This is a genomic window from Acinetobacter sp. ANC 3832, assembly GCF_002135415.1.
Classification (GTDB): Bacteria; Pseudomonadota; Gammaproteobacteria; order Pseudomonadales; family Moraxellaceae; genus Acinetobacter.
Genome location: NZ_NEGJ01000013.1, coordinates 1 through 86,003 on the forward strand (window position 1 = coordinate 1; position 86,003 = coordinate 86,003).

Sequence of the window (86,003 nt, forward strand, 5' to 3'; positions counted from 1 at the left end):
TGATGTTCTTCGGTCCATCTACACCTAAATTAGGTAGCTCTAATGACCATGTTTTATCTGGGCTAACCGTTGCTGTCCCGACTTCTTTACCATCAACATAAACATGAACCACTGAACCTGGTTGAGCAGTACCACTAATGGTTGGTGTCTTGTCATCTGTCACACCATTTTTTTGGATTGGACCTTGTACACTACCAAAATCATCTGCAACGGTTTGAATCGTCGGTGCTGGTGGTGCATCGCCGACCACATTAAATCCAATAGGAGCTGTAGGCTTACCTTCATTCCCCGCTTGATCTACAGGTGTTGCCGTAAGACTGTGTGCACCACCAGATAAAGGAGTCTCAGGAGTAAATGTCCATGTACCGTCAGCCTTAACAGTTGCAGTACCAATTAACTGACCGTTGTCATAAATATTAACATGTTCAACTTCTGGTGTTGCCTTTCCTGAAAATTCTGGGCGAGTATCATCTGTTTGAGTCCCGTTTTTAATTTCCCCAACTACAGGCCCCACATCATCAGTCAAATGAAGATCACTTAAACTCCCCTCAACAGGTGCTTGTGTATCAATAACAACCTTCTGTTCTGTAACTGAACCAACGTTACCACTTGCATCAATTGTACGAACTTGAACAGTATAAGTTCCATCCGCCAACGGCGTTTTAGTATTGTCATAGCTCCATGAGCCATTACCACGATCAACAACAGCATCAACCCAAGTTTTACCCCCATCTAGACTAACTTGGATTTTTTCATCCGCAGCCAAAGGACCAGTAATTTTCCCATTAAAAACTAAGGTATTATCTTGTGTTATAAAATCATGTAGGTTAACACCTGTATCTTCAGTCACCCCTGTAAGTACAGCTTTTGCCGTTGGAGAAGTTGTATCTGCGCCATCCCCTTTATCATGACGATGTGCCCACCACAATATTCCCCCTGCTGTAACAACAGGGAATAACCATGGGATCAATCCAGCATTACCATCCGAATAAATCAGTGGTTCAACACTCTCTAATCCTGCATAATTGACACCTTTACCTGCAGCATCAAATTCAACTAAAGCAAAACCTTTATCTTGCTCTGGAAATACGAGGGAGTTATCGGCGTTATTGGCATCATTGAAGAAATTTTCAATGACAATTTTTTCACCATCTTTTAATGTGATAACAACAGAGTTACCTTCCCGAAGAATAGACTCTACATGTTCTTTGGTTACACCAACTTGTACGACCGATGCTTGATTTAAAACTACATCACTCGCTTGAGTATCTTGTAATAAATCACCGCCATTTTTAGCTACGACTACGATTCTTGTCATTATGTTGCCTCATTTTTATAAAATATTAAAAATATTATCCCCTTAATAATAATGTGACTTCGATCACAAAACAAACACTTTATACTAATTAGAACATATATTATTGTAAACATGTGATTAGATTGATTTTTATTATTAAGATGTGTCATTTTTTATCTTTCGCTTAGTGAATAAGCCATTTAATTTTCACTCATAATTCAAACGCTTATTCGACACTTATTCATTCATACAATCATTTATTTTATATATCGCTATTCTTCACAATAAAAACTCACATTAATCAGGCTTTAGAGCAGTACGCTCCTTCTGTATACTCATGTCTTTTAAATGATAAGAAATGTGCACAATGACAACACTTACTTGTTTTAAGGCCTACGATATTCGCGGTAAACTTGGTTCTGAACTCAATGAAGAGATCGCCTATAAAATTGGACGTGCCTATGGACAAATTCATCAACCCAAAACCGTTGTTGTTGGGTGTGATATTCGTTTAAGCAGTGAAGGTTTAAAACAAGCAACCATTAAAGGTTTAAATGATGCAGGTGTGAATGTTCTTGACCTTGGTATGACAGGTACGGAAGAAGTTTATTTCGGTGCATTCCATTTAGATGTACAGGGTGGTATTGAAATCACCGCAAGTCATAATCCGATGGATTATAATGGCTTAAAATTGGTCCGAGAAAATGCTCGCCCGATTAGTGCGAATACAGGTCTAAAAGAAATTCAAGCTTTGGCTGAAAGTAATGCATTTATTGACGTCGAAAAAAAAGGCAATACAGAAAAATATAATATTCTGCCTGAGTTTATCGATCATTTGATGACATACATTGATCCTAGAAAAATTCGTCCCTTAAAATTGGTAATGAATGCAGGAAATGGTGCAGCAGGTCATGTCGTCGATGCCATTGAAGAAAAATTCAAACAACTCAATATTCCGATTGAGTTTATTAAGATTCATAATGAAGCTGATGGCACTTTTCCAAATGGTATTCCTAATCCAATCTTAATTGAAAACCGTGATAGCACGCGTAATGCAGTATTAATACATCATGCAGATATGGGAATTGCTTGGGATGGTGATTTTGATCGTTGTTTCCTTTTTGATGAAAAAGGTCAATTTATTGAAGGCTACTACATTGTTGGTTTATTGGCTCAGGCATTTTTACTCAAACAATCCGGTGAGAAAATTGTCCATGATCCACGTTTAGTTTGGAATACTTTAGCCATTGTCGATGAGTATAATGGTGTTGCGGTTCAATCTAAATCTGGACATGCTTTTATTAAAGATGTCATGCGTGAACACAATGCGGTCTATGGTGGTGAAATGAGTGCACATCATTACTTCCGTGATTTTTCTTATTGTGACAGTGGCATGATTCCTTGGTTGCTTGCTGTGGTTGTACTTTCTGAAACCAAACAATCATTATCTAGTCTCGTTGAAGATATGATTACTAAATTTCCATGCAGCGGTGAAATCAATTTTAAGGTTCAAGATACTCAAGAAACTATTCAAAAGATTTTTGATCATTTTGCAGAACAGAAACCAACGATTGATCAAACAGATGGAGTTAGTTTAGATTTTGGCACATGGCGTTTAAACGTGCGTGCATCAAATACTGAACCTTTATTGCGTTTAAATATTGAAAGTCGCTTGGATCGTAATCCAGAACCAATGCAAGCTTATGTGGATGAGTTAACACAGCTTATTCAAGGCTAAAGGCTTATTTATAAAACAGGAGTCAATTGACTCCTGTTTTATTTTAAAAACAACTTAACTTTTGTAACCTTGTGGATTCTGCTTTTGCCAATTCCAACTATCTGAAAGCATATCTTCTAATTGATACTGTGGCTTCCAAGCTAATTCTGTAACTGCTCGAGTATTATCTGCAAAAGAGGTTGCAACATCACCTTCTCGACGTGGTGCAAATTCAAATGCAACGGGAACACCATTCACTTTTTCAAAAGTATTTTTGACTTCTAATACGGATGAACCATTCCCAGTCCCAATATTCCAAGCACGACAACCTTTTGCATTTAAACGATTATTTAAGGCACATAAATGTGCGTTTGCTAAATCAACCACATGAATATAATCACGAACACCAGTGCCATCAACGGTTTCGTAATCATTACCATAAATCGACAGCTTTTCACGACGACCTATCGCAACCTGAGTCACATAAGGCATTAAATTATTGGGAATACCTTGTGGATCTTCACCAATACGACCACTTTTATGTGCACCCACTGGGTTAAAATAGCGCAGTAATGCAATAGACCATTGCTCATTTGCAATTGATAATTTTTCTAATAATTGTTCAACAATTAACTTTGTATAACCGTAGTTATTACTTGGCATACCTGTAGGCATACTTTCATTTAAAGGCGAAGTATTTGCTTCATCGTAAACGGTTGCTGAAGAACTAAAAACTAAATTATAAACTCCAGCACGCTCCATTGCTTGAACAAGGCTAATTGAACCTGCAATGTTATTATCAAAATAAGTTAATGGAATCTGCTGACTTTCTCCTACGGCCTTTAAGCCTGCAAAATGAATGACAGCATCAATTTTATGTCGACCAAATAATTGATCCAAAGCTTTTGCATCACGAATATCACCTTCAATAAAAGTGAGTTTTTTATTCGCTAGCTCTTGTACACGATTTAATGATTCTTCTGAACTATTTGATAAATTATCTAATACAACAACATCATGACCTGCAAGTAATAGTTCAACACATGTATGTGAACCGATATAACCTGCACCACCTGTCACTAAAATATTTGCCACTGCGTAACCTCTTATTGTCCTAACAAGATTTTAATTAAACCCTGCGTAGATGCATCTAACAGGGATAAATCTTTTTCTGAGCCATTTAAAATAGGTAAAAGCTGATTGGCAATTTCCTTGCCTTTTTCAACCCCCCATTGATCGAATGGATTAATATTCCATATTACAGACTGCACAAAAACTTTATGTTCATAAAGTGCAATTAGCATACCTAAACTATATGGATTCAATTCTTTTAAAAGTATGGTTGTACTAGGTTGATTGCCTGCATATTGCTGATAAATCGGTAAATCTGACAACTCATCTTGCTTCAGCGCCTGATTACCAAAAGCCAATAAACGCGACTGCGCTAAACAATTGGATAATGCCAAATGATGTTGTTCAATTAATGCTTCCGCATTTTCGGCATAGGTAAATTGATTCGCATTATAACGATGGATGGGTGCAATAAAATCACAATTGACTGAATGAGTACCTTGATGTAAGAGCTGATAAAATGCGTGTTGTGCATTCGGACCAACTTCTCCCCAAACAATTGGGCAGGTATCTAACTCAACAGGTTTTTCATTTCGTTGTGTCGACTTACCATTCGACTCCATTTCCAATTGCTGTAAATAAGCTGCAAAATATTTTAATCGCCCATCATAAGGCAACACAGCATGGGTTTGAATATTAAGAAAATTATTATTCCAAACACCAAGCAAGCCCATAAGTACTGGGATATTTTGTGTAAAAGGGGCTGACTGAAAATGTTCATCCACAGCATAAGCACCTGCAAGAAGTTGCTTAAAGCCTTCCACACCAACCATTAAAGCAATCGGTAAACCAATACATGACCATAATGAATAACGACCACCCACCCAATCCCATAATAGAAACTGATGATCAGGAGCAATCCCCCATTCCGTCATTTTTTCAGGTTTTGTCGAAACACCAATAAAATGATTTTTTAAAACACAGTCACGAACACCTAATGATTTTTCCAACCATTGTCGCGCAGTTTGTGCATTAGATAAGGTATCAATGGTTCCAAATGATTTTGAAGAAATAATAAATAGTGTCGTTTCAGGTCTAAATTGGTGCAATAACTCAGAAAGCTGACTACCATCGATGGTCGATACAAAATGAACATCTAACTGTTTTTCAGTATGCACTTTAAAATCGGATAGCGCATGGCAGACCATCAACGGACCAAGATCCGATCCTCCTACACCAATATTTACGACATTTTGAATCACTTCGCCAGTACAACCACGATATTGTCCTGCATGAATTTTATCCACAAGACGATACATTCTTTGTAATTGAGCATGCACTTGTTCATTGATAACAGGAAACTTTTGATTTTCTATAGGTAAACGCAATGCCCAATGCATAGCAGCGCGTTGTTCTGTGTAATTAATTTTTTCTTCTGAAAAAAATCTTTTGATCCAGTTTTCTAAATTTTTAGATTCAGCAAAATCGACCAAAGTATCAATAACAGGCGCATTTATTCTCTGCTTACTACAATCAAAAACCAATTGATCACATTGCACTGAATACCGATCAAAACGATTTTCTTCTTCAGCAAACAAGTCATTGAGATGCATTTTTTTTTGAATAACAGCTAGGTTCTCTAATTCTTCTTTTAGATTTACACCCTGCATTGTGTTCAGTTCCGCCGATTGATTCATGAACGACCCACCCCTTGATATGTAAACCCTTGTTTTTTTACATAGCTCGGATCATAAATATTTCGACCATCCAAAATAAATGGATACGCCATTTTTTGAGATAAAACGTTAAAATCTGGACTTAAATATTGTTTCCAAGCTGTCATTAAACAAAGCGCATGTGCATTTTCTATTGCGAGATACTGATCTTCGCATAGTATTAAATCATCTCGATGCCCATATACTTTATGCACTGCATCCAATGCCTGAGGATCATGCAATTGAACTTTTACACCTTGTGCCCAAAGTGCTGCTAACATAACGTGGATAGGTGCATTATCAATACTTGAAGTATTTTCTTTAAAAGAAGCACCCCAAATTGCCACGACTTTGCCTGCTAAATTGCCATGGTAATAATTCCATAATTTTCGGAATAAAATCTCTTTCTGCTGTTCGTTAATCGTCCAAACTTGATCTAATAGCTGACTTTTATCGCCTGTTTTTGAAACAGTACTCGATAAAGTCAAAATATCCTGTGAAAAATTTTCACCACCAAAGCCCGTACCTGGTGATAAATATGCAGCACCAATACGACTATCCGCAGCCAGACCTTGCTGAACATTAACAATATCAATCCCTAATTTTTCAGTCACTAAAGCTAAATCATTCATATAACTGATACGTGTAGCCAACATTCCAGAAATACTTAATTTGGTAAATTCTGCATCGAGAATAGGCATAAATAAGTATTGATGTTTAAATTGAAAAAAAGGTCTCAGCAACTCTTTAATTAGATTTTCTGTTTTTTTATTATCAACACCAACAATGACTTGTTTTACAGAGACCAAACTCTTAACAGCATTACCTTCCTGAATCACATCAGGTAAATATGCCCAAGAATCTTGTGGTAATAACTGTCTTAATTGTTCAGTCCCTTGCAAACCAAAAGTTGAGCCATTAATCATTAATTTAGGATGGATAATCGGTAGCATACTTATTTTTTTTATCAGCGCTTTTGTTCGTTCTAATTCTGAGGTACCAAAACCATAAAAATAAACTTCACTATCTAATGGTAATTGCTCAGACACAACGCGCTGTAAAAAACCATTAGCGATCTGTTGTTTAATTAATCGATTAACAAAATCATCTTGATAATGAATCACAAGAGGGTCAAATGAATTATTTAACTCATTTGCACACCAAAAGACCTGATGTCCGTGTTCAGCAAGCAACCCTGCCAATACACCTGCTTGCAAAGTTGCACCAAAAACACTAATTTTCATTTTATACCAACAAATTTATTATAAATTTAACTCTTTAATGAGTTGCTTAAATTGACCGCCCAACTGTGGGTGCTGAATACCATAATGTAGAACAGCTTTTAAATAGCCAATTTTACTCCCACAATCAAAAGTCTGACCTTTCATTCTATAAGCCTCAACTTTTTCAGACTTTTGTAATGTCGCAATCGCATCAGTCAGCTGGATTTCATTACCTGCTCCTCTTGGTGTTTCTTCCAATAGTTGCATAATTTTTGCAGGTAGAATATAGCGCCCTACGACAGATAAATTAGATGGTGCAGTGCCAATCACAGGTTTTTCTACTATACCGCGCATCACTACACTTTCTCCCTCAGAAGGAGATTGTGCAACATCAACAATACCATACTGATCAACTAAATGATCAGGCACAGCTTCAACCATAATTTGTGAAGCTTGCGTTTGATTATAATGATCAATCATCAATGCTAAATCACTTTCTTGATCATTATTTTTAACAAGTACATCTGGCAAGAGTACAGCAAAAGGCTCATCACCGATTACGGCTTTAGCACATAAAACTGCATGGCCTAAACCTAAGGGTTGAGGCTGACGTACACTCACTACACTGACATGTTTAGGAAGAATTTCCGTAATTTCTGTGAGTAAATCAAATTTTTTCTTATTTTCTAATATGGTTTCAAGTTCAAAATTACGATCAAAATAATTTTCAATTGAGGCTTTTGAAGAGTGTGTAACAAGTATAATTTGTTCAATTCCAGCCGCAACAGCTTCTTTTACGACATATTCAATGGCTGGGCGATCTACAACTGTTACCATTTCCTTAGGAATTGACTTACTTGCTGGTAGAAAGCGTGTACCTAAACCAGCAACAGGAAAAATGGCTTTTTTGATCATAACTCACTTCAATTCAATATTAGTGATGTGATGATTTAGAATTAGAGGAATTTGATCCTGAAAATCGAGTAGCTCCAACCGATTCATCGGGCGAATCAATTCCTTCTTTTTTCATCATCACTTCAACAGTTTTAAACATAATTTTAAAGTCGAAGATTATAGATCGCTTTTCAACATATTGAACATCTAAATCAAACTTATCTTCCCAAGATAAATTGTTTCGACCACTGACTTGTGCAAGACCTGTCATACCAGGTTTCACTTCATGCCTTCTCATCTGGTGGGGTGTATAATGCTCTACAAATTCTGGAAGTTGAGGACGTGGGCCTACGACACTCATATTACCTTTCAAAACATTAATCAATTGAGGCATTTCATCTAAACTTGTAGATCGTAATTTTTGTCCAAACGGTGTAATTCTCTTTTCATCTGGTAACGCAATTCCATTTTCATCAAATGCATTTCGCATTGAACGAAACTTCATCATTTTAAATAGTTTTCCATTCTTACCTGGTCGCTCTTGATAAAAAAAGACAGGAGAACCTAAATTTTTACGCACTTTATATGCAACAAAAATAAATATTGGTGAAAGTAAAAAAAGTGCTATTGAAGCAATAATTATATCAACTAGTCTTTTCATTTAGATCTTTTAAACCCATGATCTCAATTAATTTAGAATTCACTTTTTCAGCATCAAATTTTTCTTGAGCTATCTTATAACTCTCCAACCCCATAATATTTACTTGCTCTGGGTTTTCAATAAAATAACACATTTTTTCTGCTAATGCTTCCGGATTCCATCGGGGAACAAGAAAACCATTCACACCATTCACAACAGTCTCACGACAACCTGGAACATCTGTAGTAATTACAGGACGGCCAATTGCCATTGCTTCTTGTGTACTACGGGGGACACCTTCACGATATGATGGCAGAATAAAGACGCTCGAATCTGTTATCCATTGATTTACATTGGCAACATGACCAGGATATTCAAATATTTTATTATCAAGTAATTGATCTAATTCTTCTTGCTTCAGTGCCCCCATATTTTGATGATCAATTGCTCCTAAAATCGTAAAATGTGCTTGTGGGTATTTTTGTTTTACAATACGAATCGCTTGAATTAACTCAAATACTCCTTTTTCTTTGAGTAAACGTCCTATAAATAAGAATTTAATAGGAGATGTTTTGGCTTCTACAAAAGGGTAATCTGTTAAATTTAGCCCGATGCCACCTAAAATATGCACTTCAGGCACTCGTAAACCGTAGCGTTTAACTAAGTCATTTTGATCATCTGGGTTTAAAAAGATCATTTTATCCAAGCATGGAAAAGCCATTTTATACAGCAGTACTTGAATGCTACGAATGAGTTTCGTTTTAGTACTTTGTCCTTCAGGTTGGTCAGTAAAGGTATATCCTAACCCTTCCAACATGCCGATCACTGTGGGTACTTTTGCGGCTTTCGCTGCAATGCTCCCATAAATGACTGGCTTAGCAAAATAAGAAAATGCAATATCTGGCTGAATTTTTTTTAATATACATTTTAATTGTAAGTAGGATGCAATATCAGCAAATGGGTTTAATCCACCACGAATCAATTTATATACAACTGGCTCAGCGCCAAGCTGTCTTATTTTTTCTAAACATTGGTCTGTATATTCTGAGGTTAAAGCATAGACTAAACACCCATCCAGAACCAATTGCTTAATTAAATCTGCACGAAAGCCATAAAAACTAGCACCAGTCGTACCAATTAAAGCTATCTTTTTCTTATGACTCATATATTTCAATCCACCGCCCTACAATTCTGTCTAATGCAAAGGTATTTTTTACATATTGCAATGCATTAGCATTATTATCGCCTTTTTCACCTGAACTTAACAATAAGGCCTGATGAATACCATCAGCAAGTAATTGTGGATCACTTTTAGGAACTAAGGTGCCAAACCCACCCATAACCTCTTTTACACCACCACAGTCTGTGGCTACAACATAAGTTTCACATGCCATTGCTTCTGCAACAACTAAACCAAATCCCTCAAAGGATGAGGATAAAATAAATACATCAGCCGCAGACATTAATTCTGGAATATCATTTCTCCGCCCCAACAAATGTATTCTCTCTTTTAACTTTTTATCTGTAATCAACTTTTCAAACTCTGATTTTAAATTACCATCTCCCACAACAAATAAATGAATATATTTGGATTCGCTATGTTCTTTGAATAATATTTCAATCGCATTAAATAAATTCGGATAATCCTTTGCTTCATGTAAGCGACCTACAGCAAGCAACATTATGTCAGTAGTAGATAATCCTATTTCCTCTCTCAGACTTTCATTTGTATTTAAGCGATGAAAACGATCTAATTTTATCCCATTATAAACTGTTGTTATTCCATTGGTTGGAACAGCACCTAGTCTTACAAAATTTTCCGATGCAGATTGGCTTACATTCGTTGTTAGGTCTGATAAATGATGTGTCACTCTATAAGCTAACATTCGAGCCTTTCCACCCTCAATATTACTATGAGCTGTGCAAACCAATTTCGGGATAGGAGAAAAGAAACGTGAAATACGTGCAAAAATATTTGCATGAACCATATGCGCATGTACAACATCTGGTTTAAAGTCCAGTAATAATTTTTTGTACCTCTGGTAAGATTTTTTTGAATTTTTAATAGACTCCAAGCCCAGATAAATTAACTCAATTTCAACATTTTCAGGACGAATTACTACATTACCTTTCAAATAAGCAATTTTGACTTGATGACCATATTCTGACATTTTATCTGCCAAATCCACGACAACTTTTTCAGCACCGCCACCACCAAGACCTGTAATAAGATAAATAATATTCATAACTTCATCCAAATTAAAATATAGGATTAGAAAAAACAAAGCCCGTATATTATTCAAATGGGACTATTGATAATATAATTAAGAGTAGACTGTATTTTTAAATATTAAAAAAAGCATAAGTTTTTTATAAAAGCATATTCATTTATCAAATAACCGTTGAAGTAACGTCTTAGCTAACAATTTTAACTTACTTCCTCCATACGTTAAAGGTGTAAATAAAACAATTAGCAACCTTGATAAAAAAGAAGAACTATCACAATAATTTAAATAAGCTTTAAATACGTTATCAACATTTGAGTCAACATCATATTTATACAATTCATGAAAACTTTTTTTAACCAAATAATGTTCTTTAGAAACGACAAAACCCACATTTTTAAATATTCTTTTATACTTTGACCTTGTAAAATCTTTATTCCCAGTAACAGCATTTTCATGCTGTCTATAGAGCATTAACTGTTTAGGTAAAAAATACACATCACCAAAGGAATAGGCAAATAAAGTAACTATATCATCATGATGATATATATATCCTTTATAATTATTAACCATATCAATTAATTTTCTATTGATTAACATTGAACAACCTTGGTAACCAGAATTATAAATTATAAAATCTTGTATACTATTAGCATGTGTATTAGAGATACTCTCTTGATGAATCACACCAAACTCATCTAAGGCATACCCATCACAATAAACCAAAATAGGGATATCACTTTTGTCAGAAACTGACATTAACCCCATTAATTCTTTCAATTTATTTTCCAACCAAATATCATCTTGATCACAAAATATTACATACTCAGAAGTGGAATATTGTAAAGTATGCAAAAAATTTTTTCCTGATTTCAACCCCTTTTTATTATCTTGAATCAAACTTATTCTTTTATCTTGCTTAATATATTTATCAACAATCTCAATCGTACTATCTACTGACCCATCATCATGAATTATTAGTTTCCAATCTTTATAGGTCTGTTGCAATAACGAAAGTATCTGGTTCTCTAAGAATTTAGAGCCATTATAAGTAGCCATAACTATATCAATCATTCTAAATCACCCAAAGTACAGTTCAAAATTCAAATTACTAAGAATTGCGCTGTAATAATAATAACTACAAATAAATAAAACAATCAAAACCCCAATAGACTTAGGATAAAAAAATCTCAACACCATTGGAATGATAAAAATTAATAATGTCGAAAAATATTCAAAAACCCTTAAGGAAAATACTGAGTTAAATGACAGCACAAAGTATAATGATAAGTTCAACATCATAATTTTTAAATTTATAATATCAATATTTGTAAACTGGTTTTTAAACCGACTGTAAAGATAAAGATATATAAAAAGAATTATCATATAAAATAATTGAAAAGCTCCAAATTTAGCGACTGCACCAAATTCAGAGCTATCATAATATGCTTCTATCTTACTTGCAATAAACCCAAAACCAATCTTAGAAAAAAAGGTTAACAGTAGTATTTTCAATAGCCCACTAAAAAAAATAGAAAATACAAAACTAACCATCATAATAATAAAGCAATATTTCAATTTAATTTTATTAAAAACAAAAATACTAAAAATCAAAACTGCTTGATAATGAAAGAAAATAGAAAATAAACTCATCATTAAGTATTTTTTATAGTTTCCCATACAAAAAAAAGCATATGCCAATAATAGAAATGCTGTCGACACTCCAACTCTAATTTGAGTAACATCTTGAATAAAATAAAATAATAATAAATAAATAAATAACGATAATAATTTATTTACGGAAAATCTATAAATACAATACAACTTAATACTGATACTTAAAGTTGCATAAAACAAAAACAAATAAAAAATATCACCATCTAAATAGTTATTAATAAATTTTGACACAATTATAAAACTATATTCTCTGGAAATTTCAGAAAACTGTATATTCCTCATATCAAATAAATAAGAGTATGAATCTTTATCAAAACCCAATGGTTTAAGTGAGGAAAATAACACCAACACAACTGAAACAGTAGCAAAAAAAATCCCTAAAATTAAATTAAAAATTTTATCACTTTCTCTCATCTCAATTACGTCTTTCTTCATTACAACCTCTCACCATAAATATTCAAAAAATAATAAAAATATACATAAAGACCATAACAAGCTAAATTATATTATTTTTTTGCAAATTTATTATTTTTCTCTTAAAGTCATAATTATTATTCTCAAATATATTTTTACTAACTTCAATATTTTTTAAACTTTTCTTTATTTCCAAATTATCGTGCAACTGATTTATAGAAATATACTCATAACCTAGATCTTCAAAATCGCCTATTTTAGGAGATAAAACAATTGGAATAATTCCAAATGATAAATATTCAATTATTTTGGTAGGACATGCAACAGTATTAACTAAAATATCATCTCTCAAAATAAATCCATAATTACTTTTTTTGTAATATCCCGCCAACTCATTTGGTTTAACTGATCTCATAGTAATTGAATCTTTATCTATCTGATATTTTTCTAATAATTTAGTAAAATTTTCCAATTCACCTGTTAAAATTGTAAAATTTATTTTCCTACCTAAGTTTAATTTTATAGCATCCAGCATTAAATCAATATTCTGCCAACTTTGCATATTTCCACTATATATAATTTCAACGCTTTCATTTTCATTAAAATCATAATGAATATTCTTCAAATGGCTCGGTAATATAGCATAAACAATATAAAAACAATTGCTATTCGAATACTTCAATTCATAATGCTTAACCATTTTATTTGTTACTGCAACACAAACATTCACTTTTTTAAAAAGAATTTTTTCTATCTTTGAAAAAATAAATGTATGTAATTTTTTATTTTGCATTTCCAATTCTTCAGGAACTACACCATGTAAATCTAAGACATAATATTTTTTAAAAATGCAAATAAAAAAAATAGCATATAAAGCATTATAAATAGATTGTATATACACTAATGATGCTTTATTAAATAAACTTATAATCAAAAAAAAATGCATAAAAAAATTACATGATATCTCAACTCTTAGTCCATTTTTACTAATTTTCTTTTTCCAGTTTTTAAATGGGCTTATACATAAATATACACGCTCATCATCTAAAAAAAATTGATCAATACTAGCAACACGTTGAAAAAAGCCATCCCTAAACTCTGTATCAGTTTGAGGATATCTGCTTAAAAAGAGAATCATAAAAACACCTAATTTTAATTACTATTTAAAAGAATATTCACAATTTTTGAGCACGCATATCCATCACCATATGGGTTATGAGACTTAGCCATTCTTTCATATTCCTCAGGATTGGTAATTAAATTCTGTGCCTCCGTAAACAAAATATTTCTATCACAGCCTACTAGTTTTACTGTTCCTGCAACTACCGCTTCAGGTCTTTCTGTTGTATCTCTCATCACCAAAACAGGCTTACCTAAAGATGGTGCTTCTTCTTGTATGCCACCACTATCAGTAATAATGAAATATGCTTGGCTCATTAGATAAATAAATTCTTCATACTGTAATGGATCTATCAAATAGATATTTTCAATGCCTGAAAGAATATCGTTTACAGGTTTTTGTACATTTGGATTTAAGTGAACAGGATATACGATATCAATATTTGGGTTATTAATTGCTATTTGCTTTAACCCTTCACAAATATTAATAAAACCTTCTCCAAAATTTTCTCTGCGATGTCCAGTTACAAGAATAAATCTCCTTAAATCATCCAATTTATATTGCTTTTTTACTTCATTTTCAATTTTATGCTTTAATTCTATATTATTTTCAATACGTTTTATTACATATAATAATGCATCAATTACTGTATTTCCCGTCACAAAAATATCATTCTGACATTTACCTTCTTTCAACAAATTTTGTTCACTAATTTCAGTCGGTGCAAAGTGATAATTTGCTAAAATTCCTGTAATTTGGCGATTCCCTTCCTCTGGCCAAGGAGAATAAATATCATTTGTTCTTAGCCCGGCTTCAATATGACCAACTTTTATTTTTGCATAAAAAGTGGCAAGACTCGCCGACAATGTAGTAGTAGTATCTCCATGTACTAAGACAATATCTGGTTTAAAGTCAGCTAGGACAGATTTCATTCCTAGTAATACATTTGCAGTAATATCATACAAGTCTTGACCAGCTTTCATAATATTTAAATCATAGTCTGGAGTAATTTCAAATATTTCAAGCACTTGATCTAACATTTGACGATGTTGAGCAGTAACACAGACTCGTGTTTCAAAGTTTTTATGATTTTTTTTAAATTCTTTTACTAAAGGCGCCATTTTAATTGCTTCAGGACGCGTACCAAAAACAATGAGAATTTTTTTCATAATTTAAACCTAAAAATAAGTGCTAACATGCAAATCGTTAGAAGTATTTCACCAGAGATCATTGAAATTAATATCCCATTAATCAACAAGTGTGGAATCAGCACCAAATTCAATAGTACTGTTACCAAACCAGCAACCAAAAAAGAAGCTGTATAAAATTTGTCTTTTCTAGAAGCTGATAAATATTGTATGCCAATAATGTTATTTATCACACCAAAGAATAGCCAAATCATCATAACAGCTAAAATATAACTATATGATTGAAATGCTACCCCATAAACAAACGTAATAATTTTTTCTGAGAGTAAGGCAACTATTAAACTCACAAACATAGCCATACCACCAATCACGATACCCACCCTTTTGATATAAGATTGGGCCGTTATTTGCTGAGCGAGTTTTCTACAACTTATAGGATAAAGCGCCTGTGTTATTGGTGTAAATAAGCCAACAATTGCTCTAAATAGTTTCTCAGCTGCTGAATAATAACCTACAACTGTACTCGTTGATACAAAAGTTAAGATGACTGTTCCTGAAGATGTTAATAAATTTCCCAAGGCTGAAGTTAAAAATAAATTTGAACCACCTTTCAAATAACTAACTACAACATTTATTTCTTGAAGCTTAAAGCTTATATTAAAACTTTTATGAATCAAAAATAATGAATATAAACCTGCAAATATTGCACCTAATGATGTTAATAATGGAACTAGTAGATAGTCCGAACTATGTTTAACCATTAAAAAAATAGCAATTGTAAAAAATGTCTTAGCAATAATATTTATAATCGTTATATAACGCATTTGTTCTACACCCTGAAAAAACCATACAGGGAATAGAATTTGCCCAAAAACCGTTCCAAAAGTTAAATAATACAACCATGGATCTGCATTAAACTTATTAAAACAAATAATTAAAACAGTCAGTATTAATAATGAAATGGTACAAAGTACAAATTTTATGATCATCACTGAACTAAATATTTCGTTCAATTTTTCATTATTATCACGGTGCAAAGATACATCCCTTGTGGCTGTAAAATTAAAACCATAATCCGTTAAAACAATGAAGTAACCGATAATTGCTGTAGCAAATGCCAATAATCCAAATTTTTCTACACCTAAAACTCGGACAAGATAGGGTAACGTCAACAAAGGCAATATATAATTAAGACCTTGTAACGTCGCTAGGGAGAAAAAATTTCCTAAGAATTTTCTTTTTTCTTCGTTCTCGAGTAATTTATTAAGTTTATCTAGCAATTTTGCGACTCTTTATCAACCACCTTTCTACATATTCTGAATGCTACAAAAGTGGGTCCGAATTAACATTAAATATTTTAGCTTCATCAAGTTTGGGTGCTAAAATATCTTTATCACTGACTAATACTTTTTCAATACCATCTAAAGGCCACTCAATGGCAATGGTTGGATCATTCCAAATAATTGCACCTTCACTCTCCTTATTATAGTAATTTGTTGCTTTATACAAAAATTGAGTATTGTCTTCCAAAGCAACAAATCCATGAGCAAAGCCTTCTGGAATCCAAAACTGCTTATGATTTTCTCCACTAAGCTCAACGCCAACCCACTGTCCATAAGTCGATGAATCTTTTCGAATATCGACAGCGACATCCCAAGCACGGCCTTGTACCACACGTACAAGTTTACCTTGTGCAAATGGGGCTAATTGATAATGCAATCCACGTAAAACATCTTTTTGGGAATAAGAATGATTATCTTGGACAAAATTTGGCACTTCTAATCCGCGTTCAAGTAAAGCTTGTTCAAAGTTCTTTTGACTAAAACTTTCCATAAACCAACCACGATCATCGCCAAAAACTTTGGGTTCAAGTATCAAAAGGCCTTTTATCTTCGTTTCAATAACATTCATTCTTTATTCTCAATATACAAAGTAATATTACACTTACATCAGTATTATTTATAAAATCCTTAAAACATCATAAGCTTTTAATTTTATTATTATATTCCGCATGCAATTTCAACAAATACTGACCATAACCTGTCTTTTTAAAGAAATTTGCGCGCTCTAATAATTGTTGACCATCAATCCAACCATTATTAAATGCAATTTCTTCTAAACATGCGACTTTTAAACCTTGGCGATGCTCCACGGTTTGAACGAATTGACTTGCTTCGAGTAGTGAATCATGTGTTCCTGTATCTAACCATGCAAAACCACGACCTAATAATTCAACATTCAGTTGCTTTTGCTCTAAATAAATATTATTTACATCTGTAATTTCTAACTCACCACGATGTGATGGTTTAATATTTTTTGCAATCTCTACAACACTGTTATCATAGAAATATAAACCTGTTACAGCATAATTTGACTTAGGTTGCTCTGGTTTCTCTTCAATACTTAATGCCTGACCATTCGCATTAAAGTCTACAACACCAAAACGTTCAGGATCATTGACATAATAACCAAAAACGGTCGCACCTTGAACTTGATCAGCAGCACGTTTTAATTGGTGGCCAAAACTTTGCCCATAGAAAATATTATCCCCTAGAACTAAACAAACACTATCCTGACCAATAAACTCTTCACCAAGAATAAATGCTTGTGCCAACCCATCTGGCGATGGTTGCACTTTATAAGAAAGCTTTAGCCCGATCTCTTCGCCACTACCTAGTAATTTTTGAAAATTCGGTAAATCTTCAGGGGTTGATATAATAAGAACTTCATGAATACCAGCCAACATCAATACTGACAACGGATAGTAAATCATTGGCTTATCATAAATAGGGAGCAGTTGTTTCGATGTACCCATGGTGATCGGATACAAACGTGTTCCTGAACCACCCGCAAGAATAATTCCTTTTCGTTTTATTTGACTCATTAAATAATTTCTCCTAATACTTGTTCAACACCTTGCTTCCAATTGGGTAGGTGTATTTTAAAATTATGCTGTAGTTTCGCTGTATTTAAACGAGAGTTTAACGGACGTTTTGCTTGTGTTGGATACGCTGTCGTCTGAATTGGACTTACAGTTTTTATTGTTAAATTTTGCCCGTATGCTTTTGCTGTACTAAAGATAAATTGAGCATAATCAAACCAAGAGCACTCACCTGCCGCTGCAAGATGATAATGCCCAAGTAATGCTGTTTTATCTTTATCCTGTGCTAAATCATAAAAACGAATCACTTGCGCGGTTACATCCGCAATCAAAGCAGCTCCCGTCGGAGCACCCATTTGATCATTAATAATATTCAATTCATCTTTCATTTGAGCAAGCTTAAGCATGGTTTTTATAAAGTTATTTCCATGTGTGCCATAAACCCAACATGTACGTAAATTAATAAAATCAACTTTACTCGTCTCTAAAGCAATCTCACCATTCCGCTTGGTTTGACCATACATATTCACAGGTGATGTCGCATCTTGCTCAGTCCATGCGGTATCACCATCTCCATTAAAGACATAGTCAGTCGAATAATGAATTAATAATGCATTTTGCTTTTTACATTGTTCTGCTAAATACTTAACAGCAAGATGATTAGTATGATTTGCTTGCTCAATTTCACTTTCTGCCTTATCCACCGCTGTATAAGCCGTAGCATTCACAACAACATCAGGCTTCACTTGGCCAATAACATGGGTAATCGCATTAAAATCACCAATATCTCCACATAAACCTCCTGAATTCACATGGCGATCTAAAGCAACAACCTCACCTAATGGCTGTAAAGCGCGTTGAAGCTCCCAACCCACTTGACCATTTTTTCCAAGCAATAATATTTTCATTGGTATTCCTAGTATTGCTTAGTTAGCCATGTTTGATATTCACCACTTTTTACATGCTCAACCCATGTCGTGTTACTCAAATACCATTCAACTGTTTTACGAATACCTGTTTCAAAGGTCTCTTCTGGTTTCCAGCCGAGTTCTTTAGCAATTTTTGATGCATCAATTGCATAACGCAAATCATGTCCTGGGCGATCTTTTACAAATACAATTAATGATTCATAAGGCTGATTGTTTGCTTGTGGTTTTAATTCATCCAAAATTGAACAAATTGTTTTTACCACATCAATATTTTGTTTTTCATTATGCCCGCCTATATTATAGGTTTCTCCCACAACGCCCTCTGTTACAACTTTGTATAAAGCTTTCGCATGATCTTCAACATATAACCAATCACGAATTTGATTACCTTTTCCATAAATCGGTAATGGCTTCCCATCCAAGGCATTGAGAATCACCAATGGAATGAGTTTTTCTGGAAAATGATAAGGGCCATAATTATTCGAACAGTTCGTAACAATTGTCGGTAAACCATAGGTTCTTTGCCATGCACGGACTAGATGATCCGAACTCGCTTTACTTGCAGAATATGGTGAACTTGGAGCGTAGGAGGTTGTTTCTAGAAAGAGATCATTTGTTCCCTCTAAATCACCATAGACTTCATCTGTCGAAATATGATGAAAACGGAATGCTTCTTTTTTATTATTGTCTAAACCATTCCAATAATGACGAGCCGCCTCTAATAAATGATACGTACCCATAATGTTGGTTTCAACAAATGCAGCAGAACCGGTAATTGAACGATCTACATGAGATTCAGCAGCAAGATGCATCACCAAATCAGGTTGAAAATCTAAAAACAAACGATTCAGACCTTCGCGATCACAAATATCAGTTTGTGAAAATTGATAATTTGGACTTTGATCTATCGCTTCCAAAGACTCCAAATTACCTGCATACGTTAACTTATCAATATTTAAAACACTATCCTGAGTATTTTTTATTATATGTCTAACAACAGCAGAACCAATAAATCCTGCGCCTCCAGTCACTAGTATTTTCATAATTCATCCACAATCATCTTTCTGTTTTTAAAAGTTATAACCTAATATCACTATCTTCTTTATCAAGAACATATTTTAAATCATATAAAACGTACTTATCTTTACCTAGTTTTTTAAAAGCTTCTACAGACATTTGTTTAAACTGGTCATGTGCAACTGCGATGACAATTGCATCATATTGACCAAACTCTAACTTAGGAACTGGAGCAAGACCATATTCACGTTCCGCTTCCGTAGAATCCACCCATGGGTCATAAATATCCAAACCTAAATCATATTCTTTTAAAGCCTGTACCATATCTACAATTTTAGTATTGCGAATATCAGGACAATTTTCTTTAAAACTTAAACCTAAAATGAGTATGCGCGCGCCAACAACCTGAATACGCTGTTTGACCATTTCTTTAATCAATTGTGTTGCAACATACTCACCCATGCGGTCATTTAAGCGACGAGCGGCAAGGATGATTTCAGGATGCAAACCAATAGATTGTGCTTTATGGGTTAAATAATATGGATCGACACCGATACAGTGTCCACCCACCAATCCTGGTCTAAAATTAAGAAAATTCCACTTTGTTCCTGCGGCTTTTAATACTTCTTCTGTATCAATATTCATTTTGTTAAAAATCAATGCAAGCTCATTAATTAATGCAATGTTGACATCTCGTTGAGTATTTTCAATCACTTTTGCAGCTTCAGCAACCTTAATACTCGGTGCTTTATAAGTACCTGCTTTTATAATTAGGTTGTAAATCTGGTCGACATAATCAGCAACTTGAGGTGTCGATCCAGATGTGATTTTTAAAATATTGGTTACACGGCGTTGTTTATCCCCAGGATTAATACGCTCTGGACTATAACCCACGAAAAAGTCTTGATTATATTTTAATCCGGATTTTTTTTCTAAAACAGGAATACATACTTCTTCTGTAGCACCTGGATAGACTGTAGACTCATAAACAACGATATCTCCTTTTTTTAACACTGTCGCAATGCTTTCTGAAGCTTTTACCAATGGTGTTAAATCAGGTTGTTTAAAATCATCTATTGGTGTCGGTACTGTCACAATATAAAAATTACTTTCATCTAATTTTTTAATATCAGAAGCATAATTTAAAAGTTGACTCTGCTTTAACTCTTGTTCTGAGACTTCGAGCGTATGGTCAAAACCTCTTTTTAACTCATCAATACGAAATTGATTAATATCAAAACCATAGGTCGGAACATGCTTACCAAACTCGACAGCCAATGGCAAACCCACATAGCCTAGACCAATAATTGCTATTTTAAGCTGTTCAAAATCAAACATATTTAAACCTAAGGAAGAATTTTGTCATTCTACGAAAGTAATCTGGTATTAATTTTACATGAAATAACTTAGATTTTACATGGCAATTGCCTTATTAATACAATAGATAATACACATTAAAGATATTCAATGCTTATATTATAGAATACAATCCAGTTTCTGGATAAATTCTAAGTAACATTGTAAGTAATACAAAATAAGGGTCTTGAATGTGAAGTATCAGCGCACATTGTTTTTTTTAGCACTAGCATCATCTATTTCTGGCTGTGCATTCACTTCTGGTTTCCAGACGTATGATTTACCTGAACAAGGTCAATATAAAACAGATCAAGGTGCTGAGTTATCCGTCGTTCAACTCACCCAAGAGAATATTCCTAATATTCCATCTGCTTTAAATCAAAATACAAACTCTATAATCGGTTTATTTAGTAATCATCAAAATATTTATCGTTTAAGCGCTGGTGATGTACTTTCGATTCAGCTTTGGGCTTACCCTGAAATTACACCACCGATTCAAGATGCAACAAATATTAAAGCAGTAGGTTATCCAATTGATCCCAATGGAAATGTTCAATTACCACTCGTTGGGCAAGTTCATATTGCAGGAAAAACCCTCGCTGAAACCAATCGATTTTTACGTAGTCAATTTGCTAAATATTTAAAACATCCTGATGTTGTTGTACGTGTTCTTTCTTATGAAGGTCGCCGTTACTTTGTTAATGGCCAAGTGATGAAAAGTGGTCAATATAATTTAAATGATCAGCCAATTAGTATTTATACAGCTTTAGGACAAGCTGGGGGTATTAATACTGAAACGGGTGATAATACCAATATTCAACTCATTCGAAATGGTCAAACATATAACCTGAATGCTATTGCGTTAGAGAAAAAGGGTTTATCTCTACATAATTTACTCATCCAAGCCAATGACACTATTTTTGTCAATGCCAAACTAAATCAGAAACTCTATGTCATGGGAGAGTCTAGTAAAAGCCAAGCTGTTACTTTACGTGATCAAGGCATGACCCTCAGTGATGTATTAGGTGAAAGCGAGGGTATTAGTCCTTATTCAGCAAGTGCTGCGCGAATTTATGTGATGCGTACAAATTTACAAACACATAGCTCTACTATTTATCATTTAAACTTAAGTAGTTTAGGTAATTTAGCTTTATCAAATCAATTCGAAATGCAAAAAAATGACATTGTCTATATTGATGCGACGGGTTTAACACGCTGGCAGCGTATTATGAATCAAATTGTACCTTTCTCTAGTGCTTTGTATAGTTTTGATCAATTGGGTAAAAACTAAAATGCAAATTAAAAATATACTGGTAGTTTGCGTTGGAAATATTTGCCGAAGTCCGATGGCTGAATATTTTTTAAAAGAAGCACATCCTGACTTACATATCGAATCTGCTGGTCTTTCCGCCATGATCGGACATGCTGCGGATGATAAAGCAATCGATTGTATGAATGCTAAAAATATTGATATGCGTATTCACATTGCCAAGCAAATTAATGCTGAGCTGATAAAACAGTCTGATTTAATACTTGTCATGAGCCACAATCAACAAAAACATATTGAACAAACTTGGCCTTTTGCTAAAGGTAAGGTTTTTCGTTTAGGGCATTGGCAAGGTCAAAATGTTGCAGATCCATATAAACACGATCAGGCATTTTTTAATGAAACATGTAGTAATATCCAAAGCTATGTTTCTGACTGGCAATCACATTTTTAATTTTTAAATTAGTTGTTAACCTATGAACCAAAATTCAAAAACTAACGATGATACTATTGACTTAAAAGAGTTATTTTTCTCTCTAATTGCTCAATGGAAAGTGATTGCGCTTTGTGTCATTTTAAGTTTGATTTGTGCACTTTTATATTTACGTATTACACCTGAAACTTATTCAACAGATGCAATGATCTTAGTTGAAGATGGTAAAAGTGCTGCTTCAGCTGCGCTTCTTGGCCAATTAGGCTCTTTAGCAGGTAGTGCTGGACAGAAATCCCCAGCCGATGCTGAAATTGAAATTTTAAATTCAAGATTAATCTTAGGTCAAGTGATTAAAAGTTTGAACTTAAACATTAATATTAAAGATAATCAAGATGGTTTATTTCATCGTTTAATTTCACAAGATAAAACCAAACTTATTTATAATACTAACTCTGTTACATTCGAAAAAAATCAAACTTCTTTTTCCATTAAACAATTTGAAATTCCTGAATATTATTTAGATAAACCATTAACTTTAAGCTTTATTAATCAAAATCAATTTAGCTTAAGTTATAAAGACAATATTATCTTTCAAGGATCTTTAAATCAGTTAAATATAAAATCTGATACAAAAGGTTTATGGAAAATTAAGATTTCAAGTCAAAGTTCATTTAAACAAAGCTTTACTCTAACTAAACTTGCATTACCCACAGCAGTCAAAGCTTTTCAAGCAAATTATGCGATTGGCGAAAGAGGGAAAATGACAGGTGTCATTGGCTTAAGCTACTCAGGTCATGATAAAGAGCAAATTACTCAAGTGCTGAATAATGTTTTAGCTGTTTATCATGCACAAAATATTGAACGAAAATCATTAGAATCAAAGCAAACTTTGGGGTTCTTAGACAAGCAACTACCTGAACTTAAACAGCAACTTGAAGAGTCAGAAATTAAGTTTAATAAATTCCGTGAGCAATATAATACTGTTGATGTTACTCAGGAATCTGAACTCATGCTCAAGCAAAATATTGAGCTTGAAAAAATGAAAATTGAGCTTAAACAAAAACAAGCTGAGTTTTCTGCAAAATATACGCCTGACCATCCATTGATGGCTGAGATTAATGCTCAGCTTAGTTCGCTTGATAAAAAATCCAATGAACTTAGTCAAGCCATTAAACGCTTACCAGAAACACAACGTTTATATTTACAATTGTATCGTGACGTGAAAGTAAATACTGAACTGTATACGTCTTTATTAAACAGCTATCAACAGCTTAAAATTTCTAAAGCGGGTGAAATTGGTAATGTTCGTATCATTGATACCGCTGTAGAGCCTGTTAAACCAATTAAACCTAGAAAACTGATTGTACTGATATTATCGATATTTGTAGGTGGCTTTATTGGAGTATTCATTGCACTATTACGCAATATACTTAGAACAGGGATTAAAGATTCTGCACAAATTGAAAATGAATTAGATCTACCAGTCTATGCAACTGTACCCCGCTCTCCAATTCAAGAAAGTCGTGTGCAACTGTTAAAGAAAAAGAAATCTATTCCTATTTTAGCAGTTAAAAACAGTGAAGATGTTGCGATTGAAAGCTTACGTAGCATTCGAACCACCATTCATTTTGCTTTAGCCAATGCAAAAAATAATATCATTACCATTTCAGGACCAGCGCCTGAAATTGGTAAATCTTTCATTTCCACTAATCTTGCTGCAATTTTTGCACAAGGTAATAAGCGTGTCTTATTGATTGATGCAGATTTACGTCGTGGTTATTTACATAAATATTTTGACCGAGAAGTATCTCCTGGGTTAACAGAATTGCTCAGTTCAAAAAATAGCTTAGAGCAAGTGATTACCAAAACTGAAGTTACGAATCTTGACTTCATGGCTCGTGGAAAAAATCTGGGTAATCCATCCGAAATGCTCAGTTCTAAAGCTTTTAGTGATTTACTTGAACAATTATCTCAGCAATACGATCATATTATTATGGATACACCACCCGTACTTGCTGTGACTGATGGAATCATCATCTCGCAATTTGCAGGTGTAAATTTAATTGTTGCACGCTATGCCAAGACTCAAATTAAAGAATTAGAATTAACGATTGCTCGATTTGAACAAGCAGGGACCAAAGTGAATGGTGTAATTCTGAATGACATTCAATCCATTGCTGGAAGTACCAATTATAACTACGCTTATGCTTATACTTCTCATAAAGATGACTAAGCTTCTTTAAGATTCAATAAAAAAGCCAGATATCTAATCTGGCTTTTTTATGTGCTTGTATATTTTTAGTTGATTTCATTCAAAAAAGATATCGTTTCTTATATAGACGTTATATGCTTCTGTAGTTAAGCTATGACTATTAAATTAGCTCTTTGAAAGATTAAAAAATTGGGAAATCTTATGAGTAAAGCCTTACCCATCGCTATTGCTGTTCTTCTAGGCGGTGCTGCACTTATTCCTGTTTACTATGCAACACAACACCCTGCTGATGCTACAAGCAGTACAATGACTAAAAATGCAAAACCTGTAGAAAAAATCAGCTATGCTTTAGGTTATGAAGTTGCAAGTCAAACACCTCCAGAAGTGGATGTGAATACTTTCATCACTGGTATTCGTGATGGGCATGCTAAAAAAGCACGTGTTTATACAGATGAAGAATTACAAACAGCCTATGTTGAATTCCAAAAAGAAATGCAACAAAAGCAAGTGACTCAAGCACAAAAAATCGAGTCTAAAAATGGCGATTTCTTAGCTGAAAATGCAAAAAAATCAGGTGTAATTACCACAACATCTGGATTGCAATATAAAGTCACTAAAGAAGGTACAGGTAAACAACCTGCTGCTGATTCGATGGTCACTGTTCACTATAAAGGGCAGTTACAAGATGGCAAAGTATTTGATAGCTCTTATGACCGTGGTCAACCGATTGAGTTTCCATTGAATCAGGTTATTCCTGGTTGGACTGAAGGCTTACAGTTGATGAAAGAAGGCGGAAAAGCAACGCTTTATATTCCTGCTAAATTGGCATATGGCGAACAAGGCGTTCCTGGGACGATTCCTCCAAATAGTACTTTAATTTTTGATGTTGAACTAATTAAAGTGAAATAAAATACTTTAAAGGAGAGCCTATGCTCTCCTTTTTTTGGATCTACATTATGAAAAAAACGTTTCTTTTTACATCACTACTTATTTTAAGTTCAAGTAATTTTGCTGCAACCATTAATAATAAAAGTCCACAGCAAGATCAGCTTGGCTATAGCTATGGTTATGTCATGGGACGAAGTAATGCTGAGACCTTAAAAGACATTAATCTCGATGCATTTATCCAAGGATTAAAGCAAGGTTCGTCAGGTCAAAAAGCAACATTAACCGATGAAGAAATGGCAAAAGCGTTGACTCAATACAAACAAAAAAGTGAAGCGAAACAGCTTGATGAGTTTAAACAAACAGCCATCGAAAATGCCAAAGTAGGTGATGCTTTCTTAGCTGAAAATACTAAAAAAGCAGGGATTGTTACTACAAAATCAGGACTGCAATATCAAGTATTACAAACAGGTCAAGGCAAAACACCAAAATTGACCTCTAAGGTCAAAGTAAATTATGAAGGTCGTTTGTTAAATGGCACCATTTTCGATAGCTCTATCGCACGTAATCAACCGATAGATTTTCAAGTCAATCAAGTGATTCAAGGCTGGACTGAAGGCTTACAGTTAATGCAAGAAGGTGCTAAATATCGCTTCTTTATTCCTGCTAAACTTGCTTATGGTGAAATTGGTTCTGGTGATACTATTGAGCCCAACAGCACGCTTATTTTTGATGTTGAACTGCTTCAAGTTCTGCCATAATTTTTAAAGCTACATAAAAAACATCGCATTTGCGATGTTTTTTATTGGTCAAATTAAATATCAATTCAACTCATTTAATGTTTTAACTGGCGTGGTCTAAAGCCTGATACAAATAAACCCATAACATAGGCAACAACCCCGACAATACACAGCCCTGCCACTTCTAAAATACGAAGCCATTGCGATACTGAACCATCGTACCAAGTTAAAGCATACCAAAGCGCTGCAATCATCGTTAAGTTAGCAATTGCAAATTGTATAAACAATTTTTTCCAATGTGCTCCAAAACGAAAAATATCACGCTTATGCAAGTAGTAATACAACATGCCTGCATTCACTAAAGCCGAACCAGAAGAAGCAATAGCGAGTGCCATATGCTCTGCATGCCAATCAATCAGTTTAAATATGCCAATAAAAATGACGTTTAAAATCGCATTTGCTGCAACAGCCATCAGCCCAACGCGTACAGGTGTTTTGGTATCTTGCATGGCATAAAAACCGGGTGCAAATACTTTAATCAGCATAAATGCTAACACCCCTGCACTCATACACTGTAGAGCCATTGCTGTCATTTCAGTATCACGAACATCAAACTCTCCTCGTTGAAAGAGCGCTTGAATAATTGGCGTTGAAAGCATAAACAAAGCAATACTTGCAGGTACACCCACCAATACGATGACACGCGCTGCCCAATCTAGCATTGCACGAAACTTAATTTGATCATGTTCAGCTTTACGAGCTGATAGCGATGGTAAAATAACGGTACCTATCGCGACACCAATTAAACCCAATGGAAGTTCCGTCATACGTTCAGCACTGTATAACCACGATACTGAACCATCCTGCATGAATGAAGCCCAAATGGTATTTAATAATAAATTGATTTGCGTTACTGAAACACCAAATAAAGCAGGCAGCATCAGTTTTAAAATACGCTCTACACCTTCATGTTTAAAATCAACTTTAGGTGGAATCAGTAATTTTTTACGCCATAGCTCTGGAATTTGAATAGCAAGTTGTAAGACACCCGCAATTACGACCGCCCATCCCAAAGCCATAATCGGTTGAGCCATATGCGGCGCTAACCACCAAGCCCCTGCAATCATCGCTACGTTGAGCAGTACTGGTGCAAAAGCAGGGGTCGAAAATGAACCATAGCTATTTAAAATACTACTGGCAAAAGCAGTCAGTGACATAAACATCAGATATGGAATCGTTAAACGAAACATATCTACAGCAAGGTCATATTTAGCAGGATCAGTATGAAAGCCGGGTGCATAGGCATAAATAATGACTGGGGCTGCAACCATTGCAAATAAAGTCAAGACAGACATGATTGTCAATAAACAACCAAAAACACGGCTAATTAAGATTTGCACTTCATCATGTAATTTTGTGGTTTTGTATTCCGTTAAAATCGGAATAAAGGCTTGAGAAAAAGCCCCTTCTGCAAATAAACGCCGAAAAAAATTGGGAATACGAAATGCGACCACAAACGTATCAAAGTCCTTTCCTGCACCAAAGACATTGAGTAACACCATATCGCGAACAAGACCCAATACACGTGACAACATGGTCATTGCACTGACAATAAAGGTGGATCGCCAAAGCGCCATCGTATTCACCTAGTTTAAATAAAGTCGTTATTGTAATGAAACTTACTTAAAAATTCGTTGTTAAATCATAAATAGATCGTGATTATTTATGCCAGTCCATATTTTGCTTTTTTTGTACCAATAAATCTCTGAAATAAACCCATTGGAAATGTGGTCCCGGATCCGTTTTACGCATTGGTGCAATATCAGAATGCCCTGCTAAATGCGATTCTGTTTTTGGATAAGCCTGTTGCAATGTTGCAACAACCTCAGTTAACACTGAATATTGAACTTCTTCAAAATCAGTATCATCACTGCCTTCAAGTTCTATGCCAATTGAATAATCATTGCATTCATTCTTGGCTAAATAGCTTGATCGCCCTGCATGCCAAGCACGCTGATTAAAATTAACGAATTGCAAAACCTCACCTGTTCGCAAAATCAATAAATGCGTCGAAACTTGCATGCCTTCTATAGTTTGAAAATAAGGATGTACGGACCAATCCAATTGATTTTGAAAAAATTTCTCAATATATCCACCACCAAATTGAGAGGGTGGCAAACTAATATTATGAATCACAATCAGCTGTATTTCTGTATTTTCAGGACGTTGATTATAATTGGGGGATGGAATTTGCCGAGCACCAATGAGCTGTCCATCTAAAACTTGAAACGGTGCTGCTGTATACATATCCAATATCCTAAACTTTTATCTTGTTAGAGCCGAACCCAAATTTCGGAGTGATTGAGTTTACTCCGATCAATGCAAAATAAAAACTTCTCAAAACATTCAGTGACAATGCTAATATAACGCTCAATTTTTAAGGATAAACACGACAGGGATATCCATGAGCATACCTGAATCTTTGCTTGCACAATCTATTCAAATTAATATTCAACAAGCACTACAAGAAGATATCGGCGATGCAGATATCACTGCGTTACTTACGCCTGAAGATGAGCAAGCCACGGCAACCATTATCACTCGCGAAGATATGGTGCTTGCAGGACGACCGTGGGTTGATGCACTCATTACAGCCTATGATCCAACAGTACAAATTACATGGCTTAAAAATGATGGAGATTTTTTACAAGCCAATGAGGTTATTTTCAAACTTGCAGGTTCAGCACGCAGTTTACTCACAGTTGAACGCCCTGCTTTGAATTTTGTACAAACACTCTCTGCGGTTGCCACTAAAACTTCTGAATACGTGAAGCATTTGGATGGTTTAAATACCAAGCTGTTAGATACGCGTAAAACATTGCCTGGATTACGCATTGCGCAAAAATATGCAGTCGCTATTGGTGGTGGACAAAACCATCGCCTTGGTCTATTTGATGCCTTTTTGATTAAAGAAAATCATATTATGGCGGCTGGTGGTATTACTCAAGCTATTGCCAAAGCACATCAAATTGCACCGAATAAGCCTGTAGAAGTTGAAGTTGAAACTTGGGATGAACTGAATCAAGCATTAGAAGCAAAAGCTGATATCGTGATGTTAGATAATTTTAGTCAGCAACAAATGATTGATGCTGTTCAACATGTTGCAGGACGATGCAAACTTGAAGCTTCAGGCAATATTACTTTGGATAATCTGCGTGAAGTTGCAACAACAGGGGTCGATTACATTTCGATGGGTGTTCTGACCAAAGATGTGAAAGCTGTCGATTTATCAATGCGATTTAATGCATAACATAAGACCAAGTAATATTTTGTATGCGTGTTTATAGACTTTTTATTTTTATCCTTGAAGAAAAAAATAAAAGATACGCTGCAAAAGTTATAAGTGAACATAATAAAAATGGCGGAATATTGATTCTGTCTTTTTTATGTCTGACTTTTAAAATGATCATCTGAAATTACATAAACACACTTTTACAAAGCTGACGACATTCGCCTGATCTTTTATACTTTAGGAATTCAAATGATAATAAAGAGAATTCAACAATGAAAAAAATAATATGGCTTGGGACTGCTTTAAGCTTATCCATTTCATCACTGAGTTTTGCTGCACCTTTAGATATTCACGTTTTAAGTGCAACAGTAAAAGATCAGAACATTGCCAATGCGGAAGTAATTTTACAAAAAAATGGTGAAAGATCGGCATCAAATACAACCAATGCACAAGGTCGAACAACAGTAGAAAGTAATGCGAATGATAGTGCTGAAAACTTACTGATCATCAAAAAAGCAGGTTATTCAACCTTGGTGGCAAAATGTCCATGTGATGGAATGACCTATGCACTTAGCCCTGTACTTAAAAATTTAAATAGTATGCGAATTGTACTCAATTGGGGGAAAAATCCTTCAGACCTAGACTCGCATTTAAGTTATAAAAATCAGCATATTTATTGGGATAAAAAACAAGGTTTAAGTGCCAACTTAGATGTCGATGATACTGACTCATATGGTCCTGAAACTGTAACCATCGAAAAGCGTTTAGAAAATCAATATTACGTTTATTCTGTGCATGATTTTTCTGACCGCGAATCACCCGATACAAGAAATTTAGCCAATAGTCAGGCTAAAGTCATGGTTTATGCAGGCGAGTCGTTAATTCGCTCTTATTATGTACCGACTGGGAAAGCAGGAAATTTATGGACAGTGTTCCGTATTTCTCCTGAAGGTGAAATCCAAGATATTAATCAAATTTCAGGTACTCGAGCAGGCGCAGATCGTATTGGTTCAACTGTTTCGACCTACCAAAATCAAGCGACCCGAGTCAATCAAGTTGCCGTTTCAGCAAGTGACCAAGCCCGTGCTAAAACATTAAACCTAAAAGCAGATCAAGCCTATAAAAACAATCAGTTTGAACAAGCCGCAATACTGTATCAGCAATCCATTGATTACAACCCGAATGTCGGACAAACCTATAGTAATTTAGCGGTGAGTTATCAAAAGCTCAATCGTTCTTCTGAAGCGTTATGGGCAAATCAAAAAGCAATTGCTTTAGCAACCAACAACAATACCAAAGCTTATTCTTATTATAATATCGGACGCATTTATGAGAATAATCAAGACTACGCAGAAGCTTTGCGCCATTATCAACAAGCCAACCAATTTAAGCCAAGCCCTGCTTATGATGAAGCGATCCGTCGTGTAACACGCTAAATAAATTACTTGTATAAAGCTCTTAAATTTCCCTTTAAAGAGAAAAAAGTCGTTGTGAATGTTGAGGTAAAATATCCAATACCATCAAAGAGGAATAATTAACATTCCTCTTTAATCAAATATTCTGTGTTTGTTATTCCATATCAAATGTGAGATGCAACATAATAAAAATAAAAGATTTACTTAGATGGAGCATTACCTCTACCAAAGTAAAATTGAATGATTTTTAATCAAATTTCACTTTTAAAAAATACAAAATAAGCCTATAATTTTGCCCCATCCCAAATCATCCTGAATGAAATAAATGAAGACTTTGAAACAACAAGTATTGTTCTTGCTTGTGGCGTTTTTATCTGTATTCGCTTTTTTTCTGTATCAGGAAGATATTACTAAATTTTTTCAGTTAAAAGACATCTACCTAAAACCTCGTTTATATAAGTATGGTTTTTCTGTACTGTTAAACTATGCATTGATTAGCTTATTTTATCTAATTTTAAGAAAAACCTTCGCAACTATTTTATTCAGTCAATTTTTTGTGTTTTTACTGACTTTTATTAACATTCAAAAAGAACAATATCTCTCTGCTAGCTTAGTTCCAAGTGATTTTTTATTGGTGAAAGAAACATTTATTGCTTCCCCTATTTTATTAAAAATCGCTGTTTTTGTTGCGATTACATTATTTATTGCCTTATTTATTTTTATTTATAAGAAAGAAAAATTCGGCCAAAATAAGCTTCTCTTTATAAATGGCTTACTTTCCGTCTCGATTCTCTCATTTTTCGTGACTGCAAATTTTAAAAATAATTTTAGCGAATATTGCTCAACTGCAAGTAAAACCTCAGTATGTCGATATACACAATATTTACCCAATACCCGTGGTGATTGGGTCGGTGACCATCTCACCATTCGAAATCTCGGTTTTTCAACTTTCTTCTTTTCTAAAGCCGTTGATAGTGTAAATACTAAAATTTTTCAAACTGAAAATATTTCTGAAGAAAAAATTCAAACTTTATTTTCAGAAGAAAATGCACCTCTAGCGACTACCTCAAATGATAGTGAAAAAGTAAAAGAGCTTCCTAATATTATTTTTGTGATGAGTGAATCACATTGGGATGCTTCCCAACTTGATAAAAGTATTCCTAAAAATATTACGCCAACCATTAACAATAACCAAGTATCCACTCTACTTTCACCTAGTTTCGGTGGTGGAACAGCCAATGTTGAATTTGAAGTGCTCACTAGTTTAAATACTTTTTTAAATCACAATGAATTGGCTTATGTATCTAAACTGAAAAGACCAACGTACTCATTACCTATGTATTTGAATACTCTGGGTTATGACACCACTGCAATGCATAATAATGGTAAATATTTTTATAATCGTAGTGCAGTCTATCAAAATTTTGGATTCAATCGTTTCACATCCATTGAAAATATGGTGAGTGCAGCTGATCGTAAAAAATTTATTAATCAAGCGGGCTGGGCAAATGATGATTTAATATATAACAGCATTCGTGATCAGCTTAAAAATGTAGATCAACCGCAATTTATTTACGCAATTAGTGTCGAAAATCATCCGATGTATAATGATGATCGCTTTGGTGCAAATAATTTTAAAATTACCAAAGATGGTATTTCTGATACCAGTAAACGTGCTTTAAATACCTATCTGTCTGGTATGCAACGTGCTGATGATAAATTCAAAAACTTAATTGCAGATGTTAAACAACTTAAAAGACCAACAATTATTATTTTCTTTGGTGATCATTTACCTAACTTGCAAAAAGTTTATGATGAATATGGATTTTATGCATCTGAACAAGAAAAAACTGAGAAGAAGGATGTAAAATTCTTTGAAACACCCTTGGCTGTTTGGAGCAATTTCCCATTAGACAAGAAGAATCTGAATGGTCCGTTTATTTCAGCCCACTTCCTTGCTCCAAAAATTCTAGAAGCAGCCCATGTTCCTCTATCGCCTTATTATTCCTTCATCAACAAAGTAAACTCTTGTTATAGTGCTATACATCAGACAGGTATTCATACTCAAAAGAATTGTGCATTTGATCAAGCTCAAATACTAAAACAATATCAAGATATGAATATGGATGTGTTGAATGGAAAAAACTTTAGCTATGCGTTATTGCAAAAACAACGTGAAAGCTAATTAAATATTCAAGAGGATTCGTCTAAATCCTCTTGCTCTTTTTCTTCTTGTTTTTTCACACTTTCCTTATTTTGATCTGGCTTTAATGTTGTGTCTCTTGTTTCTAAATCATCCCGACGTGGATCACTACTCATCAAAATAAATGTAATCATTGCAAATAGAAAAATCAGTATTTTCATTCTTATGCTCAATACTTTAAAATTTTAACCATCCTAAACTGTCGAATTAAGATTTTTTTGAAGATGCTGTATAAAAACGGAGTCTGATTCAGCTTATTTCTGTATCTTCTGAGCTCTTTAGTTAACTTGAAACTTAAGAAAGATCTCACTTGGGCAAAAATTTTGATATACAGTTTTTTATAAGATTTCTAACCACTCCTCAATAAAAATAAGGTGCCTAAGCACCTTATATCGCTTTATATTCAAATTTAAGACTCAATAAACCCCATATATGGATCCGAAATAGAATCCTCATTGGTTTCAATCCGTCCTGCAAAACGACGATTAAAAGTCGGATCATCTGCCATGGTGACTGTAAAATCATACCATCCACCAAACTGAGACATATCCCAACTCAGTTCTTTTTCATTTGTTGCTGTTTCAATATTCCAAGTCTGATTCGGTAAATAAGCATTGGCTTTAACCACTAGCTTTGCTGTTTTCGTTGCATCATTACGGACTTTTAAATAGATCTTTGGATCACAATCTTCGACACAAATCCGAACTTCAGGCAAACTCGCAAGCTGTGCCGATTCGGTTAAATCACCAACAAAACCACGGTGAAATCCATTCGGCCCTAAAACCCATAAATCATACTGTGCATTTTTCGTTGTCCAAATATCATCTAACTGCTTACCTACTTCAACCATATAACGACGTGGCATAGCATCTAAATTTAAGCGGTCATACACATGAAAAACAGCGGCTTGTGTCCCTGTATTTGAAAACATGAGTTTGACAGTTTGAGTTGCAATATCCACTTTAGCACTGGTGTGTAGGATATAAGGCAATGCTCTAGAAGGTCGAATTCCTTGCTCTTGCACAGGAAACTGTTGGCTTAAAGGACGCGAAACTTGTGGCATTGCTGCCTGAGAAACACGAATTGCATCTGCTTGCTCTTTGCTTTTTCGCCCATCTAAACTGGGGAATGCTAATAAGTTTGGAGTTTTAAAATCAAAAGCTGAGGTTAAATCTCCACAAACAGCACGGCGGTACGGACTAATATTGGGTTCTTGAATGCCAAAACGCTGTTCAAGGAAACGAATCACAGAAGTATGATCAAAGACTTGTGAATTGACCCATCCACCACGACTCCATGGTGAAATCACGTACATTGGTACACGAACACCGGGTCCATAGACTCGACCATCAGGTTTAGGCTGAGATTTAGAAGCATCAATGGCTTTATGATCAAAATACTCATAGGAAATTTGAGTATTGGTCAGAGTTGTTTTGCCTTGTAAGCGTCCCGCTGTATCTCGAGATGGAGCACTTGGTGACGGAATATGATCAAAAAACCCATCATTTTCATCAAAATTAACCAAGAAAACAGTTTGGCTCCATAACTCAGGATTATCAGTCAATGCATTTAGAACTTCCTGAATGTACCAAGCACCTTGTACAGGGCTTGATGGTCCCGGATGTTCGCTATACGTTGCAGGAGCGACAATCCAACTTACCTCTGGTAATTTACCCTGTGCAATATCACTTTTAAGTGTTCCTAAAAAACCACCATCAGGCATCGTATTGGCAATACCTTTATACAAAGGTTGAGTTGCATCAATTTTTTCATCATAAGCAGGACAAACGATTGCATTGTTACTCACAGGTTGTCCAGATAGCTCATTGGCACGTCGATATTGCTTAAAGCCAGCAAGTGGATTGTCTGTAAAATTATCAGGCATGCTTTGGTACACTTTCCATGTCACACCTGCTTGTTGCAGTCTTTCAGGATAAGTCATCCAATCATAGCCTGCCGAAGAAGGACCAATATCATCAAATTCATTCACTACACTTGCAACGCCTGCACCTGTTGGTCCATTGGTTCCCGTCCAAATAAAGGTTCGATTCGGATTAGTACCTGCATGCATCGCGCAGTGGTAGGCATCACAAATGGTAAAGGCATTGGCTAAAGCGAACTGAAATTCAACTTCTTGTTTTTTATAATAACCCATCGATTGTGGCTGTTTATATTTAACCCAGCTCCCCATTCGACCTGCATCCCATGCAGATTGACCATCTGACCATGAATGTGGTGTACCACTCACACGTTGCGCATTTCCAAGCGTACTGTCTAAATGATAGGGCAAAACTTTATTATTATTTGCATCATATTGCTCCCAAACTTTACGCCCATTGGCTAAGGGAATAGTAAAGCGATCACCGAAACCACGTACACCTTTTAAAGTACCAAAATAGTTATCAAAAGATCGATTTTCTTGCGTCAAAATCACAACATGTTTCACATCTTTAATCGTACCTGTATCCATTTTGGCATTTATCGCAAGAGCTTTTTGAATACTTAAAGGAAAACTGGCTAAAGCTGCTGTTCCAAACATCGTTTTTGTTGAGTTGAGTAAAAATTCACGACGGTTCATTGTTCTCTCCTTTTTATTTTTATTTATGGCGCGCAATGTATTTTGCAGTTTGATGTTGGCGGATTTGGGGTTGCACTATTATTGTCATCATTATTGTTGTCATTACATGCGCTAAGTAACAAGCCACTGCTGATTATGAAACTAAGTAATAAAAGTCGCATCGTCCGATCCATGAATTAAAGAAGCTCATAGTCAATACAATTCCAATGACACTTTAGTGATCATTTAATTTCAATTTCATTACTTTGTTGAATTAGGCATAAAAAACGCATCCGAAGATGCGCTTTAAAAACAGAGAATGGTTTAGATGATTACCAACCCAAAGCTTCTTGCTGTTTTTTCACTAATTCTTGAATGCCTTTTTCAGCAAGTTCAAGCATTTCATTGCATTGTGCACGAGTAAATGGTTTGTCTTCCGCAGTTCCTTGAATTTCGATAAATTCGCCTGCTTGCGTCATCACTACATTCAAATCTGTTTGGCAGTTTGAATCTTCTTCATAGCATAGATCAAGTAATGCTTCATCTTGATACATGCCCACAGAAACTGCAGCAACGAGACCTTTAAGTGGGTCTTGTTTAATTTTTTTCTGCTCAAGAAGAACATTCATTGCATCAATTAATGCAACTGCTGCACCTGTAATGGCTGCAGTACGTGTACCACCATCTGCTTGAATGACATCACAGTCGATATTGATGGTATTTTCACCCAATTTTTTCAAATCTACCATAGCACGTAAACTACGGCCAATTAAACGTTGGATTTCTTGAGTACGACCACTTTGTTTACCACGAGCAGCTTCACGATCACTACGGGTATGTGTAGAACGTGGCAACATACCATATTCAGCAGTCACCCAGCCTTGACCTTTGCCTTTCAAAAAGCGTGGTACAGAATTGTCGATACTTGCAGTACAAAGGACTTTAGTATGACCAAATTCAACCAATACTGAACCTTCCGCATAACGCGTATAGTTACGGGTAATTTTAACATCACGTAATTGATCTAATGTTCGTTGGTCGATACGCATAGTTCATCCTTAGAATGGCTTAAATTGATTGCGCATGATTATAGCAGAAGCAAGTGAGATGGTTTAGTTACAACTTGGTGGTTTTTCAAGCTGACTGATAAATACTCTATTTTTACTTTGGATCTTTAGTAAAAGATTTGATTATGATGACTTTCTTTGATTTAAATATCTTTATTCGAGAAAAATTAATACTAAAAAGAAATATAGTTTTTGCAAAACCTCCAATCTTATTTACATCAATAGATGATACAAAAATGGATACATTTTTAAAAAATTTAAATTATGGATGTATATATCAAATATAAAATGGATCTTTGATATTTCATGGTTGGTTGTTGGAGGAATATCCTTTTATTTTAAATAGTCATTAACATCGCCTACGATATACGAAATGTTCTTCATAAATATCAATAAAGTGTGAGTATATAAAAACCTAATTTAAAAAACTAGGCTTTTTATAAATTCTATACATGCCATACTTAATTTTTAAGCATATTCACCAACTAAAACAAATCATACCTTTAACGATTATCTATGCAAAAATTCCTTTCACTTTCTGTAAAGACTTCGTCAGTGTATGTGCCATATTATTTGGTAAAGAGCATTTTGCTAAACGTACCCACACACTTCCGAACTGCTCTAAGAAATTCGCTTCATTGTAATTAATACCATACTCAGCACATAACGCTTTAATCTTCGGTGCAACTTCTGAATAACGATTTGCTGGCATATCTGGGAATAAATGATGCTCAATTTGATGGCTCAAATTACCACTTAAAATATGCAACCAATCTGTTCCAGTAAAATTACTCGATCCGCGAATTTGACGTAAATACCACTCTGCACGCGTTTCATTTTCAACATTATCTGCTTCAAAAGTTTCAGCATCTTCAGTGAAGTGACCATTAAAAATCACAGCAGAAGACCATAAGCTCCGAATAACATTGGCAATCGCATTTCCTGCAAAAACAGGTAAAGCATTTGGCCCAGAAATTACTGGAAAGAAAACATAATCTTTCAAAATTTGACGGCGCGCTTTTTTACGGAATTTCGTTGCATCTGCCCACACTTGCTTCCACGTTTTAGTTTTATAAATCAGCGCATCTTCTAAATGCAAATTTTGCAGACCCACATACCATTCAAAAAATACCATCAATTGAATCGCTAAAGGAATATTGAATAAAAAGCGTGGTTCCCATTTTTGTGATTCACTGACACGTAATAAGCCATAACCAACATCATGATCTTTACCGACAATATTGGTATACGTGTGATGCACATAGTTATGCGTATATTTCCAGTCATCCCCTGTTGACATGGTATCCCAATCGTAATTTGCACCATTCAAACTGGGATCATTCAACCAATCAAACTGACCATGCATCACGTTGTGACCAAGTTCCATATTTTCCACGATTTTGGAAATCCCCAGTAGGCCTGTACCGACGACCCATACAGGTGGAATCCAACCACCGAACATCAACATGCCACGAGATGCAATTTCGCTATAACGAACAAAATTTCGAATTTTATAAATGTATTTTGCATCTTGTTCGCCCAAACTCTCCATCACTTCACGACGGATTTCTTCTACACGGCGACCAAACTCAGCCGTTTGTTCAGGGTTTAAATGTTTTGATTTACTATTTACTGGGAAATTAACGGTCATGTTCATTGTTTTTCTCCTCAACGATTCATCTGTATGTGTGAATCATTTTCCGAATTTGGTGTGCACGATTCCTGAGTCTGATTGTGGGAAAAGACCAAAAAAACGTGTATTCATAAAGTGTCAGGTTATTTATAAATTAATAACTACAGGGCTAATGGCTTGGCTGATACATAACTTAATCTGAGTATTGGCATCGTGATTAATTTCACCTGTCAGTATGTTCTTGGTTGAGCCACTCACCTTGGTACACGTACAGGTATTACACATTCCCATACGGCAACCATGTGTTGGCCTTAAACCTACCTGCTCTGCGCTTTCCAGTAAGTTAGTTTTGGCTTCAAATTCCTGTTGTGAACGTAGAAAGGTAACGGGTTGAGCTTCCAAACTTTCATCCACAACCACTTGGAAATATTCCTGTTTTAACTTTGCAGTGATGTCTAAATCTGTATACAGTTGATTCAAACTTTGCATCATGCTGCTTGCACCACAGGCATAGCTTTGGCGTTGCTGAAAATCTGGAACCAAGTGCGCTAACAACTCAGTGGTCAAATGCTGTTTCTGTTGGGTAGTATTGATATGGTGATACTGAAATTGTGGATATTGCTGTGCCAATAATTCAATATCAGTATGAAAAGCATCATCTCGAGTGAAATAGATTAAATCAATATTTTGACTACTTTGTGACAACGATCCATCAGCCAAAGCTTGTTGTAATAAAGCATAAATTGCTGTGATACCACTACCAGAAGCAATCAATAGCATTGGCTCTTTTGCATTGACTAAAACAAACTCCCCTTGAGTTTGTGATAGTTCAACAATACGACCAAACGCCATCTGCGTAATGACATTGGATACCTTACCTTGTTGTTTCACAGCAATAATAATGTCGCCATTGCTTAATAATTTCACAATGGAATAACTACGTTGCTGACGTACACCTTCAACATCGACAGTAACCAGAATACTCTGCCCTGCTTGAAACTGTTGATGGTTAAAATTACGATTTGGTCGTAATTGAATTTGATAGAAGTCTGAACTCAAAGCTCTGGTCTTCACCACAGAGGCTTTTACTTTTTTCCAAGCCCAAATCGGATTGATTTTCTCAGCGATAAAATCGACAAAATCTTCACGTACCCATTCTGGCTGATACTGCATATAGCTACTCATGTTGCGTTCCTCTTTGTGCTTGCTATTTATTGAGTGAACATATGTTCTTTTAGTGAACACTTGTACACTATACGCATTTTTTATACTCAGTCAACAACCGTTCACTGACATTCGTCGTTTAATTTTGAGTGTTTTTTGATAGACTCATCACAACTCATTTAACTTAGGTAACAGAATGTCGATTCGTGATGAACGTAAACAACAAAGTCGCCAAGCATTATTGGATGCTGCTTTACGTTTAAGTACGTCTGGTCGTTCTTTTTCCAGTATCAGCCTGCGTGAAATTGCACGTGAGGTCGGTTTAGTACCCACTGCCTTCTATCGCCATTTTCAAGATATGGATGAATTAGGCAGAGAGTTGGTTGATCAAGTGGCTTTGCATCTTAAAAATATTTTGCATCAATTGGGGCAAAGATATTTAAGCCACCCCAATACTTCAACCAAAACCAGTATCGATTTATTCTTTGCTTCAGTGGATCAAAACTCTGAACCGTGGATTTTTATGATTGCAGAGCGTTGGGGTGGAGCTGAAGTTGTACGCCAAGCCATCTCTAGAGAAATAGAATATCTGAATGAAGACTTGGTGAATGATTTAGAAAAGCTCGAAAGTGTGCAACATTTCCAAGATCAAAGTGATTTAAAAGTGCTGTCTAATATTTTAATTAATCTGTCTTTGACTTGGGCAATGTCTTGGATTAGCTTATTACGCCAACCGCCAAGTATTGAGCTCGAACTTGAAAAAATGGTTCTCAAAAACCAAACCGTAACTCAAGTTCAATTAATTTTTAGAGGAATTTCAAACTGGGAAAGACCTCAAACCGAAGCCAATTAAAAATAAATATTTAGCCTAAATGATTCATAAACTCGTTATGTAAGAAGCCTAATCATAAGATTAAAAAAACCCGCAATTGCGGGGTTTTTTAATCACAGCAGATTATTTACCTGTACGTTCTTTATTAATTAGGTAATCAACCACTTGAGTCACTTTACCATCTTCACCTTGCACTACATATTTACCATTCACGACAACAGCAGGAACGCCTGTTAATTGGTATTGTTGAGCCAATTTATTTGATTCTGCAACTTTCGCAGTAATGGCAAATGAATTATATAAGCTATTAAATTTCGCTTCAGGTACACCATACTTAGTAAAGAATTTTGCTTGAGATGCTTGGTCAAAAATTTGTTGACCACTTTGCACAGCATGGAATAAAGGAATATGCGTTTTCTTACGTACGCCTAATGCTTCAGAAATATAATAGCCACGTGCATTTTGTTCCCACATTTTGTTCATTGCTGCTGGAGTACGAACAAAGCGAACATCACTTGGAATTTTCTTCAACCAAGTTTGCATATAAGGTTCTAATTTAAAGCAGTGTGGGCAGCCATACCAAAAGAACTCACGTACTTCTATCTTGCCTGGTACTTCAACTTTCCCTGGGTTTTGAACAACGGTATAGTCTTTTCCTGCAACAAAATCTGCAGCCATTGCATGTGCTGAAAATGCCATAACCATTGCAGTCATGCCACCCAAAATAAATTTTTTCATTGCGTTTTTTGTCCTCTCAGTCATTTTGTATAGCTTATTCACTAACTATAAAACAAATATGGGAAAATCGTTTTCCTTCTGTGAACTTTTTTACACGTTTTATCGCTTTTTTCAGAATTATGGTTACACTAACATAGCAAGACTTAATTTTTGATTAAAACAAATGATTCAGAGGTGGCACCATGTCGCAACTTAATGTTGACCCACAAGAAATTGCAAAATTCGAAGCACTTGCAGCCTTATGGTGGGATCAGCACTCTGAATTTCGCCCACTTCATCAAATTAATCCATTGCGTTTAAACTGGATAGATGAACATTCGGGTGGCTTATCAGGTAAAAAAATTCTAGATGTCGGCTGTGGTGGCGGTATTTTGTCTGAAAGTATGGCACGCCGTGGTGCAGACGTTTTAGGCATCGATATGGGTGCAGCGCCTTTAAATGTTGCTCGTTTACATGCAGAACAAGAAAATGTGAGCAATATTGAGTATCGTCAAATACCTGTAGAACAGCTTGCAGAAGAACAAGCGGGACAATACGACATCGTGACCTGCATGGAAATGCTGGAACATGTACCAGATCCAGCTTCAATTATTCAAGCTTGCCAAAAATTAGTGAAACCAGGTGGTCAGGTCTTCTTCTCGACCATTAACCGCAATCCTAAAGCCTATTTATTTGCGATTATTGGTGCAGAATATGTGCTTCGCTTATTAAAAAAAGGCACACATGATTATCATAAATTTATTAAACCTTCTGAACTTGCACATGATATTCGCAGTGCAGGTCTAAAAATGAAAGATATGACTGGCTTACATTATAATCCACTGACTAAACATTACTGGCTTGCACCGAATGTTGATGTCAATTACATGGTTTATACCGTAAATGAAGGTGTGTAATGAAAGCGGTATTGTTTGATCTTGATGGTACTTTAATTGATACAGCAGCCGATTTTATTCGCATTATTCAAGAGATGTGTCGTGAAGAAGGTCGTGCAATTGTGGATGCGGATTTAATTCGTACACAAGTATCAGAAGGTGCACGTGCAATGGTGAAACTGGTCTATCCTGAATTGGATGTTGAAGACCCTGTTTTCCTTGCACATCGTCAGCGTTTTTTAGATATCTATGGTGCTGATATTGCTGTAGATACAGATCTTTTTGCAGGCATGTATCCGCTACTTGAAGATTTAGAAGCGCATGCTATTCCATGGGGAATTGTCACCAATAAACCACGTTGGCTCAGTGAGTCTTTACTGAAAGCATTGAATTTGACTGAACGTTGTGCGGTTTTAGTATGCCCAGAAGATGTCAGTAAAACCAAGCCTGACCCTGAACCAATGTATCTCGCAGCAAAGCAGATTCACATTCAGCCTGAACAATGCATCTATGTCGGTGATCATCCCCGAGATATCGATGCAGGTCGTTATGCCAATATGTATAGCATCCTTGCAGCTTACGGTTATTTACCATTGCAACACAAAGATGACTTAAACGCATGGCAAGCAGACTGTATAGTAAACAATGTCGTTGAATTACATCAGGTCATTAATAAATTGGTTCATATTCAACAAGCCACCATTTGAAGATAGATTATTTAAAAATCATAACAATTATAGGAGGTCTTCCATGAAATATTCAGAATATCAACCTCGTCCAGATTTACTTAAAGATAAAATTATCTTAATCACAGGTGCAGGTGATGGCATTGGTCGAGCAGCTGCTCTAAGTTATGCACTGCATGGTGCAACGGTCGTATTGCATGGTCGTACTTTAAATAAACTTGAAGTCATTTATGATGAAATTGAGGGACTTGGCGCACCTCAACCTGCCATTTTGCCTTTACAGCTTTCAACAGCAACTTCACACGATTATGAATTGTTAGTCGATACCCTAGAACAGCAATTTGGACGTTTAGATGGCATTCTGCATAATGCTGGCATTTTAGGTGAACGTGTAGAACTTGCTCACTATCCTGAAGATGTTTGGGATGATGTGATGGCCGTTAATTTACGTGCTCCTTTTGTTTTAACGCAGGAATTACTGCCTTTATTGCAAAAATCAGACAACGCCTCTGTGGTTTTTGCAAGTTCTGGCGTAGGACGTGAAGCGCGTGCTTTATGGGGTGCTTATTCTGTGTCTAAAATTGCCATTGAAGCAGTAAGCAGTATTTTTGCCAAAGAAAATACTTATCCTAATATTCGCTATAACTGTATTAATCCGGGTGCTACACGTACGGCAATGCGTGCTAAAGCCTACCCAGAAGAAGATCCAAAAGTTTTGCCAACACCTGAAGCCATCATGCCTGCTTACCTCTATTTAATGGGTGAAGACAGTATCCATATGAATGGTCAAAGTATTGATGCACAAGATTAAGTTTATGTAGTCAGAATTAGGGAGCCAATGTGCTCCCTTTTCTATGTCGATGCTTTTGTATTAACAACTTAAAATGATTTGAATATCAATGAAAATCTCTATTTTCAGCTTATTTCTGAATTTCTAATTGTTTTTAATTCACATTTACTCATACTTAGACTTTTCGTTATTTCGCAATTTGAGCTTTCTATGTCTGACTTTAATAATATCTCCGTGATCACAAATGATGATGCAAGCGTTTCTCTGCTGATTGACGGACAACCTATTTCAGAAAAATATGGGATGAAGTTTGAAGCAACAATTGTTGATGAGTTAAAAGCATTGGAAGACAGCAAAAGTCTTAAATTATTCGATCAATTTATCTTTTCTCATACAGATTTGAATTTTGGGCATTCATATAGTTATGTCACCTGTATTATCAGAACTGAAACTCACTATCAAGTTGCAAATAATTTTGTCTACACCATTACAGCAGAAGGTCAACAACCTTTTGAACATGTGGTGAGTAAACAAGGCGAACCTATGACGGCGGATGATGTTCGTGAATTTATCCAAACGCATATTCAAAAATCATTGAATGACTATACTGACCTTAAATATGCTTATTGATTGAATTTAAAAGCTTTATAAATATCCAAAAGGCATTTCACGTCTTTTGGATCATCTTGAATATCATAAATCGTATTTTTAAATCAAAATAACAATATTATTCGTTTTTACAAGTTAAAAGTGATCGACTAAGCTCCTCCTCACTAAGATCTAATTTGAGTTGAGGATGTAAACATGACCGATCAAAAATATAAATTAGAAATGATCCGTTCAATTGAAAATTTACAACTATCTGAAACATGGATCCATGTTTTAGATGATGCAGAGCACGCTTTAGACGTTATTAAAGCAATTGATATTTTGAAGGATTTTGCAGAACAGTGGAGTTAAAATCCGACTGAACAGCAATGTTTTTATGCGTATATGCAGATCTTCCGTACACAAACAGCTTAAAATTATATTTTTTTACAATTTTATTTGAACTGCATCACAAATCAATAAATTCTCTGAACGCCTTTTAAACAGATGCTTTCGACTTTTATCTTTTAACTTGATCTGAAATATGTTCTTATTATCTCTGCATTTTTAAATGAATTAGTGCCATTTCTTCACAGTTTCTCTGCAATTTCGCAGTACATTAGGCACGTGAAAAACAAAAGATATCAACGAGGACTCAACATGAAAAAGATTTTGACTGCTTTAGCATTATCTTTCAGTGCTTTGATGGTGAGCAGCATAGCGAATGCTGGTCCTCAAAATGACGATCGCGGTTATGATCGCCCTCATGATAAAAAAGGATATCGTAACTTCAAACAAGAGGATGACGATATTCAAGAACAACGTCGTGAACGTGAAGAACGTGGTGTGCGCCGCCTACAACAACATCGCTGGCAGCCTGGCTATGTCATGCCTCAGCATTATCGTGGTGATGGCTATAAGGTCGATTACCGAGAAAGTAACTTGCCGAAGCCTTCTCGAAATCAGCAATGGTATAAGATTAATAACGATTTTATTTTAGTGGATTCTGACAGCAATAATATTGTGAGAATACAAGGTATGTAAGACCGATTGAATACAAAAAGCTCAAACATTGTTTGGGCTTTTTTATGCCTAAAATCTTTGTCGTGCCTCTATCAATAGATCATCACTTACATCCTGCATTATTTATGGATAAACTCTCAAACAAGTACACATTTAAACTATTTATCTCCATTTTTAATCTTAGATTTTCAACTAATTTATAGCTATCGCAAGACAAATTGAATCACGCTAAGGTGAATTGAAATGAAAAAGATTTTAACAGTCATCACATTATCTATTAGTGCTTTGGTCACCACATCAGCAATGGCAGATTGGAATCAAAATCAAGCACACCGTGCGCAAGTACAACATCAAATTGCACAACAAGAATGGCGCGAAGGAGCGCGTTTCTCTGATCGTTACAAGGCATCGAACTATCATGTCAAAGATTATCGAAGCTATAAGAACCTACATAAACCAGCCCGATATGAACGTTGGTATAAAGTGGATGGCAGATATGTCTTAGTGAATGAGCGTAATCATCACATTGTTCATATTGTCCGATAAAATATTCAAAATAGATCAATACTTGATATGGTTTAAGAGACATATTGCATCAAGTTTTCGCTGAGTTTTTTATGCGTATGATTTAAGCCCTGCCTCCATATAATCTCACTATTTTTAAATGCCCAAACTGCGAAGTCTGGGCATTTTTTAATTCATATGTAAAGTTTTCGGTTAATTTCAATACGACTCTTCATGAAGTCTTCATACATTTCACAATTCAACTAAATCTCCCTCACTGTTTATCTCAAATGATTGGTTAACTTAGTCTCATCAAAGGATATAAGTTAAATTTAAGGTGAAGCAGATGAATAAAGTTTTAACGACAATCGCACTCTCTTTAAGCGCAATGATTGCAACAACAGCTATGGCTGGTTCGCAAGACCTACAAGATCGACGCTATTACCCACAGCAAAATCATTATGATAATCGCTATGATCATAATGACCGTTATAACCATGGCAATAAATATGACCGTTACGACCGCTACAACAAAGTGAATCCGAGCCGTGAATGGCTTTCAGGTCAATATTTACCCAATCAATTCCAGTCATCACGTTATGCTGTGAATTATCAAAATTTCAGACATTTACCTAAACCTGGTCGTAATCAACAATGGTTAAAAATTAATGGTGATTATGTATTAGTGAATGAACGTAATAACCGTATTATTCGTATTGTTGGCTAAGGCTGAGCAAATATTGAATTGGAATACAATTAAATATACTCCAAGTCTTATAAACATGAGGCTTGAGACAAGAAGCCTGACATTGAAACCCAGACATTGTTTGGGTTTTTTATTTTCAGGAAAGATAGCTTCTTAATCTATTCATGATTCAAAGATAAATGACACAATTCACATATTTTAAATTCATGATCTCTCTATCTTTTAGGCTTAAATTAAAAATATCAAAACACAACATTCAAATTTAAGGTGAATACAATGAAAAAAATACTATCTGCAATCGCAATTTCTATCAGTACAATCATCGCGGCTTCGAGTGCTTTTGCTGCACCTGAACATATGGATAATCATCAACAATCAGCTCAAAAAAATCAAAATCAAGCACATCAAAATCAGCAGCACATGCAAAGCCATAGCAATGCTCAAAAAACTCAAGCAAAACAAAACTGGAAAGTGGGTAATCAATATCCAAACCAATACCGTAGCTCAGGCTATAAAGTAGATTACCGCCAACACAAAAAATTGGCTAAACCTGCACATAATCAACAATGGTATAAAGTAAATAATCACTACATTTTAGAAAATACAGTCAACCACGCTATTTTGAAAATTATTGCAGGCTAAGCCCTTCTGGTTTGCTTTCTTCAATAAGACATCTTGCATCAATAGTCACAAGTTTTTATTTTTCTCCTCTAAGGCAAAATAAAGTGGCTGAATGCAAAAAGTCGATAAAAACACTCAAACTGAATAAGTTTGAGTGTTTTTTTATACCTAGTATTCCATAACGCTTTTTTTGTTTAGAATCGAAAGTATCAACATGTTTTTTGCTTGGGTAGAAAGGTATGCAAATGGATTCATTAGAAACAACTCAAAGCACAACACAGCAATATGTGCATTGGTTTCGCCATTCTGCACCTTATATCAATGCACACCGTGGTAAAACCTTTGTACTCATGTTTGGTGGTGAAGCCGTTCAACATGAGAATTTCCATCATATTATTCATGACATTGCCCTGCTTCATTCCTTGGGTATTCGTCTGATCTTGGTTCATGGTGCACGTCCACAAATCAATGCAAATTTAAAAGAAAAACATATTCAAAGCCCGATTCATATTAACCGTCGTATCACAACACGTGAGTCTTTGCCTTGTGTGATGAATGCTGTTGGCTCCATTCGTTTGCAAATTGAAGCTTTATTGTCTATGGGCCTTGCCAACTCACCCATGTTTGGCGCACGAATTGATGTAGTATCAGGTAATTTTGTCACGGCAAAACCTTATGGTATTCGGGATGGTGTCGATTTTCAGCTAACAGGTGAAGTACGTACAATTGATACTGAAGCCATTCAACGTCATTTAGACAATCATAATATTGTAGTACTTGGTCCGACGGGCTATTCCACTACTGGCGAAGTTTTTAATTTATTAGCAGAAGATGTTGCTACGAAAACTGCGATTCACATCAAAGCAGATAAACTGATTTTTCTCGGCAATCAACAAGGGCTTTTGGATGAGCATGGACATTTACTGCGTGAAATTACTCCACATCAATTAGATCGTCATATTGCTAAATACCAAGATTCAAATTTTGAAATCGCACTACATTTGCAGAATGCCAAAGAAGCATCCTTGAAAGGTGTGAATCGAGTACATCTACTGTCTTATGCTTATGATGGCGCATTAATCGAAGAGCTTTTCACTCGAGATGGTCATGGCACAATGATTACCGATGCGCATTATGAAGAAGTGCGTATGGCAAATATCGGGGATGTCGGTGGTTTGATTAATCTACTTCGCCCACTCGAAGATGAAGGTATTTTGGTTTACCGTTCTCGTGAGCGTTTAGAAAATGAAATTGGGAAATTTGCAGTGATTGAACGTGATGGTACAATTCTAGCCTGCGCTGCGTTATATCCACTTCCACATATCGACAACGAACTAAAATCGGCAGAAATTGCCTGTGTTGCAGTACATCCAAGCTACCGTAAGTCGAATCGTGGTAGCCAAATTCTGCACTTTTTAGAAGAAAAAGCCCAACAGATGGGGATTCAACAACTTTTCGTTCTGACAACACGAACGGCGCATTGGTTCTTAGAACATGGCTTCGCTACAGCAAGTGTAGATGATCTACCCGAAGCACGTCAGGCACTCTATAACTATCAACGTAATTCTTTAGTCTTTAAGAAACTAATCAGCTAAAACCACGTGATTGATTAGCATAATTTTTGCTATTCATATTCTTAAAATTGAACTTCGTACGGTCTATGGTCTTTATCATTGGCTGTGCTAAGCTTATTCTTATTTCAAATAAATAAAATTATCATTAAAATTCAAATCATTAATCAATAATAGAACAAAAAATCGTGGTTTTAGAATTGCAGATTTTAAGATAAGGTTTGCACTTTTATTTTTATCTTTTTTTCTCATTAGTAAAGCCTGAAAACTTATTTTTTTAGCAATAAAAAGCCGATTAGCGTATGTGTTTATTCTTAATCCTTCTTTAGAGGAAAATCACATGATCAGCAAAAATCCAAAACTTTTGACAAAACTCACTGTACTTAGTTTCGGTATTGCTAGTGTGATGATGCTTTCAGCGTGTTCAAAAAAACAAGAAACAACCACTTTAAATATTGGTTATCAGAAATATGGTTTATTACCAATTATTAAAGCACGTGGTGATTTAGACAAAGCGCTAAAAGCAAAAGGCGTCAACATTAAATGGGTAGAATTCCCTGCTGGACCGCAACTGCTTGAAGGTCTAAATGTGGGAAGCGTAGCCTTTGGTGAAGCAGGCGAAGCACCACCTATTTTTGCGCAAGCAGCCAATTCAAATTTAGTCTATGTCGCCAACCAACCTGCTGCACCTTTAGCAGAAGCATTAATTGTACCTAAAGATTCACCCATCAAAACAATTCAAGACTTAAAAGGCAAACGTATCGTTCTGAATAAAGGTTCAAACGTACATTACCTCCTTCTTAAAATTTTAGAAGCCAATCATTTAAAACTTGAAGATATTCAAGTGGTCTATCTTCCACCTGCAGATGCGCGTGCTGCCTTTGAAAAAGGTGCTGTAGATGCATGGGTGATTTGGGATCCATTCTTTGCTGCTGCTGAAAAACAACTTGGCGCAAAAGTAATTTCTACAGGTCAAAATCTGGTGAGTAATCATCAATTTTATCTGGCTGATCGTAAATTTGCAGAAACACATCCTGAAATTTTAAAAGACGTCGTGAATGAACTGAATACAACCACACAATGGGTGTCTCAGCATCAAAGCGATGCAGCCAAACTCTTAGAAAAACCAACAGGCTTGCCTTTAGATGTATTGAATACATCCATTTCTCGTATGGGCTTTGGAGTAAAACCTATCTCAAATGAAGTTGCAAAAGAACAGCAATTTGTTGCTGATGCCTTTTATCAACAAAAACTGATTCCAAACAAAATCAATATTCAAGCCGCCATTTTGGCGCATTAAACATTCATATATTTATAAATGAGGATCAACGTATGACCCAATATCTTGCACAGCAAAATACATCAACATGGTTAACACACTCAGGTCATGGTATGACTACCATGTTGATTGCCTGTGCAATGTTAGGCTCTACCGCCGCATGGTCAATTGATCCAAATGTAAAACAATTACGCATTGGCTTTCAAAAAAGTTCGATTAATTTTGCTGTTGCCAAACAGCAAAAGTTATATGAGAAAGAGTTTCCAAATGCAAAAATTACTTGGAATGAATTTCCCGCAGGACCGCAAATTTTAGAGGCACTTGCTGTCGGTTCTTTGGATATTGGCGTTACAGGTGACACACCGCCTGTTTATGCGCAAGCCGCTAATAAACCCCTGTATTACATTGCTTATGAAGCAGCGAAACCTTTGGCTTCTGCGATTTTAGTCTCTAAAAATTCGCAACTCACTCAACTGAATCAGCTCAAAGGCAAACGTATTGCCTTACAAAAAGGCTCAAGTGCGCATTATTTATTGGTGCAAGCCGTACGTAAAGCAGGTCTGCAATGGACAGATATACAACCGATTTGGCTTAGCCCTGCCGATGCACGTGCGGCATTTCAAAAAGGCGCTGTTGATGCTTGGGCAATTTGGGATCCTTATTTCGCCTCTGCACAAATTGAAGATCAAGCCAAAATTTTAGCTTCGGGTAAAGGACTGAGCCCTAACTACACGTTTTACTTAGCGTCACCTGATTTTGTGAAACAGCACCCTCAAGCAGTGAAAGGCATTATTCAACAAATTAATATCGCCGATCAATGGGTGCAAAAACATAAAACTGAAACGGCTCAATTAATTGCTGAAAGTACAGGCTTAAAACCCCAAGTCGCTCAAACCTTTATTGAGCGACGCCCTCAACCCTCTTATGCAGCACCTTTAACCGCCAAAGTGATTGCCGACCAGCAACAACTCGCCAATCGTTTTAGCGAACTTAAAATTATTCCGAGCACCATCAATATCAAGCAAGCCGTTTGGGCGAGCAAATAGTTCTAAAACATATTAATTTCGCAGGATGAAATGCATGAAAATTTTCTGGTTTATTCCCACTCACGGTGACAGTCGTTATTTAGGTACCAGTAAAGGCGCACGTCAGGTCGATCATGCTTACATGAAACAAATTGCTGTAGCCGTTGATAATTTAGGCTACGAAGGCGTGCTGATTCCAACAGGACGTTCTTGTGAAGATCCATGGATTACTGCTGCCAGCTTAATTGATGCGACAAAAAATTTAAAATTCCTTGTGGCACTTCGCCCTGGTGTCACTACACCTGCATTGGCTGCCCGTATGGCTGCAACTTTTGATCGTCTCTCGAATGGGCGTGTTTTACTGAATCTGGTGACAGGTGGCGATGAGCAAGAATTAAAAGGTGATGGTGTATATGAAGACCATGCCACTCGTTATAAAACGGCTGCAGAATATGTCAAAATTTGGCGTGAAATTTTAACGCGCTCGCATACAGGCGAATCTTTTACCTTCCACGGCGAACGCTTACAAGTCGATGATGCAAAACTCCTTTACCCACCAGTACAAGCACCTTATCCACCGCTTTGGTTTGGTGGCTCTTCAGATGATGCTGTGGACTTAGCAACCGACCAAGTGGATACTTATTTAACTTGGGGTGAACCGCCAGCGGCTGTAAAAGAAAAAATTGAGAATGTAAAAATTAAAGCAGAAGCCAAAGGTCGTACACTCAATTATGGTATTCGTTTACATGTCATCGTGCGTGAAACCAATGAACAGGCTTGGGCTGCTGCCGAAGAACTCATTCAATATGTAGATGATGCAACTATTGCCGCAGCACAGAAAAAATTCAAACAAATGGATTCAGTCGGTCAACGTCGCATGGCTGAACTGCATAATGGCGATCGCTCCAAACTTGAAGTATCTCCGAACTTATGGGCAGGTGTCGGCTTAGTTCGTGGTGGTGCAGGTACAGCCTTAGTCGGTGATCCTCAAACTGTTGCAGATCGTATTCAAGAATATGCTGACTTGGGTATTGATACCTTTATTTTCTCTGGTTACCCACATTTAGAAGAATCCATTCGTTTTGCTGAATTGGTCTTCCCTTTATTGCCTTTGGAAACACGTCAAAAATTAGCTCAACCGAATCTGACAGGACCTTTTGGTGAAATTGTGGCAAATAATTATGTGCCTGATGAAACCAATAAAGATGCTGAAAAGAAAAAACAATTTAAGGAGTCTGCATGAATGCCTTAAGTAAAAATAAACCCTCGTTCGTTTCACGTGGAACAGCACAACTTGGGCAGCGTTTGCTGCCTTGGATTGTGCCGATATTGTTGGTTTTAATTTGGCAAGTCGCATCAAAATCCGGGCTATTGGAAAGTCGAATTTTACCTGCACCATCAGCTGTTGTTTCAGCTTTTTGGACACTTTTGGTCAGTGGTGAATTGTGGCAACACGTGAAAGTCAGTGCTGGTCGCGCTCTATTGGGTTTATTGGTAGGTGGTGGATTAGGTCTAGCTCTTGGATTGTTAAATGGTTCATCCAAAATTGCCTCTAATCTGCTTGATACCACCTTACAAATGATTCGCAACATTCCTGCTTTAGCATTGATTCCATTGGTAATTTTATGGTTTGGCATTGATGAATCCGCTAAATTATTCTTAGTAGCAATTGGTGTGTTTTTTCCTATTTATATTAATACTTATCATGGGATTCGTTCTGTTGATCCACAATTGATTGAGATGGGGAAAAGCTACGGTCTTACTCGGTGGCAACTGTATAAAGAAATCATCTTACCAGGTGCAATGCCTTCTATTTTAGTGGGTCTACGTTTTGCCCTTGGACTGGTTTGGGTCTTGCTGATTGTTGCGGAAACCATCTCTGCACAGTCAGGTATTGGTTATATGACCATGAATGCTCGTGAGTTTTTACAAACAGATATCGTTCTTGTCGGTATTCTTCTATATGCACTGTTAGGCAAATTGGCAGATGTTTTGGCTCAGTTTTTAGAAAAATATTTATTGCGTTGGCACGCAGGCTATCAAAAATAGGAGATGGCAATGACTGATTTAAGTGTAAGCCAATATGGTGATCATCTGCTTGCGTCAACCGAAAAAAACCAAGTAGAAGAGCAAAGAATCGGGGCAGAAATTCACATTGAACAACTGCATAAATTTTATGGTGATGTCAAAGTCTTAGAAGATTTAGACCTCGATATTCAAGCAGGTGAATTTGTTGCGATTGTCGGTCGCAGTGGTTGTGGTAAAAGTACCCTACTCCGTTTAATTGCAGATTTAGAACAACCAAGCTACGGCGAAATTAAATTTAAATCTTTAAGAAATTTTCGTGAAGGCATTACAGCAGATGATATTCGCGTCATGTTTCAAGATCCTCGCCTACTGCCATGGAAAAGTATTCTTAAAAATGTACAGTTGGGTTTAGCTAAACCACAGCATCCTAAAGCTGAGCAACTTTTGGAAAAAGTCGGTTTAAAAGAAAAAGCTGAATTATGGCCATCTCAACTTTCAGGTGGGCAACGTCAACGAACAGCTTTGGCTCGCGCACTGTCGCATACGCCACGGGTTTTACTACTCGATGAACCACTGGGTGCTTTAGATGCATTAACACGTTTAGAAATGCAAAGCCTAATCGAGAAATTATGGTTGGAACAAGGCTTTACCACGATTTTAGTCACCCATGATGTCAGTGAAGCAGTGCAACTGGCTGATCGAATTATTTTGCTTGATAAAGGACATATTGCTCAACAATTTAATGTGGATTTAGCCCGTCCACGGCAAAAAGGAGTTCAGTTTGCACAACTTGAACAGCAAGTTTTACAAGCTGTACTTGCCACATAAAATGAATCATATTATTTTAGGGGACGCAAAATTAGAATACGCTTCTAAGCATCCCCTCATTTAAAATTTTAATAAATGTCTAATATGATGATAGACATCTGCATAAGTATGAAAAACTACTTTATTTTACGATGAGAACAAAATGAAAGATTTTATAGAAAATATCTAATATGGTTTTTTATTGCTTAAAATAAATGAAAAATAGAAAAATAATGACAGTTTCATTAAATATGATTCAACTTAAGAAAAAATATTAAAACTCTAAATATTGAATTTTGCTCTAGTTTAGTGCAATTTCTGTAAATAAATCTCATAATATGATTAAACATTTAGCCTTCACAATAAATCGTCAGAATAATTTCAAAATAATGAGTTCGCTTGTGCACAAATCAAACATTTTACCGTACAATTTATGAATCCTTTTTAATACATATTGATGAGATGGAACAAAAAAAGAGTGCCCAAAAAAGACAGCAACTTCTAGCTGCCGCATTAGACGTATTTTCACTATACGGTTTTAATGGTGCGAGCTTAGATGAAATTGCTCAACTTGCGGATATGCATAAATCTAATATTTTCTATTATTATGAAAATAAAGAAGCCTTGTATGTCGAAGTTCTCACAACCGTCATGCAAAAATGGTTAGCGCCTTTGCAAATGCTAGAGGCAGATTTAGAACCAACCGAAGCATTAAGTCATTATTTAATGACCAAAATTGAAATTTCTCGTACCCAGCCAAAAGCGTCTAAACTTTTTGCGCTCGAGATTATTCAAGGTGCACCTCATATTTTACCGATCCTTAAAGGACCTTTGAAAAAGCTCTTCAAACGCAAAGCAAAAGTCATTTCAAATTGGCAAGAGCAAGGTAAAATTTCTGACAAAATTGATGCTGAATTATTGATTATTAATATTTGGGGACTAACTCAGAATTATGCAGATTTCAGTACGCAGATGGAAATGGTGACAGGTAAAACTTTGCGCAATAAAAGTATGGCTCAACGTGCAGTAGAACATACGATACATACCATTTTATATGGCGTATTACCTCGGACTTAATCTATTAACTCATAGTAATAAATGATCGTCCGCGATACTTTATTTTGGCATACGACCATAGACAACTATGGTCGCCGAAGCTTTAAACACCACACCAATAATGAATTTAATACTCAGATACTTGCATATAAACTTTGATACAGTACTAATAACTTCTGAGCACCTAATAATAAATTTTCTTCCCAATCTAAATGTGCCGTGTCATTTGCACCATCGGTAATATATTTCACCGAAATGAAACGAACACCGAGTTTTTTGCAGACTTTAGCAATCGCATAACCTTCCATATCTACAAGATTACAATCGACCTTCGGTTTTCCTGTTTCAAAACTATCTCCTGTTCCACAAATCCCACGAGGTAGATGAGCAAAATAAGGCTCCAAATCAATGGCACTTGGATATTCTTCATCCATCGGTGTTACACCCACCGCAAAACCCAAGGGTGAAACATCCATATCACGTTGTACAAATTGCGTGACTTCAACCAAGTCATGCGCATTAAAGAATGAACTGCCCGCCGTACCCAAATTTAATAAGGTTTTACAGCCTGTTTTATGAATCACATCAAATGCTTTAAATGCGGCATTCACTTTACCAATTCCACTGTAGTGAACTGCAATATCCTTTTGCTCAAATAAACCTTTTGATTCATTTGGTAGCGCCATCATTAAAGCTAAATCATGTTTCATATTTGGAATATCTCGAAAACCTAACAATATTAGAATCTAAAAAATAAAACTGCGCAAATTGAGAAGATAAAAAATCCTTCATTGTAGGAGGATATAAAACGAAGAGGCATCATTGAATAATATTTATGCAAGAAGCTTATTGTTTCTCTAAGAATGTTTTTAAACACGGAGAAAAAAATAAATTCCCTTGATACATTCCTTTTAAAGTTTTCACCATCACCATGACCCAAAGCATCATTAAAATCGTTGCGAAAGCTAAGCCAACATCTTGTAAAAATTGAGTGTTCATCTGCTGTGCAAGATTTAAAATTGCCAGGGTAAATACACCCAATGGGAAAGTCAGTCCCCACCATCCTAAATTAAAGGGTAAGCTTTTTTTGGCATGGCTGAGTGTAATTAAAACAGCAATGGCAAACCACCAAATTCCAAAGCCAAGCAAAATAAAACTACAAACAATACCTGCATGTTGAAAAAATACGCCTAAACTTTCTAAATTAAAGATTTGTAAAATATGTGGTGCTTGTGCACCTAAGACTAATAAAGCCAATGCACCTGTACCAATTGGGCCCAATGCCAACCAACCTGTAATGGCTAATTCTTTACTGGGTAATTGATGTAAAGCCAAACGCAGCATTAAGATGGTTAAAATGGCAAAGGCTGGAAGAACTGACATTCCCCACAACATATAACTACCCAATAAAATACCCAAGGCTTCTTGGTTTACAGGAAGGTGCGCCAATAATAATCCACCTGAAGTTGCAGCAACCTCACAAGCGACAATCGGTAAAAGCCACACTGCTGTCATGGTTTGTAATTGATGCTCCTGACGGCTGAACATGCAAAATGGCACCAATAAGCCCACGCCTACGGCTAAAGCAACATCTATATACCAAAGCACTTGTGCAATATGTATCGCGATATCACCATATAAAGGGATGCCAAATTTCAAAAAGCCATTAATGATGGTTGCTAAGCCCATTGGGATTGCACCCAAAAACAACCCCATACTCGCGTGGGAAAAAATCTGCTTGGCTTCTTGAGGATAGATCAACCAACGCAGTAGATACAACACAGCAAATGCCGTAAATAAAAGCGTATTGAATTGCCATAACCATGTTGCAATCTGCATGAGAAATACATGAGCGAATGGAAACTCAGGTAAAATAAGTGCAACAACACCCGTACCCATGGTCACAGTAAACCAGTTTGGGGTAAACTGACGAATGACATCTCGGGTCTGGGCTAATTCATAGAATGGCTTTTTCATTGCTTTAATCCTCATTTCAGCAGATAAAATGATTATAGAAGTCATTACTAATAAATAAAATTGATTAATAATTATTAAATGAATCAGTTTTTTTGATATTAAAATTTATCCTCATAATTTTTTTGGGCAAAAACACAACAACAAGACGAAATTGTGAGATTATGGCAATATATCCTTTCAAATTTTAAGCTTATTTTGAAATCATGAAGCTGTTACGTCTAAATGCTTTAGCGCCTAATGTACAATTGCCAAAAACTGCGGTGACGATTGGCAATTTTGATGGTGTCCATTTGGGACATCAAGCCATGATTTCGCAATTAAAAGGCATTGCCCAAACTCAAGGTTTAAAAACGGTGGTCATCATATTTGAACCACAACCTTTGGAGTTTTTTAAAGGATACGATGCACCTCCGCGGATTAGCTCGCTTCGAGAAAAAGTAGAATATCTGTCTGAATTGGGCGTGGATTATATTGCGATTGCAAAATTTGATAATGAATTCCGCAGTTTAAGTGCTGAAGCTTTCGCAGAGATACTCAAGAATAAACTCAATACGCAAAGTTTAGTTTTAGGCGATGACTTTCATTTTGGTAAAGACCGCCAAGGCAACAGTGAGTTTTTAAAACAATACGGCTTTGAAGTCACCAATTTAAATACTGTGGAATTTGATGGCGAACGTGTCAGCTCGACCCGTATTCGTCAAGTTTTACAAGCGGGTGACTTAGCACTTGCAGCCAAACTACTGGGGCGTCCCTATAGCATGATTGGTCGCGTACAATACGGCGATCAGATTGGACGCACCCTGAATTTCCCAACAATTAATGTTCGTTTAGGGCGTCATAAACCGTGTTTAAACGGTATTTATGCCACTGAAGTGATTTGTGAAAGTACCTCTCTCACAGCAAAAGTAAAAAGTAATGATCCCACTCAATCAGGTGTGGCAGGTTATCAAGCTGATGCACTATTTGGTGCAGGTCATGTCGGAACACGTCCAGCAATCAAACAGGAACATCCAGAGTGGAGATTAGAAGTTCATTTTCCTGCTGTTTCTGCTAATCTGTATGGTCTATTAATGCGGGTGACGTTCTTGCACTATTTACATGGTGAAAAGAACTATCCTTCGCTAGAAGCACTTCAAGCTGGAATTGATGATGATGTTGTGAAACTCCTTGAGTTTCGCAAAAACACCCCCAAATTTCCTTTTTAATTCTTATTTTTATTGTAAAACGCGTCAGCAATCGTGCTGATAATATTGGATGACAACTTGCATGAGCGATAAGCAAACTTCTGAAAATGCAGTGGACTATAAAGCCACGCTAAACCTCCCAGGTACCGAATTTGCCATGAAAGCAAATCTCGCAGTACGTGAAGCTAAATGGTTAGAAGAATGGTATGCCGACAACATTTATCAGCAGATTCGTGCATCGCGTATTGGCAAGAAAAAATATGTGCTTCATGACGGCCCTCCCTATGCAAATGGTCAAATCCATTTGGGTCATGCGGTCAATAAAGTCCTGAAAGATATTATTATCAAAAGCCGTATTATGGATGGTTTCGATGCCCCTTATGTGCCGGGTTGGGACTGTCATGGCTTACCCATTGAACTTAAAGTTGAAGAAAAAATTGGTAAAGTTGGCGTAAAAGTTGATGCTTCTACGTTTCGTAAAGCATGTCGTGAATATGCTTACACCCAAGTCGAATTACAGAAAAAAGACTTTGTACGCATGGGCGTGTTTGGCGATTGGGACAATCCTTATTTGACTATGAACTTTGCTCAGGAAGCGAATATCGTTCGTGCATTGGGTAAAATTGCCAAAGCGGGACACATTGAACCGGGTCTTAAACCCGTCAACTGGTGTTTAGACTGTGGCTCTGCGCTTGCAGAAGCTGAAGTTGAATATGAAGATAAAAAATCCGATGCAATTGATGTCGGTTTTACGGTTGTTGATTTAGCTGATTTATCTGCACGTTTAGGCATTACAGTAAACGATTCAACTGACATCGTGATTTGGACAACCACACCTTGGACATTGCCTGCAAACCAAGCTGTTGCTCTTCATGCCGATATTGAATATCAACTGGTTAAAGCAACAGGTGAAAATAAAGTTGCTCAAAACCTCATTTTAGCCAAAGAGTTAGTTCAGTCTGCCTCTGAACGTTATGGCTTTGAAGCATTTGAAGTGCTTGCAGACTTTGTCGGCTCAAAACTTGAAAACTTACAATTACAGCACCCGTTGATTGGTGATCGCCAAGTTCCTGTAATTTTAGGTGAACATGTGATTGCAACCAGTGGTACAGGTGCAGTACATACCGCGCCTGGTCATGGTGTGGACGATTATAAAGTTGGCTTATTGTATAACTTAAAAGTGGATAATCCTGTTGGTGGTAACGGTGTGTATTTAGCGACTGCGCCAATTTTTGCAGGCGAGCACATCTACAAAGCCAATCCTAAAATTATTGCTGCATTAACCGAAAGCAATAAACTTTGGGCGCATGTCGTTATCAAACACAGCTATCCACATTGCTGGCGTCATAAAACACCGATTATCTTCCGTGCGACCCCACAGTGGTTCATCAGCATGGATGCAAAAGGCTTGCGTCAAAATGCATTGAATGCGATTGAAAACGACATCGACTTTGTACCTGATTGGGGTAAAAACCGTATCCAATCGATGATCGAAGGTCGTCCAGATTGGTGTATCTCACGTCAACGTACTTGGGGTGTGCCAATCCCATTCTTCGTACATAAAGATACCAATGAGTTGCACCCTCGTACGCCTGAGTTGATCGAAGAAGTCGCTAAGCTGATTGAAAAAGAAGGTATCGATGGTTGGTATAACCGTGATGCTTCTGAATTCATTGGTGCAGATGCAGAACAGTACAATGCTATTCGAGATACCTTAGACGTTTGGTTCGATTCTGGTACAACGCATTTTGCTGTACTACGTGAACGTGAAGAACTCACTGATCCTGCTGATTTGTACCTTGAAGGTTCAGATCAACACCGTGGTTGGTTCCAGTCTTCATTGCTGACCTCTATCGCCATTAATGAACGCGCACCCTATAAAGGCCTACTCACTCACGGTTTCGTAGTAGATGAGAAAGGTCGTAAGATGTCTAAGTCATTGGGTAATATCATTGCCCCTCAAGACATCATTAAAGATATGGGTGCAGATGGTTTACGTTTCTGGATTGCATCTGCCGACTACCGTTATGAAATGACTGCGGGTAAAGAAATCTTTAGCCGTGCATCAGATGGTTATCGTCGTATTCGTAATACGCTTCGTTTCTTATTGGCAAACTTAAATGGTTTCACACCATCAACAGATGCATTGCCTGTAGACCAATTGATCGCACTCGATCAATACATTTTACAGCGCGCGGCTGATGTACAGAAAACCATTCAGCAAGCTTATGAAGATATGAATTTCCATATCGTCACCAATGCCTTGACCAATTTCTGTATCAATGACTTGGGTGGTTTCTACTTAGACATCATTAAAGATCGTCAGTACACTACGAAAGCGGATTCTCAAGCACGTCATTCTGCGCAAACAGCGTTGTATCATTTGGTACAAGCTTTTGTTCGTTGGATGGCGCCTATATTGACCTTTACGGCGCAAGAAGCTTGGCCTTTAATTCCAGAACAATCTGAAAAATATGTGTTCACATCTGAATGGTATGACATTCCTGTTGCATCAACAGCGAATTTGATTTCAGAAGCAGATTGGCAAATCATGATTGCGGTTAAATCTGCAGTGAATAAGCAAATTGAAGCTGCACGTAATGCAAAATTGATTGGCTCAAATTTGTCTGCCAAAGTTGAACTTTGGGCCAATACAGAACTTAAAGCCGTACTTGATCAATTGGGTGATGAACTTCGTTTTGTATTGATCACGTCCACTGTGATTGTGAATACATTGGATGAAATACAAGGTGAAGCGACAGATCTTGATGGCTTACGTGTCAAAGTTTCAGCAGCTGATGGTGAAAAGTGCGCGCGTTGTTGGCATGTCCTTCCTGATGTAAATACACATCACGAACATCCAGGTCTTTGTTCTCGTTGTATTATTAACCTTCCTACAGGTCAAGGTGAAGAGAGAAAGTATGCCTAATCCGCAAAATAAAAAGGGCTTATTTCAGTTTTATCCACACAATTTACTTTGGCTTGGACTTTCAGTCCTTGCCATTGTGTTGGATCAATGGACAAAATCGATTGCAAGTGCGCATTTGACGTATGCAAACCCTGTCCCTGTGTTGCCCTTTTTGAATTGGACATTACTACATAACTATGGCGCAGCCTTTAGTTTCTTGTCTGATGCGGGTGGTTGGCAACATTATTTATTCACTGGGCTTGCAGGAATTGTATCAATCATCTTTGTGTTTTGGCTGATGCGTATGCCAAAAACAACGGTGGTTTTGCCGATGGCAATTGCCCTAATTTTAGGGGGTGCGATTGGGAATTTAATTGACCGTGTTACGCTAGGTTATGTGGTCGATTTTATTCACGTATTCTATCAAGATCATAACTTTCCAGCATTTAATATTGCAGATAGTGCGATTACATTGGGTACAATTTTATTGTTAATTGATACATTCTTCTTAGAAAAGCAACGTATTCAACGTGCGGAAGCGAAAAATGACTGAAATGATTAATCCGAACGAAGAAACACGTATTTCTGAAGGTTCAAAAGTAGATTTACACTTTTCTGTAGCGATTGAAAGCGGTGTAGAAATTGATAATACCCGTAGCCGTGAAGAACCTGTAAGCCTTGTTATGGGTGATGGTAGTCTATTGCCTGGTTTTGAAAAAGCATTGTTTGGTTTACGTGCAGGCGACCGCCGTACCGTAAGTTTACCTCCTGAAGATGCTTTTGGCCCGTGGAACCCTGAAAATATCCAGAAATTTGATACTGTGAAGTTTGAACAGCGTCCAATTGAAGGTCATATGATTGAGTTTGAAGATAAAGCTAAGCAAAGCTTATTTGGTGTGGTTAAAACTGTTGGTGATGACATCACCGAAGTCGATTTTAACCATCCTTTGGCAGGTAAAAACATTACATTTGAAGTCGAAATTTTCAAAGTGACTCCTGCTGGTCAGCAAGGCGTGAAATTGGTGTAAAGGTCATGTTGAAAAATACATGATTGATCAAGCTCCTTCGGGAGCTTTTTTATTTCTGAGATAAACACCTAAAATCTAATAAAATACTTACAAATAAATACTATGCAATTGTTCTAATTTACGATTAATTAAAGAAAAATCTAAACAGGTATAAAAATGAATATTCAAATTATTGTGGGCAGTATTCGTGAAGGTCGCGTTGCCATTAAAGTTGCTCATTGGTTATTAAAAGAAATCGAAAACTTAGGTTTTAGTACACTGAATGTTGAAATTGTGGATTTAAAAGAATGGGATTTACCTTTCTTTGCTGGCGCAAAATCACCTGCAACTGGTATCTATGATCAACCGAAGCAACAAGATTGGGCAGATAAAATTGCTTCTGGAGATGCCTTTATTTTTGTGACCCCTGAATATAACCATGGTTATAGTCCCGTTTTAAAAAATGCATTGGATTATGTCTATAAAGAATGGCAAGCCAAACCTTCAGCCTTTGTCAGCTATGGTGGAACCAATGGTTCACGTTCAATCGATCAAATTAAACAAGTCTGTGCTTTTTTAGGCATGATTGATTCAAATGCAGTCATTGAGCTTCGAGATATTTTTAGTCGAAGCAAAGGTGAAACCTTTGAAAGTAATGAGTTTGATCAAAAAGCGGTAAAATCTGTCGTGAATAAACTGATTCAATATGCAAATGTTTAATTTTAACCATGTACGCTTCAGCTTACAAAAGCTGATGCATTAAGCGTATAGACCTCATTCGAGTATTTTATTATTCTTTAAACATGAGGAAACAGGACGTTTCTGGAACTAAAACAACAATGATAAGTTTTTGCAACAGGATGTGAGGTACGACAGGAGTTATACCTAGGTAATGAATATAAAAAAAGCCCCTTCATCCTGAAGGGGCTTTTTTTATATTCATTTTTAAATAAAAGGTATTAAACAAGAAAAATAAAGCATTTCAGCTCTTCAAACTGATTTCCTATGATTAGTTCTGCCCTACCGTCAAAGACTGATTGCCTATGCATTTACAACCACAAGATAAAGGCGAATTATGCTGTGCCGCAGGTTTACCCATCACCAACATATGAGTATCACCAGACACAATTGTAGAAACACATTGATGCTTTGGACAAGTTGCTTTATCTCCAACGCAAGCAATTGCTTTACCCTCAATCACAAAAGATTGATTGGCTGAAATCACTTGCCCACCACCTGTGGTTGGAGAGCCGATTGTAATATAGGGAAATGCCATCATTTTATCCTTATTTTTATCAATTATTGTTGAGCCTAGAATCTATAAGACTTCAAATTCAATACGACGGTTTTTCTTACGACCTTCTTCAGTCGCATTATCTGCAACAGGTTTACTCGCGCCCATTCCAGCAGTGCTTAAACGTGTTGCAACGATACCTTTTGCAATTAAATATTGCTTCACTGCCTCAGCTCGTTCTTGGCTGAGTTTCATATTTTTTTCTGGATTACCCTGACTATCAGTATGTCCAATAATTTTTACATTTTTACCCTGAACCTTATTTAATGCAACCACCATTTCATCTAGGATTTGTGTTCCTGCAGGTAATAAAATAGCATTTCCTGATGCAAACTCAATAATACGATTCTTTAATGCATTATCAACGACAGCTTGCTCGGCAGCATTAACTGATAACTGTGAATTAAAACGATACGGAGCCTGAACTAAAGTCTGGAAAATAGTTGCGGTGGGCTGAATATCAGCTTCATTGCCCATTTTTCCCGTTAGATCTACTTGTGTACCACGAACCGTCAGTTTTCCTTGCGACACCTTTTTTAAATCTGGCGTAATCACACGAGTAACTGAATCACTCCAACCATTGGGTGCAGAAACGGCTCGGATCTGTATTTTATCCACCACTTGATCATCGCCATAGACTGAACGTAACTTAGCCAAAATTGCTTGCTTACTGGCATCATTTGGTACAGCGCCTTCAACAACAATCGGTGCTGCATAACTGAAGCTACAGATGCTGATTCCTAACAACAAACTCGTTAGCTTTAATGTGCTGAATATTTTTTGTCTATTTTTCATCATTATTCTTCTATAAAAGTCTGTTGGAACAATCGCATGCCTTGTTTCAAACTTAATTGTCTTTCACATAAAGCCTGTTCCAATGCGGCTAGCCCTGCATTTTGCTCTAAATACTTATCAATCCATTGTGCTTGAATCAAAGACACCCAATGATCATTGTCCATACTTTGGGTAAAAATATCACTCAGCGCTAGAATATCTGCACCTTGGAATCCAAACAGTAAAACTGGCGAATCTGTATGTAAGATTCCAATCAAAGCTTCAACATTATGCTGTGACAAAAACCGACCAATTAGACTGACCCAAAATGCAGCGATTTCATAACAATAACTTTGATTATTGATCGGTAAAATCAGGACTTTATTCAGCTTACTGGTACCATGCTTAATAATTGGCTGTAATAACAAGCCTAAACCAAGCATGCTTTGTGCAAGTTCATAAGCACTGATTTTCAGCAGTTGTGCAAATGAATGCATTGTATGATTTTCAAAGAAATCATTACTTTGTGAAACCGATAAGATTTGAATTTCATGACCAATTTTACCCAGTTTATCCATCAAAATATCAGGGTCTCGTATACTACGAATGACTCGATTTTTTTGTAATAAATCAATCAAAACTGGCTTATAGGTATAAGGTGCAAATAACAAATTCTGCAAAGGGGTATCAACTTCCAATAAGTGGCTCAGCACCATCGGAAATTGTCTACCTGAACTGTCTTCACTGGTAATCAGATTTGCCGCTAAGAACATATTTTCTTTCGGATTTGCAATAAAGAAATCCAATGACGGTAGCGTCTGATAAGCCTCATTAAAGTTTGGATGACGCATCGCATGTTCTAATGCTTCCGTAATCCATTGATCAATCACTTGAATCAGTGCATATTGTCCTTTGGTTTTTAAAAAGTCACCACGCGCAGGGCTTTTCCCATAATACAGAGGTGTCGTCCTTAACAGTTGCATATGCTTCTCCCTTGCACAAAATCAAATAGGTTGTTCATCGTGTTGCTCCCCCTACTGTATTCGGTGTAGCAGGTACAGGACTTGCTGGTGTTTGCGGATGGCTGGGTGCAGTGCCTGTAGGTACTTGCGGCTGTGCAGGTGCAGGATTTACTCCTGCTTGCCCATTTCCTGTAAATGGTGATGATGCTTGTGGACGTGGCGCAGCTGAAGCAGGTGCTTGTAGTGCAGCAACCACTAAAGGCGCTTTAGGACTTGTCACCTTATCAACCAGTTTCAATCCTGCATAACCACGCCCTGCACCAATTGCACCTGAAGCATTACCACTAATTAAGCGGAAATTAACCTTCACTGAAAATTTTGGATCTTGTTTACTGATCCATGTCATTTCATAACTACCATTCGCAGGTTTGCGCTGTGCAGAATCAATAAGCTTATTGATTCCGTACTCACCTGGTTCTTCAAAAATGGTATGTGTTTGACCTTCTAAATCCACAGCCGTAATTCGTGCACCAGGAATAGAACCTGGATTTGGCCAAATGAAGTTCACCCATTGTTGAATACCATTTTCATAGACTAAACGTTGTCCATCAATATCAATCGTATAAGACAATAATTGTGGATTTGGAATTGGATTAAATTGGAAGTTGGATTGATTCGCTGCAGGTGCTGCACCTGTAGGAGCACCCGCGGTCGCACCACCCACTGGAGTCGTATATTGCTCAAAACTCATTACAAATTGTGGGTTTAAGCTTACCCCCATATTTTTCCAAGTTTTAGATGCCAAAGTATAACCACGACGAATCACAAACGGATCCAAGGTTTCTTTTACAAAATGGGAAATACTACCGTTATCACCAAAAATTTGGCTAATCTCATTACTGGTCGCTTGAATTGTTCCCGAACTATTAAATGGAACTTTTTGCGCTAAAGTTTGAGTAAACGGTTGATAGGCTTGTAATGTCCAAAGTTTATTAATTTCATCTTGTGCAGGTGTAATTAAACCTTCAAACGTTTGAATTAATGGGCTGACTAAAAGCTTTTGTACAATTTGTTGATCTGCTTCATTTAAGCCAACCGTTAGTTTTTCATCAACCACTTTCTGAGTGGTATTGAAAACAGAGGTCTGATCATTAATGGTTTGTTTCGCCAAAGCAAGTGCACTTGGCCCCATATCTCCAGTGCTCTTCAAATCATTTAACTTACTGCGTACTTGAGAGAAGTTATCCAAGTATTCATCTAATAATGATTTATTTTGTTGATCATCACGCTTACGAACCAATTGATAGAACACTTGGAATTCTTGAGAAATTGGACCTTGGGCCTGTGTTGCAGCTTTTTGAGTTGCATCCGCCTTACCTTGTCCAAGTACCTTTTGTTTAAACCATGCAACAAAACCTGTTTTTGGAGCTGCTAATTCTGCTTGTACAACAGGATTATCCCAACTGGTTTCTTTCGCTACGCGATCTAATAGAACACGAATTGGCGAATTCTGTGGTTCACCTAAAACATCAATAATTTTTGCTTGTTGAGTAAAATCAGTACCTTTCGCATAATGCACAGCATTCAAGAATTTTTTCCATTCAGCGATATATTCTTGTTTATACAATTGCGTTAATTGCTTACGAATCTGATCAGGACTTCCACTAAACGTTAAATCATCAGATTGTGAGCTGTTTAATACCCAATCTTTGGTATCCGTTGGCTTGTTTGCAGCTTCATCAATCGCTGTTTCAACATAATCATCCCAAGCTTTTTGAGTAAATACACCCGGCAGTGCATAGCCACCAAGTACTGTTGCTTTATTAGCCTCACCGACAATTTGTGCCACAGTTACTGCTGGGAAACGTACTGCTGCACGCATTTTAAGTTCGTTATAGACACGATCACGCGCAGGCATACCACGAATTACAGATAACAATACTTGACGAATTTGATCCACCATTTGTGAATCAGACTCTAACACTGGAAAAGCTTTATCATTCGCAAGCGTCATTGTATAAGACAGTACTTTTTCGCCTTTTTGAATCATTTCACCTCGTGGCATTTGACCACGATTGGCATCTAACCACGAACGCCAAAAACGTGTCACTTGATCACTTAAATGACTCGCATCCATATATTGTGGATTGCTCAGCATTAAATAAGCTTTTAAAGCATTATAAGCATCTTGCGGATTGGTATCTGAAGGCTCAGTCACCACTTGATTTGAAGATGTCGGCTTAATTTCGACATTCACGTGGTTTTGCTTTAAAGTTTCTTGGTTGGTTTTAACACGTTGTAAATATTGAGCAATATTCTGTTGGGTAGGAACCAATACAATTTGCTTCACACCTTTCAAGTATTCTGCTTTAAGTTTTTCGCGTAACTCATTACCTTGGTATAAACCAAAAGCAAATTTTAATGGGCGATGACGATCAAAATCATCCAATTGTTCTAAGCGTTGTTGCAAAATTAATAAAGCATCCAGTTGCGTAGAAAGCTCTTGACCAGACGTCTGCTCCATTTGTACAACTTTATTTAAATCTGCTTGAACATCTGCAATTAATTGTTGGTTATTGCGATATGACCACACCCAAAGCCCAAGAATAATAGATACACCCAACAATGCAGCAATAAAAGCCAAATAACGCTGACGTTTTTTCGCTGGATTAATATGCTGTTTAACCAAATTTTTATCTTTTAAAATAACTTCCGAGAATAGACCTTTTAAGAAATAACCATGGTTCTGTGAAATAGAATTTTGTGGGATACCATGTTCACTGTTTGGAATTTTTGAAAGATGAAACTCTTCAGCAATTTGCTCGGTCATTGGACTTTCAATCACACCTTCTTGCAAAGCACTGGTGAAGTAAAAGCCACGGAATACAGGCTTAAATTGGTACGGATTTTCTTCAAACAATGTCCCAATAAAGGTTTTTAAAGCCGGTTTTAATGTTTTAAATTCAAGTGGGAAAGTCATTACACTGGGAGAAATATTTTTTGCATGACGGCGACTTAAATGTGTCGTACTGACACCTTTCAAACCATCGTATAAAACATTGTAATGTTGTTCAAAAACCTCTGTCGCATTTTGCGTTGCTTGGGGATCATAAGGGATTGTTGCCCCCCACACCTGATCAAACTCTTGGTCTTCATAGCATTCAAAGAATTCGGTAAAACCTGCAATCAAATCCATTTTTGAAAAGACCAAATATACAGGCGAAAAAATTTCTAAACGTTCTGTTAAATCTTGAATTCTGGCACGTAAGTTTTTAGCCAATTTAAGTGATTTTTCAGGGCTTTGACTGACCAATTCAGCAATACTGACAATAACGATTAAGCCATTAATCGGTGCTTTGGAGCGGTTCTTCTTTAATATATTTAAAAAACCTAACCATTCAGAATGGTCTTCACTATAAACAGAATAACGACCTGCTGTATCCAGTAACACTCCTTCTGTGGAAAAAAACCAGTCACAGTTACGTGTACCGCTTAAACCAGCTGAAACCATTTTTTGATGGGTTTCTTCAAAAGGAAATTTTAAACCTGAATTATAAATTGCTGAACTTTTACCCGCAGCTGGATTGCCAATCACCATATACCAAGGCAATTCATATACTGCTGCATTACCTTTTTTATCACCTAATTTTGACTTACGAATCAGCTGAATTGAGTCTTTCATTTGCTGATTAATCAGCTGTAACTCTTCTTTATCTTTTTGTTTACCGTATTCAGCTTCAGTGTCCTTAGTAATCGCTTCAACCAATGCTTCACCTTGGTCAGCATTGCGTTTACGCTGAATCAGCCAATAAATACCGTAGATGAATAACCCCAATACATACACGGCAACCAACATCCAGAAATACTGTCTGGGTATAACGCTATATGATGAAAGCAGTGCAACAAATAAAGACAATGCAATGATCGCCTTTGGATTGGTCACGTACTGCCACAAATAACCTAAAATTATATACATTCGCTTCTCTTCTTATTCTTTAAATCTGTGGGTTAATTTCATCATTGGCAAAATCAGTTCCAATAAAAACCTGAGTTTGCGCATATTCGGCACTATAAATCATGGCATACATCTCTTCAGGAAGTTGTAGTCCCAACATAAATCCAAAAATTTTAGAAAGATGCTGTGTATGACCCAAAGCTGATTTGCTATATAAATAATGGTAACTTTCTATGGGGGTCTGCGAAAAATTTTGTTCTAACTTTTTTAACATTTTGATCTCAGCAGGATCATCCATAACAATCACAAAAGGGCTTTCCTGTTCATATTGAGCTAATTGCTTTAGTTGTAAAGTCTCTAAACTGTTTAATATATTTTTTTCATTCAATGCAATACGAATCGACTTTATATTTTGTAAATTAATGACTTGCATCGGTAATGCCGTTATAACGCAACTACTCACGAATTCAGCAGGAACATAACTTTCTGTCATCCAAATCTTTTCATCAATCACATCTTGGTCAATATCAGAATCAACACACAACATTAAAGAGACATCCATCTCTTGTTGTTGAACTGACTTCAGTAAGTTCAACCATTCCCAATATGCTGTTCCTTGTCCCCAATAATGATATTCGATATTAATTTGTTGAGGAATAATACCTAATTCATTTAAATAATCTTGAATTTTTTCGGTACTTGTCGCTTCATCCCATACATGCAGTAAATTTTCTGCAACAATAAGATGTACATTCATTCGATTTAATTGAGCGACCTGTTCAACCACACGTTCAATATTTTCCTCATCATCAACATGTGCATTCGGATCAATCCATGCAGGATGCATACGATAAACTTGTGCCAGATGACTGTCATAAAACAAAGCTGATTGCTTTAAATGCTCTGCAACCTGCCACAACACTTCTGTATTTTTTTCTAATTGATGCTGCAGCAAAGCCATAATTCGACTTTGACGAGTAGCCGTGCCCTCTTCCTCATTTGCTTCGATTAAATCATCAATTTCAGCAATACGATATGCCAATATTGGCAAACCATAGCCATTGACCAATTCTTTATCTAACTCTGCACTGTGATGATCCTGCAAGGCTTGTAAATTTGAATCATCCTCACCCATTGCACTTAATGTCGATGCTGAAAAAACATTTAATTTAATCCAATCGACATCTTCACTTTTTTGCTCTTCAACTTCAGGTGTTTCTTGTTTTTGTTGCTCCGCCAATTGTTGCTTTTCTTTCTGTTCCTGTCGATGTTTATACCATTTTGAAATCATCATCGGAGACAATAATAGCAATGAGATACCCAAGGGAATCAGCGCAAAATACAGTACAAAATCGATCGTATTGGGTTCGTATTTACTGTCACGCCAATAAAAAATAACAATGGTAGAGACCACAATAAAGATACTAATGAATGTCCCAAGAATAATCTTTAGCATTATGCGACCCCTAATAATGCATAACATGTTTCATCATTGTCTTGTGCTGTATGTGGCATCAAAAAAGCACCTTGAGCAAGCCCAAATGAAGGCTCAGAATTTAAACACAATGGTTTCACTTCTTCTTTGGCAATAATCAAACGCAAATCAACGAGTAATGTTGGACTACACCAACTTTGTAAAATACTTTTTAATTTTTGACTTTGTTTTTGTTGTGGTAAATATTCTAAATATTGTGCTCGATTGAGAGGACCAATGCGGATCTCAATCTTGCCGTCAATTTGCCGAATGGTTTCACCACAAAACGTATTAATACCCAATAAACTCGGACGTTCGCCACCTAAAACTGTTTTTTGCGCATCAGGTAATTTAAATTTTTCTTCGATAAATTCTTCAATTTCAACATGCTGCTTAAAAATACACGCTAACATGGTTTTCATTGCATGTGCAGTATTGTTTTGCCCCTGCATTAATCCTGCAAATTCAGCAAAATAATCATCCAATTCAGGCTGTTCATGTTGGGTACTAATATAACCATTTAAAGCATGCAAGATGTCTAAATACTGATTTTCTTGTTCAATCTCATAACGAATAGGCAGATTATATGTCAGGCTAGAATCTACATATTGCGCTGTAAGCTTATGATTAAATAAACTTAAAAATTTAACAACTTCATCTCTTTGCTTACGCGGAGCTTGTTTTACCTTATTCGTATACGTATACGGTAAAGCACCGAGTGTCCCTGTTAAACCTACAATTAAATTGGTTAATTGAATTTTTTCATCTTTCAGCTCTAATGCTTCAATTTCAGAGATTGGAAAGTTTAAATTCAGAGAATTTTCAAAACTAAAATCATTCGCCCAATACTTATTGTGCTGTCGATAAGGCACATGACGAAACAAGCGTGTGCTTTGAATAAAATCAAATGAGGTAGGCGATTTAAAAAGCTCATCAACTACAGAAGCTTCTTGCCACCAACGTTCTGAACGCATTGGTATAACTCCTGTTGTGTATTTGAGTCAAAAATCATGACATCAACAAAACTATTCATTTGTACTTTTAAATTAAAAATATGACTAATCAATTCGCTAAAAATGTACAAGCTATGCCCACGAAAAATTTGTGCATCGATTGAGATCACAACTTTTACACCACGTACAAACATTGGGAATGGCTTTGCTTCAACCAATTTATGTGTCAATTCAAAAGTAATGGTTTTAATTGCATCAATAATTAAATGATTTTCTTTCGATTTAGGTAAATTATAAAGTTCTAATAATTCTTTGATATGACTGACTGCATCACCTTTCATTAATGCCAAAGTATTCAACGAAAGATGCGAAATGATGCGCCATTGTTCCTTGGCATTTTGCTCAAAATGAAAAGGTACATTCGGACGTTTTAATACCAAGGCACGGCGTGCCATGCTGCTGTCATTTAAATTTAAAATATTATTGGATTGGCTCAATGCTTCATGTGGCAATTCACGGTTCGAACACAACAATTTTGTACTAATAAAATCTGATTTAATATTCTGCGGTTCTAAATTTTTCGAAATAATTGAATAACCTGTTTCTACAAATTGGTTATGTAATTGTGTTGGGTTTAAGGCATAGAAAAATTGAACCTCATCGCCACGATAATGACTCATCGCAAAGAAAGGTAGAACTGGATGCAAAACCTGATCTTGGTTGCTTTTTTCACGTACCATATTCATGGTTAAAATCGAATATACCTGATAAAACTCCGGATGGTGGATATCAGTAATCAATGGATATTCAAGTTGCTTATGATTAATTTTTTGTGGTTCAGCTTGTTTCTCAAATAAGTTCACGACTGGGCTGGTAAACAGTTTAAAGTTGGCGACATTCAACTCAGAATAATTTCGAATAATCGCTTGATCATTTAAATTCAATTTAAGATGAATTTGAATTTCGAAACTATTATTCTCAAGTTTAAAATGCTTTAAAAAATCTAAATTTAGATTTAAATAATTATATTTATCCGAAAAACAAAAATATTCCATCAGTAAACGATAAGCATGGTGGGTATGTTCATCGACAGGTAATAAACTTTCTTCTTCTGTAAACCCCATAACTTCAAATGGATTGGGAATATCAATCACTCGATGCCCGATCTTTAAACTAAAACTGGTACTTTTTTTAAAAACACTATCCAATACTTGTAATGGGAAATTAGAAATCGCATCTAAATAAATCGGTAATTTTTCTGTTTTCAACCATTTATAAGCCAGATTAAATATTTCAAAATTTAAACTTAAAGTTGCATTTTGATTTAAATGCATATGCGCACTTGGATTAGTTTTAAAATTTAACTCTGTGAGTTGTAAAGGTAATAAACGCACATCTTGCGTGGTATTAAACTCACATTGTACCCCTTTAAAACTACGAGATTTTAATGTGGTTTGCGCAGGAATTTTATGAACTTCGGTTAACTGTTTTTGCTTATTCAGATCTTCAAAGCTCACTACAGAACATGCAGGAAAATGACGAAGATACTGTGGAAACATGACTTCAAATAATGATCGAGTAAAAATATCGTAGCTGTCTGCGAGCTTCTTATCAATACGTGCTGCAATAAGAGAAAACGCCTGTATTAAGCGTTCAATATGTGGATCATCTATTTGTTCTTGGTTTAAAGAGAGTCGTTGCGCAATTTTTGGATACTTCTGTGCAAACTCACGTGATTGCTGACCAAATTCTTGTAATTGTTTTTCATAATACGGTAAAAGTTCTTCTATCACAGCGTACCCACTTTTAAGATCGAGCAGAAATTACATATTGTTGTGTTGTTGGTTTTAGCAAAGCATCAAAAATAACAGGTTCATATAAAGGATTAATATTCAAATAAGCATGAATGCTCAAACACAAAGCGCCCATATTCTCCCCATCCATGAGCATTTCGACTTTTATTTGTCTTAACCGAGGTTCATGTGCGGTTATAGACTTTTCAATGGACTGACAAATTTTTTCGCGATCAGCAGGATTTGCCGTAGATAAACCCACAAAATCAATAATTCCAAATTGAACAATTGAATTTTTTGACAATGGGAAATCTTCAATCAAATGGTCAAGATTTGCCATTCGACTATTGAGTAAATCTTCTAAGTCATGTGCTACTGATTCACGTAACTCTTGAATAGATAAGCCTCTTGCATAATCATCTTCAGGAATTAAGCGATCAAATAATGTAGACTGAAATCCGTAAGGATGTAATTGATCTAAATTCATTTCTACTTAAAATCATAATGTTTTAATAACAAATAAAGGCTAACGTTAAGTTAACCCTTATTCGCGTCAATTTCTGATCATTACGCAGCGTAAGAAGCTGTGTTATTAGAAAGAGACCATTTTTTAGTAACAGCGCCTTTAGCACTACCGTTAATATCTTGTTGGTTATAAGTCCACTCAACAGCAGCATACTTAAGACCAAAAGCTTCAGTAGGTACGCCTTCAGACTCAACAGTTGGAGTAACGCTAGAAACCAAAACATGTTTTAATTTGATTTGTAAGTACTTAATACGTTTATCACCATTTGCACGGTAATAATCGATTTGCACTTCATCAAATGTATAACCCGCTGAACAAGCTTCCCAAAGTTTTGGACTTGTTGCATCTAGGTCTTTTACAAAAACCATATCAGAGTGTTCAACACGTTCAGCTGTATGACCACCAACGCTTGAAGAGGTTGCAGACTTAGGTTGGCGAATGTTATGCGCCCAAGAATTTACTTCAAGCCAGTCTTTGTGTTCAGAATCGCGAGACTCGCCATCTACTTTGTACTTGCCTCGAAATTGAACGTATATATCTTTCATTGGAATTTTCCTATTTTATTTAAAGTTATTATTACGCTGTTCTCTTAGTTAGAGGACTGAGGTAGCTCAGTAACGAGTCGTAAAGAAACAGACAACTCATCCAGCTGAAAATGTGGTCTTAGAAAAACCACAGATTTGTAGTGCCCTGGCATAGCAGGATTCTCTACAACTTTTACTGATGCTTCACGAAGCGGATATTGTGCTTTCGCTTCTTGTGAAGCCCCATCATCCAGTAAGACATACTGAGATAACCATTCATTCAAAAATGCTTCGACATTGCCAGCGGAAGCAAAACTACCGACCTTATCGCGCATCATTGCTTTTAAATAATGTGCTATTCGAGAAACCGCCATAATATATTGGATTTGACTCGATAAAGCGGAGTTTGCGTTCGCTGTATCACTGTCATATTTTTTTGGTTTTTGTGTAGATTGCGCACCAAAAAATGCTGCATAATCTGTATTTTTACAATGTACTAAAGGAATAAAACCAAGATCACTCAATTCTTTTTCACGACGATCTGTAATCGCAATTTCTGTAGGACACTTAAAGACGACTTCACCATCGTTGGTTTTAAAGGTATGGACAGGTAAACCTTCAACCAAACCACCGCCTTCAACACCACGAATGGCAGCACACCAACCATGCATATCAAATGCATTGGTTAAACGTGTACCAAATCCATAAGCGGCATTCATCCATAAATATTCATCATGGTTTTGACCCGAAACCTCTTCAACATAGTTAAAGCCTTCAGTCGCAGTACCTTCTTTCGGATGATATGGTAAACGCCCTAAAACACGTGGCATTGTTAAAGCGACATAACGAGAGTCATCACTTTCACGAAATGAACGCCACTGTACATATTCTGCTGTTTCAAAAATTTTCGAAACATCGCGTGGTCGGTCAATATCCGTAAATGATTCAAGTCCCAACATGCTTGGACAAGCTGCCGAAATAAACGGAGCGTGTGCAGCTGCAGCCACATGTGAAATTTGCTCAAGCAAGTACATATCTGATGGCGTACGATCAAATTCAAAATCACCAATCAGCGTTGCATAAGGTGCGCCACCAAATGAACCATATTCTTCTTCATAAATCTTTTTAAACAAGGTGCTTTGATCAAAATCAGTCGCACCTTGGAAATCTTTAATTAGTTCTTTTTTCGTTGTATTCATCATACGAATTTTAATTAAAGGATTCGAAGGTGTTTCTTGGCAAAAATAATATAAACCACGCCAAGTCGATTCAATTTTTTGAAATTGTTCATTGTGCATGATTTTACTAAGTTGATTTGAAATCAAAGCATCAATTTCTGCAATACGTTTATCAATCGATAATGTCATATTTTCAGAAACAGTAATCGTACCTGCCATCACTTCTTTAGCAAGTTCACCAATTAAACTTTTTGCACGATCATGCTCATCTTCATTACGTGCAATTCGGCTTCTTTCAACAATAGAGTCCAGTAAATTAACTTCTTGAACGGAAGTATTATCTGCTGTTGCAGTTTGTAAATTACTCATGATCAACTCCCGCTTCTGCACTTAACTTGCGAATTTGATCAGTATTTTGTAAAACTTCATCTAGTAAATCTTCTAAACGTTCACTATTTGAAATTTTATTACGAAGATCAGTTAAACGTTCACGCGCTTCAACCAATTTACGTAGAGGATCAACCTGTTGAACTACTTGTTCTGGTCTGAAATCATCCATTGATTTAAAAGTTAAATCAACAGACATGCGCCCACCATCTTCAGTCAATGTATTTTCAACCTGAAAAGCCGCACGTGGTGCTAAAGACTCCATAACTTCATCAATATTTTCTAAATCAACATTAATGAATTTTTTATCTTTTAATTTCGTTCTTTCCAACTCAGATGCCGCTGAAAAATCACCTAAAACACCCACTACAAATGGAAGTTCTTTAATTTCTTTTCCGTCACCTACCTCAACATCATAAGTAAGTTGTACACGTGGTGGACGAATACGTTGTAATTTCTTTTGTACGCTTTCACGCTTAGCCATTGATAAATTTCCTTAATTTAATTATTCAAACTTGCAAAAGGATTACCACCTGACTTAGTCGTTGCTGGTGGTGGTGCAGTTACATTTGACTTATTTGTGGTTACTTTTTTAATTTTTGGTTCAGTTCGATTCTTTTTATTCCCAGTCGAATTATTTGTGTAATGCTTAGTCGTCTTTGTAGTATAAGTTTTAGCTTTAACTTCTTCATCATTTTTTGATTTAGATTCAACAATGATAGGAGCTGGCATAGCCTTATTCACAATTTCGATAAATCCTTTAGCTGGTGGATAAGTATCATCCGACAAATAACGGACCTCTTTATCTCGCATTTGATTTAAAGCTAAATTAGCAAGATTTACGCCCGCCAAAAATTTAACATCTGTTAAGGTATTGCTATGAATATTGTTTGATTCCAACTCACTCACAATTCGTAAAGCTTTATAATTTTTACCCATTTTTTGAAACTGCTGTGCAGCTAGAATCATATTATTGTCTTTATTGTCTTTATTTTTTTTATCACATAACTGTGCATAAATTCCCAATAACGTTGGATCAGACTCCCCTTCAACCACAGGATTATCTTTGATACAACTTCGTTTTAACTTCACTTCAGATTCATCCGCATAACTCAGCGGAGCAATGATCAGGAGAGAAATTGCTATACCAAAAGCAATATTATTTTTCAAAACAAGCCTCTTTTAAATTATCAAAAACTGGACATTTCTCATTTTATTAAAATATAGTTTGCCCAGTTTAGTTATACGTAAATTTCTAAAAATATTAATCTCGGCTTAAAAATTAAACTAAAAAACACTAGGTTTAGTCAAGACATTTTGTGTCAACTTTATCTATTGGTAACAATTTAATATAAAAAAATTATTATTTTATTCATCTGGACATTCACAAAACATTTTTTTTATGTAGAATGATCGTATATATTTCTACATACAAAAACAAGATGTTGCTGTAGATTTTTAATAAATATCAAAAATTTGTTTCTATTTTAGAACAAAACATAATGAACTTTCACTCAGTGAAATTGAGATTTACTTAATGAATAATTTGAAAATTTTAATTACAAAATTATCTGCTCCGACACGTACAGCCCTAGAAAAATCAGCCAATTTTTGCATTTCTCAACAAAATTTTGAAATTGAAATTGAACATTTATTTTTTGAATTATTACAACAAACTGCTTTAAATGACTTAGAAATATTACTGAATAAATATAAAATTTCAAAAGACGCTTTAATTGATGATTTAAAAGAAACCATATCCCAATTACCGAAAGGTAATACACGCACGCCTATTTTTGCAAAATCAATTGTGCGTTTACTTGAACAAGCATGGTTACTGGCATCTGCTGAACAAAATCCTGTCATTCGTAGTGGTCATTTATTGGTTGCTTTACTTACTGCACCTGATTTATATCAAATTGCCATTCGTGCCTCTAGTCTGTTCGATTTATTCCCAATCGACACGATGAAACATAAGTTTTTAGACATCTGCACACAAAGTTCTGAACAAGAATCAGAGCAGAATCATTCAGATGATCAAACTGCTACAGTACTATCAGATCAAGAAGCTAAGCCACAAAATAAAACACCTGCTTTAGACCAGTACACCATTAATTTGACTGAAAAAGCACAAAAAGGTGGAATAGACCCAGTCATTGGTCGCGAATACGAAATTCGTCTAATGCTCGATATTTTAATGCGTCGTCGTCAAAATAATCCTATTTTGACAGGTGAACCTGGTGTCGGAAAAACAGCCGTTGTTGAGGGATTAGCCTTAAAAATTTCTCAAAATCAAGTTCCTGATGCATTAAAGAATGTTCAATTACATGCTTTAGATATGGGCCTATTACAAGCAGGTGCCAGTGTTAAAGGTGAGTTTGAAAATCGCTTAAAGCAAGTGATTAAAGAAGTCCAAAGTTCAAGCCATCCTATTATTTTATTTATTGATGAAGCACACACCATGATTGGTGCAGGTGGGCAAGCAGGGCAAAATGATGCTGCCAATCTACTCAAACCTGCCCTTGCACGAGGTGAGTTGAGAACCATCGCTGCGACGACATGGGCTGAATATAAACAATATTTTGAAAAAGATGCTGCTTTAAGTCGTCGTTTCCAAGTGGTTAAAGTCGAAGAGCCGACTGAAGAAGTCGCAATTGACATGCTCCGTGCAATGATTCCAGTCATGGCCAGTCATTTCAACTTATTGATTGATGATGAAGCTGTAGTTACTGCAGTGCATGCATCACATCGATATATTACTGGGCGCCAACTTCCAGACAAAGCAATTAGCGTTTTAGATACAGCTTCAGCACGTGTTGCACTGACTCAAAATGCCCAACCTGTTAAATTAGATCAGTTAAAAGCTCAACAACATAATTTAAATCTTGAATTCAATATCTTAGAAAATGAGCATCGTCATTTTCCAATCCATCATGACCGTTTAGAAACATTGAAACAGAAACTTGAAAATTTAAATCAAGAGATTCAAGAAACGGAACAAAAATGGCAACAAGAACTAGAGATTGTTAAAAATATTCAACGACTGTCGCAACAAGAAAATCACGAAGATGAAGCGATTAAATCAGAAGTGCGTCAACTTCGTGAAAAATTGAGTGAATTACAAGGGCAAGCGCCTTTGGTTTTTGAACGTGTAAATGCTCAAATTATTAATGAAATTATTTCAGATTGGACTGGTATCCCTGTTGGGAAAATGGTTAATGATGAAATTAAACAAATTCTCAGCTTAGAACAAAAACTTGAACAACGTGTGATGGGGCAAGATTATGCCTTAAATCAATTGGTTCAAGGCATTAAAACATCAAAAGCTAAACTTGAAGATCCCAATAAACCACAAGGTGTGTTCATGCTTGTGGGGCCAAGTGGTGTGGGTAAAACTGAAACTGCATTGGCACTGGCGAATGAACTTTATGGGGGAGAATCACATCTCATCACCATCAATATGTCTGAATATCAAGAAGCACATACAGTTTCATCATTAAAAGGTGCACCTCCAGGCTATGTCGGCTATGGTCAAGGTGGTGTCTTGACTGAAGCTGTCCGTCGTAATCCATATAGTGTTGTTCTTTTAGATGAAATTGAAAAAGCACACAGCGATGTGCAAGAATTGTTCTATCAAGTGTTTGATAAAGGGATGCTTGAAGATGGTGAAGGTCGTGTCATCGACTTTAAAAATACCACTATTTTACTGACATCAAATGCTGGTTCCAGTGCGATTATGCAGGCGTGTTTAAATAGCCCTGTTGAAGAGTGGCCAAGTGCTGAAGAGTTACTCGAACATTTAAAACCAAGTTTGTATAAGCAGTTTAAACCCGCATTCTTGGGCCGTATGCGGATCGTGCCTTATTTCCCATTACATGATGATTTATTGATTCGTATTATTAAACATAAACTTGGCAAAATTACAGCACGTATTGAAAAACAATATGACACCAAAGTGGAATATACGGACGATTTAATCGAATTATTATTAAGTCGCTGTACTGAGGTCGATAGTGGTGCACGTAATGTCGATAATATTTTAAATGCTTCTGTTCTACCCGCTTTAGCTACGGAAATTTTAGTAGCATTGGCTGAGCAAAAACTACCAAAACTTATTTTTATTGATGTCAAAGATGATGAAATTACATATCAGCTTGATCCTCAACCTAAAGAATCAAAGAAAAGATCGGCTAAAAAAGCGAAAACGACCGAAGCTTAGAATGAATTAATAGAGAAACGTAGGCTATGAGTTTAGATATAGATAAATTGCTTCAACCGATTTCGGAAGTTGAACTTTGTGGAGAAGATTGTTCTTTCTCCAATGAGTTTCATGCCATTAAAAAAGCAAAAACTCAAGATGATCCGTTATTAGAACAAGGGGATTGGGTTTCTGAACCTAAGCAAGCCGATTGGTCATTTGTTGCATCAAAAACGACTGAATTATTGGTAGATAAGACCAAGGATATTCGCTTATTACCTTGGTTGACCGAGGCTTGGGCTCATTTATATGGATTTGAAGGTATTGCGAAAGGGTTAGAACTATCGCATCGTATGCTAGAACAATATTGGTTAAAAATACATCCTGAACTCGAAGATGATGACTTAGATCAAAGACTAGGTTTGTTGCAGGGGCTAACCAATCAATTACCTAATTTGATCAAGCAAGTTCCTTTATTAAATGTTCAGCCATACTATTCATTATTAGACTACGAAAACTTTTTATATCAACAAAATAATCGTCGTAAACATAATGAAGATTCAGATGTTATTGAAGGTTCTGCTGATTTAGAACAATTTGAACAAGCTTTATTTAATACTTCAAAAAGTTTTCAGTTTCAAAATTACCAACACTTCAATGATATTCTGCAACATTGGAATACCATCAAACAAGTTCTTGATTTATTGATGGAACTTGAAGCACCAAGTTTTGCAAGTATTGATTCTCAACTCGAAAATATTCAAAAAAGTTTAAAGAAAATATATAAAGCAGATGCTTTTGGTACGACAACATCATCAACTACAGAAAATATTTCCACTCAACAAGTACAAGAGACAAGTGATGTTGCTCAACAGATAGCACCGATTATGAATCCTCAAAATCAACAATCCTTTCAACCACAACCACAAAGCCACTTACAAAATCGTGAGCAGGCAATGAAAGTATTACAAGAAATATCTGATTATTTTCAAGCGAATGAACCACATAGCCCTGTCAGCTATATGCTACAAAAAACCATTAAATGGAGCCAAATGCCTCTACATGAATGGTTAGGACAAGTCATTAAGAATGACAATCCTCTAGAGTCAGTTCAGGAATTACTCGGAGTCCACCACAATAGTAACGAATCTAACGAATGGTAATAATTCATGTTTAAAGCGGAAAAAATTCTTTGGGGTGAAGGTCTATTTTTAAGACCTCAACATTTTCAACTTCAAGATACCTATCACGAACAACGTTTAAACCACACCATTCGTTCGACCATTCCTTTCGGCTATGGCGTACAAAATATTCGTTATGATGAAACACAACTTGGTACACATGTTCTAGCTTTAGAATCTGTCGAAATGTTGTGGCAAGATGGTGAAATTTACAGTGCACCTGCGCGGGATTTATTGCCAGAGCCTATTCAACTAGATGATTTGAATTTGCGTGGTGAAATGCTGATCTATTTAGCATTGCCTATTTTACAAGCCAATAAAAAGAATGTGGCACATGATGAAGCGCGTCAACCAAGTCGATACCATTCTTATTTAACAGAAACACATGATCTTTTTACAGATGCGACACCTGCAGAAATTACCTTACTTAGACGACGTGCTGAGTTTAAATTAATTGAAGTAAATACAGATCCTAACCATGATTTAGATGGTTTCCTATATTTGCCTGTCGGAAAAATTAAACGACAAAGTTCTGGGCATTTTGAATTAGATCATAAATTTATTCCGCCAATCCTACATATTGAATCCTGTGAATCTTTAATCAGTAATTTAAAGCGCACACTGAATGTGATTAAAGCAAAAATTAAAACCATTCAAACCAATAATCGTGAAAATGAGCAGAAGCTAATTGAATTCCGTTCAGGCGATATCGTTTCATTTTGGTTAGTGAATGCATTAAATACAGCGCATGCAACGTTAAACCACTTATTACAAAGCCCACAAATTCATCCTGAACGTTTATTTTTTGAATTATTACGCTTAACGGGTTCATTGCTCACATTCTCTACAGCCTATGAAGTAGAACATTTACCACAGTATAAACATCATAATTTACAAGACAGTTTTAGCCAATTAGACATTATTTTAAGAGACTTACTGGATACGATTATTTCAAGCCGCTATATCAGCATTGCATTGAAAGAAATTCGTCCATCTTATTGGGTGGGTAGTCTTGAATCTGACAAAATCACTCGCGAAAGCCGTTTATACATTGCTGTCTCAAGTAGCATGATGCAAACCCATGAGTTGGTACAAATTGTGCCTTTACGCTTTAAAGTGGGTAATACAGTAGATGTCGAACAACGCGTCGTTTCAGCTTTACCTGCCATTCCAATTCACCATTTAATGCAAGTTCCAACAGCTATTCCAGTACGTTCTGGTGTTAGTTACTTTGAAGTCGAACCGCATCATGATTTGTACCAACGTATGCTTGAGTCCGAAACGATTTGTATCTATGTCCCAGCAGGCTTCCAAGATATTAGTGTGGAATTAATTGCTGTAATGAATGCTTAAGGGAAGAATAAAAAATGAATTTACCCAATAATGCCCCTTCCTTATTTGATGATGGACAAATTGGTTCAGGGCTTAACCAGTCCAATGCGAATCCTAAAATTACACAAGCAACCAACCTTGTGGATTTACTACATGATGGTTTCTATATTGTTTTTATGATCAAAAATCAATATGTTCCAGCAAATGTCGAAGCATTTAGAGAAAAAATTCTTGATTTACTCAATCGCTTTGAAATCCAAGCTAAAAAACTACAGTTTTCTGCTGAAGATATCCATGATTCTAAATATGCATTTTGTGCACTTTTAGATGAAACCATTGTCACTCAACAAGATCCTAGTTTTTTTAACTTACAGAACTCATGGTTAATCAGCCCTTTGCAGCTTAGTTTGTTCGGTTCACAACTTGCAGGTTATCGATTCTTTGAATTTTTAGAAAGTATTCGAAGTCGTGGTAAAGATCGCTTAGCTGCTTTAGAAGTATATCATTACTGCTTATTGCTCGGCTTTCAGGGCAAATATCGAATTGAATCTATTGAAAGTTTGAATCATTTGGTTGCACGCGTTGGTGATGAAATTGATTATTTAAAAGGGAAAAAAACGGCATTTTCACCTTTTGCAGCCCTGCCCGATCAAATTAAAAACATTATTCATAATGAATTACCTTTTTTATGGATACTTATTTTCTTATTATTATTCGCTATATTAGCCTTCACTGGTTTTAGATATATGTTATCAAAACAAGAAAATGCGGCCTTATCTCAATATCAAAATGTGATTAGCGCTCCAATTGAACAGGCCAATATTACCATCCATTTACCTTGATTAAAGATAATAATATGACTCAGGATAATCGGAACTCACTAAGAATATTACAGACGAAAAATAAAAAATCTCCGTCTCGTATGGGCTTATATATTTTACTAGGATTTATCGTAGGAATTTTATTTGCTGCGATTATCCTGTTTCTCTATAGCAATTTTTCTAAACAAAATGACGCTGAAACAACCTTAGAACAAGAAAATCATGCTGAAGTCATCGCTAATCAAGATCAAACAGAAGCACATTCAGCAATAACAGCTCAAAATAATGAACACAATGCGGCTAAAGAATCTGATGATGAAGCCTTTGCACCAATCAATGACAAAGAATTTGGTAAATTATTTAAGCCTTCAAAAGAGCCAAAACCGATTCAAGATATTCAACCTAAAGATCCTTTTGAGAATGCGTTTGGAAATAAACCAAAACCAGTATTGCCTCATGAAAAAGTAGCTTCAAAGCCAAATAGCCCAGCTATTCCTGTGACTTTACAAAAAGCACCTGTAAAAGCAACGACTAATAAATCAGAACTAGCTAAAGCTGTTGCAACGGCAAGTAAACCCAATGATAAGACTCAAGATATTGAGGTTCCACAAGCAACTGTGCAAATTTCGGTAACGCGAACACCAAAAGAAAACTAATTTGTGATCATTTTTATTTTTTGTTGCTTTATTTTTCTCATTATTGGGTTAAGCCTTTTAATGTCTTATGAATTACGAGCTAAATCAATGGATATTGTTCGTAATTTATTACCTCAAAGCAAAAAAAAATTAATTCATGCACGCAATTTTGCTCAACAAATGAATCATGCGGCAGCATCTGAGCAAACTCAATCACATTGGCATTTACAGCAATGGTGGATTTTAATTGCGGGTGTTTTTTTACTTTCTAGCATTTTAGTTTTTGCCTTTACACGGCCCATTGATCCAACAAAAATTGAAGCAGATTATTTAAGAAAAACTGATCCACAGATTTATGCATTGCTAAACGGTGAAATATTAACACCACCACCAGCCGTAGATGAAAGCTTGATCGACGCAGCAATTATCCAAGCACAAATACTTGAAAGCTCACCATCAACTATATCTCCGACTCAGCAATTTCCAAATGTCACACCTTCTGTCGACAATGAAGAATTTGGAGATATGCGTAGTAGTTTCGATACTGCTCAGATTGACCGAAAATGGGACAAAATGCACCCAAGTTATAAACAACGTTTGCTTATGGTCTTTAAAATCATGAAAGAACGTCATGGCTATGAAATGGTTCTTCTCGAAGGTTACCGGAGTCCAGAGCGTCAAACACGGTTATCTGGAAATGCGGCAACAACATTAGCAAAAGCATATCAAAGCTATCATCAGTTTGGTTTAGCAGCAGACGTTGCCTTTAAACGTGACGGTAAAGTTGTTATTTCTGAACGAGATCCATGGGCATGGCAAGGCTATAAACTGTATGGTGAAGCTGCAGAATCAGTAGGTTTAACTTGGGGTGGACGTTGGACGCGAATACATGATTATGGTCATACTGAATTCCGTATGCCAGGTTTAAGAAAGAATAGAGAATCTGCTGAACGATTAATTTCTGAAGCTCAAAATCAAGGTCTTATGGCAAATAATAATGCCCGTTAAATATTCCTTATCCTCAACGCTGATATGAAGAACGGCTATATATTATAAGACTAACTAACTGAAATAACTGATCTAATCAGAATATTTTCGGATATACATTGAAAGAAATTAAGGACTATTTCATTTTCAAACTAATGAAATCCTCAAATTCAAACTAATGAAATCCTCAAAATTATGAAATTGTTTGTGTCTGTATACCCCCCTCGTATTATGCTTTTCTTTAGTTATCTATTACTTATGCCTCTTTAGCGTATTTTCCAGCTAACAAATAGCTATTTTTTTCTTTTAATCTTAAATGAGTGGTTGAAAAAGACAGATTATTTGCTATTTTTCCTTTTTCACCATTATCTTTATTTTATACATAAAAAAACACCCCCTTCATAAGAAGGGGGTGTTTTTAGGAATAATGAGCTGGCGATGACTTACTCTCACATGGGTAACCCCACACTACCATCAGCGCGAAGAGGTTTCACTTCTGAGTTCGGGAAGGGATCAGGTGGTTCACTCTTGCTATTGTCGCCAGCACAACTGTTTATGACTACTTGCTTAGGTCTTATTGAATGCCTTTGCTTTTGTCAAATAAGTTATTAACAGACTATGCAAATTTGAGT

General features: G+C 36.1%; 77 protein-coding genes and 1 rRNA gene. 37 read left to right on the top strand and 41 right to left on the bottom strand.

What is annotated here, in order from left to right:
• Positions 1-1,318, bottom strand: a 1,318-nt coding sequence (locus B9T35_RS14870) for an Ig-like domain-containing protein (RefSeq protein WP_139842043.1), incomplete at its 3' end; no start/stop codon positions are given.
• 346 nt (positions 1,319-1,664) lie between these two features.
• Here B9T35_RS14870 and B9T35_RS14875 point away from each other — a divergent pair.
• The gene (locus tag B9T35_RS14875) at positions 1,665-3,035 is read left to right on the top strand and encodes a phosphomannomutase (protein ID WP_086191881.1); all 1,371 of its coding nucleotides are present in this window, start codon (positions 1,665-1,667) and stop codon (positions 3,033-3,035) included.
• A gap of 54 nt (positions 3,036-3,089) precedes the next feature.
• On the opposite strand, the gene galE is transcribed toward B9T35_RS14875, so the two are convergent.
• The 17 genes from galE to tviB form a co-directional block, all read right to left on the bottom strand.
• The gene (gene galE / locus B9T35_RS14880) at positions 3,090-4,109 is read right to left on the bottom strand and encodes a UDP-glucose 4-epimerase GalE (RefSeq protein WP_086191882.1); all 1,020 of its coding nucleotides are present in this window, start codon (positions 4,107-4,109) and stop codon (positions 3,090-3,092) included.
• An 11-nt stretch (positions 4,110-4,120) separates the two neighbouring features.
• Positions 4,121-5,755: a glucose-6-phosphate isomerase gene (gene pgi / locus B9T35_RS14885; protein ID WP_416202452.1), complete on the bottom strand. Its 1,635-nt coding sequence runs from the start codon at positions 5,753-5,755 to the stop codon at positions 4,121-4,123.
• Between the two features lie 23 nt (positions 5,756-5,778).
• On the bottom strand, positions 5,779-7,044 hold the full coding sequence (locus B9T35_RS14890) for a UDP binding domain-containing protein (protein WP_086191884.1): 1,266 nt from the start codon (positions 7,042-7,044) through the stop codon (positions 5,779-5,781).
• Positions 7,045-7,062: 18 nt separating this feature from the next.
• Positions 7,063-7,938 carry a UTP--glucose-1-phosphate uridylyltransferase GalU gene (gene galU, locus B9T35_RS14895; protein WP_086191885.1) on the bottom strand — a complete coding sequence of 292 codons (876 nt, stop codon included), beginning with the start codon at positions 7,936-7,938 and terminating at the stop codon, positions 7,063-7,065.
• Positions 7,939-7,957: 19 nt separating this feature from the next.
• The gene (locus tag B9T35_RS14900; protein ID WP_086191886.1) at positions 7,958-8,578 is read right to left on the bottom strand and encodes a sugar transferase; all 621 of its coding nucleotides are present in this window, start codon (positions 8,576-8,578) and stop codon (positions 7,958-7,960) included.
• On the bottom strand, positions 8,562-9,722 hold the full coding sequence (locus B9T35_RS14905; protein WP_086191887.1) for a glycosyltransferase family 4 protein: 1,161 nt from the start codon (positions 9,720-9,722) through the stop codon (positions 8,562-8,564). Before B9T35_RS14905 ends, B9T35_RS14900 begins: the two co-directional genes overlap by 17 nt.
• Complete coding sequence (locus tag B9T35_RS14910; RefSeq protein WP_086191888.1) at positions 9,712-10,803, bottom strand: glycosyltransferase; 1,092 nt, start codon at positions 10,801-10,803, stop codon at positions 9,712-9,714. The genes B9T35_RS14905 and B9T35_RS14910 overlap by 11 nt, the downstream gene beginning before the upstream one ends.
• A gap of 138 nt (positions 10,804-10,941) precedes the next feature.
• A complete protein-coding gene (locus B9T35_RS14915; RefSeq protein ID WP_086191889.1) occupies positions 10,942-11,856 on the bottom strand; it encodes a glycosyltransferase family 2 protein in 915 nt (304 codons plus the stop codon).
• A gap of 6 nt (positions 11,857-11,862) precedes the next feature.
• Positions 11,863-12,894 (bottom strand): EpsG family protein, encoded by a 1,032-nt coding sequence (locus B9T35_RS14920; protein ID WP_086191890.1) that lies wholly within the window; start codon positions 12,892-12,894, stop codon positions 11,863-11,865.
• A 61-nt stretch (positions 12,895-12,955) separates the two neighbouring features.
• The gene (locus B9T35_RS14925) at positions 12,956-14,011 is read right to left on the bottom strand and encodes a glycosyl transferase family 1 (RefSeq protein ID WP_086191891.1); all 1,056 of its coding nucleotides are present in this window, start codon (positions 14,009-14,011) and stop codon (positions 12,956-12,958) included.
• A 14-nt stretch (positions 14,012-14,025) separates the two neighbouring features.
• Positions 14,026-15,162, bottom strand: a complete 1,137-nt coding sequence (wecB, locus tag B9T35_RS14930; RefSeq protein ID WP_086191892.1) for a non-hydrolyzing UDP-N-acetylglucosamine 2-epimerase — start codon at positions 15,160-15,162, stop codon at positions 14,026-14,028.
• Complete coding sequence (locus B9T35_RS14935; RefSeq protein WP_086191893.1) at positions 15,159-16,421, bottom strand: flippase; 1,263 nt, start codon at positions 16,419-16,421, stop codon at positions 15,159-15,161. The genes wecB and B9T35_RS14935 overlap by 4 nt, the downstream gene beginning before the upstream one ends.
• A gap of 43 nt (positions 16,422-16,464) precedes the next feature.
• Positions 16,465-17,052, bottom strand: a complete 588-nt coding sequence (rfbC, locus tag B9T35_RS14940; protein ID WP_086191894.1) for a dTDP-4-dehydrorhamnose 3,5-epimerase — start codon at positions 17,050-17,052, stop codon at positions 16,465-16,467.
• Between the two features lie 67 nt (positions 17,053-17,119).
• Positions 17,120-18,025 carry a glucose-1-phosphate thymidylyltransferase RfbA gene (gene rfbA / locus B9T35_RS14945; RefSeq protein ID WP_086191895.1) on the bottom strand — a complete coding sequence of 302 codons (906 nt, stop codon included), beginning with the start codon at positions 18,023-18,025 and terminating at the stop codon, positions 17,120-17,122.
• Complete coding sequence (gene rfbD / locus B9T35_RS14950; RefSeq protein WP_086191896.1) at positions 18,025-18,930, bottom strand: dTDP-4-dehydrorhamnose reductase; 906 nt, start codon at positions 18,928-18,930, stop codon at positions 18,025-18,027. Before rfbD ends, rfbA begins: the two co-directional genes overlap by 1 nt.
• Positions 18,931-18,938: 8 nt before the next feature.
• Complete coding sequence (gene rfbB / locus B9T35_RS14955) at positions 18,939-19,994, bottom strand: dTDP-glucose 4,6-dehydratase (protein ID WP_086191897.1); 1,056 nt, start codon at positions 19,992-19,994, stop codon at positions 18,939-18,941.
• 34 nt (positions 19,995-20,028) lie between these two features.
• Positions 20,029-21,306, bottom strand: a complete 1,278-nt coding sequence (gene tviB, locus B9T35_RS14960) for a Vi polysaccharide biosynthesis UDP-N-acetylglucosamine C-6 dehydrogenase TviB (protein WP_086191898.1) — start codon at positions 21,304-21,306, stop codon at positions 20,029-20,031.
• A 211-nt stretch (positions 21,307-21,517) separates the two neighbouring features.
• Here tviB and B9T35_RS14965 point away from each other — a divergent pair, with 211 nt between their 5' ends.
• The 5 genes from B9T35_RS14965 to B9T35_RS14985 all read left to right on the top strand — a co-directional run bounded on the left by B9T35_RS14965 (position 21,518) and on the right by B9T35_RS14985 (position 26,882).
• Positions 21,518-22,615, top strand: coding sequence for a polysaccharide biosynthesis/export family protein (locus B9T35_RS14965; RefSeq protein ID WP_213033372.1), 1,098 nt, complete (start codon positions 21,518-21,520; stop codon positions 22,613-22,615).
• A 1-nt stretch (position 22,616) separates the two neighbouring features.
• A complete protein-coding gene (locus tag B9T35_RS14970; protein ID WP_086191899.1) occupies positions 22,617-23,045 on the top strand; it encodes a low molecular weight protein-tyrosine-phosphatase in 429 nt (142 codons plus the stop codon).
• A 22-nt stretch (positions 23,046-23,067) separates the two neighbouring features.
• Positions 23,068-25,257 carry a polysaccharide biosynthesis tyrosine autokinase gene (locus B9T35_RS14975; protein WP_086191900.1) on the top strand — a complete coding sequence of 730 codons (2,190 nt, stop codon included), beginning with the start codon at positions 23,068-23,070 and terminating at the stop codon, positions 25,255-25,257.
• A gap of 180 nt (positions 25,258-25,437) precedes the next feature.
• Positions 25,438-26,145, top strand: coding sequence for an FKBP-type peptidyl-prolyl cis-trans isomerase (locus B9T35_RS14980; RefSeq protein WP_086191901.1), 708 nt, complete (start codon positions 25,438-25,440; stop codon positions 26,143-26,145).
• 47 nt (positions 26,146-26,192) lie between these two features.
• Positions 26,193-26,882 (top strand): FKBP-type peptidyl-prolyl cis-trans isomerase, encoded by a 690-nt coding sequence (locus tag B9T35_RS14985; protein WP_086191902.1) that lies wholly within the window; start codon positions 26,193-26,195, stop codon positions 26,880-26,882.
• Positions 26,883-26,956: 74 nt separating this feature from the next.
• Here the strand turns inward: B9T35_RS14985 and murJ are convergent, their stop codons facing one another.
• Positions 26,957-28,507 (bottom strand): murein biosynthesis integral membrane protein MurJ, encoded by a 1,551-nt coding sequence (gene murJ / locus B9T35_RS14990; protein WP_171264296.1) that lies wholly within the window; start codon positions 28,505-28,507, stop codon positions 26,957-26,959.
• A gap of 73 nt (positions 28,508-28,580) precedes the next feature.
• Positions 28,581-29,168: a 1,6-anhydro-N-acetylmuramyl-L-alanine amidase AmpD gene (gene ampD, locus B9T35_RS14995; protein WP_086191904.1), complete on the bottom strand. Its 588-nt coding sequence runs from the start codon at positions 29,166-29,168 to the stop codon at positions 28,581-28,583.
• 157 nt (positions 29,169-29,325) lie between these two features.
• Between ampD and nadC the strand changes: the two genes are divergently transcribed.
• The 3 genes from nadC to B9T35_RS15010 all read left to right on the top strand — a co-directional run bounded on the left by nadC (position 29,326) and on the right by B9T35_RS15010 (position 33,753).
• Positions 29,326-30,171, top strand: a complete 846-nt coding sequence (gene nadC / locus B9T35_RS15000; protein ID WP_086191905.1) for a carboxylating nicotinate-nucleotide diphosphorylase — start codon at positions 29,326-29,328, stop codon at positions 30,169-30,171.
• Between the two features lie 254 nt (positions 30,172-30,425).
• A complete protein-coding gene (locus tag B9T35_RS15005) occupies positions 30,426-31,589 on the top strand; it encodes a YfaP family protein (protein ID WP_086191906.1) in 1,164 nt (387 codons plus the stop codon).
• Positions 31,590-31,893: 304 nt separating this feature from the next.
• The gene (locus tag B9T35_RS15010) at positions 31,894-33,753 is read left to right on the top strand and encodes an LTA synthase family protein (RefSeq protein WP_086191907.1); all 1,860 of its coding nucleotides are present in this window, start codon (positions 31,894-31,896) and stop codon (positions 33,751-33,753) included.
• Positions 33,754-33,761: 8 nt separating this feature from the next.
• Here B9T35_RS15010 and B9T35_RS18445 read toward each other — a convergent pair whose 3' ends face one another.
• The 5 genes from B9T35_RS18445 to B9T35_RS15030 form a co-directional block, all read right to left on the bottom strand.
• Complete coding sequence (locus B9T35_RS18445; RefSeq protein ID WP_171264298.1) at positions 33,762-33,932, bottom strand: hypothetical protein; 171 nt, start codon at positions 33,930-33,932, stop codon at positions 33,762-33,764.
• 248 nt (positions 33,933-34,180) lie between these two features.
• A complete protein-coding gene (locus tag B9T35_RS15015; protein WP_086191908.1) occupies positions 34,181-36,349 on the bottom strand; it encodes a phosphocholine-specific phospholipase C in 2,169 nt (722 codons plus the stop codon).
• Between the two features lie 311 nt (positions 36,350-36,660).
• Entirely contained in the window at positions 36,661-37,377 is a 717-nt protein-coding gene (rph, locus tag B9T35_RS15020) for a ribonuclease PH (protein WP_086191909.1), read from the bottom strand.
• Between the two features lie 532 nt (positions 37,378-37,909).
• Positions 37,910-39,052, bottom strand: a complete 1,143-nt coding sequence (locus tag B9T35_RS15025; RefSeq protein WP_086191910.1) for a fatty acid desaturase family protein — start codon at positions 39,050-39,052, stop codon at positions 37,910-37,912.
• 123 nt (positions 39,053-39,175) lie between these two features.
• Complete coding sequence (locus B9T35_RS15030; RefSeq protein ID WP_086191911.1) at positions 39,176-40,213, bottom strand: ferredoxin reductase; 1,038 nt, start codon at positions 40,211-40,213, stop codon at positions 39,176-39,178.
• 175 nt (positions 40,214-40,388) lie between these two features.
• On the opposite strand from B9T35_RS15030, the gene B9T35_RS15035 reads away from it, so the two are divergent.
• Positions 40,389-41,045, top strand: coding sequence for a TetR family transcriptional regulator (locus tag B9T35_RS15035; protein ID WP_086191912.1), 657 nt, complete (start codon positions 40,389-40,391; stop codon positions 41,043-41,045).
• Between the two features lie 102 nt (positions 41,046-41,147).
• On the opposite strand, the gene B9T35_RS15040 is transcribed toward B9T35_RS15035, so the two are convergent.
• A complete protein-coding gene (locus B9T35_RS15040) occupies positions 41,148-41,762 on the bottom strand; it encodes a thiol:disulfide interchange protein DsbA/DsbL (protein ID WP_086191913.1) in 615 nt (204 codons plus the stop codon).
• Between the two features lie 182 nt (positions 41,763-41,944).
• Between B9T35_RS15040 and ubiG the strand changes: the two genes are divergently transcribed.
• The 16 genes from ubiG (at position 41,945) to B9T35_RS15115 (ending at position 55,342) form a co-directional block, all read left to right on the top strand.
• On the top strand, positions 41,945-42,658 hold the full coding sequence (gene ubiG / locus B9T35_RS15045) for a bifunctional 2-polyprenyl-6-hydroxyphenol methylase/3-demethylubiquinol 3-O-methyltransferase UbiG (protein WP_086191914.1): 714 nt from the start codon (positions 41,945-41,947) through the stop codon (positions 42,656-42,658).
• Positions 42,658-43,344 (top strand): HAD family hydrolase, encoded by a 687-nt coding sequence (locus B9T35_RS15050; RefSeq protein WP_086191915.1) that lies wholly within the window; start codon positions 42,658-42,660, stop codon positions 43,342-43,344. The genes ubiG and B9T35_RS15050 overlap by 1 nt, the downstream gene beginning before the upstream one ends.
• Positions 43,345-43,387: 43 nt before the next feature.
• A complete protein-coding gene (locus B9T35_RS15055) occupies positions 43,388-44,134 on the top strand; it encodes a YciK family oxidoreductase (protein WP_086191916.1) in 747 nt (248 codons plus the stop codon).
• A gap of 189 nt (positions 44,135-44,323) precedes the next feature.
• The gene (locus B9T35_RS15060) at positions 44,324-44,743 is read left to right on the top strand and encodes a hypothetical protein (RefSeq protein WP_086191917.1); all 420 of its coding nucleotides are present in this window, start codon (positions 44,324-44,326) and stop codon (positions 44,741-44,743) included.
• Positions 44,744-44,917: 174 nt separating this feature from the next.
• On the top strand, positions 44,918-45,073 hold the full coding sequence (locus B9T35_RS18450; protein WP_171264299.1) for a hypothetical protein: 156 nt from the start codon (positions 44,918-44,920) through the stop codon (positions 45,071-45,073).
• 288 nt (positions 45,074-45,361) lie between these two features.
• Positions 45,362-45,745, top strand: coding sequence for an RcnB family protein (locus B9T35_RS15065; protein WP_086191918.1), 384 nt, complete (start codon positions 45,362-45,364; stop codon positions 45,743-45,745).
• Between the two features lie 222 nt (positions 45,746-45,967).
• Positions 45,968-46,270 carry an RcnB family protein gene (locus B9T35_RS15070; protein ID WP_086191919.1) on the top strand — a complete coding sequence of 101 codons (303 nt, stop codon included), beginning with the start codon at positions 45,968-45,970 and terminating at the stop codon, positions 46,268-46,270.
• A gap of 304 nt (positions 46,271-46,574) precedes the next feature.
• Complete coding sequence (locus B9T35_RS15075; RefSeq protein WP_086191920.1) at positions 46,575-46,955, top strand: RcnB family protein; 381 nt, start codon at positions 46,575-46,577, stop codon at positions 46,953-46,955.
• Positions 46,956-47,210: 255 nt separating this feature from the next.
• A complete protein-coding gene (locus tag B9T35_RS15080) occupies positions 47,211-47,576 on the top strand; it encodes an RcnB family protein (RefSeq protein ID WP_086191921.1) in 366 nt (121 codons plus the stop codon).
• 218 nt (positions 47,577-47,794) lie between these two features.
• Positions 47,795-49,150, top strand: coding sequence for an amino-acid N-acetyltransferase (gene argA, locus B9T35_RS15085; RefSeq protein ID WP_086191922.1), 1,356 nt, complete (start codon positions 47,795-47,797; stop codon positions 49,148-49,150).
• Positions 49,151-49,466: 316 nt separating this feature from the next.
• On the top strand, positions 49,467-50,426 hold the full coding sequence (locus B9T35_RS15090; protein WP_086191923.1) for a sulfonate ABC transporter substrate-binding protein: 960 nt from the start codon (positions 49,467-49,469) through the stop codon (positions 50,424-50,426).
• 92 nt (positions 50,427-50,518) lie between these two features.
• On the top strand, positions 50,519-51,451 hold the full coding sequence (locus B9T35_RS15095; RefSeq protein WP_171264301.1) for a sulfonate ABC transporter substrate-binding protein: 933 nt from the start codon (positions 50,519-50,521) through the stop codon (positions 51,449-51,451).
• Between the two features lie 34 nt (positions 51,452-51,485).
• Positions 51,486-52,673, top strand: coding sequence for an FMNH2-dependent alkanesulfonate monooxygenase (ssuD, locus tag B9T35_RS15100; protein WP_086191925.1), 1,188 nt, complete (start codon positions 51,486-51,488; stop codon positions 52,671-52,673).
• Complete coding sequence (gene ssuC / locus B9T35_RS15105) at positions 52,670-53,479, top strand: aliphatic sulfonate ABC transporter permease SsuC (protein WP_086191926.1); 810 nt, start codon at positions 52,670-52,672, stop codon at positions 53,477-53,479. The genes ssuD and ssuC overlap by 4 nt, the downstream gene beginning before the upstream one ends.
• Positions 53,480-53,488: 9 nt before the next feature.
• Positions 53,489-54,286, top strand: coding sequence for an ABC transporter ATP-binding protein (locus B9T35_RS15110; protein ID WP_086191927.1), 798 nt, complete (start codon positions 53,489-53,491; stop codon positions 54,284-54,286).
• A gap of 432 nt (positions 54,287-54,718) precedes the next feature.
• Complete coding sequence (locus B9T35_RS15115) at positions 54,719-55,342, top strand: TetR/AcrR family transcriptional regulator (RefSeq protein WP_086191952.1); 624 nt, start codon at positions 54,719-54,721, stop codon at positions 55,340-55,342.
• A 113-nt stretch (positions 55,343-55,455) separates the two neighbouring features.
• On the opposite strand, the gene B9T35_RS15120 is transcribed toward B9T35_RS15115, so the two are convergent.
• Positions 55,456-56,031, bottom strand: coding sequence for a 5'-methylthioadenosine/S-adenosylhomocysteine nucleosidase (locus tag B9T35_RS15120; protein ID WP_086191953.1), 576 nt, complete (start codon positions 56,029-56,031; stop codon positions 55,456-55,458).
• A gap of 136 nt (positions 56,032-56,167) precedes the next feature.
• On the bottom strand, positions 56,168-57,298 hold the full coding sequence (locus B9T35_RS15125; RefSeq protein ID WP_086191928.1) for a TDT family transporter: 1,131 nt from the start codon (positions 57,296-57,298) through the stop codon (positions 56,168-56,170).
• A gap of 203 nt (positions 57,299-57,501) precedes the next feature.
• On the opposite strand from B9T35_RS15125, the gene ribF reads away from it, so the two are divergent.
• The 5 genes from ribF (at position 57,502) to B9T35_RS15150 (ending at position 63,117) form a co-directional block, all read left to right on the top strand.
• Positions 57,502-58,503, top strand: coding sequence for a riboflavin biosynthesis protein RibF (ribF, locus tag B9T35_RS15130; RefSeq protein ID WP_086191929.1), 1,002 nt, complete (start codon positions 57,502-57,504; stop codon positions 58,501-58,503).
• Between the two features lie 61 nt (positions 58,504-58,564).
• The gene (ileS, locus tag B9T35_RS15135) at positions 58,565-61,411 is read left to right on the top strand and encodes an isoleucine--tRNA ligase (RefSeq protein ID WP_086191930.1); all 2,847 of its coding nucleotides are present in this window, start codon (positions 58,565-58,567) and stop codon (positions 61,409-61,411) included.
• Positions 61,404-61,943: a signal peptidase II gene (gene lspA / locus B9T35_RS15140; protein WP_086191931.1), complete on the top strand. Its 540-nt coding sequence runs from the start codon at positions 61,404-61,406 to the stop codon at positions 61,941-61,943. Before ileS ends, lspA begins: the two co-directional genes overlap by 8 nt.
• Positions 61,936-62,418 carry an FKBP-type peptidyl-prolyl cis-trans isomerase gene (locus B9T35_RS15145; RefSeq protein WP_086191932.1) on the top strand — a complete coding sequence of 161 codons (483 nt, stop codon included), beginning with the start codon at positions 61,936-61,938 and terminating at the stop codon, positions 62,416-62,418. Before lspA ends, B9T35_RS15145 begins: the two co-directional genes overlap by 8 nt.
• Positions 62,419-62,574: 156 nt before the next feature.
• Positions 62,575-63,117 (top strand): NADPH-dependent FMN reductase, encoded by a 543-nt coding sequence (locus B9T35_RS15150; protein ID WP_086191933.1) that lies wholly within the window; start codon positions 62,575-62,577, stop codon positions 63,115-63,117.
• 289 nt (positions 63,118-63,406) lie between these two features.
• Here the strand turns inward: B9T35_RS15150 and B9T35_RS15155 are convergent, their stop codons facing one another.
• From B9T35_RS15155 to B9T35_RS15210, 12 genes are all read right to left on the bottom strand, one after another.
• Positions 63,407-63,673 (bottom strand): PAAR domain-containing protein, encoded by a 267-nt coding sequence (locus tag B9T35_RS15155; RefSeq protein WP_086191934.1) that lies wholly within the window; start codon positions 63,671-63,673, stop codon positions 63,407-63,409.
• A 42-nt stretch (positions 63,674-63,715) separates the two neighbouring features.
• Positions 63,716-64,492: an OmpA family protein gene (locus B9T35_RS15160; protein ID WP_416202453.1), complete on the bottom strand. Its 777-nt coding sequence runs from the start codon at positions 64,490-64,492 to the stop codon at positions 63,716-63,718.
• A complete protein-coding gene (gene tagF, locus B9T35_RS15165; RefSeq protein WP_086191935.1) occupies positions 64,489-65,448 on the bottom strand; it encodes a type VI secretion system-associated protein TagF in 960 nt (319 codons plus the stop codon). The genes B9T35_RS15160 and tagF overlap by 4 nt, the downstream gene beginning before the upstream one ends.
• A gap of 34 nt (positions 65,449-65,482) precedes the next feature.
• A complete protein-coding gene (gene tssM, locus B9T35_RS15170; protein WP_086191936.1) occupies positions 65,483-69,403 on the bottom strand; it encodes a type VI secretion system membrane subunit TssM in 3,921 nt (1,306 codons plus the stop codon).
• A gap of 19 nt (positions 69,404-69,422) precedes the next feature.
• Positions 69,423-70,838, bottom strand: a complete 1,416-nt coding sequence (locus B9T35_RS15175; protein WP_086191937.1) for a hypothetical protein — start codon at positions 70,836-70,838, stop codon at positions 69,423-69,425.
• Positions 70,838-71,830 (bottom strand): type VI secretion system baseplate subunit TssG, encoded by a 993-nt coding sequence (tssG, locus tag B9T35_RS15180; protein WP_086191938.1) that lies wholly within the window; start codon positions 71,828-71,830, stop codon positions 70,838-70,840. The genes B9T35_RS15175 and tssG overlap by 1 nt, the downstream gene beginning before the upstream one ends.
• Entirely contained in the window at positions 71,794-73,602 is a 1,809-nt protein-coding gene (gene tssF, locus B9T35_RS15185) for a type VI secretion system baseplate subunit TssF (protein ID WP_086191939.1), read from the bottom strand. The genes tssG and tssF overlap by 37 nt, the downstream gene beginning before the upstream one ends.
• A 13-nt stretch (positions 73,603-73,615) precedes the next feature.
• Complete coding sequence (gene tssE / locus B9T35_RS15190) at positions 73,616-74,089, bottom strand: type VI secretion system baseplate subunit TssE (RefSeq protein ID WP_086191940.1); 474 nt, start codon at positions 74,087-74,089, stop codon at positions 73,616-73,618.
• A gap of 80 nt (positions 74,090-74,169) precedes the next feature.
• Complete coding sequence (locus B9T35_RS15195; protein ID WP_086191941.1) at positions 74,170-74,673, bottom strand: Hcp family type VI secretion system effector; 504 nt, start codon at positions 74,671-74,673, stop codon at positions 74,170-74,172.
• A gap of 44 nt (positions 74,674-74,717) precedes the next feature.
• Positions 74,718-76,199: a type VI secretion system contractile sheath large subunit gene (gene tssC, locus B9T35_RS15200; RefSeq protein WP_086191942.1), complete on the bottom strand. Its 1,482-nt coding sequence runs from the start codon at positions 76,197-76,199 to the stop codon at positions 74,718-74,720.
• Entirely contained in the window at positions 76,192-76,701 is a 510-nt protein-coding gene (tssB, locus tag B9T35_RS15205) for a type VI secretion system contractile sheath small subunit (RefSeq protein WP_086191943.1), read from the bottom strand. Before tssB ends, tssC begins: the two co-directional genes overlap by 8 nt.
• A gap of 17 nt (positions 76,702-76,718) precedes the next feature.
• Positions 76,719-77,387 carry a hypothetical protein gene (locus tag B9T35_RS15210; RefSeq protein WP_086191944.1) on the bottom strand — a complete coding sequence of 223 codons (669 nt, stop codon included), beginning with the start codon at positions 77,385-77,387 and terminating at the stop codon, positions 76,719-76,721.
• A 367-nt stretch (positions 77,388-77,754) separates the two neighbouring features.
• Between B9T35_RS15210 and tssH the strand changes: the two genes are divergently transcribed.
• From tssH to B9T35_RS15240, 6 genes are read left to right on the top strand one after another with little or no spacing between them, the layout of a single operon-like run.
• A complete protein-coding gene (gene tssH / locus B9T35_RS15215; protein ID WP_086191945.1) occupies positions 77,755-80,436 on the top strand; it encodes a type VI secretion system ATPase TssH in 2,682 nt (893 codons plus the stop codon).
• Between the two features lie 26 nt (positions 80,437-80,462).
• Positions 80,463-81,578: a type VI secretion system protein TssA gene (tssA, locus tag B9T35_RS15220; protein WP_086191946.1), complete on the top strand. Its 1,116-nt coding sequence runs from the start codon at positions 80,463-80,465 to the stop codon at positions 81,576-81,578.
• A 6-nt stretch (positions 81,579-81,584) separates the two neighbouring features.
• Positions 81,585-82,949: a type VI secretion system baseplate subunit TssK gene (gene tssK / locus B9T35_RS15225; RefSeq protein ID WP_086191947.1), complete on the top strand. Its 1,365-nt coding sequence runs from the start codon at positions 81,585-81,587 to the stop codon at positions 82,947-82,949.
• 14 nt (positions 82,950-82,963) lie between these two features.
• Positions 82,964-83,770, top strand: coding sequence for a type IVB secretion system protein IcmH/DotU (gene icmH / locus B9T35_RS15230; RefSeq protein WP_086191948.1), 807 nt, complete (start codon positions 82,964-82,966; stop codon positions 83,768-83,770).
• Positions 83,771-83,784: 14 nt separating this feature from the next.
• Positions 83,785-84,405, top strand: a complete 621-nt coding sequence (locus B9T35_RS15235; protein ID WP_139842044.1) for a hypothetical protein — start codon at positions 83,785-83,787, stop codon at positions 84,403-84,405.
• Between the two features lie 60 nt (positions 84,406-84,465).
• Positions 84,466-85,392 carry a M15 family metallopeptidase gene (locus tag B9T35_RS15240; protein WP_416202451.1) on the top strand — a complete coding sequence of 309 codons (927 nt, stop codon included), beginning with the start codon at positions 84,466-84,468 and terminating at the stop codon, positions 85,390-85,392.
• Positions 85,393-85,801: 409 nt separating this feature from the next.
• Here the strand turns inward: B9T35_RS15240 and rrf are convergent.
• A 5S ribosomal RNA gene (gene rrf, locus B9T35_RS15245) occupies positions 85,802-85,916 on the bottom strand.
• Positions 85,917-86,003 lie beyond the last annotated feature (87 nt).

Excerpts from the sequence above, each read along its gene's own strand:
- rfbA (WP_086191895.1), bottom strand. The coding sequence starts at position 18,025 with ATGAGTCAAATAAAACGAAAAGGAATTATTCTTGCGGGTGGTTCAGGA.
- B9T35_RS15240 (WP_416202451.1), top strand. The coding sequence starts at position 84,466 with ATGTCTTATGAATTACGAGCTAAATCAATGGATATTGTTCGTAATTTA.
- B9T35_RS15050 (WP_086191915.1), top strand. The coding sequence starts at position 42,658 with ATGAAAGCGGTATTGTTTGATCTTGATGGTACTTTAATTGATACAGCA.
- ssuD (WP_086191925.1), top strand. The coding sequence starts at position 51,486 with ATGAAAATTTTCTGGTTTATTCCCACTCACGGTGACAGTCGTTATTTA.
- B9T35_RS15090 (WP_086191923.1), top strand. The coding sequence starts at position 49,467 with ATGATCAGCAAAAATCCAAAACTTTTGACAAAACTCACTGTACTTAGT.
- icmH (WP_086191948.1), top strand. The coding sequence starts at position 82,964 with ATGAATTTACCCAATAATGCCCCTTCCTTATTTGATGATGGACAAATT.
- tssA (WP_086191946.1), top strand. The coding sequence starts at position 80,463 with ATGAGTTTAGATATAGATAAATTGCTTCAACCGATTTCGGAAGTTGAA.
- B9T35_RS15005 (WP_086191906.1), top strand. The coding sequence starts at position 30,426 with ATGAAAAAAATAATATGGCTTGGGACTGCTTTAAGCTTATCCATTTCA.
- B9T35_RS14900 (WP_086191886.1), bottom strand. The coding sequence starts at position 8,578 with ATGAAAAGACTAGTTGATATAATTATTGCTTCAATAGCACTTTTTTTA.
- B9T35_RS15080 (WP_086191921.1), top strand. The coding sequence starts at position 47,211 with ATGAAAAAAATACTATCTGCAATCGCAATTTCTATCAGTACAATCATC.
- ileS (WP_086191930.1), top strand. The coding sequence starts at position 58,565 with ATGAGCGATAAGCAAACTTCTGAAAATGCAGTGGACTATAAAGCCACG.
- lspA (WP_086191931.1), top strand. The coding sequence starts at position 61,404 with ATGCCTAATCCGCAAAATAAAAAGGGCTTATTTCAGTTTTATCCACAC.
- rfbD (WP_086191896.1), bottom strand. The coding sequence starts at position 18,930 with ATGAAAATATTATTGCTTGGAAAAAATGGTCAAGTGGGTTGGGAGCTT.
- tssB (WP_086191943.1), bottom strand. The coding sequence starts at position 76,701 with ATGGCTAAGCGTGAAAGCGTACAAAAGAAATTACAACGTATTCGTCCA.
- B9T35_RS14925 (WP_086191891.1), bottom strand. The coding sequence starts at position 14,011 with ATGATTCTCTTTTTAAGCAGATATCCTCAAACTGATACAGAGTTTAGG.
- tagF (WP_086191935.1), bottom strand. The coding sequence starts at position 65,448 with ATGCAACTGTTAAGGACGACACCTCTGTATTATGGGAAAAGCCCTGCG.
- argA (WP_086191922.1), top strand. The coding sequence starts at position 47,795 with ATGCAAATGGATTCATTAGAAACAACTCAAAGCACAACACAGCAATAT.
- B9T35_RS18445 (WP_171264298.1), bottom strand. The coding sequence starts at position 33,932 with ATGAAAATACTGATTTTTCTATTTGCAATGATTACATTTATTTTGATG.
- B9T35_RS15070 (WP_086191919.1), top strand. The coding sequence starts at position 45,968 with ATGAAAAAGATTTTAACAGTCATCACATTATCTATTAGTGCTTTGGTC.
- tssE (WP_086191940.1), bottom strand. The coding sequence starts at position 74,089 with ATGAATTTAGATCAATTACATCCTTACGGATTTCAGTCTACATTATTT.
- nadC (WP_086191905.1), top strand. The coding sequence starts at position 29,326 with ATGAGCATACCTGAATCTTTGCTTGCACAATCTATTCAAATTAATATT.
- tviB (WP_086191898.1), bottom strand. The coding sequence starts at position 21,306 with ATGTTTGATTTTGAACAGCTTAAAATAGCAATTATTGGTCTAGGCTAT.
- tssC (WP_086191942.1), bottom strand. The coding sequence starts at position 76,199 with ATGAGTAATTTACAAACTGCAACAGCAGATAATACTTCCGTTCAAGAA.
- B9T35_RS14975 (WP_086191900.1), top strand. The coding sequence starts at position 23,068 with ATGAACCAAAATTCAAAAACTAACGATGATACTATTGACTTAAAAGAG.
- ribF (WP_086191929.1), top strand. The coding sequence starts at position 57,502 with ATGAAGCTGTTACGTCTAAATGCTTTAGCGCCTAATGTACAATTGCCA.
- B9T35_RS14890 (WP_086191884.1), bottom strand. The coding sequence starts at position 7,044 with ATGAAAATTAGTGTTTTTGGTGCAACTTTGCAAGCAGGTGTATTGGCA.
- tssH (WP_086191945.1), top strand. The coding sequence starts at position 77,755 with ATGAATAATTTGAAAATTTTAATTACAAAATTATCTGCTCCGACACGT.
- rfbC (WP_086191894.1), bottom strand. The coding sequence starts at position 17,052 with ATGAATGTTATTGAAACGAAGATAAAAGGCCTTTTGATACTTGAACCC.
- B9T35_RS14905 (WP_086191887.1), bottom strand. The coding sequence starts at position 9,722 with ATGAGTCATAAGAAAAAGATAGCTTTAATTGGTACGACTGGTGCTAGT.
- ssuC (WP_086191926.1), top strand. The coding sequence starts at position 52,670 with ATGAATGCCTTAAGTAAAAATAAACCCTCGTTCGTTTCACGTGGAACA.
- B9T35_RS15120 (WP_086191953.1), bottom strand. The coding sequence starts at position 56,031 with ATGAAACATGATTTAGCTTTAATGATGGCGCTACCAAATGAATCAAAA.
- B9T35_RS15150 (WP_086191933.1), top strand. The coding sequence starts at position 62,575 with ATGAATATTCAAATTATTGTGGGCAGTATTCGTGAAGGTCGCGTTGCC.
- tssK (WP_086191947.1), top strand. The coding sequence starts at position 81,585 with ATGTTTAAAGCGGAAAAAATTCTTTGGGGTGAAGGTCTATTTTTAAGA.
- B9T35_RS15065 (WP_086191918.1), top strand. The coding sequence starts at position 45,362 with ATGAAAAAGATTTTGACTGCTTTAGCATTATCTTTCAGTGCTTTGATG.
- B9T35_RS15155 (WP_086191934.1), bottom strand. The coding sequence starts at position 63,673 with ATGGCATTTCCCTATATTACAATCGGCTCTCCAACCACAGGTGGTGGG.
- wecB (WP_086191892.1), bottom strand. The coding sequence starts at position 15,162 with ATGAAAAAAATTCTCATTGTTTTTGGTACGCGTCCTGAAGCAATTAAA.
- B9T35_RS14920 (WP_086191890.1), bottom strand. The coding sequence starts at position 12,894 with ATGAAGAAAGACGTAATTGAGATGAGAGAAAGTGATAAAATTTTTAAT.
- B9T35_RS15035 (WP_086191912.1), top strand. The coding sequence starts at position 40,389 with ATGTCGATTCGTGATGAACGTAAACAACAAAGTCGCCAAGCATTATTG.
- B9T35_RS15175 (WP_086191937.1), bottom strand. The coding sequence starts at position 70,838 with ATGCTAAAGATTATTCTTGGGACATTCATTAGTATCTTTATTGTGGTC.
- B9T35_RS15025 (WP_086191910.1), bottom strand. The coding sequence starts at position 39,052 with ATGAACATGACCGTTAATTTCCCAGTAAATAGTAAATCAAAACATTTA.
- B9T35_RS15235 (WP_139842044.1), top strand. The coding sequence starts at position 83,785 with ATGACTCAGGATAATCGGAACTCACTAAGAATATTACAGACGAAAAAT.
- B9T35_RS18450 (WP_171264299.1), top strand. The coding sequence starts at position 44,918 with ATGACCGATCAAAAATATAAATTAGAAATGATCCGTTCAATTGAAAAT.
- ampD (WP_086191904.1), bottom strand. The coding sequence starts at position 29,168 with ATGTATACAGCAGCACCGTTTCAAGTTTTAGATGGACAGCTCATTGGT.
- tssG (WP_086191938.1), bottom strand. The coding sequence starts at position 71,830 with ATGCGTTCAGAACGTTGGTGGCAAGAAGCTTCTGTAGTTGATGAGCTT.
- B9T35_RS14985 (WP_086191902.1), top strand. The coding sequence starts at position 26,193 with ATGAAAAAAACGTTTCTTTTTACATCACTACTTATTTTAAGTTCAAGT.
- ubiG (WP_086191914.1), top strand. The coding sequence starts at position 41,945 with ATGTCGCAACTTAATGTTGACCCACAAGAAATTGCAAAATTCGAAGCA.
- B9T35_RS15145 (WP_086191932.1), top strand. The coding sequence starts at position 61,936 with ATGACTGAAATGATTAATCCGAACGAAGAAACACGTATTTCTGAAGGT.
- B9T35_RS15055 (WP_086191916.1), top strand. The coding sequence starts at position 43,388 with ATGAAATATTCAGAATATCAACCTCGTCCAGATTTACTTAAAGATAAA.
- B9T35_RS15110 (WP_086191927.1), top strand. The coding sequence starts at position 53,489 with ATGACTGATTTAAGTGTAAGCCAATATGGTGATCATCTGCTTGCGTCA.
- B9T35_RS14910 (WP_086191888.1), bottom strand. The coding sequence starts at position 10,803 with ATGAATATTATTTATCTTATTACAGGTCTTGGTGGTGGCGGTGCTGAA.
- B9T35_RS14980 (WP_086191901.1), top strand. The coding sequence starts at position 25,438 with ATGAGTAAAGCCTTACCCATCGCTATTGCTGTTCTTCTAGGCGGTGCT.
- B9T35_RS15125 (WP_086191928.1), bottom strand. The coding sequence starts at position 57,298 with ATGAAAAAGCCATTCTATGAATTAGCCCAGACCCGAGATGTCATTCGT.
- galU (WP_086191885.1), bottom strand. The coding sequence starts at position 7,938 with ATGATCAAAAAAGCCATTTTTCCTGTTGCTGGTTTAGGTACACGCTTT.
- B9T35_RS14875 (WP_086191881.1), top strand. The coding sequence starts at position 1,665 with ATGACAACACTTACTTGTTTTAAGGCCTACGATATTCGCGGTAAACTT.
- B9T35_RS14915 (WP_086191889.1), bottom strand. The coding sequence starts at position 11,856 with ATGATTGATATAGTTATGGCTACTTATAATGGCTCTAAATTCTTAGAG.
- B9T35_RS15095 (WP_171264301.1), top strand. The coding sequence starts at position 50,519 with ATGACTACCATGTTGATTGCCTGTGCAATGTTAGGCTCTACCGCCGCA.
- B9T35_RS15075 (WP_086191920.1), top strand. The coding sequence starts at position 46,575 with ATGAATAAAGTTTTAACGACAATCGCACTCTCTTTAAGCGCAATGATT.
- B9T35_RS15060 (WP_086191917.1), top strand. The coding sequence starts at position 44,324 with ATGTCTGACTTTAATAATATCTCCGTGATCACAAATGATGATGCAAGC.
- rfbB (WP_086191897.1), bottom strand. The coding sequence starts at position 19,994 with ATGAAAATACTAGTGACTGGAGGCGCAGGATTTATTGGTTCTGCTGTT.
- B9T35_RS15040 (WP_086191913.1), bottom strand. The coding sequence starts at position 41,762 with ATGAAAAAATTTATTTTGGGTGGCATGACTGCAATGGTTATGGCATTT.
- B9T35_RS14970 (WP_086191899.1), top strand. The coding sequence starts at position 22,617 with ATGCAAATTAAAAATATACTGGTAGTTTGCGTTGGAAATATTTGCCGA.
- tssM (WP_086191936.1), bottom strand. The coding sequence starts at position 69,403 with ATGTATATAATTTTAGGTTATTTGTGGCAGTACGTGACCAATCCAAAG.
- B9T35_RS15010 (WP_086191907.1), top strand. The coding sequence starts at position 31,894 with ATGAAGACTTTGAAACAACAAGTATTGTTCTTGCTTGTGGCGTTTTTA.
- pgi (WP_416202452.1), bottom strand. The coding sequence starts at position 5,755 with ATGCAGGGTGTAAATCTAAAAGAAGAATTAGAGAACCTAGCTGTTATT.
- rph (WP_086191909.1), bottom strand. The coding sequence starts at position 37,377 with ATGCGTATCGACCAACGAACATTAGATCAATTACGTGATGTTAAAATT.
- B9T35_RS15030 (WP_086191911.1), bottom strand. The coding sequence starts at position 40,213 with ATGAGTAGCTATATGCAGTATCAGCCAGAATGGGTACGTGAAGATTTT.
- B9T35_RS15015 (WP_086191908.1), bottom strand. The coding sequence starts at position 36,349 with ATGAACCGTCGTGAATTTTTACTCAACTCAACAAAAACGATGTTTGGA.
- B9T35_RS15195 (WP_086191941.1), bottom strand. The coding sequence starts at position 74,673 with ATGAAAGATATATACGTTCAATTTCGAGGCAAGTACAAAGTAGATGGC.